Annotated in this window: 72 protein-coding genes, 1 tRNA gene and 1 rRNA gene (1 of these 74 cut by a window edge); 42 read left to right on the top strand and 32 right to left on the bottom strand. The window is 61.9% G+C overall.

The window, feature by feature from the left end:
• The first annotated feature begins 29 nt into the window (after positions 1 to 29).
• Positions 30 to 144: ribosomal RNA gene (gene rrf / locus ACK8OE_RS15770) — 5S ribosomal RNA — on the top strand.
• A 206-nt stretch (positions 145 to 350) separates the two neighbouring features.
• Positions 351 to 427, top strand: a tRNA-Met gene (locus ACK8OE_RS15765).
• Between the two features lie 88 nt (positions 428 to 515).
• Here ACK8OE_RS15765 and ACK8OE_RS15760 read toward each other — a convergent pair.
• Together ACK8OE_RS15760 and ACK8OE_RS15755 are read right to left on the bottom strand one after the other, a co-directional pair.
• Positions 516 to 1,733: an endo-1,4-beta-xylanase gene (locus ACK8OE_RS15760; RefSeq protein WP_410273327.1), complete on the bottom strand. Its 1,218-nt coding sequence runs from the start codon at positions 1,731 to 1,733 to the stop codon at positions 516 to 518.
• 150 nt (positions 1,734 to 1,883) lie between these two features.
• Entirely contained in the window at positions 1,884 to 3,827 is a 1,944-nt protein-coding gene (locus tag ACK8OE_RS15755; protein ID WP_410273326.1) for an NPCBM/NEW2 domain-containing protein, read from the bottom strand.
• A 439-nt stretch (positions 3,828 to 4,266) separates the two neighbouring features.
• Between ACK8OE_RS15755 and ACK8OE_RS15750 the strand changes: the two genes are divergently transcribed.
• Both ACK8OE_RS15750 and ACK8OE_RS15745 read left to right on the top strand, forming a co-directional pair.
• A complete protein-coding gene (locus ACK8OE_RS15750) occupies positions 4,267 to 5,823 on the top strand; it encodes an alpha-N-arabinofuranosidase (RefSeq protein WP_410273325.1) in 1,557 nt (518 codons plus the stop codon).
• Positions 5,824 to 5,867: 44 nt separating this feature from the next.
• Positions 5,868 to 8,528, top strand: a complete 2,661-nt coding sequence (locus tag ACK8OE_RS15745; RefSeq protein WP_410273324.1) for a glycoside hydrolase family 3 C-terminal domain-containing protein — start codon at positions 5,868 to 5,870, stop codon at positions 8,526 to 8,528.
• 10 nt (positions 8,529 to 8,538) lie between these two features.
• On the opposite strand, the gene ACK8OE_RS15740 is transcribed toward ACK8OE_RS15745, so the two are convergent.
• Positions 8,539 to 9,879, bottom strand: coding sequence for an anti-phage deoxyguanosine triphosphatase (locus ACK8OE_RS15740; RefSeq protein WP_410273323.1), 1,341 nt, complete (start codon positions 9,877 to 9,879; stop codon positions 8,539 to 8,541).
• A gap of 108 nt (positions 9,880 to 9,987) precedes the next feature.
• Between ACK8OE_RS15740 and ACK8OE_RS15735 the strand changes: the two genes are divergently transcribed.
• On the top strand, positions 9,988 to 10,338 hold the full coding sequence (locus ACK8OE_RS15735) for an L-rhamnose mutarotase (protein ID WP_410273322.1): 351 nt from the start codon (positions 9,988 to 9,990) through the stop codon (positions 10,336 to 10,338).
• Here the strand turns inward: ACK8OE_RS15735 and ACK8OE_RS15730 are convergent.
• From ACK8OE_RS15730 to hppD, 5 genes are read right to left on the bottom strand one after another with little or no spacing between them, the layout of a single operon-like run.
• The gene (locus tag ACK8OE_RS15730; protein ID WP_410273321.1) at positions 10,335 to 11,528 is read right to left on the bottom strand and encodes an aromatic amino acid transaminase; all 1,194 of its coding nucleotides are present in this window, start codon (positions 11,526 to 11,528) and stop codon (positions 10,335 to 10,337) included. The two genes, ACK8OE_RS15735 and ACK8OE_RS15730, sit on opposite strands and share 4 nt — an antisense overlap.
• Positions 11,529 to 11,569: 41 nt before the next feature.
• Positions 11,570 to 11,935: a Rieske (2Fe-2S) protein gene (locus ACK8OE_RS15725; protein WP_410273320.1), complete on the bottom strand. Its 366-nt coding sequence runs from the start codon at positions 11,933 to 11,935 to the stop codon at positions 11,570 to 11,572.
• Positions 11,932 to 13,218 (bottom strand): fumarylacetoacetase, encoded by a 1,287-nt coding sequence (gene fahA, locus ACK8OE_RS15720; RefSeq protein ID WP_410273319.1) that lies wholly within the window; start codon positions 13,216 to 13,218, stop codon positions 11,932 to 11,934. Before fahA ends, ACK8OE_RS15725 begins: the two co-directional genes overlap by 4 nt.
• Positions 13,215 to 14,489, bottom strand: a complete 1,275-nt coding sequence (gene hmgA / locus ACK8OE_RS15715; RefSeq protein ID WP_410273318.1) for a homogentisate 1,2-dioxygenase — start codon at positions 14,487 to 14,489, stop codon at positions 13,215 to 13,217. The genes fahA and hmgA overlap by 4 nt, the downstream gene beginning before the upstream one ends.
• Positions 14,489 to 15,550, bottom strand: coding sequence for a 4-hydroxyphenylpyruvate dioxygenase (hppD, locus tag ACK8OE_RS15710; RefSeq protein ID WP_410273317.1), 1,062 nt, complete (start codon positions 15,548 to 15,550; stop codon positions 14,489 to 14,491). Before hppD ends, hmgA begins: the two co-directional genes overlap by 1 nt.
• Positions 15,551 to 15,665: 115 nt before the next feature.
• Between hppD and ACK8OE_RS15705 the strand changes: the two genes are divergently transcribed.
• Positions 15,666 to 16,811, top strand: coding sequence for an aldose epimerase family protein (locus tag ACK8OE_RS15705; protein ID WP_410273316.1), 1,146 nt, complete (start codon positions 15,666 to 15,668; stop codon positions 16,809 to 16,811).
• Between the two features lie 29 nt (positions 16,812 to 16,840).
• Here ACK8OE_RS15705 and ACK8OE_RS15700 read toward each other — a convergent pair whose 3' ends face one another.
• The 3 genes from ACK8OE_RS15700 to ACK8OE_RS15690 form a co-directional block, all read right to left on the bottom strand.
• Positions 16,841 to 18,118 (bottom strand): MFS transporter, encoded by a 1,278-nt coding sequence (locus tag ACK8OE_RS15700; protein ID WP_410273315.1) that lies wholly within the window; start codon positions 18,116 to 18,118, stop codon positions 16,841 to 16,843.
• An 11-nt stretch (positions 18,119 to 18,129) separates the two neighbouring features.
• Entirely contained in the window at positions 18,130 to 19,740 is a 1,611-nt protein-coding gene (locus tag ACK8OE_RS15695) for a pectate lyase (RefSeq protein WP_410273314.1), read from the bottom strand.
• Positions 19,741 to 19,875: 135 nt separating this feature from the next.
• Positions 19,876 to 20,265, bottom strand: coding sequence for a response regulator (locus ACK8OE_RS15690; RefSeq protein ID WP_410273313.1), 390 nt, complete (start codon positions 20,263 to 20,265; stop codon positions 19,876 to 19,878).
• 123 nt (positions 20,266 to 20,388) lie between these two features.
• Here ACK8OE_RS15690 and ACK8OE_RS15685 point away from each other — a divergent pair, with 123 nt between their 5' ends.
• The gene (locus ACK8OE_RS15685) at positions 20,389 to 21,141 is read left to right on the top strand and encodes a Crp/Fnr family transcriptional regulator (protein WP_126423294.1); all 753 of its coding nucleotides are present in this window, start codon (positions 20,389 to 20,391) and stop codon (positions 21,139 to 21,141) included.
• On the top strand, positions 21,138 to 21,767 hold the full coding sequence (gene maiA / locus ACK8OE_RS15680) for a maleylacetoacetate isomerase (protein ID WP_410273312.1): 630 nt from the start codon (positions 21,138 to 21,140) through the stop codon (positions 21,765 to 21,767). The genes ACK8OE_RS15685 and maiA overlap by 4 nt, the downstream gene beginning before the upstream one ends.
• A gap of 13 nt (positions 21,768 to 21,780) precedes the next feature.
• Here maiA and ACK8OE_RS15675 read toward each other — a convergent pair whose 3' ends face one another.
• Positions 21,781 to 22,998 (bottom strand): multidrug effflux MFS transporter, encoded by a 1,218-nt coding sequence (locus tag ACK8OE_RS15675; RefSeq protein WP_410273311.1) that lies wholly within the window; start codon positions 22,996 to 22,998, stop codon positions 21,781 to 21,783.
• A gap of 80 nt (positions 22,999 to 23,078) precedes the next feature.
• Between ACK8OE_RS15675 and ACK8OE_RS15670 the strand changes: the two genes are divergently transcribed.
• Genes ACK8OE_RS15670 through ACK8OE_RS15655 form a run of 4 tightly spaced genes read left to right on the top strand, consistent with a single transcriptional unit; the run spans position 23,079 to position 27,268 of the window.
• Positions 23,079 to 23,675 carry an NTP transferase domain-containing protein gene (locus tag ACK8OE_RS15670; protein WP_410273310.1) on the top strand — a complete coding sequence of 199 codons (597 nt, stop codon included), beginning with the start codon at positions 23,079 to 23,081 and terminating at the stop codon, positions 23,673 to 23,675.
• 49 nt (positions 23,676 to 23,724) lie between these two features.
• The gene (locus tag ACK8OE_RS15665; protein WP_410273309.1) at positions 23,725 to 24,198 is read left to right on the top strand and encodes a (2Fe-2S)-binding protein; all 474 of its coding nucleotides are present in this window, start codon (positions 23,725 to 23,727) and stop codon (positions 24,196 to 24,198) included.
• A gap of 2 nt (positions 24,199 to 24,200) precedes the next feature.
• Positions 24,201 to 26,381, top strand: coding sequence for a molybdopterin cofactor-binding domain-containing protein (locus ACK8OE_RS15660; protein ID WP_410273308.1), 2,181 nt, complete (start codon positions 24,201 to 24,203; stop codon positions 26,379 to 26,381).
• Positions 26,378 to 27,268: an XdhC family protein gene (locus ACK8OE_RS15655; protein ID WP_410273307.1), complete on the top strand. Its 891-nt coding sequence runs from the start codon at positions 26,378 to 26,380 to the stop codon at positions 27,266 to 27,268. The genes ACK8OE_RS15660 and ACK8OE_RS15655 overlap by 4 nt, the downstream gene beginning before the upstream one ends.
• Here ACK8OE_RS15655 and ACK8OE_RS15650 read toward each other — a convergent pair.
• Both ACK8OE_RS15650 and ACK8OE_RS15645 read right to left on the bottom strand, forming a co-directional pair.
• Positions 27,265 to 27,636, bottom strand: a complete 372-nt coding sequence (locus ACK8OE_RS15650; protein ID WP_410273306.1) for a c-type cytochrome — start codon at positions 27,634 to 27,636, stop codon at positions 27,265 to 27,267. The genes ACK8OE_RS15655 and ACK8OE_RS15650 overlap by 4 nt on opposite strands.
• Positions 27,637 to 28,121: 485 nt before the next feature.
• Positions 28,122 to 30,443: an EAL domain-containing protein gene (locus ACK8OE_RS15645; RefSeq protein ID WP_410273305.1), complete on the bottom strand. Its 2,322-nt coding sequence runs from the start codon at positions 30,441 to 30,443 to the stop codon at positions 28,122 to 28,124.
• A gap of 368 nt (positions 30,444 to 30,811) precedes the next feature.
• Between ACK8OE_RS15645 and ACK8OE_RS15640 the strand changes: the two genes are divergently transcribed.
• The 7 genes from ACK8OE_RS15640 to ACK8OE_RS15610 all read left to right on the top strand — a co-directional run bounded on the left by ACK8OE_RS15640 (position 30,812) and on the right by ACK8OE_RS15610 (position 39,871).
• On the top strand, positions 30,812 to 33,196 hold the full coding sequence (locus tag ACK8OE_RS15640) for a TonB-dependent receptor (RefSeq protein ID WP_410273304.1): 2,385 nt from the start codon (positions 30,812 to 30,814) through the stop codon (positions 33,194 to 33,196).
• A gap of 134 nt (positions 33,197 to 33,330) precedes the next feature.
• Positions 33,331 to 34,080: a hypothetical protein gene (locus tag ACK8OE_RS15635; protein WP_410273303.1), complete on the top strand. Its 750-nt coding sequence runs from the start codon at positions 33,331 to 33,333 to the stop codon at positions 34,078 to 34,080.
• Positions 34,080 to 35,645 carry a hypothetical protein gene (locus ACK8OE_RS15630; RefSeq protein ID WP_410273302.1) on the top strand — a complete coding sequence of 522 codons (1,566 nt, stop codon included), beginning with the start codon at positions 34,080 to 34,082 and terminating at the stop codon, positions 35,643 to 35,645. The genes ACK8OE_RS15635 and ACK8OE_RS15630 overlap by 1 nt, the downstream gene beginning before the upstream one ends.
• Entirely contained in the window at positions 35,646 to 36,602 is a 957-nt protein-coding gene (locus tag ACK8OE_RS15625) for an AAA family ATPase (RefSeq protein WP_410273301.1), read from the top strand.
• Positions 36,599 to 37,909: a DUF58 domain-containing protein gene (locus ACK8OE_RS15620; RefSeq protein WP_410273300.1), complete on the top strand. Its 1,311-nt coding sequence runs from the start codon at positions 36,599 to 36,601 to the stop codon at positions 37,907 to 37,909. Before ACK8OE_RS15625 ends, ACK8OE_RS15620 begins: the two co-directional genes overlap by 4 nt.
• On the top strand, positions 37,906 to 38,961 hold the full coding sequence (locus ACK8OE_RS15615) for a stage II sporulation protein M (RefSeq protein WP_410273299.1): 1,056 nt from the start codon (positions 37,906 to 37,908) through the stop codon (positions 38,959 to 38,961). The genes ACK8OE_RS15620 and ACK8OE_RS15615 overlap by 4 nt, the downstream gene beginning before the upstream one ends.
• Complete coding sequence (locus ACK8OE_RS15610) at positions 38,948 to 39,871, top strand: RDD family protein (protein ID WP_410273298.1); 924 nt, start codon at positions 38,948 to 38,950, stop codon at positions 39,869 to 39,871. The genes ACK8OE_RS15615 and ACK8OE_RS15610 overlap by 14 nt, the downstream gene beginning before the upstream one ends.
• Positions 39,872 to 39,877: 6 nt before the next feature.
• On the opposite strand, the gene ACK8OE_RS15605 is transcribed toward ACK8OE_RS15610, so the two are convergent.
• Both ACK8OE_RS15605 and ACK8OE_RS15600 read right to left on the bottom strand, forming a co-directional pair.
• Positions 39,878 to 40,621, bottom strand: coding sequence for a YciC family protein (locus ACK8OE_RS15605; protein WP_410273297.1), 744 nt, complete (start codon positions 40,619 to 40,621; stop codon positions 39,878 to 39,880).
• Between the two features lie 60 nt (positions 40,622 to 40,681).
• The gene (locus tag ACK8OE_RS15600) at positions 40,682 to 42,355 is read right to left on the bottom strand and encodes an EAL domain-containing protein (RefSeq protein ID WP_290799854.1); all 1,674 of its coding nucleotides are present in this window, start codon (positions 42,353 to 42,355) and stop codon (positions 40,682 to 40,684) included.
• Between the two features lie 154 nt (positions 42,356 to 42,509).
• Here ACK8OE_RS15600 and ACK8OE_RS15595 point away from each other — a divergent pair, with 154 nt between their 5' ends.
• From ACK8OE_RS15595 to ACK8OE_RS15580, 4 genes are all read left to right on the top strand, one after another.
• Positions 42,510 to 43,109: a TetR/AcrR family transcriptional regulator gene (locus tag ACK8OE_RS15595; RefSeq protein ID WP_290799856.1), complete on the top strand. Its 600-nt coding sequence runs from the start codon at positions 42,510 to 42,512 to the stop codon at positions 43,107 to 43,109.
• A gap of 105 nt (positions 43,110 to 43,214) precedes the next feature.
• Entirely contained in the window at positions 43,215 to 46,004 is a 2,790-nt protein-coding gene (locus ACK8OE_RS15590) for an EAL domain-containing protein (protein ID WP_410273296.1), read from the top strand.
• Between the two features lie 209 nt (positions 46,005 to 46,213).
• Positions 46,214 to 49,330, top strand: coding sequence for an efflux RND transporter permease subunit (locus tag ACK8OE_RS15585; protein WP_410273295.1), 3,117 nt, complete (start codon positions 46,214 to 46,216; stop codon positions 49,328 to 49,330).
• A gap of 331 nt (positions 49,331 to 49,661) precedes the next feature.
• Positions 49,662 to 50,624, top strand: a complete 963-nt coding sequence (locus ACK8OE_RS15580) for an alpha/beta hydrolase (protein WP_410273294.1) — start codon at positions 49,662 to 49,664, stop codon at positions 50,622 to 50,624.
• Between the two features lie 66 nt (positions 50,625 to 50,690).
• Here the strand turns inward: ACK8OE_RS15580 and ACK8OE_RS15575 are convergent, their stop codons facing one another.
• Together ACK8OE_RS15575 and ACK8OE_RS15570 are read right to left on the bottom strand one after the other, a co-directional pair.
• Entirely contained in the window at positions 50,691 to 51,200 is a 510-nt protein-coding gene (locus ACK8OE_RS15575) for a phosphoribosyltransferase (protein WP_410273293.1), read from the bottom strand.
• A gap of 16 nt (positions 51,201 to 51,216) precedes the next feature.
• A complete protein-coding gene (locus tag ACK8OE_RS15570; protein WP_410273292.1) occupies positions 51,217 to 52,176 on the bottom strand; it encodes an MJ0042-type zinc finger domain-containing protein in 960 nt (319 codons plus the stop codon).
• A gap of 98 nt (positions 52,177 to 52,274) precedes the next feature.
• Between ACK8OE_RS15570 and ACK8OE_RS15565 the strand changes: the two genes are divergently transcribed.
• The 4 genes from ACK8OE_RS15565 to ACK8OE_RS15550 are packed head-to-tail and all read left to right on the top strand — an operon-like array spanning position 52,275 to position 55,280.
• On the top strand, positions 52,275 to 53,036 hold the full coding sequence (locus ACK8OE_RS15565) for a cell division ATP-binding protein FtsE (protein ID WP_126423334.1): 762 nt from the start codon (positions 52,275 to 52,277) through the stop codon (positions 53,034 to 53,036).
• On the top strand, positions 53,033 to 53,911 hold the full coding sequence (locus ACK8OE_RS15560) for a cell division protein FtsX (protein WP_290797787.1): 879 nt from the start codon (positions 53,033 to 53,035) through the stop codon (positions 53,909 to 53,911). The genes ACK8OE_RS15565 and ACK8OE_RS15560 overlap by 4 nt, the downstream gene beginning before the upstream one ends.
• On the top strand, positions 53,911 to 54,555 hold the full coding sequence (locus tag ACK8OE_RS15555) for a YdcF family protein (RefSeq protein WP_410273291.1): 645 nt from the start codon (positions 53,911 to 53,913) through the stop codon (positions 54,553 to 54,555). The genes ACK8OE_RS15560 and ACK8OE_RS15555 overlap by 1 nt, the downstream gene beginning before the upstream one ends.
• Complete coding sequence (locus ACK8OE_RS15550; RefSeq protein WP_410273290.1) at positions 54,552 to 55,280, top strand: lysophospholipid acyltransferase family protein; 729 nt, start codon at positions 54,552 to 54,554, stop codon at positions 55,278 to 55,280. Before ACK8OE_RS15555 ends, ACK8OE_RS15550 begins: the two co-directional genes overlap by 4 nt.
• Before the next feature lie 37 nt (positions 55,281 to 55,317).
• Here ACK8OE_RS15550 and ACK8OE_RS15545 read toward each other — a convergent pair whose 3' ends face one another.
• From ACK8OE_RS15545 to secA, 5 genes are all read right to left on the bottom strand, one after another.
• Positions 55,318 to 55,506, bottom strand: coding sequence for a hypothetical protein (locus ACK8OE_RS15545; protein ID WP_290797795.1), 189 nt, complete (start codon positions 55,504 to 55,506; stop codon positions 55,318 to 55,320).
• A gap of 165 nt (positions 55,507 to 55,671) precedes the next feature.
• Positions 55,672 to 55,809 (bottom strand): hypothetical protein, encoded by a 138-nt coding sequence (locus ACK8OE_RS15540; protein WP_410273289.1) that lies wholly within the window; start codon positions 55,807 to 55,809, stop codon positions 55,672 to 55,674.
• A complete protein-coding gene (locus tag ACK8OE_RS15535; RefSeq protein WP_410273288.1) occupies positions 55,806 to 56,561 on the bottom strand; it encodes a hypothetical protein in 756 nt (251 codons plus the stop codon). Before ACK8OE_RS15535 ends, ACK8OE_RS15540 begins: the two co-directional genes overlap by 4 nt.
• 30 nt (positions 56,562 to 56,591) lie before the next feature.
• On the bottom strand, positions 56,592 to 57,272 hold the full coding sequence (locus tag ACK8OE_RS15530) for a hypothetical protein (protein WP_410273287.1): 681 nt from the start codon (positions 57,270 to 57,272) through the stop codon (positions 56,592 to 56,594).
• A gap of 158 nt (positions 57,273 to 57,430) precedes the next feature.
• On the bottom strand, positions 57,431 to 60,271 hold the full coding sequence (secA, locus tag ACK8OE_RS15525; protein ID WP_410273286.1) for a preprotein translocase subunit SecA: 2,841 nt from the start codon (positions 60,269 to 60,271) through the stop codon (positions 57,431 to 57,433).
• A gap of 207 nt (positions 60,272 to 60,478) precedes the next feature.
• Between secA and ACK8OE_RS15520 the strand changes: the two genes are divergently transcribed.
• From ACK8OE_RS15520 to mutT, 4 genes are all read left to right on the top strand, one after another.
• Positions 60,479 to 61,477 (top strand): peptidylprolyl isomerase, encoded by a 999-nt coding sequence (locus tag ACK8OE_RS15520; RefSeq protein ID WP_290797803.1) that lies wholly within the window; start codon positions 60,479 to 60,481, stop codon positions 61,475 to 61,477.
• Positions 61,478 to 61,571: 94 nt separating this feature from the next.
• Complete coding sequence (gene argJ, locus ACK8OE_RS15515) at positions 61,572 to 63,014, top strand: bifunctional glutamate N-acetyltransferase/amino-acid acetyltransferase ArgJ (RefSeq protein WP_410273328.1); 1,443 nt, start codon at positions 61,572 to 61,574, stop codon at positions 63,012 to 63,014.
• A gap of 53 nt (positions 63,015 to 63,067) precedes the next feature.
• The gene (locus ACK8OE_RS15510) at positions 63,068 to 63,658 is read left to right on the top strand and encodes a hypothetical protein (RefSeq protein ID WP_410273285.1); all 591 of its coding nucleotides are present in this window, start codon (positions 63,068 to 63,070) and stop codon (positions 63,656 to 63,658) included.
• Positions 63,655 to 64,053, top strand: a complete 399-nt coding sequence (mutT, locus tag ACK8OE_RS15505) for an 8-oxo-dGTP diphosphatase MutT (RefSeq protein WP_410273284.1) — start codon at positions 63,655 to 63,657, stop codon at positions 64,051 to 64,053. Before ACK8OE_RS15510 ends, mutT begins: the two co-directional genes overlap by 4 nt.
• Before the next feature lie 35 nt (positions 64,054 to 64,088).
• Here the strand turns inward: mutT and ACK8OE_RS15500 are convergent, their stop codons facing one another.
• Positions 64,089 to 64,970: a class I SAM-dependent methyltransferase gene (locus ACK8OE_RS15500; protein WP_410273283.1), complete on the bottom strand. Its 882-nt coding sequence runs from the start codon at positions 64,968 to 64,970 to the stop codon at positions 64,089 to 64,091.
• Between the two features lie 182 nt (positions 64,971 to 65,152).
• Between ACK8OE_RS15500 and ACK8OE_RS15495 the strand changes: the two genes are divergently transcribed.
• The 5 genes from ACK8OE_RS15495 to ACK8OE_RS15475 all read left to right on the top strand — a co-directional run bounded on the left by ACK8OE_RS15495 (position 65,153) and on the right by ACK8OE_RS15475 (position 68,191).
• Complete coding sequence (locus ACK8OE_RS15495; RefSeq protein ID WP_410273282.1) at positions 65,153 to 65,995, top strand: phosphoribosyltransferase family protein; 843 nt, start codon at positions 65,153 to 65,155, stop codon at positions 65,993 to 65,995.
• Between the two features lie 110 nt (positions 65,996 to 66,105).
• Positions 66,106 to 66,360, top strand: coding sequence for a glutaredoxin 3 (gene grxC / locus ACK8OE_RS15490; RefSeq protein ID WP_126423364.1), 255 nt, complete (start codon positions 66,106 to 66,108; stop codon positions 66,358 to 66,360).
• On the top strand, positions 66,361 to 67,203 hold the full coding sequence (locus tag ACK8OE_RS15485; RefSeq protein WP_290797817.1) for a carbon-nitrogen hydrolase family protein: 843 nt from the start codon (positions 66,361 to 66,363) through the stop codon (positions 67,201 to 67,203).
• Entirely contained in the window at positions 67,200 to 67,634 is a 435-nt protein-coding gene (locus ACK8OE_RS15480; RefSeq protein ID WP_410273281.1) for a DUF1178 family protein, read from the top strand. Before ACK8OE_RS15485 ends, ACK8OE_RS15480 begins: the two co-directional genes overlap by 4 nt.
• A gap of 86 nt (positions 67,635 to 67,720) precedes the next feature.
• The gene (locus ACK8OE_RS15475) at positions 67,721 to 68,191 is read left to right on the top strand and encodes a hypothetical protein (protein ID WP_410273280.1); all 471 of its coding nucleotides are present in this window, start codon (positions 67,721 to 67,723) and stop codon (positions 68,189 to 68,191) included.
• A gap of 16 nt (positions 68,192 to 68,207) precedes the next feature.
• On the opposite strand, the gene ACK8OE_RS15470 is transcribed toward ACK8OE_RS15475, so the two are convergent.
• From ACK8OE_RS15470 to ACK8OE_RS15460, 3 genes are all read right to left on the bottom strand, one after another.
• Positions 68,208 to 70,247 (bottom strand): protein-disulfide reductase DsbD family protein, encoded by a 2,040-nt coding sequence (locus tag ACK8OE_RS15470; protein WP_410273279.1) that lies wholly within the window; start codon positions 70,245 to 70,247, stop codon positions 68,208 to 68,210.
• A gap of 95 nt (positions 70,248 to 70,342) precedes the next feature.
• A complete protein-coding gene (gene ptsP / locus ACK8OE_RS15465; protein WP_126424100.1) occupies positions 70,343 to 72,622 on the bottom strand; it encodes a phosphoenolpyruvate--protein phosphotransferase in 2,280 nt (759 codons plus the stop codon).
• A gap of 190 nt (positions 72,623 to 72,812) precedes the next feature.
• On the bottom strand, positions 72,813 to 74,069 hold the full coding sequence (locus ACK8OE_RS15460) for an aspartate kinase (protein ID WP_410273278.1): 1,257 nt from the start codon (positions 74,067 to 74,069) through the stop codon (positions 72,813 to 72,815).
• A 207-nt stretch (positions 74,070 to 74,276) separates the two neighbouring features.
• Between ACK8OE_RS15460 and ubiG the strand changes: the two genes are divergently transcribed.
• The 4 genes from ubiG (at position 74,277) to hisS (ending at position 78,967) form a co-directional block, all read left to right on the top strand.
• Positions 74,277 to 75,035 (top strand): bifunctional 2-polyprenyl-6-hydroxyphenol methylase/3-demethylubiquinol 3-O-methyltransferase UbiG, encoded by a 759-nt coding sequence (gene ubiG, locus ACK8OE_RS15455; RefSeq protein ID WP_410273277.1) that lies wholly within the window; start codon positions 74,277 to 74,279, stop codon positions 75,033 to 75,035.
• Positions 75,036 to 75,176: 141 nt separating this feature from the next.
• On the top strand, positions 75,177 to 76,046 hold the full coding sequence (gene prmC / locus ACK8OE_RS15450; protein WP_410273276.1) for a peptide chain release factor N(5)-glutamine methyltransferase: 870 nt from the start codon (positions 75,177 to 75,179) through the stop codon (positions 76,044 to 76,046).
• 374 nt (positions 76,047 to 76,420) lie between these two features.
• Positions 76,421 to 77,359 carry a DUF4167 domain-containing protein gene (locus ACK8OE_RS15445; RefSeq protein WP_410273275.1) on the top strand — a complete coding sequence of 313 codons (939 nt, stop codon included), beginning with the start codon at positions 76,421 to 76,423 and terminating at the stop codon, positions 77,357 to 77,359.
• Between the two features lie 108 nt (positions 77,360 to 77,467).
• Positions 77,468 to 78,967, top strand: coding sequence for a histidine--tRNA ligase (gene hisS / locus ACK8OE_RS15440; RefSeq protein WP_410273274.1), 1,500 nt, complete (start codon positions 77,468 to 77,470; stop codon positions 78,965 to 78,967).
• Positions 78,968 to 79,293: 326 nt separating this feature from the next.
• Here hisS and ACK8OE_RS15435 read toward each other — a convergent pair whose 3' ends face one another.
• Complete coding sequence (locus tag ACK8OE_RS15435; protein WP_410273273.1) at positions 79,294 to 79,902, bottom strand: TetR/AcrR family transcriptional regulator; 609 nt, start codon at positions 79,900 to 79,902, stop codon at positions 79,294 to 79,296.
• Positions 79,903 to 80,187: 285 nt separating this feature from the next.
• On the opposite strand from ACK8OE_RS15435, the gene ACK8OE_RS15430 reads away from it, so the two are divergent.
• Entirely contained in the window at positions 80,188 to 80,424 is a 237-nt protein-coding gene (locus ACK8OE_RS15430; protein WP_126424093.1) for a hypothetical protein, read from the top strand.
• Between the two features lie 66 nt (positions 80,425 to 80,490).
• On the opposite strand, the gene ACK8OE_RS15425 is transcribed toward ACK8OE_RS15430, so the two are convergent.
• Complete coding sequence (locus tag ACK8OE_RS15425; RefSeq protein ID WP_410273272.1) at positions 80,491 to 82,620, bottom strand: M13 family metallopeptidase; 2,130 nt, start codon at positions 82,618 to 82,620, stop codon at positions 80,491 to 80,493.
• Between the two features lie 184 nt (positions 82,621 to 82,804).
• On the opposite strand from ACK8OE_RS15425, the gene ACK8OE_RS15420 reads away from it, so the two are divergent.
• Positions 82,805 to 84,631, top strand: coding sequence for a cation:proton antiporter (locus ACK8OE_RS15420; RefSeq protein ID WP_410273271.1), 1,827 nt, complete (start codon positions 82,805 to 82,807; stop codon positions 84,629 to 84,631).
• 61 nt (positions 84,632 to 84,692) lie between these two features.
• Here ACK8OE_RS15420 and ACK8OE_RS15415 read toward each other — a convergent pair whose 3' ends face one another.
• The 3 genes from ACK8OE_RS15415 to ACK8OE_RS15405 form a co-directional block, all read right to left on the bottom strand.
• A complete protein-coding gene (locus ACK8OE_RS15415; protein WP_410273270.1) occupies positions 84,693 to 84,836 on the bottom strand; it encodes a hypothetical protein in 144 nt (47 codons plus the stop codon).
• Positions 84,817 to 85,575 carry a prephenate dehydrogenase/arogenate dehydrogenase family protein gene (locus ACK8OE_RS15410; protein WP_410273269.1) on the bottom strand — a complete coding sequence of 253 codons (759 nt, stop codon included), beginning with the start codon at positions 85,573 to 85,575 and terminating at the stop codon, positions 84,817 to 84,819. The genes ACK8OE_RS15415 and ACK8OE_RS15410 overlap by 20 nt, the downstream gene beginning before the upstream one ends.
• A 257-nt stretch (positions 85,576 to 85,832) precedes the next feature.
• Positions 85,833 to 86,407 carry the 3' portion of a hypothetical protein gene (locus ACK8OE_RS15405; RefSeq protein ID WP_410273268.1) on the bottom strand. It continues 148 nt past the right edge of the window, so only the last 575 of its 723 coding nucleotides appear in the window; the start codon falls outside the window, past its right edge — the gene reads right to left on this strand; it ends in the stop codon at positions 85,833 to 85,835.

Here is an 86,407-nt window from a genome sequence, read left to right as displayed (position 1 = left end):
CAATGTCTTCTCAGCTTGAACGCTATTGACCTGGTGGCTATGCCGGCCGGTCCCCACCCGATCCCATTCCGAACTCGGTCGTTAAGCCTGCCTGGGCCAATGGTACTTCGTCTTAAGGCGCGGGAGAGTAGGTCGCCGCCAGGTCTATAACGTTCAAGTAACCAAACCCTTCATGCACACCACTCAACACAAAGACCGGTCCAAAAACTCAGGCCGGTCTTTTGCTTAACCAGATACCCCTCTGGTTATCACGTGTCGCGGGATGGAGCCGCCCCGTCTGGTCATCAACAGATGAACAGACAAAAACTCCAAAATCAGGGCTGATCTCCGCTCTGATAAAGTCCAGGTGTCGCGGGATGGAGCAGCCCGGTAGCTCGTCAGGCTCATAACCTGAAGGTCGTCAGTTCAAATCTGGCTCCCGCACCCAGACTCACGAAAAGCCCGCCACAAAATGGCGGGCTTTTGTGCGTCTTACGCTTGGATGACACCACGCAAAAAAGCCACCTTCCGGCGGGCTATGGAACAAAGGTCGGGTTCACCACGGCCCAGAAGGCCGATTTCGGTTTACCCGTTGTGTCGAACAGCAGCGGGTGGTTCAGGCGGTTCACCGGGAACGAGCTCAGCCAGGTATGGTTGTCAGCCACGCCCCAGGTGGTGACGGACTTCACGCTCGGCTGGCTGGCAAACAGATCGAACATGGCCCGGTATTGCAGCGCCTGCGCGCGGATGCTGTCCCAATAGGCCGCCGTGCCTTCGGTCAGGGACGGGGCGCAACCCGTGGCGGGTGTGCCGAAGCAACTGCCGGGGTCTGAGCCATACAAGGACACATCCAGTTCGGTGACGTGGTTGATCAGACCGCGAGTTTCAGCGGCCTGAAACGCGGCGCGGACATTGGCCACAGGCGGCCAGGTCGTGGTGATGTGCAGTTGATGGCCGATGCCATCGAGCGGCACACCGCGCGTCAGCAGCGTGTCCACAAGGCTCATCAGGCGTGCCAGCTTGTCCGCGTTTTCTGTGCTGTAGTCGTTGATAAACAGCTTGACCGTCGGATCGGCGGCGCGGGCGGCGCGCAAGGCGATTTCGATATAGTCGGCCCCCAGCACCTGATACCAGCGGCTGTTGCGATAGGGACTACCGGCCGAGTCGCTGGTCGGTTCGTTAACCACGTCCCAGGCATAGACCTTGCCTTTGAAATAGGTCACTACGTCGGTAATATAGCGCTCAAGCCGCGCTTGCACCGTCGCCCTATAGGTGGCGCTGGTGCTGTCGCCCGCAAAGAACCAGTCCGGGGCCGACTGATGCCACAGCAGGGTGTGGCCGCGCACGGCGATATTGTTGGCGCTGGCAAAGGCGATGACCTGATCGGCGAGGGTGTAGTTATAGACCCCGGCGCTGGTGCCGATAGCGTGCGGCTTCATGCAGTTTTCGGCGGTCATCGAATTGGCGTGCGCTTTGAGCACGGGCTGCGAAATCGCATTGTTGATCTCGTTCGGTTCCGCCGTCATGCCGACCAGAAACTTGCCGTTGAAGTGCGTCTTGAGCGCGGGCGCCGTGGCCGGGTCAGGCAGGGTCGGGCCGCTGGCGGAGGCGGTGCTGGAACTGGAGGCGGTGGAGCCGGACGATACGGGGGAAGAGACGCCGCCGCCCCCTCCGCCGCCACAACTGGCCAGTGCCGATGCACCGGCCACCCCCATCAGCAGGCTGCGCCTGCTGAGCTGTGCAGAGATATTCATGTTCACTCCCGGTATCTTTTTGTTTTTGTTGAAGACAGGACGCGCTTCCCTCCACATGATGAGAATGACACAGAATATTTGATAGCGGTATCACAAAAAAAGGCCGGAGGCGATTGCTCCCGGCCTGTGCGCTTTTGATAGATGGATGCCCTATTTCAGCAGGGCCGCGTCGCCCCAGGTAACCGCCACGGGATGGGCGTTTTTGCCGGTGCTGGTGGCCACCAGTTCGACCAGACGCACACCTTTGAGATCGGCGGCAAGCGCCTGCGGGGCCTGCCCGAAGCGCAGGGGTTGGGACTTGGCGAGCAGCTTGCCATCACCATAGACGGCGAAGGTCACGGCCTCTGTGGTATTGAGCGTGGAATCGTCCACCCCGACCTTCGCTTCAAAGCGGCGTTCGGTTGGCTGCACCCGTACCTCCAGCCGTGAATTGGCCAAGATGCCGATACCGCTGCGGAAGGGCTTGCCAGCGATCTGAAGCGGGCGGCCATAGGGAGAGGCATCGGCCTGCGCGCCGCCCCAGCCGGTATAGGCGGGGATGTCGCCGCGCCCGCGCGTGCCGCTCCACGGATTCTTCATGCGATAGATGAAGGGATCGGCCTGAGGCACCACGACGCCATCGACGGCCGGATTAACGCGGCCCGGCAGGTCGGAAAGGTATTGGCCGTTGCTCAGCACGGGTGTGCCGCTGGCCATAAAGATCAGGGTTTGATGCGGTTCGAGGTGGAACTTGGCCTCGCCCGTGAACGGGGTCTGATCGGCCTGCGTCCACAGATCGCGCAGGGCGACCGGCTGATTGGCCAGATATTTCAGATGCTCGGCGGTCAGGATGACGTCCTTGCCCTCCGCCGTGCGGTTGAACAGGGCCACAGCCTTGCGCGTCGGGTCCGCGCCGACGGTCTTGATCAGGATCTGTATATCGTCGCTGTCGTAGGCGAGGACGGCCTGATGGCCGCCGGCGTCCTGATTGAGCGCGATGAGGGCCTCATTACCAAAAATCTGCATCAGCTCCGGGGTAGCCTGTTTCAGGTCGTAGCCGATCAACAGCGGCGCATTGATCATGGCCCACAGGGCGAAGTGCGAACGGGCCTGCACAAGGTGCTGCGCGTCGAATTCGCCATGCCCGATAAACAGCATGTCCGGGTCGTTCCAGCTTCCCGGATGAGCATAGAGGGCGCGGGTGGCCGCCGAGTCGAAATTGCTCAGCATCCGCGACCACGAGGGGGTCAGGTCGTCGCTGGTGCGCGACAGGTTGCCAACATCCTTGCCCCAGGCGCGCACATCGGCGGAGCCCCAGGCGCACAGCGAAAAGACATAATCGCCGTCCGGATTGCTGGCCTTCAGGCTGTTGCCGATTTGCTTATACAGCGCTTTGACGGCTGGAATATTGGTGCGGCTGATCGATTGAAAATCAATCAGCGGCGGCAGTTCGCGATAGGTGCCAGCCTTGACCCGCTCGGAGTCGGCACCAAAGGCGCGCACGCCGCAGCCATCGACCTTGATGAAGTCGAAGCCCCATTCTTTGAAATAGAGGGGTATGTCCTGTTCGATGTGGCCGTAAAGCCCGACTTCGCGCTCCTTTACCGTGCCCTCGGGCAGGTTGGGGGTGTTGGGACCACCAAAGGCCTGCGAGCAGGCATTGCGCCCCAGATCGGAATAGATGCCGGCCTTTAGCCCCATCTGATGGATACGGTCGGTGAAGGGGCGAAAGCTCGTCTCCTCAGGGCCACCAACAGCCGCCGATGGGAAGAGTTTGGTGCGTATCTGCATACGATCGTCCGACTGACGCCGCTTGAGCCACCAGCCGTCGTCGATATTGATGTAGCGGTAGCCCTTGGCCGCCAGCCCGCTTTCGACGATGATGCGGGCGGAATCGAGCACCCGCGCCTCGGTCAGGTCGGTGCCAAAGGCGTTCCACGAACTCCAGCCCATCGGCGGGGTTGCGGCGCGGCCTTCGCTATAGGCGCTCCACTTACCCGTTGCGGCCAAAGGGTCGGCCACGGTTTCGGCGTGCGCGGCGGCGGTCAGGGCGAGGCTCAGAGCCAGCGCCATGGGGGCGGCGTGTCTGGTCAGGCGATGAAATGCAGGCGTCATGGAAAACCTTTCGAACGCAAAGTCAGGGTGACCGGCTCACCGATCCGGCGGCGGCAGTCGTCAGAATGAAATGGCAGGGTCGCCGGAACTCGCTAACGGGAGACGCAGGAAAAGCCGCAAGGTCGCGAGGTTGGCTCGAGCCTTCGTATGTGCGTCAGTCCCTGATCTTTGCAGGCTTTTTGTACGAAAACCGCTGTTGCCGTTTCGCCGCCCGTTGCGCACAGGCTAATATATCAGACAAATTGCGTCAATCGTTCAGACTTGGCTTTGCTGGAAATGGACAAGTGCAGCGGCAAAGACAGGCAGGCGATGCAATAAGTCGGACATATGACTTGGCCTTTGCGTTGTTTCGTGTTAGCGGTATCATAATGGCTGCGTAAAAGCCAAGGGATCAGGGGCGGCACACTCCGCCTTACCTCAATAGATACAGGGAGATATAATGAAACCGCTCGTCCTCACAGGCGTATTGTCCCTTCTTGCCCTGACTCTGCCGGCCGCGGCGCAGGAGCGCGTCTCTGTGACGGTGGACGCCACCAAGCCGGGCGCCAAGATCGACCGCCGCATCTTTGGTCAGTTTGCCGAACACCTCGGCAGCGGCATTTATGAAGGCGTGTGGGTCGGGAAAGACTCAGCCATCCCCAATACGCGCGGTATCCGTAACGATGTGGTCGCGGCACTGAAAGCCATCAAGGTGCCGGTCGTGCGCTGGCCCGGTGGCTGTTTTGCCGACGAATACCACTGGCGGCGTGGCATCGGTCCGGAGCGCAAGGCCATGATGAACGCCAACTGGGGCGGCGTGATCGAGCCCAACACCTTCGGCACCGATGAGTTTATGGACTTCGCCTCGCAGGTGGGGGCCGAAGCCTATATCTCGGTCAATGTCGGCTCCGGCACGGTGGGCGAAGCGGCCGAGTGGCTGGAATATATGACGTCAAGCGCCGAAAACGGCATCGGGGCCGAACGCGCCAAAAATGGCCACCCGGAACCCTATAAGGTGCCGTTTGTCGGGCTGGGCAACGAAAGCTGGGACTGCGGCGGGGCCATGACGCCGGACTTCTACGTCAGCCAGATGAAGATGTATGCGCGCTTTGTGCGCAATTATAACAAAGCTCAGCCGATGCAGCGTATCGCCGTCGGTCCCAATGGCGGCGATACCGCCTATACCGAAGCGGTGATGAAATCCTATAAAGGCCGCAGCTGGGCCTGGGATATCGAAGGCCTGTCGCTGCACTACTACACGACCGGCGGCGGTTTCCCGTTGACGCAGAAATCTACCGGCTTCGGCGAAAAGGAATATGCGGTCATCCTTCAGGACACGCTGAAGATGGATGAACTCATCAAGACCCATTCCGCCATCATGGACAAGTACGACCCGGAAAAGAAGGTGTCGCTGGTCGTCGATGAATGGGGGGCGTGGTACGTGGCGACGCCCGGCACCGATCCCGGCTTCCTGAAGCAGCAGAACACGCAGCGCGACGCGGTGCTGTCGGCGCTCAACCTCAACATCTTTGCCCGCCACGCCGACCGCGTGCGCATGGCCAATATCGCCCAGATGGTCAATGTGCTTCAGGCCATGATCCTGACGGACAAGGACAAGATGCTGCTGACACCCACCTATCACGTCTTCCGCATGTACGTGCCGTTTCAGGACGCCACCTTTATTCCGGTGACGCTGAACGCCGGGACCTACAGCTTTGGTGACATCCGCCTGCCGCGCGTCGATGCGCTGGCGGCGCGCGGGACGGACGGCAAGATCTACCTCTCCCTGACCAATCTCGACCCCAAAACGCCGGTGGATATCGACGTGGCCAGCCTGAACTTTAAGGTGAAGACCGCGACCGGTGAGACCCTGTCGGCGGCGACGTTCGATGCCTACAACACCTTCGCGGCCCCGGCGACGATCGCACCCAAAGCGGTCACGGCGAAGATGGCGGATGGCAAGGTGATGGTCCGCCTGTCACCCGCCTCGGTCACCGTGCTGACCCTGCACCCCTGACCCTTCCGGCCCACCTCGAAGACGATCGGCGTAAGGAGACGACCATGACGGCGTGCCGCCACCCCAACCGCTACCTCACCGCCGCCGTGCTGGCGGCCCTGATGTCCCTCGGTGCCCTGCAACCGGCCCTCGCGCAAAACCCGCTCGATGCGCCCGGCTATCAGGATACGTCCAAGCCGGCTGAGGCGCGGGCCGCCGACCTTGTGTCGCGCATGACGCTGGAAGAAAAGACGGCGCAGCTGATCAACGACGCCCCGGCCATTCCGCGCCTCAATGTGCGTGAATACAACTGGTGGAACGAAGGCCTGCATGGGGTGGCGGCTGCCGGTTACGCCACCGTCTTCCCGCAGGCTGTGGGTCTGGCCGCCACCTGGGATGAGCCACTGATCCATCGCGTCGCCGACACGATCAGCGTCGAGTTTCGCGCCAAATACCTTAAGGAACGCCATCGGTTCGGCGGTTCGGACTGGTTCGGCGGCCTGACCGTGTGGTCGCCCAATATCAACATCTTCCGCGACCCGCGCTGGGGCCGGGGGCAGGAAACCTATGGCGAAGACCCCTATCTGACCGCGCGTATGGGCGTCGCCTTCGTCAAGGGGCTTCAGGGCGATGATCCGGTCTATTACCGCACCGTGGCTACGCCCAAACACTATGCCGTCCATTCGGGACCGGAAGCTGGCCGCCACCGCGACAATTTTAATCCGTCGCCCTATGACCTTTTCGATACCTACCTGCCCGCCTTTAAGGCCACCATCACCGAAGGTCAGGCCGGGTCGATCATGTGCGCCTATAATGCCATCAATGGTCAGCCCGCCTGCGCCAACGAAGACCTGCTGGTCAAATATCTGCGCAAGGACTGGGGCTTCAAAGGTTTTGTCGTCTCTGACTGTGATGCCGTGGGCGACATCTATTACAAGACCTCGCACGCCTATCGCCCGACCCCCGAAGAAGGGGTCACGGCGGCCTATCTGATGGGCACGGACCTCATCTGCGGTAATGCCAATGAGGCCGACCACCTGACGCGCGCCGTGCGGCAGGGCCTGTTGCCGGAAAAGACGCTCGATACGGCGCTGATCCGCCTGTTTACCGCGCGCTTCAAACTGGGGCAGTTCGATCCGCCCGCAAAGGTCTTCCCGAAGATCACGGCGGAGGATTACGACACACCCGCCAATCGCGATTTCTCGCAAAAGGTCGCCGAGTCGGCCATGGTCCTGCTCAAGAACGAGAACAACCTGCTGCCGCTGAAGGGTGAGCCGCGCCATATCGCCGTCATCGGGCCCAATGCCGACACGCTCGATTCGCTGGTGGGCAACTATAATGGCGATCCCTCGCACCCGGTCACGGTGCTGTCCGGTATCCGCGCCCGCTTCCCCAAGGCGACGGTTACCTATGCGCAGGGGTCGGGCCTGATCGACCCGGTGATGACGGCGGTGCCCGACAGCGCCTTCTGCCGGGACGCGGCCTGCACCCAAACCGGTGTGACGGTCAGCCACTTTGCCAATCCCGACCTGAGCGGCGCGCCGCAGACGACGGGCAGCGAAGGCGGGATGCGTCAGGTGTGGGCCGGTGAAAACCGCAGCGGGGCCGTGCGCTATGACGGCTATCTGACGGCACCGGAAACAGGCGAATACCGCTTCCGGTATGACGCGCACGGCGGCTATCGCATCTGGGTCAATGACAGGATGATCGTCGATGCCTGGCGTGTGGACTGGCGCCCCTCCATCGCCACCGGAAGCGTGCGCCTTGAGGCCGGGTCGCGCAACCGCATCCGCGTCGAATCCTTCCAGCGCCAGCCGAAGGGCGAGGAGACGCTGGTGTGGAGCCTGCCGTCAGATAAGGGCGCGCAGGACGCTGTGGCGGCAGCCAAACAGGCCGATCTGGTGGTCTTTGTGGCGGGCCTGTCGCAGCGCGTCGAAGGCGAAGAGATGCGCGTCGAAACCGAAGGCTTTTCGGGCGGCGACCGCACCAGCCTCAACCTGGCACCGGTCCAGCAAAAGGTGCTGGAGCAGGTCAGCGCTGCGGGCAAGCCGGTGGTTCTGGTCCTGATCAACGGCAGCGCGCTCAGCATCAACTGGGCCGATCAAAACGTCCCTGCCATTGTCGAAGCCTGGTATCCGGGCGGGCAGGGCGGGGCCGCCGTGGCGCGCCTGATCGCCGGGGACTATAGCCCCGCTGGTCGGCTGCCCGTCACCTTTTATCGTTCCGCCGAACAGCTTCCGGCCTTCAACGACTACAGCATGAAGGGGCGCACCTATCGCTATTTCAAGGGGGAGGCCCTCTATCCGTTCGGCTACGGCCTGTCCTACACCACCTTCCGCTACGCCCCCCTGACCCTGTCGGCGCGTCAGGTGGCCGGTGACGGTCAGGTCACCGTCTCGGCCGAGGTCACCAATAGCGGGTCGCGCGACAGCGACGAGGTGGTGCAGCTCTATGTCAGCTATCCGGGCCAGAAGCTGGCCCCCATCCGGGCGCTGGCGCGCTTTGAGCGCATCCACCTAAAGGCAGGTGAGACGAAAACGGTCAGCTTCACCCTCGACCCGCAGGCGCTCAGCACCGTCAATGCCGATGGCTCGCGCTCGGTCAAGCCGGGTAAGGTCGAGCTGTGGCTGGGCGGCGGGCAACCCGTGACGCGCAAAGGGCTGGCGGCACCTGCGGGCGTCAGGGGCACCCTGGCCATCACCACGCCTTACGACCTCAAGCCCTGATTGGGGTGGCTTACAACTTATCGAACACTGAGCCCATGCGCGGCGCGAACAAACGCTCATAGGTGCGCAGCAGATAGTTATCGGTCATGCCCGACACGTAATCGCAGATGACGCGCAGATCGTCCGAGGCGGCGGCGTAGCGGGCGTACTGATCGCGCGGCAACAGGCGTTTGGGGTCCGATTGCAGGGCCTCAAACACCGCCACCACCATGGCCTGCCCCTTGAACTCCAGATGCTGTACGCTGGGTGAACGGATCACCTCGTCAAACACAAACCCCTTAAGCGCCTTGAGAAACCGCGCCGGCCCGTCGGGCAGTTCGACGCGATAGCGCAGCAGCGGTTCGGCAAAGGCGTCGTCTTCGGCAAAACGCGCGTGGGTGATGAAGTGCCCGACCAGCCGGTTGACATAGTGCTTGCGCGACCCCGAACCGCCGAACAGGGCGCTGACCATGCCCTCATAGACATTGTTGCCGCTTTCGTGCGGATAGCGGGCTTTGAGCGCATCGAGAAACGAGGTGCAGGCACTTTCGGGCACAGCGCGACGAAAGGCGCTTTCGCTGACCAGAGTGAGCGCAATGGCGTCTTCGAGGTCGTGTACGCCATAGGCAATGTCGTCGGCCACGTCCATCAGGCTGCAATCGAGCGATTTGTGCCGCGTGGCGTGATGGCTGTCGGGTTTGATGTCCAGCGCCTGAAACCGCGCCCGGTCGTCGTCGGACAGCAACTCCAGCACCCAGCCCACCACATCCGCCTCGCTGTCGAGATAGCCCTTGGGCGGCTTTGAGGCGCGGCAGTCGATAATGTCGATCGTGGTCGGCCCCGGCATTAGGGCCGGCTTGCGCGCCGGGTGGGCGGCTTTTGACAGGGCGACCGGGTATTTCAGCACGCCCAGCAGCGTCCGTCGCGTCAGATTGGCCCCGGCGCTTTTGGAGAAGGTCTCAAGCCGCGAGAGGATGCGCAGGGTCTGGCCATTACCCTCAAAGCCGCCGTGCTCGCGCATACAATAGTGCAACGCCACTTCGCCGCCGTGGCCGAAGGGTGGATGACCGAGGTCGTGGGTACAGCCGATCGCCTGAATCAGCGCCCGGTCAGGCAGGTGGGCGGCCGCAGGATGCTCAGAATGGTGGGTCTTGAGCTGCTTGTTGAGGCTGCCGCAAATCTGCGCCACCTCCAGCGAATGGGTCAGGCGCGTGCGGTAAAAGTCGCTGTCCCCCAGATTGAGGATCTGCGTCTTGCCCTGAAGGCGACGGAAGGAGGCGGAATGGATGATGCGGGCATAGTCGATATCCCCGGCATCACGGGCGTCATCGGCTTTGGCGGACCAGTTTTCGCGGCGGGCGTACCAGGACATCAGATTCGTTCACGGCTAAAAAGGAGACTTTAGGCGGGCCGGGGGCCTGCCGCCAGTGACGAATCCACCACAACACGCTAAACACACCAAAACTCAGAGGAATACCCCATGCCCCGCCGTTTCTGCTTTGCCCTCGACCTGCACGACGATGCCGACCTGATCGCGCGTTACAAGGCCTGGCACGCCCCCGGTCAGGTGCCGGGCCCCATCATCCGCAGCATCCGCGAGGCCGATATCCAGTCCATGGAAATCTGGCAGGCGCACGACCGTATGTTCATGATCATGGAGGTCGGCGACACCTTCGCGCCGGACGCCAAAGCCGCCGCCGATGCCGCTTCGGAAGACGTGCAGGCGTGGGAGCGCCTGATGTGGGAATTCCAGAAACCTTTGCCCAAGGCGCAGCCGGGTGAAAAGTGGGTGCCCATGACCCGCATCTTCGATCTGGGCGAACAGCCTTAAATGTAAGGTCTGAGGGCCGCCGCCAGAACCGGCACCTGCGCGGTGGCCAGCCCGGCCAGATTGACCCGTCCTGACGCCGCCATGTAGATGCCGTGCTGGGTGCGCAGGCTCAGTACCTCTTCCGGGCTGAGCGCCAAGGTCGAAAACAGGCCGTTCTGCCGCGTCAGAAAGCCCAGACCCGGATGCGCCGCCGCCAGCGCCGCGCGCAGGCTGTGAATGCGCAGACGCATGGCGTCGAATTCATCGGACCACATTTTCGTAAGCGCCGCGTCGCTGAGGATCAGCCGCACCACAGCCGCGCCATGATCAGGCGGCATGGACCACAGGGTGCGCGCGAGGTTGATCAGATTGCCGCGCAGCCGCTCACGCCGGGCCTCATCGCGGCACTGATAGAAGAGGGCGCCGACGCGATCCCGGTAAAGGGCGAAATTCTTGTTGCACGAATAGGCGATCAGGGCTTCAGGCACCTGTTTCAGCAGATCACGCATCGGCGCGGCATCGGCTTCAAGGCCCTGCCCCAATCCCTGATAGGCGAGGTCGATCAGCGGCAGCAGGCCGCGTTCGGCGCACAGGCTGGCCACCTCACGCCACTGCTCAGGGCTGAGATCGGCTCCGGTCGGGTTGTGACAGCAGGCGTGCAGCAGGACGATATCGCCGGGGGCAGCGCTTTCCAGCGCCTTGCGTAAACCACCGAAGATCACCGACTGCGTGTCGCGGTCGAAAGAGCGGTATTCGCGGATCATCAGCCCGGCGTCTTCCAGCAGCGGGAAGTGGTTGATCCAGGTCGGCGTCCCCACCCACACCGTCGCGCCGGGCCGGGCGCGGTTAAGCAGTTCCGCCGCCAGCCGCAGCGCCCCGGTGCCGCCGGGCGTCTGCACGCCGCTCAGCGCCGTATCACCGCGCCGTGCCGCGCCGAACACCACCGGAATCAGCGCTTCGACAAAGCCCATATCGCCGGCCGTCCCCAGATAGCTCTTGGAGGTCTGGCTGTGCAGCAGGGCAGTTTCGGCCTGTTTGACGGCGGCCATGACCGGGGTATGGCCCTGTTCGTCCTTATAGACGCCGACGCCGAGGTCGATCTTGTCGGCGCGCGGGTCGGCCCGGTGCAACTGGATCAGTTCCAGCAGGCTGTCGGACGGCTGATCCTTCAGGGCGGCGAAGAGGGGGGAGGCGGTGAGGGTCGCGGTCACATCGAAGTCCAGTTCAGGCAGTCACAATTTCAGGCACAATTTCAGGCGGTAAAAATCTGCTCGTCGCGCACGGCGACCGGCCAGGGGGTGAGGGACGCGCCGGGACAGGGGCCGCCGACGCACATACCGTTCGCGATGTCGAACAGCGCGCCATGCCACTGACAGCGGATCAGGCCGCCATCGGGCGTCAGATAATCGTCCAGCGTCTGGCACAGCGGCAGACCGGCGTGTGGGCAGGCATCGACATAGCCGTGTACCATCTGGCCCCGCCGCACGACAAAGCCGTGAAAGCGCGCCTCGCCCACCTGAAGCACATAGTTGCGCGCGGTGCCGTCGGTTATGCGCGCCAGCGGCCCCAGCGCGATGCCGGGGCGCACCTGCGTCAGGCGGGGCAGGGTGGCGGTCATGGCGCGACCGCTGGGAGGATGCGCGCCGTGCAGGGGCCAAAGCCGATGGAGACAAACCCCTCGGCCTCGGCGCGGGCAAACAGGCTCAGCTCGTCACCGTCTTCGAGGAAGCGGCGCGTTTCGCCTGACGGCAGGGTGAGTGGCGACTTGCCCCCTTCGGTCAGTTCCAGCAGGCTACCCGCTTCTTGCGGTTGCGGGCCGGACAGGGTACCGGTCCCCAGCAGGTCGCCGGGGCGCAGATTGCAGCCGCCGCTGGCGTGGTGGGCGATGATCTGCGCCACGGTCCAGTACATGGCCTCTTCGGCGCGCGATTGCGCCAGTTCGACCGCTGCGCTCAGGCCCGGCGTGCGCAAACGGGCCCCCAGACGAATGCGATAGCCGCCCTTTGCCTGGTCCGCGGCGTCGATCAGATAGGGCAGGGGCGCCGGATCATCGCTGGCGCGAGGCAAGGGCGCGGTGCGGAAGGGGGCCAGCGCCTCGGCCGTAATCACCCAGGGCGAAATCGTAGTGTGGAAATTCTTGGCCAGAAACGGCCCCAGAGGCTGATACTCCCACGCCTGCACGTCGCGCGCCGACCAGTCGTTGAGCACGCAAAACCCGGCGATCCGCTCAGATGCCTCGGCTATTGGTACCGGCTGACCCAGCGGGTTTTCGCCGCCGATAAAGACGCCCAGCTCCAACTCGTAATCGAGGCGCTGCGTGGGGGCAAAGCGCGGGGCGTCGGCGTCCGGGGCCTTGATCTGACCGTACGGGCGCGTCACCGGCTCACCGGACACGCGCACCGAAGAGGCGCGGCCGTGATAGCCGATGGGGACGTGCTTGAAATTGGGCAGCAGGGGATTGTCGGGCCGGAACAGCTTGCCCACCGCTCTGGCGTGGTGGATGCCGACATAGAAGTCCGTATAGTCACCGATGTCAGCCTGGAGATACAGGGTGCAGGTCTGCGCCGCATAGAGGTGCGGTGATACCGCTGCCTGATGCGCCGGATCGCTGAGCAGGGTCGAAAGGCGCTGACGCAGGGCGCGGCGCTCAGAGGCGGGGCGGGCAAACAGGGCATTGAGCGTGCGTGCGCCAAACGCCGCCGCGTCACCCTCGATCAGTCCCGCTTCAAAGAGGCCGCGCAGGTCGAGAATATGATCACCAATGGCGGTCCCCAGACGGCGGTCGTCGGACCCGTCCGGCGCAAACACGCCCAGTGGCAGGTTCTGGATCGGAAACTCGGCGTGGCCATGGGCGTCGGGCAGCCAGCTTGTGCGGTCAGGGTCGTGGGTAAAGTCGATCATGGCAGTCGGGCCTTTTCAAAGCCGCCCCAGCCGGCGTCATAATCGCCTTGCAGACCCGGCAGGGCGAGGGCCTGAGCCGTGGGGCGCAGCACAAAGCGCGTTTCAAACATGAAGGCCATGGTGCCTTCGTACCGATGCGGTTTCAGGTCCGCCGATACCCCCGCGTCATAGCTGGCGCGATCCGGGCCATGCGCGTTCATGCAATTGTGCAAGGACGCGCCGCCGGGGGCGAAGCCTTCGGCCTTGGCGTCATAGACGCCTTCGATCAGGCCCATGAATTCGCTCATGATATTGCGGTGGAACCACGGCGGGCGGAAGGTGTGTTCGGCCACCATCCAGCGCGGCGGGAAGATCACAAAGTCGCAATTGGCCGTGCCGGGCGTGTCGGAAGGCGCGGTCAGGACGGTGAAAATCGACGGGTCGGGGTGGTCGAAACTGACCGAATTGATCGTGTTGAAGCGCCGCAGGTCATAGCGGTAAGGACACAGATTGCCGTGCCACGCCACCACATCAAACGGCGAATGGTCGAGCGTCGTGGTCCACAACTGTCCCTGAAACTTCTGGATCAGTTGATGCGGCGCGTCTTCGTCTTCAAAGGCGGCGACCGGCGCTTCGAAATCGCGCGGATTGGCCAGCCCGTTGGCCCCGATGGGCCCCAGATCGGGCAGGCGGAAGGTCGCGCCGTGGTTTTCGCAGACATAGCCGCGCGCCGTCCCTTCCGGCAGTTCGACGCGGAATTTCAGCCCGCGCGGGATCACGACGACGCTGAGCGGTGCCGCCTCAATCACCCCACACTCGGTGAGGATTTTTAAGACGCCTTCCTGCGGCACGATCAGCCATTCGCCATCGGCATTGAAAAAGGCGCGCCGGGTCATGCTGGCCGTAGCGGTATAAAGATAAACCGTCACGCCGGTCTGGGTCGCCACATCGCCATTGGCGGCATAGGCCGTCATCCCGTCGATAAAATCGACCGCGCCCTGTGGCGTCGTCAGCGGCGACCAGCGCAGGCGGTTGGGCGAGGGGGGCGGCCCGTCCGTGCGCCAGCCGGGGGCGTCCAACGGCGCAAAGGCCGCGTGCTGCGCCGATGGCCGCAGACGATAAAACCACGTCCGGCGGTTTTCACTGCGCGGGGCGGTAAAGGCTGTGCCGGAAAACTGCTCGGCATAGAGGCCGAACGGCACGGCCTGCGGCGCGTTTTGACCCACGGGCAGGGCACCAGGCACGGCCTCGGTGGCGAAATGATTGCCGAATCCGCTGAGGTAAGGGCACATCACGCATCGACCGAGATGACACCACGGCGGATCTGATCGAGTTCAATCGACTCGAACAGGGCCTGGAAATTGCCGTTGCCGAAGCCCTCATTGCCCTTGCGCTGGATGATCTCAAAGAAGATCGGTCCGAACAGGTTTTCGGTGAAGATTTGCAGCAGGATACCTTCTTCGCCGACATTGCCGTCGATCAGGATGCGGTTGCGGCGCAGCCGTTCAAGGTCTTCGCCGTGGCCGGGCACGCGCTTGTCCACCAGTTCGTAATAGGTCTCTATCGTGTCCTGAAGCCGCACGCCGCGCGCCCGCAGCTTTTCCACCGTGGCATAGATGTCGTCGGTGGTCAGCGCCAGATGCTGAATGCCTTCACCCTTGTATTCTCTGAGATATTCCTCGATCTGGCTCTTGTCGTCCTGCGACTCGTTGAGCGGGATGCGGATGGCCTTGTCCGGGGCGATCATGGCCTGAGAAAAGAGGCCGGTAGCCTGCCCTTTGATGTCGAAATACTTCTGCTCCTCGAAGCCGAAAATGCGCGAATAGAAGTCTGACCACACGCGCATCTGACCGCGATGCACATTGTGGGTGAGGTGGTCGAGCAGGTCGAGCCCGACGCTGTGTTCGCGCTCGGCGGCGTCCGCCCCCGGCACGGCGAACCAGTCGGCATAGAGCTGATCCGTGTCGGGGGTAAGGTAGAGGTAGGAGCCACCAATGCCTTCCAGCACGAAACTGTAGTCGCCCAGCGTGCCAGCGGCGGCATCGGCGGCCTTGGCCCCGCGCGCCAGTGCGGCCTCAAAGGCGGTTTGCGGATCGGTAACGCGGAACGCCATGCCCGAGGCTGAGGGACCATGCGCGGCACGGAACCCGGCCGCCTGACCCGTCGCCTCTTCGTTGAGCAACAGGTTGATGCGGCCCTGCTTATAGCGGGTGACGGCCTTGGACGGATGGCGTGAAGCGGGGACAAAACCCAGACGCTCGAAATGAGCGCGCATGGCGGCGGGGTCGGGGCTGGTGAACTCGACAAACTCAAAGCCGTTGAGACCCAGAGGGTTGTGCGGAGTGATGGACATGGCGGCCTCCCGTTTGTTTCGATTGATATAGTATCTATTGCAACAATTTAAAAAATCCAGTCTCTTTTTCGTGAGGCCTGTGGAAAGGCATCCGCGGTCGGGTTAGGCTTCCTCCATGCGCGCCCTGATCCTTCTGCCGCTTGTGGCTTCGTCTCTGATGCTGTCTGGCCTGTCCCGGCCACAGGTCAGCCATGCCCCGTTCGGCGTGACGGCGGGCGGTGAAGCGGTGGAACGCTACACCCTGCGTAACCAGCGGGGTTCCGAAGTGTCGGTCCTGACCTATGGGGCCATTCTCGATGCGGTGCGGGTGCGCGATCGCTACGGGCGTTTGGAGAATGTGGTGCTCGATCTGGCCGACCTGAAGGCGCATGAGGCGCGCGCCAATTTCAGCGCTGTGGTCGGGCGTTTCGCCAATCGTATCTCCGGGGGTGGTTTTACACTGGATGGGCAGCGCGTGGTGCTCGACCCCAAGGGCGGGATCGTTGCACACGGCGGCAGGCCGGGTTTTTCCGGGCGGGTGTGGATCGCGGAGCCCTGTACGACGCCGGGCTGCCGTTCGCTGACGTTGCGCTACGTCAGCCCCGATGGCGAGAATGGCTTTCCGGGGACGTTTCACGTCTCGGTGACCTATAGCCTGTCCGACGACGATACGTTGACGCTGGACTATCGCGCCACGACGGACAAGCCGACCGTGATCAACCTGACGAACCACGCCTATTTCAATCTGGGCGGGGCGGCGTCGGGTTCGACCGACGGCCAGTATCTGCAACTGAAGGCTGACGCTATCACCGCCCTGTCGGACAAGAAGCTGCCGACGGGGGCCTTGCGCCCGGTGGCCGGCACGCCATTTGATTTCCGCACGCCGGTTCAGATAGGTGCGCAGATCGTCAGAGCCGACCCGCAATTGAAGATCGGCGGCGGTTTTGACCATAATTTTGTGCTGACCAAACCCAGACCCGGCGCCCTGAGCGTGGCGGCGCGGGCCTGGGACCCCAAAAGCGGTCGGACTCTGGAACTGAAGACCACCGAGCCGGGCGTGCAACTTTTCACGGGCAACGGCTTTAACGGCACGCTGAAAGGGCGGGTGGGCAATCGCATCTGGCCGCGCGACGGCTTTGCGCTGGAAACCCAGCATTTTCCCGACAGCCCCAACCGCCCGGAATTTCCTTCGACCGTGCTGCGGCCGGGCGAGACCTTCCATTCGGTGACCACGATCCGCTTCGGCACGGCGAAGACGTTGAAAGAAGCCTTCCCGGATTAAAAAACCCCGGCTCTCGCCGGGGTTTTTCCTTATCCGATTTTGGCCGATTCGAGCTTCGGCATCAAAAGATGCACGGCCAGAAGCGCCAAAAAATAGCCCGTCGCCGCATAGACGAAGATGGGCGTGTAGGAGCCGATCTTGTCGAGCACGAAGCCCGCATATTTGGCCATGGCCATGCCGCCAAAGGCCCCGAACATACCGCCGATACCCACGACCGAGCCCACTGCGCCATTGGGGAAGACGTCCGACGGCAGGGTGTAGAGATTGGCCGAAAAGCCCTGATGCGCGGCGGTCGCCACACCGATGATGGCCACGGCGACCCACAGATTGTCGGCCATGGCCGCGACGCCCACCGGCAGGGCGAGAGCGGCGCAGATCAGCATGGTGACCTTGCGCGCCGCATTGACGCTCCAGCCGCGCTTGATGAACTGCGACGACAGCCAGCCGCCGCCCACCGAACCGATGTCGGACAGCAGGTAGATGGCAACGAGCGGCGGGCCAAAGGTCTTGAGATCAAGACCATAGCGCTTGTGCAGGAAATCGGGCAGCCAGAAGAGGAACATCCACCAAATGGGGTCGATCAGGAACTTGCCCAGCGCATAGCCCCAGGTTTCCCTGGCGCGGATGACCTTAAGCCACGACACCTTTTCGACTACGACCACCGGGTCCTGTTCGATATGGCTCAGCTCCAGCGCATTGACCTTTTTATGTTCGCGCGGGCGGCGATAGACCAGCCACCAGACGGGCAGCCACAGAAGGCCAATAGCACCCGTAAAGATAAAGGCCGCCTGCCAGCCGAAGGTCAGGGTAATCGCCGGAATGACCAGCGGCGTGACAATGGCGCCGATATTGGTTCCGGCGTTAAACAGGCCGACCGCAAAGGCGCGTTCAGACTTGGGGAACCATTCCGACACGGCCTTGACGCCACCGGGGAAGGCCCCGCCTTCGCCGATGCCGAGGAAGACGCGGGCGATGATGGCGTCTTTCAGCGATGACATGGCCGCGTGGCCGATATGCGCCGCCTGCCAGATGACAAAGGCCAGAGAGAAGCCGATGCGCGCCCCGAAACGGTCCACGATCTTACCGAAGGCGAGGTAGGAGAGGGCGTAGGCGAACTGGAACCAGAAGACCAGATCGGCATAGTCCAGTTCGCTCCAGCCGAATTCCGCTTGCAAGGTCGGCTTGAGGAGGCTGACCGTCTGACGGTCCACATAGTTGATGACCATGGCCGTGAACAGCAATGTCACGACCAGCCAGCGGTAGCGCGTCGCGCCCGCTGGGGCGTTGGAGCCCGAAGGTGCCTGCATGGCGGTTTCCTTTATTTCTTCTTGTTTTCGTTAGTGTCTCTGGCGTTCAGTGCCCTGATCAGCGCCTTCATATTGTCGATATAGGCGCTGGTCGAAATGCCGATAACGGGTTTGTCGGCGAGGTAGGGCGAAGTGTCGGTCTTGTCGCCGACGTGGGTCGAGCGGTAATCCCCTTCAGTCGGCATCGGCGACCCGTCGCCGATATAGGGGTTGGAGGTCGATTTCAGCTCGGTCGGCCACCAGCCGTCCTTGTTTAGCGACTTGACCAATTGATCGGCGGTTTCGGCGACGCGGCTGTGGTTGAGGTCGGAATCACCATGTTCCTCGATCAGGAAATAACGCGGCAGCGGCTTGGCCACGCCGTATTTCAGCGGCGAGTCTTTGGAGGCCTCTTCCGGCGGGGTGGCTTTCAGCTTTTCATAGTCCTGACGCAGCTTGGCGACATTGATCGAGCGCGTCGAGCTGTAGTGGCGCAGCGTATGCTCCGGATTATAGTCGGCATAGTAGTGGCCATTGACGACGTTAGAGCCTTCGCGGTGCGTATAGAGTGCCTTGTTGGTGCCCAGTTCAACAAACGACGGATAAAGGGGCTTTTCGCCGGGCAAACGCACCGAGTCGAGCCAGTCGAGCGCTGCCGGAATGGGAGCCAGATATTTGGTGTCGCCGGTCAGCTTATAAAAGTCCATCAACTGCCGGATGGCGCTGGCGGTGGTATGCGCCGACAGGGATTTCGGCTCATAGGTACGCGCCCCGGCGGGCTTGAGATCGGGCGTATATTGCAGCGCCCAGCCGGCCTGCGGCGCGCCGTTTTGCGCCAGAATATAAATGTTCATGCCGCGGTTTATGGCATCGAGAACGCGCGTTTCACCCAGCGCCTGATAGCAGAGGATCAGGAAGTGGACATTACCGGCGGCCACATCGTCATTAAAGGTAATGTAGGAGGTGTAGTCCGGCTGACCGTGGTGCGAAAACTCGTATTTCAGCGGATATCGCTGCGGCCAGCCGCCGTTGGGGTACTGGCTTTTGAGAACGAAGTCGATCGCCTTGTCGAGGGAGGGTTTGTACTTCGGGTCGTGCTTTTCGAGATAGAGACGCAGGATGAAGGTCATCGCCTCCACCGTGCCGTCATCGTCATAGGTGGCATTGCCCCAATAGTGCTGGAACTCTTCCATGCGCCAGGCGTTCTTGCCGATGGTGTCGTACCACTGCTTCGTTGAGGCCTCGCCGCCAAAGTCGATGAAATAGTGCCAGCCGCCATTGTCCTGCTGGCCGAAGATCAGGGCGGCGGCGGCCTTTTCGGCAGCGGTGTAGTAATACTCATCGCCCGTGGCATGGTAGGCGTCGAGGAAGAGGTGACCCATGGTGGCCGTACCCGGCGGCTGCACCCAGATCATGCTGGGTTTGGCTTCCAGCTCACCCCAACGGCGCGACATGTCCGGCAGATAGGACCACACATAGCCCCCATTGGTCGAAACGGTCTCGACCATGAATTGCGTGGCCTTGCGCATGGTTTTTTTGACCGCGCTGTCCGACGGCTGAGGGGCGGCTGTGGCGAGCGGGCTGCACAAAGCCAGACACAGGCCCGCCGTCAGGCCTGCAATCGATTTTAACAAGGGGCGCATGGAGTAGGCGTCTTTCCCGAAACTGAGCGTTTGTTTTTATGGTTGGCACTAGCTTATACGGTAATGACACCGGTTTCCAGCGTATCCTCATAAATTTTTTCGGGACATTTTTTTTCAGGCGCAGAAGCGACGCGATTAATTCGGCAAGGGGTAGGGCGACAGGGCGGCGCTGAGGCGACCCAGCGTCACAGGTTTCGACAGGTGGCCGTCCATACCGGCATCGAGGCAGAGCTGACGCTCATCAATCAGGCCCTGCGGCGTCAGGCCGATGATGACAACCGGCGGGATCAGCCGGCGACGTTCCAGATCACGGATTTGGCGTGTGGCGCGAAACCCGTCCATGTCCGGCAGGTCGATGCTGAGCAGCACGACGTGGCCCTGACGCGACAACAGGGCCTCCAGCAGGGCGTCACCGCGGGTAAGGACGACGGCCTTCAGCCCCAGATCCTCCAGCAGGGTGACGATGAGGTCGGCGCTGGGGGGGTGCGGCTCGGCCAGCAGGATAAGGGGGGCGGCGGACGCCATAAATGTGCGGACCTTTCGAAGAAGCCGGTTTTATTGAAACCTTGCGACCGCGTGCCTAACCCGACATGGCGGCATTGTATGTGCACTCGTACACATAGAGGGCAAACGTGATGAGGCCCCCCGATGGACACGCTCCACCCCGAACTGTTGAGCAGCAATCTGCTGATGGCGCTGCGCCCCGCCGACCGGATGCGGCTGCAAGCGCGTATGGAGGTGATCGAAGCCCCGCGCGGCATGGTCCTGTTCAATGCCGGGGACGTGGTGCGCCACGCCTGGTTTCCGCTGGGACCCACCCTGGTGGGTTTCCGTGTGCTGCTGGATGACGGGCGCGGGGTCGAAACGGCGCTGGTCGGGCGCGAAGGGGCCGTCGGCGGGATCGTCAGTCAGGGCCGTCTGCCCGCCTTTTCGTGCGCCGAGGTGCAGTTTCCGGGCAAGCTGCTGCGCATTGATCTGAAGACGCTGGAGGCGCTGAAGGCCGAATCCCTGACGCTCCGCTACTTCTTTGCGCGCTATTCCGATTGCCTGCTGGCACAGGTGTTTCAGTCGGTGGCCTGCAATGCCACCCACACCATCGAACAGCGCGCGGCGCGCTGGCTGACCCTGGCGCTGGACCGTACAGAGACGGCGACAATCCCGCTGACGCAGGATCAGTTGTCGTCTATGCTGGGAGTCGGGCGGGCCTATGTCAGCCGTGTCATGGGCGTGTTGCAGCGGGACGGCCTGCTGGCCACCGTGCGCGGGCGGGTCGAAATCCGCGATCCGGCCGGGCTCAGGCAGCGCGCCTGCGGCTGTGCCAACCAGGTGCGCGCCCATTTTGACGAAGTGCTGGCCGGGGTCTATCCCGCGCCAGAAGATGATGAGATGACGGCGAAATGAAACTTCACGGCTATTTCCGCTCCTCAGCCGCCTGGCGCGTGCGTATCGCGCTGGCGCTGAAAGGTCTCGACTATGATCAGGTCTTCGTGCACCTGCGTCACGGCGATCAGCGCGCGCCTGCCTATCTGAAGGTGAATCCGCAAGGTTTGGTCCCAGCGCTGGAGGTCGAAGACGGAGAGATACTGACCCAGTCTCTGGCCATCTGCGAATATCTGGATGAGGTCTATCCGCAGGCGCCGCTTCTGCCCGGCAGCGCGCTGGAGCGGGCGCGTATCCGCGCCTTTGCCTACGCCATCGCCTGCGAAATCCACCCGGTGCAGAACCTGCGTGTCCTCAACCGCATAAAGGCGCTGGGTCAGGACGAGGCGGGCGTCAGGGCGTGGGCGCAGGAGACGATTGCCACCGGCTTCGACGCCTGCGAGGCCCTGCTGGACGGGCAGGCGGGGCCCTACTGTTTCGGTCCGCAGGTGACTCTGGCTGACGTTTTTTTGGTGCCGCAGATGGCCAATGCCCGCCGCTTTGGGGTCGAACTGCGCTGGCCGCGTCTGAGGGATGCCGAAGCCGCCTGTCTGAGCCATCCGGCCTTTGACGCCACGCGACCTGAACGGCAACCCGACGCGGAATGATTGGGTTTGGACCCTAGACCGGGTTGCGGTACAGCCGACCCTTTTCAACCACCAGAATGATGCTGATGGCTGTCAGGCCCAGCCCCATAGCTGCCAGCGGCAGAAGCCATACGCCGCCGGACCAGAACTGACCGATCCACGCCCCGATCAGGCCGCCGCCGACCATTTGCAAAATGCCCTGAAGCGAGGCGGCTGTGCCAGCGACGTGACCGACCTTTTCCATGGCAATGGCTGTGAAGTTGGAGGTGCACATGGCCATGCACATCATGGTCAGGCCCTGCAGAAGTGTGAAACTGATCAGCGTTTCATAGCCCAGCAGAGCCCATACCACATGCACGGCCGAGAGGATGATCAGGGCGGTCAGCGAGCGGTGTGATATGACGCGCGTCCCCAATCGCTCGACCAGCCGGATATTGATAAAGGCCCCGACCGCCATGGCTCCGGCGCAGAGGGCAAAGACAAGCCCCAGATAACCCGGCTGGTGAAACACCTCTTCAAATATCTGCGGCATCATCGAGAGGTAGCAGAGGATCATAGCGGTCATCACCATCACGGCCAGCCCATACCCCAGAGACGTAGGCTCAGAGGCGATGTAGCCGGCCACGCGAATAAACTTGCCCGGTGAAGGTGCAAAACGCGTTGCAGCTGGGAGGGTTTCCGGCAGGCGTACCCACACCCACAGGAAGACCAGCAGGCCTGCGATTGTCAGCGCCAGGAAGATGCCGCGCCACGGAAAGGCAAGCATAATCAATTGACCCAGGCTGGGAGCCATGATCGGTACGGCCATGAAGATGACGTGTGAGGTCGAGAGCACCTTGGCCATGCGCGCGCCGGAGTAGAGGTCGCGGATGGCCGAGCGCGGGATGACATTGGCTGAGGCCGCCGCCACGCCCTGAAAAAAGCGCAACAGGATCATGTGTTCAATATCGGTGACCAGCGACACGGTCAGCGACAGCAGAACATAGACGATCAGCCCGCCCAGCAGCACGCGGCGTCGTCCCAGCCAGTCTGATAGCGTGCCACACAGAAACTGACCTATGCCCATGCCCATGAAGAAGACCGAGATGATCAGCTGCATGCGGTTGGCATTGTCGATGCCGAAATCCGTCGCCATAGGGGGCAGGGCCGGCAACATGGTGTCCACGCTCAGCGCCGTCGCTGCCATACAGGCGGCGATAATGGCGACAAATTCGGGGAACGGCGGGATGTCCTTGGGGGGGAGTTTGAACATGACGGTCCCCTATAGCCGGATGACGCAGCGAAAGAAATTATGAGTTTGAGAAAAAGCAAACCGACCGGCAAGATAAGCCAATGAACAGTGAAGACATGGCCCTGATCCTGCTGGCGGCTGGGCATTCCCGGCGCTTTGGTGACGCAGACAAGTTGTTGGCCGATCTGGGCGGGGTGCCGTTGGGACTGCACATGGCGCATCGCCTTTCAGCGATCAGGTGGCGGCAGAAGGTTTCGGTTGTGGCCTCAGAGGGATTGCAGGACGTCTTGCGCGCGCGGGGGTTTGAAACCGTACCACCTGCGGCGGGTGCCGGCATGGGAGATAATCTGGCCTTGGCTGCGCAGCGGGTGGAAGGATGCGCCGGGGTTTTGGTCTGTCTGGCCGACATGCCGTTTGTGCCGCTGACGCATATTGAGGCCCTGCTGAGGGCGCTCGGCGCGGATGCGAGCATTGCCGTCAGTGCGGCGGATGCGATCAAAGGGCCGCCGGTGGCCTTTGCCGCGGGTCACATCAGGGCCCTGCGCGCAATTACCGGTGATGAGGGCGCGCGACGGATCATGGCCTCTGCCACCGTTGAAACCGTAAGCATAGAAGCGGCGGCAGAAGTCCTGTCTGACATTGACACACCCGCGGATCTGGAGCGGGCGCGCGGGCGGATAAAGCAAATGTCACTTTGAGTGGCGGCCAAATCCGTTATGTTGCAAATAAATACAAAGGGAGGCGGATTTGAAATTCACTATCAATGGCAAGGCCTATGAGCAGGACGTGCCCGAAGACATGCCGCTCCTGTGGGCGCTGCGCGACGAATTCGGGCTGGTCGGCACCAAGTTCGGTTGCGGCATTGCCCAGTGCGGGGCCTGTACGGTGCACGTCGATGGCACGCCGGTGCGCGCCTGCATAACCCCGGTCAGCGCCGTCGAAGGCGCGGTCGTGACCACGATCGAAGGCATCGGCGAGACCAAGGAAGGCAAGGCGCTTCAGGCGGCCTGGCTTGAGGTCGATGTCATGCAGTGCGGCTATTGTCAGGCTGGGCAAATCATGACGGTGGCGGCCCTGCTTAAGGAGACGCCGAAACCAAGCGATGCCGAAATCGATGCGGCGATGGACGGCAATCTGTGCCGTTGCGCCACCTATACCCGTATCCGTTCGGCTATCAAAAAGGCCGCGGGTATGGCACTGGCCGATACGCGGGAGGCCTGAGCATGGATGACATCACGATTTCACGTCGCCTATTTGTTTCCGCCGCCGTGCTGGCCGGCGGGGGGTTTGTCATGGGCATGGGGGCTTCGCCGTCCGAAGCGCAGTCTGCCGCGGCGCGTCTGACCGACTACGTGGCCGTCGCCCCCGATGGCACAGTGACCATCCGTGCCAAGAACCCTGAGGTGGGGCAGGGCGTTAAGACCATGCTGCCCATGATCATCGCCGAAGAAATGGACGTCGATTGGGCGCAGGTGCGGGTTGAAACCGCCCCGGTTGATGAAAAAACCTATGGCCCGCAATTTGCCGGTGGCTCGCTGACCACGCCGATGAACTATGAGAATATGCGCCGGGCCGGGGCCGCCGCGCGCGCCATGTTCCTGCAGGCGGCGGCCGAGGCGCTGAAGGTACCGGTGGCTGAGCTGAGCGCCGTTAAGGGCGCGGTCGTGCACAAGGCCAGCAGCAAAAAGCTGAGCTATGGGGCGCTGGCCACGGCGGCGGCGAAGGTCCCCGTACCGGACCTCAAGACCGTCGCGCTGAAAGACCCCAAAAGCTTCACCCTGATCGGGCAGTTCAAGGGCGGCGTCGATAGCCCGAAGATCGTCAGGGGCGAGCCCATCTTTGGCATCGACACCGTGGTGCCGGGGCTGAAGTATGCCATACTGGCCAAGCCGCCTGTCTATGGCGCGAAACTTAAATCGGCCAATCTCGATGCCATCCGCAAACTGCCCGGTGTGGCGCAGGTCTTCACGCTGGAGGGCAAGGGGGATTTCCACGGTATTCAGGATTGCGTGGCCATCGTTGCCGACAAGTGGTGGTACGCCAAATCGGCGCGCGATCAGTTGGAGGTCGTCTGGGACGACGCCATAGGCGCGCCGCACGATACGGCGACCTATCAGGCACAGGCAGAGACGTTGCTGACCGGCAGCGGCGAGGCCATTCGCAACAAGGGCGACACCAAAGCGGCGCTGGCGGCTGCGGCAAAGACTGTAGAGGCGGTCTATGAGACGCCCTTCATCCCTCACATACCGCTGGAGCCGCAGAACTGTACGGTGAAGGTGACAGCGGATGGCGTCGAAATCTGGGCCCCGACTCAGTCGCCAGGCGGGGGGCGCCGGCTGGTGGCGCAGGCCCTGGGTGTGGCGGAAGACAAGGTCACGGTGCATATGATCCGTGGCGGCGGGGGCTTCGGGCGTCGGCTGGAAAACGACTATATGGTCGAGGCCGCGGCGGTGGCGCAGAAGGCCGGAGTTCCTGTCAAGCTGTTGTGGACGCGCGAGGACGACATCGCCTACGACTACTTCCGGCCCGGCAATTATCACCGTCTGCGCGCCGGTCTTGATAGTGCGGGCGGCCTTAGCGCCTATCAGGCGCACGGTGTAACCTTTGCACGCGGTGGCAAACCCGCGCAGGGGGCCGGGATAACACCCGATGGCTTCTTGCAGATGACCGTGCCGAATTACCGGCTGGAGCAGTCGCTGATCGAGACGCTTGTCCCCACGGGGTATCTGCGCGCGCCGTCATCCAATTCGCTGGCCTATGTGCACGAATGCTTCCTGGATGAGGTGGCGCACGCGGCAGGCAAGGACCCGTTCGACTTCCGCCTGCACCTGATTGAAAAGGCCAGTAATGGGCCTGCGGCGCAGGGCCAAGGCCCGGACTACGACCTGAAACGGCTGAAAGTGATACTGGACACGCTTAGGGCGCGTTCGGGCTGGGACAGCCGCAAACCGGGGGCAGGGGAAGGCTTCGGCCTGGCGACCTACTTCAGCCATCGCGGCTATTTTGCTGAAGTGGCCAAGGTGCGGGTGAGCCCGGACGGCACGTGGCGCGTCCTGAAGGTGTGGGTGGTCGGCGACGTCGGTTCTCAGATCATCAACCCGGCCGGCGCGATTAATCAGGTCGAAGGCTCGGTCATTGATGGCATTGGCGAACTGCGTCAGGCCATCACCTTCGACAAGGGTCGCGCAGTGCAGAGCAATTTCCACGACGTGCCGCTGATGCGCATGTCCGAAGCCCCGCACATCGACACGCACTTTGTCCTCAGCGACAACCCGCCGACGGGACTGGGCGAACCGGCCCTGCCACCCGTCATCCCGGCTGTTTGCAACGCTATTTTTGCGGCGACGGGTGTCCGCGTGCGCAAGCTGCCGCTGATGCCGGAGGCTTTGGCGGAAAAAGCGTGAGCGAGGTCATCGACATTGCCGTTCCGGCCTATGCCGACTATGTGCTCGACGATCTGTGGCGCTGGCGAAACGAGGGGCTGAAAACGGCGCTTCTGACACTGGTGGCTATCGGCGGCTCATCACCACGGCCTATGGGCAGCCAGATCGCCGTGGCCGAAGACGGGCGCGCCGTTGGGGCCATTACGGGTGGCTGTGCTGAGCAGGCCTTGGTGCGCGATGCGCTGAGCGCCATCGCACGCGGACATAACCATCTGGAACGCTATGGCGAAGGCTCGCGCTTTCGCGATATCGTATTGCCGTGCGGGTCGGGGATCGCGGTCAGCTTCGATGTGACCCTCAGCGATGAGGTGCTGGCGGGTTTGCGAACGGCGCGCCAGCAACGGCGTGAGACCGTCTATGTGTGGGACGGGCGCTTTGAGCGGCTCTATCGCCCGCAACCCCGTTTGCTGATCGTGGGGCAGGGACCGATCGTGCCGCTGCTGGCGCAGATGGCGGGTCTGAGCGAGTTTGCCACGGCGGTGGTCTCACCCGATGACACCACGCGTGAACGTAGCCGGGCTGAGGTTATCCGGCCCTTACGCGGCGCTTCCGATAGCGCGATCACGGGGTTGATGGACGCCGCCACGGCCGTCGTTAGCGTGTTCCACGACCACGACTATGAACCGGAGATACTGTCGTCGGCCTTACGTTCGGACGCCTTCTATATCGGAGCGCTGGGGAGCCGCCGTACTCATGCACGTCGTATCCAAACGCTGAAGACTCTTGGCTTCACTGAGAGGCAGACGGCCCGACTCCGGGGGCCCGTAGGGCTCGATATCGGGGCAAAGACGCCGCCCGAAATCGCCGTCTCCATACTGGCCGACGTGATCCGCGCGTGGCGAGCCTAATTCGCTTTCAGGTAGGCGATGATATCCGCGCGCTTTTTGGCGTCCTTTGTCGGGGCCATGGCCATGGTGTTGCCGGGGAGGGTGCCGCCGGGGTCAGCCAGAAAGCGGTCCAGCTGCGCCTCGCTCCATACCGGCCCCTTCTTCATCGCGGCTGAGTAGCTGAATTTCGGGTCATTGGTCCCGGCCTTCTTGCCGACAATGCCGGCCAGAGACGGGCCGATGCCCGTGGCCCCCGGCTTCACCGAATGGCAGGACATGCAGGCCCCGAAGGCCTTTTTACCGGCAACAGCGTCCTGCGCCTGTGCCGTGGACACGATCAGCAGCAAAGCGCCAGTTAGTGGCATCAGGCCTTTCAAAATGCGGGTCATGGCAATCCTGTTAAGAGGTGGTCTGTCTGTTTTAGCAGGCTCTCTGCCCTCGTAAATACGGAATTCAACGTTAGATCCGGCGCACAGAATCAAGAAAGGCCCCGCAAAGGGGGCCTTTCGAAAGTATTTAGACTGGTATTAGAACCAGTATCCGAACAGCCAATCCCACATGATATGCCTCACTTGATCACGCTAAACAGCCCTATCGCTGTACGTGCATGGTTAACACTTTCTAAACGCATTGACAAGCATTAACCAAGAATTTTTACGGCATATTAACCCGTTTTTTCTCGCAACTGACGAATTGTGCAAGGAAATCAAAATAAACGCAGCCAGGGATGCGTGACATTTCGCCGCGATACCTGCGCAACAAGGTTAACAGGCGGCATTTCACTGCAAAAGCTATGCCAAAGCGGCTTAGCGTAAGTAAAAAAGACCCGCTGCCAGAAGACAGCGGGTCGTGACGTTTTACGGTAGATGGGTTTTTAGCCGTGGCGCAGTTGTTCAGCTTCGGCCGCCATGCGCGCCAGGAACGCCTTGGCGTCCATCGGGCGGGCGATATAGTAGCCCTGACCTGTATCACAGCCCATGCGCGCCAGCAGCGACAGGACTTCCAAGGTTTCGATCCCTTCGGCCACGGCCTTCATGCCGAGCGCGTGCGCCAGCTGGATGGTGGACTTCATCACCGCGCGATCGGCCTTGTTCTCGCAGATGTCTTGCGTGAAGCGGCGGTCGATCTTCAGTTCGGTCGCCGGAATCTTGCGCAGATACTCCAGCGTGGACAGGCCTGTGCCATAGTCATCGATCGACAAGCCGATCCCCATGTCGCGGAATTCGGCCATCAGCAGGCTGGGTGTTTCGTTCTGCGCAATCGCGTGCGTCTCGGTCACTTCGAGGATCAGGCACGACGGCGGCACCTGATGACGGTCGAGCGCAGCCTTCACCATGTCCATGATGTCGCGCGAGGTCAGAAGACTGGGCGAAATATTCACCGAGATACGGAATTCCGGCTTGGTCAGCAGGACCGTCTTGGCGACTTTCAGCGCGTCATTGAGCACAAAATCCGTCAGGCGGTCGATACGCCCGTGGCGTTCGGCCATTTCGACAAATTCCAGCGGACTGACCGGGCCGCGCGTTTCGTGCGTCCAGCGTACCAGTGCCTCAGCGCCCAGCAATTCCTTGCTGTAGAGGTCCATCTTCGGCTGATAGGCCACCCAAATCTTGCCGGCGTCCAGCGCGTCGTCCAGTTCGCCCAGCAATGACAGGTTCCATTCCTTTTCGCTGATCTGCGACGGATCGTGCAGACGCCAGCGCGTGCCATCCTGCTCGGCCGAATGGGCCGCGGCCAGGGCGCTGGTCAGGCGGTGTGAAACGGGCAGGTCGAATTCGCGATCCACGCCGAAGGAGATATCGACGTCGAAGGAATTGCGCGCAAAACGTATGGGGCTGCGGAAGATGACGTGCAGGGCGGTGAATTGCTCGATCAGCAGGTCATGGTCATACAGGTTCGACAGCCAGAAGAAGTTACCGTCGTCACCATGATAGAGCTGAGCCCCACCGGCCCCCAGTTCGAGGCGCGCCACGATCTCCTTCACCAGCAGGCGCTCGGCCTCAGGCGGCAGGGCGCTGACCATTTCGGCGTAGCGGCGGATACGCGCGGCGACCAGTTGCCGGCCATCGAGACGGTCTTCGTGACGGATGGCATTGGGCGTGTAAAGACCTGACACCGGGTTGATGGTGCCGCCCTTCTTCTCCTGCGCACCAAAACGACGCCACAGGACATAGACGCCCGTCAGCAGCAAGAGAGTGATGCCGCCCATAATATCCATGAAGATATTGAAGCGTTCAAGAACGCCCGGCACCACCAGCAGGGTGACCACGGCCCCGAGCATCAGAAGACGCTTACCGCGCTTCATACGGGGGCTGAGCAGGCAGGCGGCGATAACGGCGGCAAACAGCCAGCCCGGCAGCCAGCCCAGTTGCAGGGGGCGTCCGTGCTTGAGGGTTTCCGCGCCCAAAACAACGACCGTAGCCGCAGGGGATTTATGTCCTTGCCCCAGAACACGCATCTGTTCACCGAGGCTTGGGGCGTTGAATCCGACAACCACATCCTTGCCACGGAACGCGTTGGCGCGCGCCTTGCCGCTCAGAACATCGGCGGCGCTGGTATAGGGCACGGTGCTGCTGTCGAAGGCATAGTTGATCGGGAAGCGTTCCTGCGTGCTGCCATAAACGCCCGAAAGGACTGATTCGATGGAATCGAGGGCCTGACCTTCAACGTCGGTCTTGTACGGGATGCTGGAAAAACCGCCCCAGAAGGCCACATAGCGCACCAGAGATACGGTCTGCGCTTCGTCACGGACGATATCCGGCGGCAGGATATAGGTCACGCGCTTGGGTCCCAGCCTGTAATCGGCCTTGGCGCTGACAAAAACGCGACCGGGATAACGCGCAAAGCTGTCGGCCAGCAGGCGGTTACGGCTTTCACCCTGATCGGTCAAAGGCGTCATGAAGAAAACGCGGCGCGCCCCATCGGCAAACAGGCGCTCGGTCAGGCCGGCCATGTGGGCGTGCTTCCACGGCCAGGGGCCGAGTGAAGACAAGGCTTCGTCATCGACACCGACGACGACCATTTCACCGCTGACTGGCATTTTCTGGAAGGAGTTGCGGGCCGCGCGCAGAAACAGCTCAAGCGGATGGCCAAGCTCGATAAGGGTCAGTACCGCCGACACAACCAGCAGCACGATCAGGGCGACTGATTTGCGGATGCGATCCTTGAACGAAGTCGGGGTGTTGGGTGACGTCATGATGCAATACCTCGGCAACGCCACAATGCCCTCAATGTGTTAGTATTTTGCAAACTGCGTGAAAATTTTACATCAGCTTTGTATGTTGACTTTTGATTAACTATAATTTTAGCCTCTTTGTTCAGATAAAGGCGTTCTCTATACTTTCGGTTTTGACTGTAGAGAGGGCTTGCGCGGCCTGTGGAATGGATATGACAGAATAAAGGACGCACCACTTAAATTGTAGTATTTTTGCTACAGGAGTTTGTGTTCGCAGACAAAAAAGCCGCAACGGCGACGGCTCAGGTCGGGGTGCGCGTATCAATCCTCAGCGCAACCCGCACGGGTCGCCCGTTTTTGTGTAAATAAAAGACAAAGAAATTCCACAAATGAAAATGCCCCCGCACTACACGCGCTATTGGCTGGCCACCAGCGCCCTCGGTCTGATGATGAGCCTGCCAGCCTTTGCCCAGACAGCGCCTGCGACGACGCCAAACCCGCCCCCCGCTCAGGCGCAGCCAGCGCCGGCCAAACCCGCCGCCAAACCGGCAGAGGCCGCCCCCACCACGGGAACTGGTGAGGCGGTAGAAACCGTGACCGTCACGGCCGCCCGCCCGCTCACCAAGATCGACCGCGATGTGTATGACCCCAAGACCGATCCCGACACGCCGGTGTCATCAGCGGCCGATGCTTTGAACAAGGCGCCGGGCGTGCAGGTGGACGCCGAGGGCAATGTGACCTTGCGCGGCAATTCCAACGTTCAGGTCTATATTAATGGCAAGCCTTCGGCGCGCACCGAAGGCAATTTTCGTGGCATGACCCTGCAATCCATGCCCGCCGAGGATATTGATACGGTTGAGGTCATGACCAACCCCGGTGCCCAGTACGGGGCCGAAGGCGGGGCCGGTATCATCAATATCAATCTGAGGCCGGGGCGTGGTTTGCGGCCAAACCTCTTTGTTCTGGCCAATGCCGGAAGCTTCGGACGCTATATGCTCGCGCTGCAAGGCGGTGCGGGCAAGGATCTGGGGGCGAAAGGGACGCTGTCTTTCTCAGGGGGGCTCAATATCCAGCATGGGGCCAATCGGGGCTCGACCAGCAGTTCCCGCGAATATATCCGCAGCAGCGGCAATACGACGACCACTTCCGGGGGCAATACGCGGTCAGAAAACGATAATTACGGGCTGAGGGGCAATGTCGAATACGCGCCTAATCAGAAAGATTCGTTTACGCTCGAAGGCACGTACAACCAGAGTGAAGGCCGCACCAACAGCAAGGACTATACCGAAGACCTGAATGCGGCGGGCCTGCTGAGCGAGCGGTACGACGGTGTGCGCAACAATACCAACGAAGCCCGTCAGGCCTCCGCGCGTCTGGGGTTCAACCACAAAGGCGATCAGGAAGGGGAAACCTTTCGGGCGGATTTGCGGGTCACCAAAGGCGAGACAACGCAGAACAACCTTGCGGACCTCACCTATCAGGTCACAACCAGCCGCAGCGTCGTGCAGGAAAATGTCGAACTGGGTGAGGATTCGAGCCTGTCCTTAAGCGCCGATTACACGCGCCCCCTCTGGAATGGGATTTTTTCGACCGGTTTCGATCTGAATTCACGTAGCGGGTCGCGTGATGCCAGCCAATATGACACCAACCGTTTGACGGGTATCCGCACGCTGAATGCGCGACGAACCAACTCTGTGGTCCGCGATCAGGACCAGAGAGAGTTTTACGTCAATTATCAGCGGGAACTGAGTGAAAAGTGGAACCTGCAGGGTGGGCTGCGGGTGGAAGAAACCCATGTCAGCCTGAACCGCAAGGTCTGGTACAACCCCAATCCATCGGGCAATGATCAGGCCTTCTTCGAGACCAGCTATGTGAATTACCACCCCAGTTTTGCGGCCCAATACGTGCTGAGCCCCAAGTCAAAAATCCGCTATAACTACAGCCACCGCGTCAGCCGGCCGAATATAGATAACCTCAATCCGGCGATCATCTATAACAGCGAGCGCAGCGCCCGTCAGGGTAATCCGCGCCTTAAGCCTGCCGAAACCCATGCCAACGAACTGCGCTACGAATATAATGATCGGGCCAAAAACTTTCTCTTTAGTGCCGTCTATTTCTATCGGGTGACGGAAGGGATTATCGTCAATCGCACAGTCTATATCGATCCGAACAATACACCGACGGACACCAGCGACGATGTTTTGCTGACCAGCGTTGAAAACGGTGGCGAAGGTGTCGAAACCGGTATGGACTTCCAGATCGACAAGCGTTGGGGCAGCAAGTTCAGCATTAACATCCAATCGACCGCCAAGCACGAGACGCAACCGCCGCGCTCCAGCACGGTGGCCACCGTCACCGAGCAGGACTCGGTAACCGGACGCATTCGGGCGCGCTATAGCGTGACGCCTCGCGATACGCTGCAACTGACTCTGAACGCACCCGTCAGAACGCTGAATGGGCAAGGCTATACCGAACGTCCGATGACCTGGCAGGGCTCCTACAGCCGTCCGTTGAATGCCAAACTCACCCTGACCTTTACGGCGCAGGGGCAGGGCAAGGCGCGCACCTTTACCAGCAATGAAACGGTCCGCAGCTTTACCGAACGCGATACTGGCGGCACCACCTTCATGGTGGGCCTGCGCTTTAACCCCTTTGGCATCACGGGCCGCGGCATGGGCGGGCGTGGGCCCGGTGGCGGTGGTCAAGGCGGCGGGCAGGGCGGCGGTAACTGGGGTGGCGGCGGGGGCGGAAACAACCCCGGGGGTGGTTTCTGATCCTTTTAAGGCGATGGCGCCGGTCATCGCCTTTTCTCTGGTCGGCTCCCCGGAATGCGGGAGGTGAAGCGGGTTGACCCCGCGCGGTTTTACCCCTTATGGTCGGGATAAAGTATGGGGGAAGACTGGGTCTTATGCGTGCGACGGCCATCACGACCGAAGCCTCTGCGTCGGCAGCGGCCAGCGCGCCATCCCCCGTGGCGCAGCTTGCACCGGACAGCGTGACGGCGGCCGATGTTTCGTCTGCCGAGGCCCTGATCCGCAAGGTCAACGAAAACGGCCTGCTGCAAACGCGCTTCACCAATACCCCGCCGCCCAAGGAAGCCGATATTGGCTGGTTGAAGGCCTTTCTGGAATGGCTGGGTAAGGTCAGCAAGTTTTTTGGCGACCTGCTGGAACCCATCGCGCCCATTCTGCCTTGGCTTTTGTATCTCCTGCTGTTTGCGCTGGTTATCCTGCTGCTGTCGCCGCTGGTGCGCGCCTTTATTGCGGGCAAGGTTGAGCGCCTGTTTCAACGTGACGGCCTGAAGGCCGATGCGCCGTGGCGACCGACCGCCGAAGCCGCGGCCGCCCTGATCGAGGAAATCGACGCCCTGGCCGAAAAGGGCCAGTATGATGAGGCCGTGCATCTGCTGCTCAAGCGCTCGGTGGCTGATCTCAACGCCTATCGTCCCGATCTGGTGCGCAAACACTATTCCGCGCGCGACATTGGCAAACATCCGCTGTTGCCGGAAGACGCGCGCCCGGCCTATGCCGAAATCACCCGCTGGGCCGAAAAAAGCTTCTTTGCCGGCATCCCCGTCGGGCGCGAAGGCTTTGAGGCCTGCCGCAAGGCCTATGTCGATTTCGTCGCTTCCGAGCACCTGCCGAAGGGGACGAAATAATGCGCTTGCCCTTCGTGAAAAAAGGCCTGCCGCCGGCCAGTCGCCTGTTGCCCGTGGTTGTCGGTGTGCTGATCGCCGGCCTGTTCCTGATGGTCGGGCTCGTGCTGATCACACCGCATCTGGAACCCGCCGGGCGTGGGCAGGCGGCCAATATCACCGGCTATTCGGCGCAGGGTTTCAAGGGCTTGCGCGACGTTCTTGAGGCATCGAATTACAAGACCATCCTGTCGCGGCAGGAGACGGGGCCGCAAAAGGTCAGCGATCTGGTTATCGTCACGTTGGATGGCGATGACGCGCTGTTCAACGACGACCCGGAATATTACGAGCCTCAGCCGGTGCCGGAGGAAAGTGCCTCTGCGTCCGCAAGCGCCACCTCCTCATCTCAGACCAGCGCGCAAAGGCAGGAAAAGCTGAAGCAGGCTCAGGCCGAAGCCTCGGCTTCGCAGGCCGCGCAGGAAGCCTCTTCGACCTCGTTTCAGGCCGACATGGAGGCGAAAAAGGCCGACGATTACTGGCCGACGCCCAGCGCCGAAAAGGCCGAGCGTCTGCTGTATAAGCCCATCGGTAAGGTGGTGCTGGTCGTCGCCCCCAAATGGTCCGCCAGTCCTATGCCGTCGCACCCGCGCTGGGACATCAACCCGCATTTTCAGGCTCCCAATCGCGTCTTTTCGCAACTGACCCTGTTGTCGCCTGTCACCAAGCAGAGCGTGCAGGAAGACGGCGAAACCCGCTATAAGATCACCTATCAGCGGTTGAACTATGCTCTTGGGCGCGCGCCGCTGGGTCGCTACAAATCCTATGCCCTGACGCCCGCCGCCGGTCAGACCACCCTGACCAAGGCCTATACCAGCGGGCGCATCCGGGGTTTGCAGTCTCTTACCGGGCCGAACCTGACGCCGCTATTGCTGGGGCCGGACGGTGAGGTCTTGCTGTCGCGCGTCAATCCGATGCCGGGCGAAAAGCCGTACAAGGCCCCGGTCTATCTGCTCAGCGAGCCGGATCTGATGGACAATCAGATGCTGGCTGACCCGGAGCGGCTGGCGGGGGCTTTGTCCATCATTGAGGCCATTGCGCCGGGCGCGAAGACCGTGGCGTTCGACGTGAGCTTCAACAATCTGGCCTATGAACAGAACCTGATGCACCACGTGGCGCGCGCGCCTTTTATCGGCGTACCTCTGTGCCTGCTGGTGCTGGCGCTGGCCATGCTGTGGTCGGCCTATTCGCGCTTTGGTCCGGCGCATGATCCGTCCACTGATACGCCGCACGGGCGTGGTGTCACCGTGCTGGCCGACAATGCCGCGCGCCTGATCGCCAAGGCCGGGCGTGAGCCGAAACTGGCCCCGGCCTATGCGCAACTGGTGCGCGATCAGGCGCTGAAAGCGCTGGGCCTCGGCCGCCACAGTGCTGGGCCGGACGAACTGGCCGAGCGCCTGAGCGAAAAACATAATACCCCGGAACGCTACAGCGCCCTCAGGGCCGAGGCGGACCGCCTTTCCAACCCCATGCAACTGCTGAGCTGGGCGCGCCGTCTGCACGCCTGGAAGCACCAGATAACGGAGCGCTAGATGCAGATTTCCGACGTTCACAGCCTTGCGGCGCGCCTTAAGGGCGAAATCGGCAAGGTCATCATCGGTCAGGCCGATACGGTCGAGCTGATGCTGACCGCCCTGTTTTCCGGGGGCCATGTGCTGCTCGAAGGGCCTCCGGGCACGGCCAAGACCCTGCTGGCGCGGGCCTTCTGCCGTTCGCTGTCCCTGCGCTTCGGGCGCATCCAGTTCACACCGGACATGCTGCCGGCCGATATTCTGGGCTCCAACTTGTTCAACTTCCAGACCTCGACCTTCTCCCTGACCAAGGGGCCGATCTTCTGTGATCTGTTGCTGGCCGACGAAATCAACCGCACGCCACCCAAGACGCAGGCCGCCCTGCTGGAGGCCATGCAGGAGCGCAAGGTGACGCTCGATGGCACGCGCTACGATCTGGGCGACCGCTTCATGGTCATCGCCACCCAGAACCCGATCGAGCAGCAGGGCACCTATCCGTTGCCGGAGGCGCAACTGGACCGCTTCCTGTTCAAGCACGTGCTGGGCTATCCGTCGGCCAGCGAAGAACGCCGCATCATCGACGAGGCGGGCAATTCGGCGGTGACGCTCGATCCGGAACAGGCGGGTATCGAGGCGGTGCTGGATGCCGCGACCCTGGCTGAGGCCATCCGCGTGGTGACCACGGTGCGGCTCAATGACGCCAATCTCGACTATATCGTCAGCCTGATCCGCGCCACGCGCGAAAGCCCGTCACTGGCGGTCGGGGCCTCGCCGCGCTCTGGCGCGCTGCTGGCGCGGGCGGCGCGGGCGCGCGCCACGCTGGACGGACGCGACTATGTGCTGCCGGACGACATCAAGGCGCTGTACCTGCCGTCCATGCGCCACCGCGTGCTGCTGTCGCCCTCGGCCGAAATCGAGGGGCATTCGGTGGACGGCGTCCTGCAAGGCCTTCTGGAGCGTATCGAGATCCCCAGATGATCCATCCCACCCCGCGCCTGATCCGGATACTGATCGCCTGCGTCCTTCTGGGGGCTGGGGTGGTCTTTGTGGCGCCTGCCGTCTGGTGGGTCATGCCGCTGATCATGCTGGGGTTGATGGCGCTGGCGGTGTTTGAGGGGGTTTTTGCGCCGCTGCCGTCGCACCTGACGCTGGATATCCCTCTGCCGCGTCGCATCGGTGTCGGGCGCGACTATGGCTTTGCCTACGCCGTGCGCTTTAAGGCGCGCACGCCCAAAAAGATTGAAATCCGCTGGGGCGTGTCGTCACGCCTGCAAACGCCGCAGGCCGGTCTGACCCTGAGCCCCGATGCTGGCCTGTTCAAGGGACAACTGGCCCTGCGCGCCACGGCGCGCGGCAAGGCGGCGGTGGAAACCGCGCATCTGCGCTGGAGCGGTGTTTTGGGCCTCGGCTATGTGCAGAAGATCGTGCCGCTTAAGGCCGAAATGGTGGTCACGCCGGATATTGAGGGCGTGCAGCAGGACGCCGCCGCCCTGTTTTCGCGCGACTCCGTCTATGGGGTGCGCGTACAGAACCAGTTGCACAACGGTTCCGAATACCACGCGCTGCGCGAATACGACTCGTCGCAGGATCATCGCCGCATCGACTGGCGCTCCTCGGCGCGCCACCTCAAACTGCTGTCGCGTGAGTTTCAGACCGAGCGCAACCACCATATCGTGCTGGCCTTCGACACCGGCCGCCTGATGGGTGAGCCGCTGCTGCGGGTCAAAAAGCTCGACCGCGCCCTCTATGCCGGCCTGTTGCTGGGCTACTGCGCGCTGAAAATCGGCGACAATGTGCGCTCTTTCGCTTTTGCGGCGCGGCCGTATCACAATGCGCCGCTGCTGGCCGGGACGCAGGCCTATGAGACGCTGAAGGCGCAATTGTCGGGCCTCGACGACCGGCCCGAAGAAACCAACCATACGCTGGCCCTGGCCGATCTGGGGTCGAAGATCGCGCGCCGTTCGCTGATCGTGCTGTTCACCGACTTTATCGACGAAATCAGCGCCGACCTGATGCTCGAAGCCTTGCAGCGCCTGTCGAAAAAGCACCTGATCGTCTTTGTCGCCTTCCGCGATGAGGTGCTGGAGGGGCTGGCCGCGTCCGAACCGCAGGCGGCTGATGACGTCACGCGCGCCATCTTCGCCCGCCGCCTGTTGCAACAGCGCGAAACCGTCCACGCGACGTTGCGCCGCTACGGTATTGAAGTGCTGGAGCCCACCACTGAGGCCATGGCCGTGCAATTGGTGCTCAAATATCTGGAAATGAAACGGGAGGACCGGTTGTGAGCGAAGCTGCCAACGAAAAGCCCCCTCTGCAACTCAAGAGCCAGAAGTTCCGCGAAGCGCGCGAAAAGGACTGGAAGGCGCTGGCCAAACAGATCGACCGCGCTGAAAACGGAGGCTTGCGCAAATTCACCACCGAGGAATTGCTGGACCTGCCGGTACTTTACCGTTCGACGGTATCGTCTCTGTCGATGGCGCAGTCGATCTCGCTGGATCGCAACCTGATCACCTTCCTGCAGGCCCTGTGTGCGCGCGCCTATGTCTACATGTACGGACCGCACGCCCGGCCCGGCGTGATTGTTCGCGACTTTTTCCTGCGCGACCTGCCGCGCTCGGTGCGCGCCCTATGGGGGGAGTTGTCCCTGTCCACCCTGTGTCTGGTGCTGGGGATTGTCGGGGGTATATTGATGTGCATGGCCGACCCCAGTTGGTACGATCCGCTGGTCGGGGGCATGTCGCAGGGCCGTGATCTGAACGCCAGCGTTGACGACTTGCGCAAGACCATAGGCGGGACCGAAGGCGGTGAACCGCTCGCGGCCTTTTCGGTCTTCCTGATGAGCCACAACACGCAGGTGACGTTATCGGCCTTTGCCCTGGGGGTGATCGGCGGCCTGCCGACGGCCTTTCTGATGATTGTCTTTGGCATGTCGGTCGGGGCGATGGTGTGGCTGTTTGCCTCACGCGGTTTGGGACCGGATTTCATAGCCTGGCTGTCGATTCACGGCACGACCGAGCTGACGGCGGCCGTCATCGGCGCGGCGGCGGGGTTTCATCTGGCGCGGCGCATCATGTTCCCCGGCCACCTGACGCGCAAGGCGGCGCTGGCCGAAGCCGGGCGACTGGCCGGGACGGCCATGCTGGGGGCCATGCTGATGTTGGTCATCGCCGGCTTTATCGAAGGCATGGCGCGTCAGACGGTGACCGAGATGTGGGCGCGCTTTACGTTTGGCGGGGTGATGCTGGTCTTTTGGCTGGCCTATTTCATCGCGGTCGGTCGTCTGCGCAAACCGCGCCCGCCAAAGGTCAGTCATGAGGTCGGCCATGCCCAGACCTGACCTGATGAAGGGCGGGGCCGTCGCCCTGCCGTCCACAGAGGGCCCCGTCACGCCTGTGACGACGCCCGAAGGCGTGGTGCTGTCGTTTCGCACGGCCTCCTTCGCCTCGCGTCTGGCGGCGCTGGTGATCGACTTTCTGATCATCATTCTGGCGCCCGTCGTGCTGGTGATCCTGTACATCCTGCTGCCGTTCGAACACCTGAAGTTCGATAATGTGAAGATGGATCACCCGTTCATTCAGGCGCTGTTTATCCTGTTTGTACTGATCGGCTTCTTCCTGCGCTCGGGCTATTTCATGCTGTTTGAGCTGGGGCCGCGCGCCGCCACGCCGGGCAAGCGGGTGATGAAGATTCGCGTCATTTCGCACGATGGCGGTCATCTGACGCCCTCAGCGGTGATTACACGCAACGCCCTGCGCGAGGTGGAGCTGTATTTGCCTCTAACATTGGCGCTTCAGGCCAGCGTCAATGGCGGCTGGGTGTCGCTGGTGGCCCTGATCTGGACCCTGACTCTTGCTCTGTTGCCGCTGTTCAATACGTCGCGGGCGCGGCTGGGTGATTTTCTGGGCGGTACGCGCGTCGTGCATGTACCGCGTGAGCGCCTGAGCTTCGATCTGGCTGAACAGGCCCCGGTCACGTCGCCCGGCCTCACCTTTACGCCGGAACAGATCAGCGTGTATGGCGAAAAGGAACTGGGCGTGCTGGAAGAGGTCTTGCGCGAAAAGCGTGCGACCACCCTGCGCGCCGTCGCCGATCGCATCAAGACGCGCATCGGCTGGATCGAACCCAAGATCGCCAGCGATATCCCTTCGGACGAGGCGTTCCTGCGGGCCTATTATGCCGCCCTGCGGGCGCAGCTTGAGGGGCGAATGCTTCTGGGTCGCCGCCGCAAGGACAAGTTCGACGAATAAAAACCGTCAGCCAAAGACATCCGCCGCGCTGTCGGTCGGCTGGCCTTCCTTGGCCTGACGCAGGCACACATAGGCGGCGACGCTGAACACCAGAGAAAAGGCATCGCTCAGCGTGTTGATCAGGGTGGACGCGCCGATAATCACGGGCTGTGGCAGGTCCTGACCGACCAACAGCATCGGGGCTTCGGCAATGGCCCCGATAACCATTTCCAGCAAGCCCACACAGATAAACACCCCCAGCAACGCCCAGCGATGGCCGCGCGTCAGCTCAAAACTGCGTTGCATAGCGTCTGTGATTCCGGTCTTACCCTCAGCAATATAGGCGGTGCAGGTGACCGATAAGGCCAGCATCAGAATAATGCCGGGTATAACCAGCAGCATGAACCCCAGCCCGACCAACAGCCCGCACAGGCAAAAGAGAATCAGCAGAGGAATAATATTCATCAGGCTGCGGCCCAGAGCGTCGCCCAATCGGAACTCATTGCGCGTAAGGCCCGTCACAGCAATTTCGGTGATGACCGAATAGTTGATCAGATAAAGCGCCACGCAAAGTACGGCATAGGCGACAGCCGGCCAGCCGTGGGTAAACAGCGACTCAAACAGCTTGTCGCCTGTGTTTCCGGTCAGATCGTAGAGGAAGATGGCCCCCAGCACCGACGGCAGGCCCATGATAAAAAAGGCTGTGCCAAAGATCAGCACAAAGTGCCGGCCCAACAGGTCGAAGCCGCGATTGAAAATAGCTGAGAACATGCTGTTTTCTCCCCCAGCGAGGAGATTAGACCGTCAAAATGACCCTGACAAGGGGAGGGATCAGCCCCAGGTTTCCCTGACCCCTTTACGGCGCGCCACGGCATGGGATACCGCATTGCTGCGCGGCGGAATCTGGGCGGCGGGCTTACCGAACAGCCAGCCCTGACCGTGGGTAATGCCGAGGTCTTTGGCCAGACGCACCATGTCCTCTGACTCGATCATTTCGCCGATACATTTGCACTTCAGTTCCTGACACAGGATGCTCAGGGAGTGGATAAGGGCGCGCTGACGCGGCTGGGTGAGGGCGGTCTTGAGGAACGGGCCGTCGATCTTGATATAGTCCACATCGAAGCGGCGCAGATAATTATAGGCGGCGGCCCCTGAGCCAAAATCATCCAGACAGATTTCATATCCGCGGCGGCGCAGATCGGCGAGGAAGCGCGCGGCGTCCTCGACATCCTCGATCATGTGCGACTCGGTCAGTTCAAACATCAACCGGTTTTTGAGGGCGGGTTCGGCTTTAAGACGGGCACTGAGGCGGTCGCGGAACTGCGCGTTCTGCACCGAAAGGCCCGAAAGGTTCATGGCGATGGATTCGCCGGGATACTGATGCAGGGCGCTGATCGCCTTGTCGCAGACGGCCAGATCGAACTCAACCGCCAGCCCCACCTGCTCGGAAAAGCGCACCGTGTCGTAGGAATCCAGCCCGCCGTTGAAACGCAACAGCGCTTCGTAGTGATGAACCTCACGCGACGCTATGTCCACAACCGGCTGATAATGCAGGGTGAACTGACCGGCGGCGAGGACGGCCTTGACGCGGGCGTATTGATCGACGGCGGCGTTGATGGCGGCGTTCAGACTGTTTTGCAGATCACGCGCTTCAAGCGTCGCGGTCTTGGTAAACTTGTCCACGACGTAGGACAGGGCCTTGGCGACGCTGTCTTCGCTGAGGTTTGTGGTATCCATAGACAGGGTAACGATGCTGGAAGACACGCGGTCTTCCTTGACCCCGGCGTTACTCAGAACTTGCTGAATATCCCCCATCAGTTGCGCTTCGCTGATGGCGTTGGAGCCCTGATCGGCCATCAGGCCAAACTCATCGTCTCCCAGACGGGCGGCCGCGCCGGTCGGCCCGGAGGAGGCGCGCAGCAGGGCACCGATTTCACCCATCAACTGTTCAGAGCGCGACTGCGGCATCTTGTCCATGGCGTCGCTCAGGCCATTCAGCCGGATCAGCTGCATTTCCTGCAACATGGCCGCACCCGAACCGGCATCCCCCGGTTTAATGGACCGCGAGGCCATATGCTGGAATTCGCAGAGGTCGAGAAGGCCCGAAATATCATCGCGTTCAGGCAAGGCCTTGACCAGCGGCTCAGACAGCACGGTGACGGTCACGAAGGTCCGCTGCCGATCGGGCAGATAACAGGCCCCCAGATTGACATGGATCGGTTTGCGGCCATCGGGTTTCAGGCGGACGGTGGCCGGGTCGATACGCCCGATTTCGCGCGCCCGCGCCAGCAGGCGGGCGACCAGATAACGATCTGCGGATGGAAACAGCGCTTCGATGGCCTGCCCTTTGACGCTCTGTGCGTCTTCGGCCAGAAGGGCGTTGGTGGCCCCGATGGTGCGGGCGATCTTTCCGCCCTCATCGACTTCAACCAGCAGATCGGCCGCCGCGAGGGAAAAGGCAATGTAGCGGTCACGCTGGTTTTTGTAGTCGTCGCGTTCGGGCATGCAGCTAAAAGTCCTTGTGCGGGTGCATACCCACCATGATATCTCCGCCACCTAAACAGAAAATGCTTAATAAAGCCTCTGCGCAGCGATGTGTAAACGTTGACAGGACAGACTTGTCTGTCAAAATTACCGCTACTCACTGGGAGGGTCGGACATGGCTGGAACCAAAACGGGCGTCAGGGATCGCATTGTGCAGACGGCCTTGCCGTTATTTGCCACGCAAGGGTTTCGCGCGACGGGTATTGATCGCATCATTGCAGACTCGGCGGTCGCCAAGGCCAGCTTCTATCGTCACTTTCCGTCCAAGGACGATCTGATCCTCGCCTGCCTGGAACGCTGGCATATTTCGCATTTTGCCGCGCTCAAGATCGCTGTCGAAGCGGGGGAGGTCAAATCGCGACCCCTGTCTCTGTTCGATGCCCTGCCCCAGGTGTCGGAAGCGACGATGCGGGGGGACCTGCTGATTACGGCTACGGTTGAATTTGGCTCTGCCAAACCGGCGATAGCTGACGTTGTGGCCGCCGCCCGCCATCAGTTGCGCGAATGGTTTGAAACCCTGCTGGGGGAGGCGGGCTATGCCGACATGGCCGATAGCCTGTCGCATGAATGGCTGCTGCTCTATGAAGGCGCCATGATCGGTTCCTTGCGCGAAACGCCGCAACAGGCGGCGCGCTGCGCCCGCGCCAATGCCGAACGCAGCCTTCAGCAGATTCAGCTCAAGCGTCTCCTCAGCAAGACCTTACCGGGCACCTGAACCCGTCCGGCGCGTCAGACGTATGGGTGTTAACACAATCGAAAAGCCTTCCATGGCAAGGCTTTGTAGAAAGTGTGCAAAACGCACTGAGTGGGACGCTTGAACATGCTGAGAGTTATTGCGTGCTTACGGGATCAGCACGACTGGGCGCTGGTCGTACTGGCGGCGCTGGTTTGCGTTTCGGCTTCCTTTACAGCGCTCAGACTGGCCCGACGCGCCCGCGAGACGGACGGGGCTGAACGCTGGCGCTGGGTGGCTATGGCGGGGCTGGCCGCCGGCTTTGGTATCTGGGCGACGCACTTTATCGCCATGCTGGCCTATAGCGCCGGCGTCGCCACCGGCTACGACCTTTTCAAAACCTTCCTGTCTTTGGTAATCGCCGTGACCATTACCGGTGCCGGTATAGCTCTGGCCGTTTCGGAGCGCCAAGGCCTGTGGCGCGGCGTCGGCGGGGCCTTGCTGGGTCTGGGCGTGGCGGGGATGCACTATACGGGCATGTCGGCGGTTATCGCGCCCGCGCACATCGGCTGGCACACGGAACTGGTCGCGGCCTCCGTTCTGCTGGGAATGGTGTTCGAAGCGGCGGCCCTGTGGCTGGCGACCAGTCGCTATCGGTATGCCCTGACAGGGGCCACCGGCCTGATGGTGCTGGGGATTGTGGCACACCACTTTATCGGCATGGGGGCCGTGGACGTCACGCCCGATCCGCGTATCGCGACGGGCGGCCTGATGCTCAATCCGGGCAGCATGTCGATCACGGTGGCCGTAGTGGCCATCGCGGTGATGGGCCTGTGCATCATGAGCCTTATGCAGCGGCAGAGGTTCGAGGCCGCTGTGGCTGCCAATGAGCGCCATATGCGTATTCTGATCGACTCGGTACGCGACTATGCCATCTACATGCTCGATCCGCAGGGGCGGGTCAGCAACTGGAATGCCGGGGCGCAGCGTTTCAAGGGCTATGCAGCGTCCGAGATTGTGGGCCAATCCTTTGCCACCTTCTTCCCCGAAGCTGACCGCGAGGTCGGCAAGCCGCAGGCCATATTGCAGGCGGCACTGGAACAGGGTCGTTACGAAGAGGAGGGCGAGCGCGTGCGCAAGGACGGCACGACCTTCCTGGCCCACGTCATCCTGACCCCCATGTACGAGAGCGACGGCACGCTGATCGGCTTTGCCAAGGTGACGCGCGATATCACGCAGCGCCGGGCGGATCGGGAAATACTGAAGCGGACCACGCACAATTTCGACACCGCTTTGCGCCATATGTCACAAGGGCTCAGCCTGTACGACGCCGATCATCGGCTCGTTTTCGCCAACCCACGCGTTTACAGCATGTTTGGCAATGACCCGAACATGGCGCGTCCGGGCACGCCTTTCCGCGAGGTGCTGGGCAATATTCTGCGCCGCGCCGGGGCGACCGAAGCGCAGATCGAGGCGCGCTATCGCATGCACATGGACCTGATTGCCCAGCCGGAAGGCGGGACGCTGATTTCAGAATCGGCGAATGGCACCGTGCTCTCAGTGACCTACCGGCCCTTGCCCGAAGGCGGCTGGGTGACAACGATTGATGACATCACGGCGCGCCGCCGCGACGAGGACCGTATCGCGCACATGGCGCGCCACGACGGCCTGACGGGTCTGCCCAATCGTGAGCATTTCAATCAGCACGCGGACCGCGAACTGGAACGCGCGGCGCGTACAGGTCACAAGGTGGCGGCGGTGGCCATCGACCTTGACCGCTTCAAGGAAATCAATGACGTGCGCGGCCACGCGGCCGGGGATCAGGTGCTGAAAATCATCGCCGAACGCCTTCAGCGCCTGTGTGGTGACAGCGAGTTCGTGGGGCGCATCGGCGGCGACGAATTTGCCTGCGTCAAGACATTTGCGGAAGCGCGTGAACTCAGCGACTTCGTCAGCCGTCTGGACGTGGCCCTGCACGATCCTATCGACCTCGACGGGTTTGAGGTCTCTCCCGGCGGGTCGATGGGCGTGGCCGTCTATCCCGACGATGCCGACGGGCGTGAGCCTCTGATGAACAATGCCGATCTGGCGCTTTATCGCGCCAAGGCACAGCCGCGCATAAACGGCCATGAGGCCGTCTGTTACTACGAAGCGCGCATGGATGAAGCCGCCCGCGACCGGCGCGCGCTCGCCAAGGACCTTTGGCAGGCCATCGCCCGTGACGAACTGCGCGTCCACTATCAGGTGCAGCGGTCGGTCACGTCGCAGGCCATTACGGGCTATGAGGCCCTGCTGCGCTGGCAGCATCCGCAGCGCGGGTTTGTCAGTCCGGCCGACTTTATCCCCGTGGCCGAAGAATGCGGGGCTATACTCGACATCGGTGAGTGGGTGTTGCGCACCGCCTGCGCCGAGGCCGCCACTTGGACCAATGGGGCCAAGGTGGCCGTCAACCTGTCGCCGGTGCAGTTAACGCACCCCGATCTGGTTGGTATGGTGAAGTCCATTCTGATTGAAACCGGTCTGTCGCCGCGTCGTCTTGAACTTGAAATCACCGAATCGACCATTATCGGCGACAAGGCGCGTGCCTTGCATATCCTGCGTCGGATCAAGGGCTTCGGCGTAACCATCGCCATTGACGACTTCGGTACGGGCTATTCGTCGCTCGACACGCTCAATGCCTTCCCCTTCGACAAAATCAAGATTGATCGCTCCTTCCTGATGGAGGCCGAACAGAGCCCGCAGGCGCGTGCCATCATCCGCGCCATTCTGGCGCTGGGGCGCAGTCTTGAGGTGCCGGTTCTTGCCGAAGGCGTCGAGACGGTGGCGCAGCTTGAATTGTTACGCAGCGAAGGCTGTGACGAGGCACAGGGCTATTATTTCGGCCGCCCGGCGGCGCAGGTCCTCGACGAAACCGCCCCGGCGCGCCTGACGGCGTAAGCTGTAAAATTCTGATACCGAATGCTGAGACGGGCGACGGATTTGTAAGCGCCTACCGTAACAGTTTGTGGTGCACATCCTGTTCTAGCCGCAAGCGAGCCTTTCTCTGGCGCTTGCGGCTTCGTTTCTCCGGGTCGATGAAGGCTTGTCACAGGGACGGATGTGGGCCAAGACATCTCACCGCTGACGTCGCCTGACCAAGGGTTTTCATGCTGTCCCGTTTCTTTATTGACCGCCCCATCTTTGCCTGGGTGGTGGCCATTGTCATCATGCTGGCAGGTCTGCTTTCGATCCGTACCCTGCCGGTTGAACAGTATCCGGACATCGCCCTGCCGCAGGTGCGCATCAACGCCTCCTATCCGGGGGCGTCGGCGAAAACGGTCGAGGATTCGGTGACGCAGATTATCGAGCAGGGGATGACCGGGCTCGATCGCCTGAAATACATCACGGCCTCTTCTTCGGACAGCGGCTCTGCCAATGTCACCCTCGTCTTCGAAGCGGGGACCAATATCGACACGGCTCAGGTGCAGGTGCAAAATCAGGTGCAGGCCGTTATCAACCGCCTGCCGCAGGATGTGCAGGCGCAGGGCGTGCGGGTCAACAAGGCCTCCAACAACATGCTGATGGTCATTTCGTTGTATTCAACGGATGGATCGCTGACCAATGCCGACCTTGGTGACTATCTGGTATCCAATGTGCAGGACACGCTGGCGCGCGTGGACGGGGTGGGCGAAAGCAATGTGTTCGGTTCCGGCTATGCCATGCGTATCTGGCTCAATCCCGAAAAGCTGGTGGCCTTTAACCTGACGCCCGCCGATGTGGTGACGGCCATCCGTGCCCAGAACGCTCAGGTTTCCGCCGGGCAACTGGCGGCGCAGCCGACCACAGACGATATCGCGCTCAATGCCACCATCACCTCGCAGTCGCGCCTGACCACGGCAGACGAGTTCCAGAATATCATCGTCAAAAGCGATACGTCGGGCGCGACCGTGTATCTGCGCGATGTGGCGCGCGTCGAGCTGGGGCAGCAGAGCTACGACTCGATCAGCCGCATCAACGGACAACCCGCCACCGGTATCGCCATCAGCCTTGCTACCGGGGCCAATGCGTTGAAAACCGCTGAGCTGGTCAAGGCCGAGATGGAAAAGCTTTCGAAAAGCTTCCCCAAAAATATCACCTACGCCATTCCCAATGACTCGACCGACTTCATCAAGCTGTCGATCAAGGAGGTGGTGAAGACCCTGATCGAAGCCATCGTGCTGGTCTTCATCGTCATGTACCTGTTCTTGCAAAACTGGCGCGCCACTATCATCCCGACCATCGCCGTGCCGGTGGTGCTTCTGGGGACGCTGGGGATTCTGGCCGCTTTTGGTTATTCGATCAACCTTCTGACCATGTTTGGTCTGGTGCTGGCCATTGGCCTGCTGGTCGATGACGCCATCGTGGTCGTTGAAAACGTTGAGCGCGTGATGCACGAAGAGGGGCTCGACCCTAAGGAAGCCACGCGAAAATCCATGGACGAGATCACCGGCGCGCTGATCGGCATCGGTCTGGTCCTGTCGGCCATGTTTGTACCCATGGCCTTTTTTGGCGGTACGCAGGGTATCATCTATCGTCAGTTTTCCATCACCATCGTCTCGGCCATGGCCCTGTCGGTGCTGGTGGCCCTGATCCTGACGCCGCCCTTGTGCGCCACCATCCTAAAGCCGGTCGATCCTCAGAAGCACGCCGAAAAGAAAGGCTTTTTCGGCTGGTTCAACAAAAGCTTCACCCGCGCCAGCCACGGCTATATGGAGGCGGTGGGCCGCATTATCGGCAAGCCGCTGCGCTATCTGGTCATCTATGGCGTGGTGCTGGTGGCCTGCGGCATGATGTTCCGCGTCCTGCCGACCTCCTTCCTGCCGGACGAGGATCAGGGCTTCATGCAGACCATCGTTCAGTTACCCGTCGGCACGACGCGCAAGACGACCGATGAGGTGGTGGCCAGGGTCGAGGCCTATCTGCAAAAGGACCCGACGGCGCGCTACGTCTTTGCGCGCGTTGGCTCCAACGGGCAGAATCAGGGGCAGGTCAATATCCGCATGAAGCCGTTTGAGGAGCGCAAGGGCAGCGACCTGCGCGTGCCGGCGGTGATCGAACGCGCGCGCAAGGAATTTGCCAAGCCCGAATACCGCAATGCCCGCATCATCCCCACCCAGCCGCCGGTGGTGCGTTCTCTGGGCGATGCGTCGGGCTTCTCCTTTGTCATCAAGGATGTCGGCGGCGTCGGGCCGGAGGCGCTGCTGGCGGCGCGCAACGACTTTATCCGACGCGCGGAAAAAGACCCGCGACTGGGTTCGGTGCGTTCAGGTGGGCAGGACTATACGCCACAGCTCAAGATCGACATCAACAAGACGGCTGCCGGGGCTATGGGCGTCAGCGTGTCGGACATCAATGCCATGCTGGCCGCCGCCTGGGGTGGCTCCTACGTCAACGACTTTATTGATCGCGGCCGCGTCAAGCGCGTCTATGTGCAGGCCGATACCCCCTATCGCATGCGCCCGGAAGACCTGAACCGCTGGTATGTGCGCAACAAGGACGGTGCCATGGTGCCGTTCCCGGCCTTTGGTTCGACGCGCTGGCAGGCGGGGGCGCCGACGCTGGAGCGCTATAATGGGTCGCCTTCCACAGGCGTGCAGGGCGCGGCGGCCGACGGCGTATCGTCGGGCGATGCCATGGCCGCGGTCGAAGATCTGGCCACGGACCTGCCGCAGGGCACAGCGATTGAATGGACCGGCCTGTCCTTGCAGGAACGCGAATCCGGCGCACAGGCCCCGGCGCTCTATGCGCTTTCGGTGCTGGTCGTCTTCCTGCTGCTGGCGGCTTTGTACGAAAGCTGGACCATTCCGTTCTCGGTCATCCTCGTCCTGCCTCTGGCGGTGCTGGGGGCTCTTGTGGCCACGTGGGCGCGCGGGCTCGACAACGACATCTTCTTTCAGGTCGGTCTGCTCACCACCATTGGCCTGTCGTGCAAAAACGCCATCCTGATCGTCGAATACGCCCGCACGCTTCAGGAACGCGGCATGGGCCTGATCGACGCCACGCTGGCAGCCTCGCGCATTCGTCTGCGGCCCATCCTGATGACCTCGTTCGCCTTTACCTTCGGCGTGCTGCCTCTGGCCTTGGCCAATGGGGCCGGGTCGGGGGCGCAGCACGCCATTGGTACAGGCCTGATCGGCGGGGTGCTGTCGGCGACCCTGCTGGCCATCTTCTACATTCCGCTGTTCTTCGTGCTGGTGCAGAAGGTGTTCAATCGCAAATACCGCAACGAAGTCAAAGAGGCCTGAGCCTATCCTTTCAACGGACCCACACCCCTGCCGCAACGTAGCAGGGATGTTAGAGCGGAATGATTTCTACTGGAATCATTCCGCTCAAGCCGCCATTGAGGCTGCGGCCAAGGTGGCGAAGCCACCGCCCGGCGAGGGACTAAACAAAAATCTGGATCATTGTGTTTCTACCAGAAATCATAATGATCCAGTGTGTGGGATGAAAAAAACGGTGGCGAGGTTTCATCTGCCATGTTAGCGTTATCACAACCATAAACGGCAAAGCCGTACCCGACCGAAACCCCGCCGCAGAGCGGGAAACGCAAAATGCACAGTGAGAGGAAACCAAACCATGACCTTCCCCGGTTCTTTCCGGCAGGCGACACGTGGCCTGTCTGTAACCCTGACCCTGGCGCTTCTGGCCGTGGCCAGCGCCGCCCTCCCGGCTTCCGCCCAAAATGACAAGATGGTCCCCATTGCCACGCCGGCCCAGCCCGATGCCATCGTGCTGAATACCGGTCCGCTGCCGGGGGCAACGGCCCCGGAGTCTTGGCACAGCCAGTACGGCAGCGTCTTTGCCCGTAACGTCAGCGTCGCTACCCTGACCCCCTTCCTGCCGTCGCCGGAAAAGGCCACAGGGGCTGCCGTAATCGTCGCCCCCGGTGGCGGTTTCCGCACCCTGTCCATGCAGAACGAGGGCTGGGACGTGGCCAAGGCGCTGGCCGATCGCGGCGTGGCGGCCTTCGTGCTGAAATATCGCCTCAACCCGACCCCCGCCGATATGGCCGGCTTCGAAGCCTCGATGCGGGAGATGTTCGCCGGCGCGGCCCGCCCGCGTCCAACTCCGGCGCCAGGGGAAGACCCGATGACGCGCATCGCCCCTCAGATCGCCGATGCTCGCGCCGCCTTCGCGCTGGTGCGGTCGCGCTCGAAAGAATGGCATATCGATTCTGACCGTATCGGCATGGTCGGCTTCTCTGCAGGGGCCATGCTCACCCTCTCCACCGCTCTGGCCGGGGGGGATGCCAAGCCGGCCTTTATCGGCGACATCTATGGACCGCTGTCGGCGGTGACCGTGCCCGCCGATGCGCCGCCGCTGTTTATCGCGCTGGCGGCAGACGACCCGCTGTTCGCGCATGGCGATTTCGGTCTGGTGCAGAGCTGGCAGGCGGCCAAGCGCCCGGTCGAGTTCCACTACTATGAACAGGGCGGCCACGGCTTTGGCATGTACCCCAAGGAAACCACCAGCACCGGCTGGTTTGACGCCTTCGTGCGCTGGATGACCATGCACGGCTATCTCGCCAAGCGTAAATAGGTATAAAAACAAAAGGCTACCCGGCGGAAACCGGGTAGCCTTTTTGTCAGGGGTTGCGTTGTGCGCTCAGTCCAGCGCCCCGATAAACGGCAGGCCGCGCAGACGACCCCCGTCGTCAAGGCCATAGCCGACCAGATAGCGCTTGGGCGCTTCCCAGCCGACATAATCGGCTTCAATCTGACGCTCGACCGGCTTGGAGGCCATAACGGCCGTCAGCACCTCGGTGGCCCCGGCGCGCAGCAGGTGGTCGCGGGCAAATTTCAGAGACGCGCCCGTATCCAGCACATCGTCCATGATCAGCACCTGCTTGCCCTTGACCGGGCGTTGCAGGTCGGCGCGCAGGATCATCTCCCCGCTCTGACGGCCGTCGCCATAGGAGGACAGCCACATCGAATCAAAGCTTATGCCGAGGCCGTGGCGGGCCAGCGCGCGCGTCAGGTCGGCGGCAAACCAGATGCCGCCGGTCAGCAGGCAAACGCCGACCGTCTCTTCGGTGAGGCGCGGGGCCATCTCCCTGGCCATAGCGTCGATGCGCGCGGCGATGTCCGCCTCGCTCAGGAGAATGTCGTAGGTCATGTAAACTCAGTAAAAACTAGTGATGAGCGGCGGCAGAGGGCGCGTCAGGCGCGGGCCGCAGCTCGGCTGGTTTTTCCGTAGCATGGTCAGCCGCAGTTGTCGCGTCTCCATGCGCGTTTTCCGCAGCCGTCGCCGCGTGTCCGGCATCGGCAGCGGGGGCCGCCTCATGACCCGGAGCCGCGTGGGCGTCTTCTGTCGCCGGTGGTGTCCCGTGGCCGCCATCCCCGTGCGCCTCTTCGCCGTGCCCGCCACCACTGCCGTTCATAAGGGACGGACGGACGCGCGACAGGTCTTTGGCCGCCTGCAGGTCAAAGGCCAGCTTGATATTCTTGACGCGGTTGGAGGGGTCAGGAATGTCAAAGGTCAGGACGCGCGTTTCGTTGGCTTCAAGCGTAAGCCCCAGCGGCGGGATCAGCGTGGTGTCAAGCGGGTGTGACTCCTTGTCCATCAGATCGACGCGCACCGGCGGCACCGGATTGGCCTCATCGCGGATATTCTTGACCTTCAGCGTCACCGTGGCGACGAAACGGCCCCCGCGCAGGGTGTTTTCCAGCTTAGACTCCAGCACTTCCAGACCGGCAGCATTCACCGGAACGCCCACGGCCGCATAGGCCCCGCCCAGACGCGGAAAGGCGCGCACCAGATCGACCCGCAGCAGAAAGGCCGTGCCCAGCATGGCAACGAAGGTAGCCGCCAGCGCGCCCCAGATGATGCCCTGCGCCATCAGGGCCTTGTGTCGCTTCTGGCTTTCGATCATGTCGCGGTACAGCGACGGAATCTTCTTCGCCTTGACTTCCTTCAACCCGGTGGCAGGCTTTTCCACGGCCTTTTCGAGCGGCAGTTCGATCGGCTCTTCGGGCTTTTCCGCGTGCCAGGTCGTTTTGCACGAAGCGCAGCGCACGGTGCGGCCCTGAGGCCCCAGCTGGGCCTCATCAATCGCGTAACTGAGCGCGCATTTGGGACAGGTCAGAAGCATCCGGACGAATCACTACATAAGGCCCGTTAACCAAACGGGTGCTTAACCTTTTTGGCCGAAAAGCATTAACAAGACCTCAAAACGCGAGTCTGAAACCTGTGGTAACAGCCTACGAACACGACGATCTTTTTGAGCCGGATCACAGCCAGGTGGTTGTGTTCCGCGACGTCGGACTGGGCTATGAAGGGGCCGGGCATACCGGACATGACCCTGAGCACTACATACTGAAAGATTTGAATTTTTCACTGCCTGCCGGGTCGTTTCATTTTCTGACCGGTCCCTCAGGCGCGGGCAAGACCTCGCTTTTGCGTCTGATTTATCAGGCGCAAAAGCCGTCGGTGGGCGAAATCAGCCTGTTTGGCGAACGTCTTAATCCGGCCGACCGCAAACAGACTGCCGATATGCGCCGGCGTATCGGCATCGTCTTTCAGGATTTCCGCCTGCTGGAGCACCTCGATGTGTTCGACAATGCCGCCTTGCCGTTGTTTGTGCGCGGCGAAGACCCAAAGCGATTCGAAGCCGATGTCATTGAGTTGCTGAGTTGGGTTGGGCTGAAAAATCGCCTGCACGTCATGCCGGATGTGCTGTCGGGCGGTGAAAAGCAACGGCTGGCCATTGCGCGGGCCGTGATTAACCGTCCGACCCTGATTCTGGCCGATGAGCCCACCGGCAATATCGACCACGCCATGGGCCTGCGGATCATGCGCCTGTTTATCGAGCTGAACCGGCTGGGGGCCACCGTGTTGATCGCCACCCATGACGAAGCGCTGATCCGCGCCTCCGGTATGCCCGTGCTGGAGTTGCGCGAGGGGCGGCTGTTTCAGCGCGACCTGACCCAGACGGTGAGGGGGGCGTTATGACCGCCGGGAAACGCCTGCGCCGCCGCGATCTGCTGCCTGAGCAGGACACACGCGAGGTGTCGCTGCACTACGTGATCGCCGTCCTGTTCTTTCTGGCGGCGTTGTCGGCCCTGATTGCGCTGGCCTCGAATCGCGCGGCGTCGGGCTGGTCGCGCGAAATCCGTGCCGAAGTGACGGTGCAGGTGCGCCCGACGGGGCTTGAAAGCGGCTCTGTCGCTGCGGCGCGCGCCGCCGAAGTGCTGGCCGGAGTGCCGGGCGTCAAGGAGGCCGCCGCTATCGAACCGGAGCGCGCCAAGGCGCTGATCAAGCCGTGGCTGGGCGATGCGGTGCTGGAGGACCTGCCCTTGCCCAATCTGGTGGAGGTGCGGCTGGATGAGGCCAAACCGGCGAAGGCCACCGCCCTGTCGGAGGCGTTGTCAGAGAAGGAAATCGACGCCACCATCGACGATCATTCGACCTGGCTTCAGGATATTGAGACGTCTGCGCTTATTATCCGTCTGATTTCTCTGGGTATATTTTTGCTGATTGCCTCCGCAGCGGCGGCGGTGGTGGGTTTTGCCACGCGCGCCGGGCTGATGGCGCGCGCCAATATTGTTGAGGTCCTGAGCCTGTGCGGCGCGACGGACACATTTATCGCCGGGCGGTTTCAGTTCCGCTTTGCGCGCATGGCCGCGATTTCCGGCCTCTTGGGTGCGGTAGCGGCGGGGCTGGTCATGGTGGTGATCAAGCTGACCGGATCGTCGCAAAGCCTGTTGCTGGCTCTGCCCTTTTCGTGGCTGGACCTGTTGGTTTTGTTGCCCTGTCCACTGCTCGCCGCCTTGATTGCCGCGGGAACCGCGCGTATCGTAACCCTGAAGATGCTGGGGAAAAGCTGATGCGCCGCCTTGTGGCCGTGGTTTTGGTGGTTGGATTGTGGTTGGCCGGGCTGTACGCCTTCGCCGACCGCGTTATCCATTCGACTCCGGCTGCCGAGCCGGACGAGGCCGCTGACGCCATCGTCGTGCTGACCGGTGCGTCGGACATGCGCATCAAGGAAGGTATGCGCTTGCTGGAGCGACGCAAGGGCGCGCGCATGCTGATTTCCGGCGTCAACCGCGAAGTGAAGCGCGAAGAATTGCTGCCCGTCACTGAAGGCTCCAAAAGGCTCTATGAGTGCTGTGTCGATCTGGGGTACGAGGCGCAGACTACGCTCGGCAACGCTTACGAGGTGGCTGAGTGGGCCAAGGCCAAGGGGTTCGATGACCTGATCGTCGTGACCTCGGACTATCACATGCCGCGCAGCCTGCTGGAGATCAAGGCGGCCTTGCCGGGGGTCAAGTTACACGCCTATCCGGTGGCCACCCCGACGCTTGATGCGCGCGAGTGGTGGAAATCGTGGCGCAGTTCGCGCGTGCTGATCATTGAATACAGTAAATATTTGGCCATACTGGCGCGTGATATTTTTTCCAGCCTGACCGGTTCGGGCAAAAAGGATGAGACCAAAGCCGGTGAGGCTGCGGTGGAAGGTTCGGCCACTTGAATTTCCTGCGTTCGGTTGTTTTCGTCGTCTGGCTTTATGGCCTGGTCGTCATCGTCGGCCTGTTGGGCACGCCCTTCATGCTGCTGTCGCGGCGCTGGGGGATGCAGACGGTTAAGCTGTGGGCGCATCTGGTCCTGTTCGGCCTGCGCTATATCTGTGGCGTCAAGGTTGAGTTCCGCGGGCTGGAACACCGGCCGAAGGGGGCGGCTCTGATCGCGGGCAAGCACCTCAGTATGCTCGATACCATCGCACCATTTGTCGTGCTGGATGACCCCTGCTTTGTGCTGAAGAAGGAACTGACCTACCTGCCGTTTTTCGGCTGGTATATCTGGCGCACGCGCATGATCCCCATACGCCGCAAGGATGCCTCCAAGGCCTTACGCGCCATGGTTATCGATGCGCGCGACCGGTTGGAGAACGCGCGGCAGATCCTGATTTTTGCCGAAGGCACGCGCTCAGAGGTGGGGCAGGACCCGGAGTACAAACCGGGCGTCGCCGCACTTTATCGCGACCTCGCATTTCCCTGCCATCTGCTGGCCACCAATTCCGGTCAGTGCTGGCCGGCGCACGGCATCATCCGCAAACCCGGCACGGTGGTGTTCGAATTCTTGCCGCCCGTTCCGGCCGGGCTGAAGCGCGGCGAATTCATGAGCGAAATCAAGACGCGCATAGAGAGTGCGTCGAATGCGCTGATTGCAGAAAACCGCAAGGCCTCAGTTGAATAGAGCCGGAGCGTACTCCGGCCCCGCAACTATGGGTTACTTATTTGCACTTCTTCTTGCAATCCAGCCACGCGGCGCGGCACTTTTCTTCGGACGTACCGGCCTTCTGGCAGGCCTGATAGGTGTCATTGCACTTTTTGCGGCAATCGGCGCTTTGCGCATAGCCCGTACCGGCCAGCAAGGCTGACAGTGTGATCGCGGCGACCGCGATCTTACCCAGGTGTTTCATTGGACGCCTCCCTTGGCGATTTTTCCCAATTTTCACGTGCCTTAACCCGGTATCAGGCGGCACTTTTTAGCCCTGACCGACTATGGGGTTCGGCCATTGATTAATACTGTATCCCAAAATCAGGATTCGCCAAGAGGGAGAATAACATCGGTATCGGCGTACCGATCAATAGGCCGCCAGAATGGTGGGGCCGGTCGTGTGCGCGGCATGCTTGTTTTGCGGTAGCAGAAGGCAGGCGGGGGCTGCCGCCAGGACCAGCAGGCCCAGAGTCAGAAACAGCGCCTTGAGGATCGGCGACCTCATGGTTTTTCAAATTCCTGAACGATCTTCAGCGCGGAAATCTGCATGACCAGCGTGGCGTTCTTGTCCAGTTCACCCGTGTCGTCGATACGCATCTGGGTCAGCTTGCGCTGAGCATCGCTGTCGTTGACACGGGTCAGGTACAGAAGCTCCTCCTTGCTGAGGTTCTGCGCGTGACCGCGCGCCGTCAGGGTGAGGATCTTGTCGCCCAGCTCGGTCGAAACGGTCGCCACAATCGTCGCCAGACGATAGCGGTCGCTTTCATTCAGGCTATTGAAATCTATGTACTTACCCACTTCGCCAATGATCAGGCGCATGTGCACTTCGCTGACGAAGTGGCGGATAATGGCCTCGGTGCCATCCACTTCCAGCAACTGTTGCGCCAGCTCAACACGTTCGGCGAAATCACCAGTGGGTTTGGCGGGACCGACCGGGCCAACGTCCTGCGCCGCCGCCGTCACCACGGGTGGCGGGCTTTCGATCATATCGACCGAAGGCGCGATTTCGCCAGAGGGCTGCGCCACAGGGGCCGGATTGATTTTAGCCAAAGTCTGGGCCGGGATGGGTGCCTGAGCCGGTGACGCGCCTTGCGGTGCCGTCGCGGTGACCGGCGGATTCATCCGCTTTTGCTCCGGCTTCGGCATGACGGCTATACGCGCGCCGGGTTCACGTTCCGGTTCGCGCGCCTGTGCCCCCATGGCCCCCATCAGCCCCAGCAGACACACACCCGTCATCACGTGCTTCAAATACACCACTCAAACCCCCATCTCACAATGCGCTACCGGTCAGCCCGAAATGGCTTCCTTGAATGTCTTGATAATTTTTATCACCGCTTCGACCATGTAGCTCTGGATCTGCTGGGCATTGGCGTCGGGATTCGCGAACTTGCTCGCATTATACTTGGCCGCAACCGGGCCGGAATTGGCGCTGATCAGGGTCAGGATTTCTTCTTCGCTGAAATTGGCGGACTGAGCCGTCGCGATCTGGTCGATAATGCTGGCTTCGGCCTCTTTCAGTACGCGGTCGGCGATCTGATTGAACTTCAGCTCATCGGCACCACTAAGCGACTGCGCCCCCTTGCGCTCCAGAATGACCAGGCGCACTGCCGCCTTGGTATTGGCCATGATCAGGCGCACATTCTTGGTCGTGCCGTTCGTTTCCATCAATTGCTTGTACAGCGCGATGCGCCGGGATTTGCGTGCGGCGGCGGCCTTGTCTTCGGGCGAAACGGTGGCCGCGGCGGTCCCCTCAAGGCGCGGGGCCATGCCGATCAGCGCCGGATCAAGCTCGATCTTCGGCGCCAGCGGCGCTTCGGGCGAAATGAACGAGCCTTGCAGGGAAGGGGGAACGACCGGTTGGGCCGGTGTTTTGGCGATGGCCATCGTTTGTGCCTGCGCCGAAGGGCCAAGGGCCTCAAGGCACAGAACGGTGCCCGCAATCAGCAGCCCGGACGTCAGAACCCGCATGCACGACATTTTATACCCCCAAGTGCCCGAAACCACTCAGGCCTTAAGCGACGTTAACCAATTCCTGACGAGGTGGCAACGGGGGAATCTTGGGGCGCGAAAAGGCTATCCCCCGGATGTGGTATCCGGGGGACAACAGGCCTTAGTCAAAGAGGATTTCAGATCAGCGCGCCGTGGCAGTGCTTGAACTTCTTGCCTGAACCGCAGGGGCACAGACCGTTGCGTGAGGTGCTTTCCCAGCCGGCGGGCAGGGCCGAGACGGGCAGGGCGGCGCGCTGTTCCGGCGTCAGGTCATCGCTCAGTTGCGGCGCGCGTTCGTTTTCACCGGTCAGCGGGTTGAGGTGGATTTCCTCAAAGCGTACCGGCTCCGGCTCCGGCTGACCCTGGAAGCGGATTTCAACCGTCATCAGCCAGCGCGTCACATTGTGGCGCAGATTGACCAGCAGCGTCTCGAACAGGGCGAAGGCCTCGGTCTTGTACTCGTTCAGCGGGTCGCGCTGACCATAACCACGCAGACCAATAACGGCGCGCAGGTGGTCGAGGTGCATCAGGTGTTCACGCCACTGCATGTCGATCATCTGAAGCAGGAAGTTCTTTTCCAGCGCCTTCATCTGATCCGGCCCCAGAAGCTGGAGGCGTTCCTCCATCTTTTGTGCGGCGATGGCCTGGATGCGTTCTTCGATTTCCTCGTTGGCGATGCCCTCTTCCGCGGCCCACTCTTCCAGCGGCAGGTCGAGGCCCAGCAAGCGCTCGCACTGTTCCTTCAGCCCGGCAATGTCCCACTGCTCGGCATAGGCCTTGGGCGGCAGGTGACGGTCCACGAGGTCGCGGATCGTCTCTTCGCGCATTTCGGAGACGATTTCCGACAGGTCTTCAGTGTCCATGAACTCCTGACGCTGCTCGAAGACGGCCTTGCGCTGGTCATTGACCACGTCGTCGTACTTCAGGAGGTTCTTGCGGATTTCGTAGTTGCGCTGCTCGACGCGCTTCTGGGCGGTGGCGATGGCCGAATTGAGCAGCTTGTGCGTAATGGCTTCGCCCTCTTCGACGCCCAGAGTCTTCATCATGGCGTTGAGACGGTCACCGGCGAAGATGCGCATCAGGTCGTCTTCGCACGACAGGTAGAATTTCGAGGTGCCGGGGTCGCCCTGACGGCCGGTACGACCGCGCAACTGGTTGTCGATACGGCGGCTTTCGTGGCGTTCGGTGCCCAGCACGAACAGGCCACCGGCGGCCAGCGCCTTAAGCTTGAGGTCGGCGATCTGGGTTTCGACCTCAGCCTTCTTGGCCAGAAGCTGCTCGTTGGATACGTCCACACCGGCCTCAGCCTGTTCTTCGAGCCACTTTTGCACCCGCAGATCGACATTGCCGCCGAGCTGGATGTCGGTACCGCGACCGGCCATGTTGGTAGCGATGGTCACCGCGCCGGGCACGCCGGCATCGGCAATGATATAGGCTTCGTTTTCGTGGTGACGGGCGTTCAGCACATTGTGCGGAATACCCTTGCCCGAACCGCGCACGATATCGAACGCCGCATCGCCCAGCTTGGCCAGCTCCTTCTTGTCGAGCTTGGCGTATTCCGGTTTTACGGCCTTGGTTTCGACGTCGTAGGCATAGGTCTTGAGGAATTCCGACAGGGCGTCGGACTTTTCGATCGAGGCCGTCCCGACGAGGATGGGCTGACCGCGCACATAGCAGTCGGCGACCTGATCGGCGATGGCCTTGAACTTTTCGCGCTCGGTGCGATAGACCTCATCGTCATAGTCGATACGCTTGATGGGGCGGTGCGTCGGCACTTCGAGCACGTCCATCTTGTAGATATCGCCAAATTCCGCCGCTTCGGTCGCCGCCGTACCGGTCATGCCCGACAGCTTCTGATACATGCGGAAATAGTTCTGGATGGTCACCGAGGCCAGAGTCTGGTTTTCCGGCTGAATGGCCACGGCTTCCTTAGCTTCGATAGCCTGATGCAGGCCTTCGGACAGGCGGCGGCCCTGCATCATACGGCCGGTAAATTCGTCGATCAGGACGATTTCGCCGTCCTTGACAATATAGTCCTTGTTGACCGTGTAGAGGGTGTTGGCGCGCAGGGCCTGATTGGCGTGGTGGACCAGCGAGACGCTGGCGGCGTCGTAAAGACCCGCCGTGTCTTCGGCCAGATGTCCACCCGCCGTCAGCATTTCTTCGAGGCGCTCAGAGCCCGCTTCCGACAGCAGGACCTGACGCTGCTTTTCGTCCAGCTCAAAGGTTTCCGGGTCCTGAATCAGGTCCTTGATCAGCGCGTCCAGCACCTTATACAATTCCGAACGATCTTCGGTCGGTCCGGAGATGATCAGAGGCGTGCGCGCTTCGTCGATGAGGATCGAGTCCACTTCATCGACGATGGCGAAGTGGTGGCCGCGCTGCACCATTTCCTCGCGGTTATAGACGAGGTTGTCGCGCAGATAGTCGAAGCCGAATTCGTTATTGGTGCCGTAGGTCACATCTGAGCCATAGGCGGCCTTGCGCGCGCCCGGCGACATGCCCGACACGATGACGCCGGTGGACAGACCCAGAAAACGATAGACGCGGCCCATGAAGTCGGCGTCGCGTTTGGCCAGGTAGTCGTTGACGGTGATCAGGTGCACGCCCTTGCCCGTCAGCGCATTGAGGTAAACCGGCGCCGTGCCGACCAGCGTCTTGCCTTCGCCGGTCCGCATTTCGGCGATACCGCCCTGATGCAGGATCAGGCCGCCGGTCAACTGAACATCGTAGTGACGCTGACCGATCGAGCGCCAGGCAGCTTCGCGCACCGTGGCGAAGGCCTCTTCGAGCAGCGAATCGAGCGAAGCGCCATTGGCAATGCGTTCGCGGAACAGGACGGTCTGATGCGCCAGCTCCTCATTGCTCATCGCCTTCATCCGGGGTTCCAGCGCATTGATGCGGGCAATACGCCCGCCCATCGACTTGACCTTGCGCTCATTAGCGGAGCCGAACAGAGATTTGGCGAAAGCCAGCATGAGATACCCGACAATTAGATTTCAGTATTTTGACCTGTCCGCCTTATTCGGACACACCTGTTTGGATAATATCAAGGTGTCACGTGTATGACGTAATAGGCAAATAGGCGTGAGCCAGCGCTTTTCAAGCGCGGGGACTGACTTAGGCTTGCGCTTGCGTTCTGTCAATGTAAGTTGGATGCGCACGACAGCGGGGAAGCTTTCAGTATGCAGCGTTGGACAAAGCTCAGGCAGGTGGCGGTTCTGGCCCTTGTGACCCTGACGATTGCCGGGTGCGACAAACCGACTCTGGACGAGCGCCCGCCGGAGCCCGGCGATGTCGCCGTGGCCCGTATCGACGGCCACACCATCTGGGCCTCCGACGTGCGCTATGAGGCGGTTCAGCAGGGGCTGATCGGCGACGGTGAGCCCTTCGATCTGGCCTCACCGCTGTTTCGCCGCACGCTGGAAGAGGTGATCGACCAGAAGCTTCTGGCGCAGGCGGCACTGAAAAAAGGCATTGATCGCACCGAACTGGCGCAGCGGCGTATCGCGGCGGCGCGTGAGGATATTCTGGGGCATATGCTACTGGAACAGAGCGTCGATGCCTCTATTGACGACAAGAAGGTCAAGGACCTCTACGACGAACAGGTCAAGCTGGCGCAGAAGTCCGAGGAAATCCGCGCCCGCTTGATCCTCGTCAAGACGCGGCCCGAAGCCGACAATGTGATGCGTCAGCTTCAGGGCGGCAGCCTGTTTGAAGCCATGGCCATGGAGCGATCGATTGATCAGGCGACGCGCTTCAACGGCGGCGATATGGGCTATTTCACCACCGACGTCATCCCGGAAAGCTATCGCGCAGCCCTGATGACGGCCAAGCCGGGTCAGATCGCCGGACCGGTGCAGATCGATGGCGGCTGGGCCGTGTTCAAGGTCGAGGAGCGCCGTCCGGAACAGCCAATGACGATTGAAGAGGCGCGTCCGGGCATTGTCTCGGCGCTCAAGCTGGAGCAGGTGCGTGGCCTGCTGGGCGGCTTACGCGACGGGGCGCGCGTTGAATTTCTGGTCAAGGGCCTGAGCAGCAGCGAAGACCGCGAACCAGCCTCGGCTCCGGCGGGAGCCTCGGCCTCCAGCGCCAGCGGCAGCGAGGCCGCTGACGATGTGGGTGAAAGTCCGGAAAAGGCCGCCGCTTCGGCCACATCCTCGCGCACGGCGGCTAAGAAGTAGGCAATCGGCATCGCCCCCCACAAAAGCCTTCACAGCGTCATGATTTGAGGCTAAGCCGCGCTTTTTGATGTCCTACGCACTGGAGCTGCGCGCCATGACCAAGCCGCCGTCGCCGACCGGCAAAACGCCCGATACTTCTGCCGCGGCTTCCGGTCAGGAACGCGGTCAGGTGAATCCGCTGGGGGCCGCGCTCGATCCGCTGGCCAATGTGCTGAAAAAGGCCGTGCAAACCGGGGCCGAGCTGGTGGGTGTGCATACGGCCTCAACCGCTGAGCCCGCCAAACCGGCGACCGGTAAGCCGGGTCTGGCCGTATCGCCGCTGGCCGTTGATTTGCCGCCCATGCCGCCGGTGGGTGGCGTCGATATCGCCATTGCCCGCGCTGGCTATTACAAGCACGTCCGTCCTGATCTGCTGGTGATGAAGTTCGCCGAAGGCACCACGGCGGCGGGCGTCTTCACGCGCCACAGTATTGGTTCGGCACCGGTCGATTGGTGCAAGAAGCAACTGGCGGCCAATGAAGGCAATGAAATCCGCGCTCTGGTCTGCAATGCCGGCTGTGCCAACGCCTTTACGGGTAAGCTGGGGGCCGATGCGGCGCGCCGCACGGCGGCGGCTGTGGCCCGGCGACTCGATTGCCGTCAGCGCGACATCATGCTGGCTTCGACCGGCGTGATCGGCGTGGTGCTGGACGACGCCAAGATCGCCGCGCAACTGCCGCTGATCGAAGAGTCGTTCAAGGCCGATGCCTGGCACGCGGCGGCTCAGGCCATCATGACCACCGACACCTTCCCCAAGGGCGCTTACGAAACCGCGCTGATCGACGGCGTAGAGGTGAAGATCGCCGGTATCGCCAAAGGGTCGGGCATGATCGCACCGGACATGGCGACCATGCTGGCCTTTATCGTCACGGACGCGACCCTCTCGGCCGGCGTGCTGCAATCGCTGCTGGGGCTTTATACGCGTACCACCTTCAACAGCGTGACGGTCGATGGCGACACCTCGACCAACGACACGGCGCTTTTGTTTGCCACAGGGGCGGCAGGAGCCCCGAAGATCAGCCGCGCGGGCGACAAGCGTCTGGCCGACTTCCGCGACAAGCTGGAGAAGGTGATGCACAGCCTCGCCACCCAGCTCATCCGCGACGGCGAAGGCGCGACCAAGTTCGTCAAGGTCACGGTGACGGGGGCGTCCTCACCGGCGTCGGCGCGCAAGATCGCCAAGTCGATCGCCGAAAGCCCGCTGTGCAAGACCGCCTGGGCCGGCGAAGACGCCAACTGGGGCCGAATCGTCATGGCGGTGGGCAAGACCGAGGAAGAGGTGGACCGCGACCACCTCGCCATCCGTTTCGGTGAGCTTGTGGCCGCTGAACACGGTGCCGTATCGCTGACCTATGATGAGGCGGCGATGAGCGCCTATATGAAGAAACAGGAACTGGAAATCAGCGTCGATGTCGGCGTCGGCCGAGGGTCTGCGCACGTCTATACCTGCGACCTGACTCATGGGTATATCAGCATCAATGGCGATTATCGCAGCTAACCTCCTTCCTGCGAAGCGGGGGAGGTGCCGAGCCTGTCGAGGCGGAGGGGGCAATGGACGCAAAAAGCAAACACGCACTTTATTCGACGCTGCGCGAAAACATTATCGAGCATATTTTTGCGGGAGAGCTTCTGAAACTTTTGTGGCAACGAGGCATTGTCGATGCGGAAATTCTCAAAAGTGAATTTGATGCCGGTGGCTATGACCTCGTATTAAGCTGTCGAGACGTCACACGTCATATCCAGCTAAAAATTGCCCGTGAGGGCGGTTCCCGATCCGATGTCAGTGTCAATCTTAACCTGGCGAAGAAGCCTAGCGGTTGTGTCGTATGGATCGTGGTGAATGATGATCTCGACTTCAAAAACTTCTTATGGTTTGGCAGTGAGGAGCCTCATAATCCTTTGCCGCCGATAGATCACATGAAGGTCGCAAAACACGCAAAAGGCACGGCGGAGGGCATCAAGAACGAGCGTCCTAATCATCGTTTGGTTAAACGAAGTAACTTCACATCTGTAGCTACGCTTGAAGGTGTGTTGTTTAAATTGCTTGGGCGAGATCTGATGGCTTCGGTTACCCCAAGAGTTTATGTATCAAGCGCGCATAGCGCGGACTTTCTGTATGATGAACAGGGGCTGCCTCTATGAAAACCGTACTTGTCGTTGCGGCGGCCCTGATCGACAGTGACGGGCGGGTGCTGATCGCCCAACGCCCGGAGGGCAAGTCGCTGGCCGGGCAGTGGGAGTTTCCCGGCGGCAAGATTGAGCCCGGCGAAACGCCCGAAGCGGCGCTGATCCGTGAACTTGAAGAAGAACTGGGTATTACGACCAGGGCCGCCTGTCTGGCCCCCTTCGTCTTTGCCTCGCATACCTATGAGACATTTCACCTCTTGATGCCGCTGTATCTGATCCGCCGCTGGGAGGGCACGCCCCAGCCGAAGGAACATACGGCGCTGAAATGGGTACGGCCCAAAGACATGCGCGACTATCCCATGCCCCCGGCGGACCTGCCGCTGGTGGCGTATCTCAATGATTTTATTTAATTCCTGCCTCTCGATACCTTTGGCAGGGTAGGGAGCTACAGCTTCCCTTCCTTCACCCCCAGCGCATCGGCCAGACGCACCTTGGCGGAACCGGGACGCAGCGGTTTTTGCTGGCTTTCGTGCGGGGTCCAGCCGGACAGGGTGATGATCTCGAACGTGGCGCGCACGCCGCCTTCCGGGTGCGGATAGCGTTCGGCGTAAAGCTCAAACGCCCGGCTGAGGATGGCGCGGTTCAGCCCCTTGCGCGGGCGGTCAAACAGGATGTTGGTTTCCCCCATCGCCCGCAGATCGCGCAGCAGATTGAGCGGGTGGGCGTAGCTGACCACCACCTTGTCCGTATCGACGACGGGCATGTTGAACCCGGCGCGGCGCAGTAAATCCACGCAGTCCGGCCCTTCGGCAAAGGGGGCGACGCGCGCCCCCGTGCCGCCGCGGATTTCCAGTTCGGCCTCCATCAGCACACGGCGCAACTCGTGCAGGGTCTCGCCGCCGAATTGCGAAGCGATCAACAGGCCGTCGGGGCGCAGGGCACGGCGTAACTGCACCAGCACGCCGGGCAGGTCGTTGGTGGTGTGAAAAGCCAGAGACGACACCACCAGATCGAGCGTGTCATCGCCAAAGGGCAGGGCCTCTTCATCCAGCACCACGGCGGGGCGGTGGCGGGCCGACAGGTCGCTTTCGATCAGATAGCCGATCTTGGCGGCCACCTCCGGCGTCTCAGCCAATAGCTCAGCGAAACGGCCATCGCGGCGGCCGATCTCCAGCGCCACGTTGAAGCGCCGGTTGATGGCCGCAAGCGTGTCGATCATGTCCTCGGCGCTGCGCTGTTTCAGGAAGTTGGCCGTGGCAAAATCGCCCGCCGTGCGGTCGAGGCGGTGACGCAGCAGTTGACGATCGAAGAGGCGCGGTGTTGTCATGCTTCGCAGATATAGCGCATCCCGAAAAGTGTGAAGCGGTTTTCGGACCAAGATGCGCGACAGCCTAGAGCGAAATGGCTTTAAGAGGAATCGCCATTTCGCTCTAAATTTCTGTTTTGTTGCGATGTTTTTGCGGAAAACCGCTTACACTTTTCCGCACATCGCTCTAAATGGGGGTGGGGATGCGGCTGTCCATAGACGGGCTGAAAATGTGGGTGACAGAGCAGGCGCTCGTCCCGCGTCTGCGCGAAGGCGGGACGCGGTTGCTGGATGCCCTTTATCCGCGTCAGGCGCTCAATCACGACCCGGACCTGCGTAGTTCAGCGGGGGTAAAAGACGCGGTGCAGGCCGGCGGCCTGACGGCGGATGACTGGAGTGCCATTCGCTTTCTGACGGGGCAGGGCTGCGACATGTGCGCCCGCCCGTTTGAAGGCGGGCTGTTTCTGGGGGCCGGGGCGCTTTGCGACGGCTGCACGCAAAAGCCGTTTCCCTTTCGTCGTGGCCGCGCCGCCTGTCTTTATACCGATGCATCCAAAGGCCTGATTCTGGCGTTCAAACACGCTGACCGGCTCGATTTGCGGCCCATAATGTCGGGTTGGCTGTCGCGGGCCGGGGCCGAGCTGATGGAGGAGGTCGATGTGATCGTGCCCGTGCCGCTGCACTGGCGCAGACTGTTTCAGCGCCGCTATAATCAGGCGGCGGAGCTGGCCCGGCCCCTGGCGCGGCAGTATCAGAAGGACTTTGAGCCCGACGCCCTGATCCGACAGCGCGCCACCTCGGTGCAGTTCAGCCGCGCCCGTACGGCCAAAGGCCGCCGCGAAGATCGTTTTGAGAATGTGAAGGGGGCTTTTGCCGTAACGGCCTCCGGGGCGCGACGCTTGCGCGGACGCCGGGTGCTGCTGGTCGATGATGTGTTTACCTCCGGCGCGACGCTCACGGCCTGCGCCAAGGCCCTGCGTGAGGCCGGGGCGCGCGACGTCGATGTGCTGGTGCTGGCCCGCGCTGTACCCGCTCTCGAAGTCTGAAGGCGCGCGGTCTTTCTGTCGCGCGTCGGCCACAGGTCCGTCTTTAAAACTTGCAAACCCTTGCCTATATAATGGTTTGTGACAAGGTTGCGTTTTGACTGTGGACCCCCATGCCGAATATTGAAATCTATACCAAGCCCTACTGCCCCTATTGCGAGCGCGCCAAGGCGCTGCTGGACTCCAAGGGCGCCGAGTACAAGGAAATCGTCGCGTCCAACGATCCGGAGCTGCGCAAGGAAATGAACGAGCGGTCGGGTCGTGCCACCTATCCGCAAATCTTCATTGATGGCCTGCATGTCGGCGGCTGTGACGATCTGGTGTCGCTCGATTCGCGCGGCGGTCTGGACCCTCTGCTGGCGTCGTAAATGGCAAAGGCCGCTCCGCTCAAAGTCGCCCTGCTGCAACTGAACACCCCCGCCGACCCGGTGCGGGCGTTTGAGCACCTGAAACCGCTGTACGAAACGGCAGTGGCCTCAGGCGCGCAGCTTATCCTGACGCCCGAATGTTCCAACCTGATGGAGCAGCGCAAGGAGAGGAAGGCGCAGGTCGTCACCACGCTCGACGCCGACGCCTGTGTGGCAGGCGTGAAGGCGCTGGCGGCGCGATATCGCGTGCCCACCCTGCTGGGCTCGGCCATTGTCCGTTCGCCGGTCGCGGGCGAAGACCGCGCGGTCAACCGAGCCTTTTTCTTCGATGAGACGGGCGAAGAGGCGGCCTTCTATGACAAGATCCACCTGTTTGACGCCACAACGCCCAATGGCGAGGTCTATCGCGAATCGGCGGGCGTCTGCGGGGGCGAACGGGCGGTGATTGCACCGACTCCGTGGGGCGGACTGGGCCTGACCATCTGCTATGATGTGCGCTTCGGCTATCTGCATCGCGCGCTGGCACAGGGCGGGGCGTCGATGATCGCCGTGCCCGCGGCCTTTACCGTCCCGACCGGGCAGGCGCACTGGGAGGTGCTGCTGCGCGCCCGTGCCATTGAAACCGGCTGTTTCGTTTTTGCCCCGGCGCAGGGCGGCCCGCACGAGGATGGCCGCAAGACCTGGGGCCATTCGATGATCATCAATCCGTGGGGCGAGGTCATGGCTCGGCTCGACCACGATCACCCGGCGGTGCTGATGGCCGAGATCGACCTGTCGGAGGTCGCGCGCGCCCGCACGGCCATCCCTCAGTTGCAACACGACAGGACCTTTGTGCGCGTATGATCCGCTATGCCCTGAAATGCGAACACCACCATGAGTTCGAGGCGTGGTTTTCCAATTCAACCGCCTTCGATGAGCAGAAGGCGCGGGCGCTGATCGAGTGTCCGCACTGCGGCAGCGCGCAGGTTGAAAAGGCGATCATGGCCCCGATGGTGCGCACCTCTGAGGCCGTCGAAAGCCGTCAGTCGGATATGCGCAAGGCCGTGGCCGAGGCCATGCACCGCGTGCGCACCCATGTGGAGCAGAATTTCGACTATGTGGGCGACAGCTTTGCGCGCGAAGCCCGCGACATGCACGAAGGCCTGGCGCCCGAACGCCCTATCTATGGCGAGGCCAGCCGCGACGAGGTGCGTGAACTGATCGACGACGGTATCCCGGTCGCTCCCCTGCCGATCCCGGCCGGCGAAGCCCCCAAGCCTAAGACGCTGAACTAATCTCCGCCTCGTGGCGGCACAACAGTTAGGCGGGATTAACGCTTTTTTGGCCGGGCTCTTGCATAAGGGGAGGCGAAGGAGCCGCCATGAAACACCTTGCGCTGATCGCCATTCTGCTGACGACGCCTGTTATGGCGGCGACACCGGCCGTCAATCCGCTGTCGAAAGAGCCCTTTTATGCGGCTATCGTTCGGGATGCGGGCACGCTGAAGGCGCGCACGGTGCGTATGGCCCAAAGCCCGTCCCTTACGCTTCTGACCTCAGCCAGGTTTAAGACCTATGCGCGGGAGATCAGCACCCTGTCCGAGCGCAATCTGAAAGGTCATCTCGACCTCAAGGCGCGCGGCACGGACAATGACCTGAAATGCGTGCTGAAAGGCGTATCGCTCGATCTGCCGCGCAAGCTGGCGGCCATAGAGGCGGCGAAGACACCGGACGCACTTAAGGGCGCGCTGAACGACATGGCCTATCTGCTGGAAGACAATATCGAAGTGATCGTCACCCCGGCAACAGCGGATTCGGGGCTCGATTGCGTGATCGAGTTCGGCAATTCGTAAGGCTTTTCGTGACCCATTACTTCTTCAATACTGCAACCACTTCCTTGGTGCTCAAAAGTTGCCCCAGCACCACCGGATCGGCAGTGTTGCGCCCATAATAGACATAGAGCGGCACGCCGGAACGCCCGTTCTGGCTGAGATACTGCGAAATGGCTGCGTCCTGATTGGTCCAGTCGCCGACCATGTACACCGTGCCACTCGATTTCACGGCCTCGCGGAAGGCCTGCGTCTCAAACACCAGCCGTTCATTCACCTTACACGTCACACACCAGGCGGCGGTCAGATTGACCAGAACCGGGGTGTTTTGCGCGCGCAGTTCGGCGATGCGGGCGGTCGAAAAAGCTTCGTGATCGACCGCCACCCGCACTGGCGCATCCGGCTTCTGCAGGGCGGCGGTGGCCGCGACGGCCAGCGCCATGACGATGAACACAGGGCGTAAAATACGCGGGCCCTTCGGCCACCACAGGCCCACCGTCAGCAGCGCGCAGGCCAGCCCCAGCGCGAACAGGCCAAGGCCCGACACCTGCTGCGCAAAGACCCAGCCCATCCACAGGGCGGCGGCGTACATGGGGATGGCCAGAATATGCCGCAAGCGGTCCATCCACGGGCCGGGCCGCGGCATACGGCTGGCCACCGCCGGGACATAGGTGATCAAGAAGGTGAGGGCGACGACCGGCAGGGCAAAGCCGAGCCCAAGCGCGAGGAAGATGGCAAAGCTGACTACGCCCCCCTGCGCCAGGGCCACGCCGATGGCCGTCGCCATAAACGGAGCCGTGCACGGGGCGGCGACCACAACGGCCAGCACGCCTGTCAGCAGCGCCGTCACATCGGGATTGGCGACCGACAGACGCCCTCCCGCAAGCGATTGCAGGCCAGAGCCGACCTCAAACAGGCCTGACATGTTGAGCGCTACGGCCAGCAGCAACAGGGACAGACCCGCTGTCACCCACGGTGATTGCAACTGGAAGCCCCAGCCCAGCGCCGAACCGAGCCAGCTCAGCAACCCGCCGAGAGCCGCAAAGGTGAGCAAAACGCCGAGGCCGTAGAACAGCGACTCGCGACGACCGGCGGCACCTTCGTGCCCGGCTCTGGCCAGAGCCAGCAGTTTCATCGACAACACCGGGAAGACGCAGGGCATCAGGTTGAGGATCAGGCCGCCGACAAAGGCCAGACTCATCGCCGCGACGACCCCCATCAGGTTGATCGCGGGGCGCGCCTGTGGCGGTGCACCTAAGCCTCTGGCGGTGGCGGGCGGCGTGCCTTCTGTGGCGCTGATCTGATAGGACCGGCCGGACGCGAAGCGGATCACCGCCTCAAACGGCGCTTCGGGCGTGGCCTTAGTTTTCAGCGAGACCGTAAAGCCCTGCGGCCCCAGTTCGATCGCCTGTTTGGCCGACGGGTCGATCACGCCACCGCTCAGCGGAAACAGATAGGCACCGCCGGGGTGGGCAAAATCGTTGGCGGCGCTGGCCTCGCTCGGTGACAGCAGGCCGAGCGTCAGGGTATCGCCGGACACCGCATAGGTCGCCTGTGCCTGTACCTTTTGCGGCAAGGCGGCGCGGGCAGCGCTGAAATCGCTGACCGGCTCAGGTTTTGGCGTCACCTTGAGATCGAGCGTCAGGTTAACCGCCTCCGGTACGCAGACCTTTTCGCAGACCAGAAAATCGACCTGCGCGCGGATCGGCAGCACGCCGTCCTTAAGCACCGAACCGTTGGTGAGCTTGGCCAGAAGCGCGGTTTCGCCACTATAGCCGAAATTGGTCAGCCCCATATAGGGCTGCACTTCGGGGGTCGGGAAGACCAGTTCCGACACCGTGACGCCGGTGGGCAGGGTCCATGTGACCTTGGGCGCAAGGCCCGTATCGCCGGGATTTTGCCAGTAGGTGTGCCAGCCCTTGAGCGGCGTGTGCCGGATGGCCAGCCACGTCTGTCCACCCGGTGTAACCGTCGTTTCAGCGATCAGTTCGGTGGTCAGATGTGCTGTCTTGACCGGCGCGGCCTGAACGGCGGAGCCCAGCGCGACAAAAGCAAAAACGAAGGCAAGAAATCGGAACACGCGGTCACCCGAGCAGTTGAAGCACGCCTTTATACGACCGAAAGCGACGTCCTGTTTGAAAATTTTATCCTTTTTCCGCGCTTATCCGGAAGGGCTTACAGATTCACATTCAGCTTGCGCGCCAGCGCCAGCACTTCGGAACGCAGCGAACCGTAGGAGGAGCCCATCAGCTTGCGGATAGCCTTCGAGGCCTGTTCGCGGTCAAGCGACAGGATCATGCGCTTGACCTGACCAATGCCGGCGGGCGGCATGGACAGGCGGTTGAAGCCCAGCGCGATCAGCACAAAGGCCTCCAGCGGCTTGCCTGCGATTTCGCCGCAGACGGAAACCGGCGTACCCGAATCTTCGGCGGCTTTCTGAATCGTCGAAAGGGCGCGAAGCATGGGGGGCGACAGCACGTCATAGCGGTCCGACATGCGCGGATTGGTGCGGTCGGCGGCAAACAGGTACTGCGTCAGGTCATTGGTCCCGACGCTGGCGAAATCGACCATCGGCAGCAGGGCGTCGAGGTGGAACAAAAGCGACGGGCATTCGATCATCACACCGACGCGCAGCACCTGCGGCAGCGGTCGGCCGCGGCGGCGCGCCCACTGACATTCGATATCGACCAGTTCGCGCGCCTGACGGAACTCATCGACCGAGGCCACCATCGGGAACATGATGCGTAGCTCACGCCCCTTGGCGGCGGTAAGCAGGGCGCGCACCTGCATACGCAGCAGGGCCGGGCGGTCCAGCCCCATGCGGATGGCGCGCCAGCCCAGCGCCGGGTTTTCCTCGCGCTCGGTCTCCATATAGGGCAGGATCTTGTCACCACCCAGGTCAAGCGTGCGGAAGATGACCGGCTTGTCGCCCGCCGCGTCCATCACCCGTTCATAAAGCTCGGTCTGACGCTTCAGGCGCGGCAGGTCTTCGGAGACCATGAACTGAAACTCGGTGCGGAACAGGCCGATGCCCTCGGCGCCCGTCTCGTGCATGATTTCGAGATCGAACTCCAGACCGGCATTCATCAGAAGCGCCACGCGGTGGCCGTCGCGCGTCACCGCATCGACGTCTTTCAGCTTTTCGAACTCGGCCCGGCGGGCGGCCCGCATGTCCATGCGCGCCACGGCGGCCCCCAGAATATCGGGGCGGGGGCGTAAGTAGGCTTCGCCGGTTTCACCATCGACGACCACCTGATCGCCCTGATTGACCTTATCGCGCAGGCGTTCCAGCCGCCCGACGCAGGGGATTTGCAGGGCGCGGGCGACGATGGCGGCATGGTTGGCGGCCGAGCCTTCTTCGAGCAGAATGCCTTTCAGCTTCTTGCGGTCGTATTCCAGCAGGTCCGCGGGCCCCAGATCACGCGCCACCAGAATGGCATTGTCGGGGATTTCGCGGGCGACCGTGTTGCGGCCTGCCAGCACGCGCAATAGCCGGTTGCCGAGGTCTTCGAGGTCGTGCAGACGCTCACGCATATAGGCGTCACGGGCATTGTTGAGCTTGGCGCGCTGTTCATTGCGCACACGCTCCACCGCCGCCTCAGCGGTCAGGCCGGAGCGCACGGCTTCGACCAGATTGCGCGTCCAGCCGCGGTCGTGGGCAAACATGCGATAGGTTTCGAGCACATCGAAGGTCGGTCCGGCCAGACCGTGCTGACCTTCGAACATCTGGTCAATCTGGTCGCGCAGATCACCAATAGCGGTCAGAAGTCGCGCCTCTTCGGCTATCGCGTCGTCCGACAGCAGGTGGTCGGGCGTCACCGGCACCTCGTGCAGGATCACGGTGCCGATGGCGATGCCGTCAGCAAAGCTCGACCCTTTCAGGCGCTCCGGCCGCTGCGGCGCGATTTCGATGTCTTTCAGCTCATCGTCGCTGACCAGGTCACCGGCCACCATTTCGGCCAGCACCATGGCGATGATCTGAAGGTCCTCGACCTCATCCTCGCCATAGGTGCGCATGGCCATGTTCTGCACGACCAGCACGCCGATGGTCCGCCCGCCCCGCAGCAGCGGCACGCCGAGGAAGGAGTTATAGGGGTCTTCGCCCGTTTCCGGACGGTAGGCAAAGCTGGGGTGTGACGGCGCGTCGTTGAGGTTCAACGGCTGCCCCGACCGGGCGACCTCACCGACCAGACCTTCCGACAGGCGCAGCCGCGTATTGTGTACGGCTTCGCGGTTGAGGCCTTCGGTGGCGAACAGTTCCAGTTCTTCGGAGGTGCGGCGCAGATAGATGGAGCAGACTTCGGCGATCATCGAACGGGCGATGATTTCCACCACGCGGTCCAGACGCGCCTGAGCCGAGGAGCCATCGGCCATGACTTCGCGAATCTGCCGCAGCAGACCGCGCTGACCGCGTGCACCCTGAACCAGACTTGGACTCAACGCTCGGCTCCCCATACAACCGTTTGCCGTTTTCTCCATAATGGGAAACGTTTTCGCGGCTGTCTACAGAGGCTTGCCCCCTGAGACAAGTCACGAAGACTTTATGCGGTCACATCGCCGAAACAAATCGGCACAAACCCACAGAGCCCAAAGAAAAAGGCCGCGCACTCAAAGCACGCGGCCTTTTACCGTATTTGAACAGTGTTTACTGCCCGATCTTGTCCAGATCGTAGGCCGCATGAAGGGCGCGCACGGCCAGTTCGGTATAGGCTTCGTCGATCAGGACCGAGATCTTGATTTCCGAGGTCGAGATGACCTGAATATTGATGCCTTTTTCCGACAGGGCGCGGAACATGGTTTCGGCGACACCCGTGTGCGAGCGCATCCCGACGCCGACGATCGACACCTTGGCGACGTTTTCATCGACCTTGATGGCGTCGAAGCCGATTTCGGCCTTGGCGGCTTCCATGATGTCGGCGGCGGCCTGAGCGTCGCGGCGGCCGACGGTGAACAACTGGTTGGCGTATTCACCGGAGCGCTTTTCCGACTGCACGATCATATCGACATTGATATTGGCCGCGGCCAGTTTCGAGAACACCGCCGCCGAAACGCCGACCTTGTTCGGCAGGCCCAAAAGGGTGATCTTGGCTTCATCACGGCTGAAGGCCACGCCGGAAACAATATGCTTTTCCACGATTTCGTCCTCGTCGCACACGATGGTGCCCTGATCAATGTTTTCGCCCGGCTCCACGAAGGAAGACAGGACGCGCACCGGCACGCGCTGCCCCATGGCCAGTTCGACCGAGCGGGTTTGCAGCACCTTGGCCCCCAGCGACGCCATTTCCAGCATTTCCTCGAAGGAAATCTTCTTCAGGCGGCGGGCCTTGGATTCGACGCGCGGGTCGGTGGTATAGACGCCATCGACGTCGGTATAGATGTCGCAGCGGATGGCCTTGACCGCCGCCGCCACGGCGACCGCTGAGGTGTCCGAACCGCCGCGGCCCAGCGTGGTGATGCGGCCGGACTCGGTGACGCCCTGAAAGCCCGGCACGACGACGATCTGTCCGGCATCGAGCGCGGTTTCCAGCCTGGCCGGCGGGATGTCGAGGATGCGCGCCTTGCCATGCACGTCCGAGGTGAGGATCGGCACCTGCCAGCCCATCATCGAAATGGCGTCATAGCCCATATTGCGCAGTGTCATGGCCAGAAGACCAGCGGTAACCTGTTCGCCGGAGGCCACGACCACATCATATTCGTCGTCGCCTTCCATGGCGCGGCCCGTGGCCTTACCTGCGCCATCGGTCCAGGCGACCAGTTCATTGGTCTTGCCCGACATGGCCGACACAACGACCGCGACGCGGTGACCGGCATCGTATTCAGCGGCCACCAGCCGGGCCGCCCTGCGGATGCGTTCGAGGTCGGCCATCGACGTGCCGCCGAACTTCATCACGAGACGAGTCATTAATCCGTCTTTCTCTTTCAAGCGAGTGTGTACAAAATGCGCGCCCGCTTTACTGCCCGTGCGCGCCCCTGTGAAGCTTTTTTGCGAAAAAAGCGCATACGGACGCGGCTTTTTGCGCTATTCCCCTGCCAGAAGTGGCTGTTTTCGGAGCGTGACATGGCCAGAGCGGCAAAAAATCAAGCAAAATCAGTTGCAAATGAGACGGAATTGACCGCTGACGCCCCTGCCGGGCCGAGCATAGATGCCGAAGATGTGGCGCGGTTTTCGGCTCTGGCGGCCAAATGGTGGGACCCCAAAGGTGAGTTCGCCCCCCTGCACAAGTTCAATCCCAACCGCGTGCGCTTTATCCGCGACACCTGTGTCGATCACTTCCTGCGCGATCCGCGCGCGGTGGCGCCTTTTGGCGATTTGCGCCTGATCGACATTGGCTGTGGGGGCGGCCTGTTGTCCGAACCGATGAAGCGCATGGGCTTTGACGTTACCGGCATCGACGCCTCGGAAAAAAATATCGGCACGGCGAAGGCTCATGCGGCCGAGGTCGGGGTCGATATCCGCTATCTGGCCCAGACGGTCGAGCAGGTGGTCGCCTCCAAAGAGCCCGGTTTTGACGTGGTGCTGACCATGGAGGTCATCGAGCACGTCAATGACCCGGAAAGCTTCCTCAAGACCTGCGCCTCTCTGGTCAAGCCGGGCGGACTATTGTTCATTGCCACGCTGAACCGCACGCTGAAGGCCCACGCACTGGGCATTGTGGCGGCGGAATACGTATTACAGTGGGTGCCGAAGGGCACGCACGACTGGAACAAGTTTCTTAAGCCCGAAGAGATCGAAGGCTTCCTTGAAGGGACCGGCCTGACGCCCGACCCAGCGGTGGGGGTCAGCTACAATCCCTTCACGGCGACCTGGGCCCTTTCAAACGATACCGCCGTCAACTATATGATCGTCGCCCGGCGGGATTTGCTGTAGTTCCGTCGGTTTTCCCTCCCCCTCTCCCTGAGGGAGAGGATGGCGCGGTACGCGCCGGGTGAGGGGGATAACCTCGCACCCTCATTTCTGAACGCCCCCCTCACCCCAACCCTCTCCCTCAGGGAGAGGGGGAGGCTCTATATGACCGATACTGACCTGACTCTTGTTTCCGCCTGGAAGGGTGCCCAGACCCGCCTGAAGGCCGCCCATATCGACTCGCCGGCCATCGACGCCCGGTTGCTGCTGGAGGCGGCGACCGGCTATACGCGCACCGACATCCTGACCGATCCGTACAAGCTGCTGACGGCGGAGCAGAAGGCGACGCTCGACGACTATCTGAGCCGTCGTGAAAAGCGCGTACCGGTGGCGCGTATTCTGGGCCGCAAGGGCTTCTGGAAGCTACTGCTCGACCTGACGCCCGCCGTGCTGGTGCCGCGTCCGGAGACCGAGTGCATCGTCGATATGATCCTCAAGACGACGGAGGAGGGGCAGGCCTTTACGCTGGCCGATCTTGGCGTCGGGTCAGGGGCCATCCTGCTGTCGGTCCTGTCTGAGCGTCCGGCGGCCAGGGGCCTTGGCACCGATGTATCCGAAGAGGCTTTGGCCGTGGCGCGCGACAATGCCGCCAATCTCGGCCTCGACGGGCGCGCGGCCTTCCTGCGCACCTCGTGGGGCGCGGGCCTCGCGGATGCCAGCTTCGATTTCGTTGCCTCCAACCCGCCCTATATCCGCAGCGACGTCATCCCGACGCTTGACCCCGAAGTGCGCGACCACGACCCGCATCTGGCGCTGGATGGCGGCGAATCGGGCCTTGATGCCTATGTCGAGATGATCCCGGAAGCCTTCCGCATCCTTAAGGCCGGCGGCACGGCGTGGATGGAAATTGGCTATGATCAGTCGGCCGCGGTCGAAGACCTGATGAAAAAAGCGGGCTTTTTCAACGTGGTGACCTTTAAAGACCTGTCTGACCTGCCGCGCATCGTAGTGGGCCAAAAGCTCTCCCTGCAATAGACAGACCGTTGAAAACCGTCCGTTTCTGAAAATTTCTCTTGGAAACGGGCGGTTTTGGCGCTAACACTGCAAAGTCTCCTGCCATTGTGGACGGATTACCGGACGGCTTTTGCCGCTTCCGAGATCATGCACAGTCGAAAACGCTGTGCCCATAGGCGGAAACCTGAGCGCCTGCGTAGGGGGGCAAAGCCCGGTGCAGGCCACAGCGTGAACCCCTGAAAACGGCACACACCAACACGCAAACCCGGCACTTCATCTAAGGCCCTGCGGCATATGGCAAACAGGGCCTGCGGCACATAAACAGATTCGCCCCGCGCCTCATTCCAGCGGGGCCTTGCCCTAAACGGTTACATCGCATGAAAGATTTTCGGGGTATGAAACGGCAACGCAGCCGTAATCGCAAGCCCTCTGGTAATCAGAACAACCCCAATCGCGCCTACGAATCGAACGGGCCGGACGGGGCGAAGGTGCGCGGCAACGCGCAGACCATCTACGAAAAGTATCAGCAACTGGCCCGCGACGCCAATTCGTCGGGCGACCGCGTGCTGGCCGAAAACTACCTCCAGCACGCCGAACACTATTTCCGCCTGATCCGTCAGATGCAGCCGCAGCGTCCGGTTTCGGAATTCCTGCAACGCGACCCGTTCTCGACGGGCTTCGACTTCGATGAGGACCTCGATACCGAGGTCGAGACGACCGAAACCGAGGGCGAAACCGCTGAGTCCGAGGGCGGCGAGGGCGATCAGCCGCGTTATGACAACCGCCGCGACAGAGACCGTGACCGCAATCGCGACCGCGACCGTGACCGTGACAGAGATCGGGGCGAGCGCAATGACCGCGGTGACCGCGACCGCAATGGCGGCGACCGGGATCGCGCCTACGCCGAGCGTGGCGAAAATGGTGACGACCGCCCGCGTCGCGAAAGCCGCCGTGAACGCTATGAGCGCCGCCGTCAGCAGCGCCTGAGCGAGCAGGAGGTGTCCGTAACCTCCGGTCCGATCGCTTCGACCGAACCGCTCAACGGCGGATCTGCGCCGGCCGAAGTGGCGGGCTTTGACGTGGTCACCCCGCAAGCGGCCCCGATCGCCCCTGCGCCCGAAGCGCCTGTGGCCGAGGCTCAGCCGGAAGCCCGTGGCCGTGGCCGTCGCCGTGCGGTCGAAAGCGACGCCGCTGCCGACACCAGCCACCTGCCGGCCTTCCTGCGCGCCCCCGTGCCGGTGGCCGCCGCCGAGGCGCCCGAAGCGGTAGCGGAAGAGGGCGAAGCGCCCAAGCGTCGCACCCGCCGCAAGAAGTCGGAAGAGGCCGAGGCGTAACCCACCTCGTCACGTCTCAGGATTAAAGGCGCTCCGGACCTTCCGGGGCGCTTTTTCGTAACGCACTCCTCCCTTGTCTCTGCCGCCTGTTTGCTTTAATCGCGCAGCATGACCGAAAACGCCCCCAATCCCGCTGAATTTACCGAATTTCGTCCTGAAGCGCGCGCGCCGCGCGGCTTTGCCGACAAGCGCGCCTCACAGATCGCGGTCGAACGCCGCCTGATCGCCAAGGTCTCGGAAGTCTATGAGTCCTTTGGCTTCGAAGCGCTGCAAACCTCGGCCTTTGAATATGCCGATGCGCTGGGCAAGTTCCTGCCCGACGCCGACCGTCCCAATGTCGGCGTCTTCTCGTTGCAGGACGACGATGATCAGTGGATGGCGCTGCGCTACGACCACACGGCACCGCTGGCCCGCTTTGCGGCGCAGAACTGGGACAGCCTGCCCAAGCCCTTCCGCCGTTATGCCTTCGGGCCGGTGTGGCGCAATGAAAAGCCGGGTCCGGGCCGTCTGCGCGAATTCATGCAGTGCGATGCCGATACGGTGGGCACCGACCGCCCGGAAGCCGATGCGGAAATCATCGCTTTGGCCGTGGCCGGGTTCCGCGCCAATAATCTGCCGACCGTGCTTAAGATCAATAACCGCAAGCTGCTCAATGGCCTGCTGAGCGCGCTGGGGGCCGACTCTCCGGCGCAGCAGATGGGCGTGCTGCGTGCCATCGACAAGCTGGACCGTCTGGGTCTCGAAGGCGTCGAGCTGCTGCTGGGCGGTGGGCGCAAGGACGAGTCGGGCGACTTCACCAAGGGCGCGGGTCTGAGCGATAAGGCCATTGCGGCCGTGCTGGGCTTTGTGGCCGCGGGCCGCGACAGTGCGGGCGGTCAGGCCGAACGCGGGGCGGTGCTCGAAAAGCTGGCGGCGGTGTTGGCGGATTCGCCGGAAGGGCAGGCGGGTCTTGAGGACTTGTCGCGCATTTCGACGGCGCTGGCCGGGCTGGGTGTCTCAGAGGCCGAGGCCATTTTCGATCCCTCGATCGTGCGCGGGCTGGAATACTATACCGGGCCGGTGTTCGAGGCCGAACTGTTGATGGAAACGCGAGACGAGAAGGGCAGCCTCGTGCGCTTCGGCTCGGTCGGGGGCGGCGGGCGCTATGACGATCTTGTGGCGCGCTTCACCGGTGAGCGTGTCCCGGCGACCGGCTTCTCGTTCGGCGTGTCGCGTCTGGCGGCGGCTCTGGCTTTGGCCGAAGAGGGCGCGATCCAGCCCGTGCGTGGGCCCATTGTCATCATCGCCTTCTCCGAATCGGACATGGGTGAGTATTTCCGACTGGCGGCGGACATCCGCGCGGCGGGTCTGGCGGTCGAAGTTTACCTCGGTCGTTCGGGCATGAAGGCGCAGATGAAGTACGCCGACCGCCGTTTATCTCCGGCCGTCGTCATGCTGGGTGGCGATGAGCTGGCAAATAATACCGTCACGATCAAGGATCTGGATCAGGGGCGGCTTTTGGCCACACAAATCACGGATAACAAAGAATGGCGCGAAGCGCGTCCGGGTCAGGTAACATTGCCCCGCGCTGAGGCAATTAAACATCTGAAATCCATAGTGAATTCGTAAATAAATTTACGCAACGGCAATCCGTGTCAACGCTGTCAAAAAACGTTAACCCTTCTTAGGGTTTTTGACACAACTGCGTTAGTTAAAATTATTTTTGACACCGCGTAATAAAAGCGTTGACATGGCCCTCAAAAAACTGTTTTCTCCCTCTCAAGAGAACGGAACTTCGCCAGAGAGATGAAGTCAGTTCCCGGCGTTTCGGGGAGGAAACGCCTGCTTAACAAGGAAAGAGGCCCGGCATTGCTTATCCCCCATGCCGGGCCTCTTTTCGTTTGTTGTTTCCAGAGCTGGCGAAGCGCCAGTTTTGACGCCGATGTCAATTTCCCTTATTTCAGGGCCTTGCACGCGGCGCGTACCAGCCAGCGGATTTGCTGGGCCAGCGCCTCTTGCGGCACGGCGATCAATCGCTCCTCCAACCCGACAAACACAATGCCGTGCACCGCAGAAAACAGGGTGCGCGCCACCAGTATGCGTTCGGCCTCAGACGCCGCGGGCATAAGCGCGGTCATCGGCGCGTTCATATGACGAAAGAGCCCCAGTTGCGCCTGAATATTCCATTCGGGCAGGGCGGGATCTTTCAACCGCATTTCAAACAGGGCGCGCCACAGCTGAAGATTCTGCCGCGCAAAGTCGTAATAGGCTAGGGCAATGCCTTCCAGCACCTCAACGGGCCGTTCGGCCGTGGCTGAGGCCGCGCCGGCCTCCAGCGCTGCATCCAGCCTGACCATGGTGCGTTGCGCCAGCCGCAGCATCAGGTCGTCCATATCGGCGACGATATTATAAAGCCCCCCCAGCGCCACGCCGATGTCTGCCGCCAGTTCGCGTGCCTTGAGCGCGCCCACGCCGTTTTCGCAGATGCGTTTTTCAGCGGATTGCATCAGCGCTTCGAACTGAGCTTCGCGGCGGCGGGTCGTAGCGGTGGGGGCGTTGGACATTCTACTCGGAACCTGAAGATAAAAAAAGTTGAACATCGTTCATTTTAATATTGAACAATGTTCAAATCTATGCGACAACACAATTGTGAACGGCGTTCATAGCACATCATGTCCCCACGCGAAAGCGCTGTTCATGGATCGGATCGGAATACTCCGGGGGCGGAGTTCCGCTCCGGAGGGGAAAGGGCGGGGCCGGTGTCCCCCGGTTCCGCCCATACCTCATCAGATTTCTACCCCACGCGCGGGTCGTTCAGGGCGCGGTTTGGCTAAAATAGGGTGTTCGTCATGGTTCGTTTTAAATCGTCTTCGCGCACAATGATGGTACTGGGTGGTGCGCTGGCCTTTGCGCCGCTGGTTATGATCTACATTGTGCTGGGTCAGTTGCAGGGCGGCGTTTCTTACGCCAATGAGATGGCCGGTCACTTCACCCGCTACGCCCATCAGGCGGAAATCGGCGGCTTCCTGCTGGCCGTCGGGGCCGTGCTTCGCATCGCGGGCATTTGCTTTCCCAATAAGGACTAATACCCAACACGAAAAAGCCCCCCAGCGCAAACCGGGGGGCTTTCAGATCGGGCTGAGCGATGCGGCTTACCAGATGCGGACGCGGTCTTCCGGCTTCAGGTAATACTTGCCGCTGGTGACTCCGAAGGCCTTGTACCAATCGTCAATATTACGCATCGGGCCGATGACGCGGAATTCGGCCGGCGAGTGCGGATCGGACACCACCTGCTGACGGATGGCGTCTTCGCGGTACTTGGAGGCCCAGACGCCGGCAAAGCCGAAGAAGACGCGCTGATCGCCGGTGAAGCCGTCCAGCACCGGGCCGCCGTCCGGATGCGACAGGCGATAGGCGGTCAAGCCCATCAGCACGCCACCCAGGTCAGCGATGTTTTCGCCCATGGTCAGGCCGCCCTGCACCTTGGCACCCGGAACGGGCTCATAGGTGTCGTACTGCGCGCCGAAGACCTTGGCCTTGGCGTCGAACTTGGCCGCGTCTTCGGCGGTCCACCAGTCGCGTAAGTAGCCGTCGCCGTCCGACTTGCGGCCCTGATCGTCGAAGCCGTGGGTGATTTCGTGACCGATCACGCCGCCGATGGCGCCGTAATTGACCGCTGCATCGGCCTTCGGATCGAAGAAGGGCGGTTGCAGGATGGCGGCCGGGAAGACGATTTCGTTACGGGTTGACGAATAGTAGGCATTGACCGTCTGCGGCGTCATCCCCCATTCCAGCGGATCGACCGGCTTGTCCAGCTTGTTCAGGCTGTCGGCCCATTCGAACTCACCCGAACGCGTCACGTTGCCGAACAGGTCTCCGGCCTTGATCTCCAGCGCCGAATAGTCCTTCCACTTGTCCGGATAGCCGATCTTGACGCCGAACTTGCCGAGCTTTTCGTGCGCCTTGGCCTTGGTTTCGGCGCTCATCCAGTCGAGGCCGTCGATACGCTTGCCCATCGCCGTCTTCAGGTCGCCGACCAGCTTTTCCATCATCGCCTTGGACTCAGCGGGGAAATAGCGTTCGACATAGGCCTTGCCCAGCGCTTCACCCAGAGAGCCTTCGGTCACCGAAATCGCGCGCTTCCACAGGGGACGCTGCGCCTTGGCACCGGACAGGTCGCGCGAATTGAACTCCCAGGCGCGGGTTGAGAAGCGCTCCGACAGATAGGGCGCGGCCTCATTGACCGTCTTGAAGGTCTGCCACGCCTTGATCGTTTCCAGCGGCGTGTCGGCATAGACCTTGGCGATCTTGGGGAAGGCGGTGTTCTGGGCGACGACGATCTTCTTCGCCTTGTCGAGCTTGGCCGCCTTGAAGAAGGTGGGGAAGTCAAAGCCCGGCGCGAAGGCGGCGATCTCTTTGGCCGTCATCGGGTTATAGGTCTTGTCGTCGTCGCGGCTTTCGATGCGCGTCCACGACACCTTGGCGATTTCGGTTTCAAAGGCCACGATGTCCTTGGCCGTCTTGGCCGCGTCCGGATAGCCGACCATGCGCAGCACGTCGGTCACATAGGCTTCGTAGAGCGCCTTCTTCTCCTTGAAGCTGTCTTCCAGATAGTAGTTGCGGTCCGGCAGGGTCAGGCCCGACTGGAACATGTAGAGAATGTTGATTTGCGGGTTCTTCTGGTCATCGAAGATGGCCGGGGCAAAGACGGAAGCGCCGAACTGACCCATCACACCGCCCATATAGGCGGCCATGTCGGACTTGGTTTTGATGGCGCGGATCTTGGTCAGATTGGGGGCCAGTGGCGCGATGTCGAGCGCGTTGCGCGTTTTGACGTCCATCATCGAGTTATAGAGGTCGGCGATCTTCTTGTCGTCGCCGGTCAGGCCGGGCTTGGTCGCCAGTTCGTCGATGATCGCCTTCAGACGGTTGTCCGACAGGTTACGCAGCGCCGCGAAGGCCCCGTAAGAGGTGCGGTCGGACGGGATGACAATGGCGTCGATGGCCTTGCCATTGGCGTGGCGGAAGAAGTTGTCACCCGGATTGACCGAGGTATCCATGCCCTTCACGTCAAAACCCCAGGTGCCAAACGTCTGGGCGACAGTCGAGTCGGAACCCGTATCACCGCCGGTCAGGGTGTCCGCTTTCAGGCCCAGCGAATCGAGAGAGGAGAGGCTTTGCAGGAAGCAGTGATCGTCGAGGCAGGTACGATCTTCGGCCTGCGCCGCTGCCGTGAAGAGGCTGAGCGAAAGGGCCGTGGTCAGCAGGATAGTTTTACGCATGGTGTTTCCGGGACTAGAGGATGCGGTTGCGGTTTTTGGTTGGCAGATGGGTTCATTTGCAACGAGGCGGTAAGATGGCGCATTTTTTGCCGCGCGTCTCATAAATTTTCTTTCATAATCGCGTGGCATGGGTCACCTTGACCGACAAGGGAAATCGGTTGTTTTGAGATGAGGGAAAATCGCCTTGGTGACGAATCTTCTGCCTGAAGGCAGCGCGCAGCAGGTTGCGCACGCCGGCACGTCATCGTCGGGGATCGCCTTTCTGATAGCCGCGGCGGTGTTCGTACCCTTCTTCCTGCGTTTTCGCGTGTCGCCGGTTCTGGGCTTTCTGCTGGTTGGTGCGCTTCTGGGGCCGTTCGGTCTGGGGCGGCTTGAAGACCTGGTGCCCTTTCTGTCGGTCTTCACGATTTCGCAGACGCAGGACGTGCATCAGCTGGCGGAGCTGGGCGTTGTCTTCCTGCTGTTCTCCATCGGGCTGGAACTGACCTGGGAGCGTCTGAAGGCGCTGCGTCGCATGGTGTTTGGTCTGGGCGTGCTTCAGATTGTTCTCAGTGCGGCCGTCCTGACCGGACTGTTCCTGCTGATCGGGCGCAGCCTCGGCGGGGCGGTGGCCGTCGGTATGGGGCTGGCCCTGTCGTCCACGGCCATGGTCATGCCGGTGCTGGCCGAACGCAAACGCCTCAATTCGCCGACCGGGCGCAGCGTCTTTGCCGTCTTGCTGGCGCAGGATCTGGCCGTCGCGCCCATACTGATCACCGTGGTGGTGCTGGCGTCGGGCGGCAGTTCCTTCGGCATCAGCGGGCTTTTGACCCTCATCCCGGCGGTGGTGGCGATGGCGCTGCTGGTCATCGGCGGGCGCCTTCTGATGCGGCCACTGTTCCGTTCGGCAGCCATGGCCAAGAGCGCGGAACTGTTTATGGCCGCCTGTTTCCTCGTCGTGCTGGTCTCCGGGCAACTGGCTGTGTGGGCGGGCTTAAGCATGGGACTAGGCGCCTTTATCGCCGGGGTGCTGCTGGCCGAAACCGAGTATCGCCGCGAAATCGAAATGATGGTGGAACCGTTCAAGGGCCTGCTGCTGGGCCTGTTCTTCGTGACGGTGGGGGCGCGTCTCGACTTTGCGGCGGTGATGTCGGAGCCCGTGCTGGTGCTGGGCCTGACGCTCGGCCTGATCCTGCTGAAGGTGGCCGTTGTGGCCCCTCTGGCGCGCGGCTTTGGCCTGAGCTGGCGCGGGGCGGTAGAGGCGGCGCTGGTGCTGGCGCCTGCCGGGGAATTTGCCTTCGTGATTATTGATGAGGCCGTGGGTCGCAAGCTGGTGCCGGTTGGTTTTGGTCACGCGGTGATCGTCTCGGCCATTGTCAGCATGTTCCTGGTGCCGCTGCTGGCCGGGATCGGGGCGCGCTTCAACCGCAAGACCGCCGCGGCGGAGGTGGCGACCAGCGTCGCCCCGGCGCACGTCTCCGAACAGGTCGATGTGCTGGTGGTGGGTTATGGCCGTGTGGGTGAGCTTGTGGCCGACATGCTGCGCCGTCACGACATCTCATTCGCCGTAATCGACGCCAATGCGCGGGTGGCGTCACGGGCGCGTAAGGACGGGGTCGAAGCCTGGTACGGCGACGCCTCGCACCCGGACATGCTGCACCGTATGGGCATAGACAATGTGCGCGCCGTGGTGGTCACGGTGTCAAATGCGGCCTTTACCGACTCCGTGGTCACCGCCGTGCGTCAGGTGCGTCAGGATGTCGGCCTGATCGCCCGTGCGCGTGACGCCAACCACGCCGAAAAACTCTACGGACTGGGCGTGACCGACGCCGTGCCGGAAACCATCGAGGCCTCGTTGCAACTGGCGGAAAATACGCTGGTAGATCTGGGCGTACCGATGGGGCTGGTGCTGGCCTCGGTGCACGAAAAGCGCGATGAATTCCGTCAGGACCTGCTCAAATACGCCCCCGACGGCCGTGTCCCGCGCATCCTGCGCACCACCAAACGCAGTATCAGGGCGGTAGAGGGGTAGAGTGTTTGCCACGAAAAAACGAAACGAAGTGCTTCATTTTCGTGCTTTTCGTGGCTAATAATCAATCCGCCTGACGGTGCGCTTCCAACCGCTCACGCAGGCTGTCGATCTCGGCAAAGAAGCGCTTGCGGATTTGGGACGCGAACGGCCAAAGCCGTCGCTTGGCGACGGCGGAAAAGCCGGAATTAATCCGTTTCGCGTCCATGAGCTTCCAGTCGTTCACGCAGGCTGTCGATCTCGGCAAAGAAGCGCTTGCGGATTTCGGACGCGAACGGATTATCGCGTTCGATCGACATAAACAGCTCGTCGGAATCGCCCTGCACCAGACCGACCCCCTGCATCATCAGGTCGTAGGAGCGCGTGGTGTGCACACGCGGCAGGGGCTCAAGGCCGCTTAAGACCTTGGCGATCATGTGCGTCAGGCCCTGCACCGCAGCCAGAGCGCGATCGTGGATTTCCGGCGTGGCGATCGAGACCTTCAGGTCCAGCGTCTTTTCCAGAAAACGCACAATCGGGTTCAGGTGCCGCACGCGCACCGGGCAGACGACGATTTCCATATCGTGGATGCCGTAGCGCGCCGATTGCGGCCCGAACAAAGGGTGGGTGCACAGGATCGACACCTGCGGCGGCAGCACTTCCTGAAGCCAGGCCGCAGGCTTGACCTTGACCGAACCTACGTCGATGACCAGACCGTTGAGGGGGACGTGCGGCGCGATCTTTGCCGCCAGGTCCTTCAGCGTGCGGATGGGCGTGGCAAGGATGACCACCTGACAGGCCGCCGCTTCTTCGAGCGACACCAGCGAGACATTGTGACGTTTGGCGTAGGCTTTCGCCTCAGGCGAAGGGTCGCAGGCCAGAATGTCGAAATAGGGCGCCAGATGACGCACGATCAGCCGCCCGAAGGCCCCCAGCCCGAACAATCCGAGTTTATGAACCTGTTTCACTGTCTGCGCCGCTTTTAGTTCTGGTCTTTTGAAAGGCAGGGCAGTTAGCACGTTCACGCCGACGCGGCGAGAATAAACGCGCTTTGGCGGTGTAATTAGACGGATTTTGCTGTTTTGAGGGTTTCGTGTGCAATGATTTTGCACGGGATGGCAAAAAATTGCCAGAAAGTTTCCAGTGACACAAATGAAACAGGTTGCCAATGCAACAACATGGCAACCTGTTTCAAACAATACTAAACGATTGATTTCGTTTTGTCTTACCAGCCGCCGAACAGGCCGCCTTTTTTCTTCTGTTCCTTTTCACGCTCTGTGGCGCGTTGCTCCAGCCCCTTCTGCAGCGGCGTTTTGGGCAACTCATCAAGGGTCAGCTTGCCGTCCTTATTGGCGTCGAGCAGTCGGAAGCGCTGGGACGTGGCGCGCGTCCATTCTTCAGTTGTGATGCGGTAATCGAAATTGGCATCGGCGGCGCGGATGGGCTGCGGTTCATTGATCAGACTGAACTGCGCGGCCCCCTGCACGCTCTTGACGTAACGGTTGGCGGCCGCCGTCTTGTCGCTTTCATCACTGGGGCGCGGGTTTTTGGGCTGCGCCACCAAAGGGCTGAAACCGGTGATTTCGGGGGCCAGTTCCGTTTCGTAGAAGGTGTTGTCCTGCGACGTGATAACGCCCTTGCCGTCACGGTCCACGATGGCAAAAAAGCGCAGGGCGTCGGCCAGAAACTCATCCGGGCTCAGGGCACCATCCTTATTCGTATCAGCTCCCGCAAACCATAGGGCAACGGGGTAGGGGTCTTTCAGCGGGGCTTTGAAGACTTCGCCCGACGGGCTGAAGA

It is taken from the genome of Asticcacaulis sp. W401b, from assembly GCF_046503825.1.
Classification (GTDB): Bacteria; Pseudomonadota; Alphaproteobacteria; order Caulobacterales; family Caulobacteraceae; genus Asticcacaulis.
The sequence above is the reverse complement of the archived record's forward strand: the minus strand, read 5'-3'. Positions and strand labels throughout refer to the sequence as shown.

What these genes read in the sequence shown, in the direction of transcription:
- ACK8OE_RS15760 (WP_410273327.1), bottom strand. Translation starts at nt 1,733, where the DNA reads ATGAATATCTCTGCACAGCTCAGCAGGCGCAGCCTGCTGATGGGGGTG.
- ACK8OE_RS15755 (WP_410273326.1), bottom strand. Translation starts at nt 3,827, where the DNA reads ATGACGCCTGCATTTCATCGCCTGACCAGACACGCCGCCCCCATGGCG.
- ACK8OE_RS15750 (WP_410273325.1), top strand. Translation starts at nt 4,267, where the DNA reads ATGAAACCGCTCGTCCTCACAGGCGTATTGTCCCTTCTTGCCCTGACT.
- ACK8OE_RS15745 (WP_410273324.1), top strand. Translation starts at nt 5,868, where the DNA reads ATGACGGCGTGCCGCCACCCCAACCGCTACCTCACCGCCGCCGTGCTG.
- ACK8OE_RS15740 (WP_410273323.1), bottom strand. Translation starts at nt 9,879, where the DNA reads ATGTCCTGGTACGCCCGCCGCGAAAACTGGTCCGCCAAAGCCGATGAC.
- ACK8OE_RS15735 (WP_410273322.1), top strand. Translation starts at nt 9,988, where the DNA reads ATGCCCCGCCGTTTCTGCTTTGCCCTCGACCTGCACGACGATGCCGAC.
- ACK8OE_RS15725 (WP_410273320.1), bottom strand. Translation starts at nt 11,935, where the DNA reads ATGACCGCCACCCTGCCCCGCCTGACGCAGGTGCGCCCCGGCATCGCG.
- fahA (WP_410273319.1), bottom strand. Translation starts at nt 13,218, where the DNA reads ATGATCGACTTTACCCACGACCCTGACCGCACAAGCTGGCTGCCCGAC.
- hmgA (WP_410273318.1), bottom strand. Translation starts at nt 14,489, where the DNA reads ATGTGCCCTTACCTCAGCGGATTCGGCAATCATTTCGCCACCGAGGCC.
- hppD (WP_410273317.1), bottom strand. Translation starts at nt 15,550, where the DNA reads ATGTCCATCACTCCGCACAACCCTCTGGGTCTCAACGGCTTTGAGTTT.
- ACK8OE_RS15705 (WP_410273316.1), top strand. Translation starts at nt 15,666, where the DNA reads ATGCGCGCCCTGATCCTTCTGCCGCTTGTGGCTTCGTCTCTGATGCTG.
- ACK8OE_RS15700 (WP_410273315.1), bottom strand. Translation starts at nt 18,118, where the DNA reads ATGCAGGCACCTTCGGGCTCCAACGCCCCAGCGGGCGCGACGCGCTAC.
- ACK8OE_RS15695 (WP_410273314.1), bottom strand. Translation starts at nt 19,740, where the DNA reads ATGCGCCCCTTGTTAAAATCGATTGCAGGCCTGACGGCGGGCCTGTGT.
- ACK8OE_RS15690 (WP_410273313.1), bottom strand. Translation starts at nt 20,265, where the DNA reads ATGGCGTCCGCCGCCCCCCTTATCCTGCTGGCCGAGCCGCACCCCCCC.
- ACK8OE_RS15685 (WP_126423294.1), top strand. Translation starts at nt 20,389, where the DNA reads ATGGACACGCTCCACCCCGAACTGTTGAGCAGCAATCTGCTGATGGCG.
- maiA (WP_410273312.1), top strand. Translation starts at nt 21,138, where the DNA reads ATGAAACTTCACGGCTATTTCCGCTCCTCAGCCGCCTGGCGCGTGCGT.
- ACK8OE_RS15675 (WP_410273311.1), bottom strand. Translation starts at nt 22,998, where the DNA reads ATGTTCAAACTCCCCCCCAAGGACATCCCGCCGTTCCCCGAATTTGTC.
- ACK8OE_RS15670 (WP_410273310.1), top strand. Translation starts at nt 23,079, where the DNA reads ATGAACAGTGAAGACATGGCCCTGATCCTGCTGGCGGCTGGGCATTCC.
- ACK8OE_RS15660 (WP_410273308.1), top strand. Translation starts at nt 24,201, where the DNA reads ATGGATGACATCACGATTTCACGTCGCCTATTTGTTTCCGCCGCCGTG.
- ACK8OE_RS15650 (WP_410273306.1), bottom strand. Translation starts at nt 27,636, where the DNA reads ATGACCCGCATTTTGAAAGGCCTGATGCCACTAACTGGCGCTTTGCTG.
- ACK8OE_RS15645 (WP_410273305.1), bottom strand. Translation starts at nt 30,443, where the DNA reads ATGACGTCACCCAACACCCCGACTTCGTTCAAGGATCGCATCCGCAAA.
- ACK8OE_RS15640 (WP_410273304.1), top strand. Translation starts at nt 30,812, where the DNA reads ATGAAAATGCCCCCGCACTACACGCGCTATTGGCTGGCCACCAGCGCC.
- ACK8OE_RS15635 (WP_410273303.1), top strand. Translation starts at nt 33,331, where the DNA reads ATGCGTGCGACGGCCATCACGACCGAAGCCTCTGCGTCGGCAGCGGCC.
- ACK8OE_RS15630 (WP_410273302.1), top strand. Translation starts at nt 34,080, where the DNA reads ATGCGCTTGCCCTTCGTGAAAAAAGGCCTGCCGCCGGCCAGTCGCCTG.
- ACK8OE_RS15625 (WP_410273301.1), top strand. Translation starts at nt 35,646, where the DNA reads ATGCAGATTTCCGACGTTCACAGCCTTGCGGCGCGCCTTAAGGGCGAA.
- ACK8OE_RS15620 (WP_410273300.1), top strand. Translation starts at nt 36,599, where the DNA reads ATGATCCATCCCACCCCGCGCCTGATCCGGATACTGATCGCCTGCGTC.
- ACK8OE_RS15610 (WP_410273298.1), top strand. Translation starts at nt 38,948, where the DNA reads ATGCCCAGACCTGACCTGATGAAGGGCGGGGCCGTCGCCCTGCCGTCC.
- ACK8OE_RS15605 (WP_410273297.1), bottom strand. Translation starts at nt 40,621, where the DNA reads ATGTTCTCAGCTATTTTCAATCGCGGCTTCGACCTGTTGGGCCGGCAC.
- ACK8OE_RS15600 (WP_290799854.1), bottom strand. Translation starts at nt 42,355, where the DNA reads ATGCCCGAACGCGACGACTACAAAAACCAGCGTGACCGCTACATTGCC.
- ACK8OE_RS15595 (WP_290799856.1), top strand. Translation starts at nt 42,510, where the DNA reads ATGGCTGGAACCAAAACGGGCGTCAGGGATCGCATTGTGCAGACGGCC.
- ACK8OE_RS15590 (WP_410273296.1), top strand. Translation starts at nt 43,215, where the DNA reads ATGCTGAGAGTTATTGCGTGCTTACGGGATCAGCACGACTGGGCGCTG.
- ACK8OE_RS15585 (WP_410273295.1), top strand. Translation starts at nt 46,214, where the DNA reads ATGCTGTCCCGTTTCTTTATTGACCGCCCCATCTTTGCCTGGGTGGTG.
- ACK8OE_RS15580 (WP_410273294.1), top strand. Translation starts at nt 49,662, where the DNA reads ATGACCTTCCCCGGTTCTTTCCGGCAGGCGACACGTGGCCTGTCTGTA.
- ACK8OE_RS15575 (WP_410273293.1), bottom strand. Translation starts at nt 51,200, where the DNA reads ATGACCTACGACATTCTCCTGAGCGAGGCGGACATCGCCGCGCGCATC.
- ACK8OE_RS15570 (WP_410273292.1), bottom strand. Translation starts at nt 52,176, where the DNA reads ATGCTTCTGACCTGTCCCAAATGCGCGCTCAGTTACGCGATTGATGAG.
- ACK8OE_RS15560 (WP_290797787.1), top strand. Translation starts at nt 53,033, where the DNA reads ATGACCGCCGGGAAACGCCTGCGCCGCCGCGATCTGCTGCCTGAGCAG.
- ACK8OE_RS15555 (WP_410273291.1), top strand. Translation starts at nt 53,911, where the DNA reads ATGCGCCGCCTTGTGGCCGTGGTTTTGGTGGTTGGATTGTGGTTGGCC.
- ACK8OE_RS15545 (WP_290797795.1), bottom strand. Translation starts at nt 55,506, where the DNA reads ATGAAACACCTGGGTAAGATCGCGGTCGCCGCGATCACACTGTCAGCC.
- ACK8OE_RS15540 (WP_410273289.1), bottom strand. Translation starts at nt 55,809, where the DNA reads ATGAGGTCGCCGATCCTCAAGGCGCTGTTTCTGACTCTGGGCCTGCTG.
- ACK8OE_RS15530 (WP_410273287.1), bottom strand. Translation starts at nt 57,272, where the DNA reads ATGCGGGTTCTGACGTCCGGGCTGCTGATTGCGGGCACCGTTCTGTGC.
- secA (WP_410273286.1), bottom strand. Translation starts at nt 60,271, where the DNA reads ATGCTGGCTTTCGCCAAATCTCTGTTCGGCTCCGCTAATGAGCGCAAG.
- ACK8OE_RS15520 (WP_290797803.1), top strand. Translation starts at nt 60,479, where the DNA reads ATGCAGCGTTGGACAAAGCTCAGGCAGGTGGCGGTTCTGGCCCTTGTG.
- argJ (WP_410273328.1), top strand. Translation starts at nt 61,572, where the DNA reads ATGACCAAGCCGCCGTCGCCGACCGGCAAAACGCCCGATACTTCTGCC.
- ACK8OE_RS15510 (WP_410273285.1), top strand. Translation starts at nt 63,068, where the DNA reads ATGGACGCAAAAAGCAAACACGCACTTTATTCGACGCTGCGCGAAAAC.
- mutT (WP_410273284.1), top strand. Translation starts at nt 63,655, where the DNA reads ATGAAAACCGTACTTGTCGTTGCGGCGGCCCTGATCGACAGTGACGGG.
- ACK8OE_RS15500 (WP_410273283.1), bottom strand. Translation starts at nt 64,970, where the DNA reads ATGACAACACCGCGCCTCTTCGATCGTCAACTGCTGCGTCACCGCCTC.
- ACK8OE_RS15495 (WP_410273282.1), top strand. Translation starts at nt 65,153, where the DNA reads ATGCGGCTGTCCATAGACGGGCTGAAAATGTGGGTGACAGAGCAGGCG.
- grxC (WP_126423364.1), top strand. Translation starts at nt 66,106, where the DNA reads ATGCCGAATATTGAAATCTATACCAAGCCCTACTGCCCCTATTGCGAG.
- ACK8OE_RS15485 (WP_290797817.1), top strand. Translation starts at nt 66,361, where the DNA reads ATGGCAAAGGCCGCTCCGCTCAAAGTCGCCCTGCTGCAACTGAACACC.
- ACK8OE_RS15480 (WP_410273281.1), top strand. Translation starts at nt 67,200, where the DNA reads ATGATCCGCTATGCCCTGAAATGCGAACACCACCATGAGTTCGAGGCG.
- ACK8OE_RS15475 (WP_410273280.1), top strand. Translation starts at nt 67,721, where the DNA reads ATGAAACACCTTGCGCTGATCGCCATTCTGCTGACGACGCCTGTTATG.
- ptsP (WP_126424100.1), bottom strand. Translation starts at nt 72,622, where the DNA reads ATGGGGAGCCGAGCGTTGAGTCCAAGTCTGGTTCAGGGTGCACGCGGT.
- ACK8OE_RS15460 (WP_410273278.1), bottom strand. Translation starts at nt 74,069, where the DNA reads ATGACTCGTCTCGTGATGAAGTTCGGCGGCACGTCGATGGCCGACCTC.
- prmC (WP_410273276.1), top strand. Translation starts at nt 75,177, where the DNA reads ATGACCGATACTGACCTGACTCTTGTTTCCGCCTGGAAGGGTGCCCAG.
- ACK8OE_RS15445 (WP_410273275.1), top strand. Translation starts at nt 76,421, where the DNA reads ATGAAACGGCAACGCAGCCGTAATCGCAAGCCCTCTGGTAATCAGAAC.
- hisS (WP_410273274.1), top strand. Translation starts at nt 77,468, where the DNA reads ATGACCGAAAACGCCCCCAATCCCGCTGAATTTACCGAATTTCGTCCT.
- ACK8OE_RS15435 (WP_410273273.1), bottom strand. Translation starts at nt 79,902, where the DNA reads ATGTCCAACGCCCCCACCGCTACGACCCGCCGCCGCGAAGCTCAGTTC.
- ACK8OE_RS15430 (WP_126424093.1), top strand. Translation starts at nt 80,188, where the DNA reads ATGGTTCGTTTTAAATCGTCTTCGCGCACAATGATGGTACTGGGTGGT.
- ACK8OE_RS15425 (WP_410273272.1), bottom strand. Translation starts at nt 82,620, where the DNA reads ATGCGTAAAACTATCCTGCTGACCACGGCCCTTTCGCTCAGCCTCTTC.
- ACK8OE_RS15415 (WP_410273270.1), bottom strand. Translation starts at nt 84,836, where the DNA reads ATGGACGCGAAACGGATTAATTCCGGCTTTTCCGCCGTCGCCAAGCGA.